Source organism: Sphingomonas glaciei, assembly GCF_023380025.1.
GTDB classification, from domain to species: domain Bacteria; phylum Pseudomonadota; class Alphaproteobacteria; order Sphingomonadales; family Sphingomonadaceae; genus Sphingomicrobium; species Sphingomicrobium glaciei.
Map to the genome: position 1 here is coordinate 2229270 of NZ_CP097253.1, position 109271 is coordinate 2338540.

Below are 109271 nucleotides of genomic sequence, written 5' to 3' on the forward strand. Positions count from 1 at the left end.
ACCAACGTCATCCAGGGCCTCGCGATCAGCCTTGAATCGACTGCCATGCCGACGATCGTGATCTGCGCCGCGATTATCTCCTCCTACCTGCTCGCCGGCCTGATCGGGATCGCCTTCGCCGCAACCGCGATGCTGGCCTTGGCCGGCATGGTGGTCGCGCTCGACGCTTATGGCCCGGTCACCGACAATGCCGGCGGCATCGCCGAAATGGCCGGGATGGAGGATGAGGTGCGGACCCGCACCGACGCCCTCGACGCGGTCGGCAACACCACCAAGGCGGTTACCAAGGGTTATGCCATCGGCTCCGCCGCGCTCGCCGCGCTGGTGCTGTTCGGCGCCTACACCACCGACCTTGAGGAGTTTGCAGGCGACCTCGGCATCGCTGCCGGCTCGGTCGATTTCAGCCTGTCCAACCCCTACGTCGTGGTCGGCTTGCTGCTCGGCGCGCTGCTGCCCTATCTGTTCGGCGCGATGGGCATGACCGCGGTCGGCCGCGCCGCCGGCAACGTCGTGCTCGACGTGCGGGAACAGTTCCGCGACAATCCGGGCATCATGGACGGCACCAGCCGCCCCAATTACGCCCGCACCGTCGACCTCGTCACCAAGGCCGCGATCCGGGAGATGATCATCCCCTCGCTGCTGCCGGTGCTGACCCCGATCGCGGTCTACTTCCTGATCGCCTGGGTCGCCGGCAAGGAACAGGGCTTCGCGGCCCTCGGCGCTCTGCTCCTCGGCGTGATCGTCTCGGGCCTGTTCGTCGCCATCTCGATGACCTCGGGCGGCGGCGCATGGGACAATGCCAAGAAGTATATCGAAGACGGCAATTACGGCGGCAAGGGCTCCGAAGCACACAAAGCGGCGGTCACCGGCGACACCGTCGGCGATCCCTACAAGGACACCGCCGGCCCGGCGGTCAATCCGATGATCAAGATCACCAACATCGTCGCCCTCCTGCTCCTCGCGGCCCTTGCGGGCCACGGCGGCTGAGCCGACGACACGGTGAAAAGACAAAGCCCCGTCGGAGCGATCCGGCGGGGCTTTTGCTTGCGCGGCGCGTCCCGCGCGTCGCTCGCCGACACCGCCCGGCTATTTCGCGCCCGATCGCAGCACCGCCGACACTTCAAACTATAGTGGAGGATCATCAAGCTTTGTCACCGGGGCCGCATGTCCGACGATATTCAGAGCCGCCTGCAATTCATGAACTTCACGCAAGGGCAGCGCGACCTGCTGTCCGGCATGCGGCACCTCCTCGCCAGGCTGATCCCGCCGGCGCTCGACACCTTCTACGAAAAGGTCAAGCAGACCCCCAATACCAGGCGCTTCTTCCGCGACGGTGAGCATATGCGCTGCGCCCACGCCGCGCAGCGCAAGCATTGGGCGCGGATCGCCGAGGGGCGGTTCGACGGCGAGTTTGTCAGCAGCGTGCAGCGGATCGGCGCGGTTCACGCGGCCATCGGGCTCGAGCCGCAATGGTATATTGGCGCCTACAGCCTCGTGCTCGAACAATTGCTGACCGGCATCGGCCGCGAATATGGCTTCTGGCAGCGCGCCAGGAACCTATTTCGCGGGCCCAGACAGGGGGAAGTGTCGGCGGCGCTGGTCAAGGCCGCGCTGCTCGACATGGAATTGTCGGTGTCGATTTATTTCGCGCAAAGCCAGGTCGAGCGGACGGCCGCCATCGCCTCGCTCAGTGCGGCGCTGAACACGGTCGCGAAGGGCGACCTCACTGCCGACCTCGGCGAGATGCCCGCCAGCTTCGCCGCCATCAAACGCGACTATGACGAGGCGATCGCCCGGTTGCGAGAACTGGTATCGGGCGTCGCCGACGGGGCGGTCCACATCCAGACCGGGTCATCGGAAATCGCCCAGGCCGCCGAGGACCTCGCCCGGCGCACCGAAAGCACTGCCGCCACGCTTGAGCAAACCGCCGCCGCGGTCAGCCAGATGGACGAGCGGATCCGCGCTACCTCTTCCGCCGCTGAACGCTCGGTCCGCCAGGCCGACGATACCAGCGCCACCGTCGCCAACGGCCGGCAGGTCGCACGCCAGGCCGTCGCGGCGATGGAAGCGGTCAGCGCCAGCGCGACCGGCATCGACGGGGTGATCGAGGGGCTCGACAAGATCGCCTTCCAGACCCGCGTGCTGGCCATGAACGCCGCGGTCGAGGCCGGGCGCGCGGGCGAGGCAGGGCGCGGCTTCGCGGTGGTCGCCGACCTCGTCAGCGCGCTGGCAATGCGGGCCGAGGAAGAAGCCAAGAAGGCCCGGACCGAACTCACCACCACCCAGACCGGGATCGTGTCGGCGGTCGGTGCGGTGACCCAGGTCGACGGCGAATTGCAGCGGATTTCGGAAACCGTCGAGGCGGTGCACCAGCTGGTCAGCGACATCGCCCGCGACAATCAGGCGCAGGCCACCGCCATCACCGAGATCAACAGCGCGGTGTCGAGCATGGATCGCGCGACCCAGCAGAACGCCGCGATGGTCGAACAGACCTCTGCCGCCGCCCGCAACCTCGCCGGCGAGGTGGCGCGGCTCAACGACAAGACCGGCCAATTCACCACCGGTGCTCCACGGGCGACGTCACGCTCGCCGTCTCGCGCGACGAGGACATGAGATACCTCAAGGTCGCCTGAGCGCGATCCGCCGCGGACCGCTCGCAATGTAGGAATTGGCGTGCTTGGCTCGCTGAACGTGGCCGAGGCCCGGCGGGAGAGGCAGGCGGCGGTTTCGAACCGCCGCCCTATGGAAACTTCGAGAACTTCGTGACCTTGCGGCGGGGCTCAGAGCTTCCCGAACGCCGCCTCGTAACCCGCCTGGTCGCCGCGCGCGAGGAAGGTGGCCTGCTCGACCACCCGGTCGCGGGTCAGGCGGCCCTTGAAGGCGCCAAGCTCGGCGTCGATCAGGGTGACCTCGCCGGGGGTCAGCGCGGCGATCTGCTCGAACCGGGTCAGCCCGCGCGCCTGCAACAGGCCGGCAAGCTTGGGGCCGACGCCCTTCATGCGCTGCAGGTCGTCGGGCACGCCATGGCTTCCGGGCAGGTTGGAATGGACCGGGGCGCCGATCACCTCGCCGATGACGTCGCTCGCCGCGGCCGCCATCTCGTCACCCATGCCGTTGCCCTCGCCTCCGTCCCTCGCAGGCACCGGATCGGCCCGCGGAGTAATGGCCGGGGAGGGGATGGGCTGCTCGTGGCTCACCGCCGCCATGTGCGGCCGCACCGGGGTGTCGGCCTTGCTCAGCGTGACCCGCTGCTTGGGCCGGCGGAAGATGACCAGCCCGACCACCAGCCCGATCGCGACCGCGACCAGGATCATCGGCCAATAAGCGTTCAGCAATTCACTCATTCCAGTCGTTCCATCCTCTGGACTGCCGCCGGCGATGAAGCTCGGCCAAATAAGCGATGACGAGACCGCCGCCGAACCCGATCAGGCCCAGCAGCGCGGCTTCTATGAACAAGGGTATTCCGAACATCAGCGGGACCCCGGGGGCGCAGCGCGGCGCGGGAAATTGTCGATGACCGGGCTGGCCGAATCCCACCGCACTTCGTCGACCCCCGGCAGTTCGCCGACCTTCTCGACCAGCGCGCGGCGCTGGAAGTCGTCGGCCGGACCCTTGAGGATCAGGCGCCGGGTCAGCGGCGCGTCGTCCATCCGCGCTGTCACCTGCGGCAGCTCGTAATAATCGAGGAGGTTGCGCGCCCGCCGCTCGGTATTCGCCTGCAGCTCGTTCGCGGCACCCAGCGGGCCGTGCCACAGCTCGGCCACGCCGACGCTCGCCAGTGCGCCGAGCGCGAGGATCGCCTTGCGGTTCATGCCGTCCGCTCCAGTTCGCGCCAGCCGATGTCGCGGCGGTAAAAGCCGTCGGCGAACTCGATCGCATCGACCCCCTGGTAGGCCCGCGCCCGCGCCTCGGCCAGCGTCTCGCCCAGCGCGGTCACCGCCAGCACCCGCCCGCCCGCGGACAGCAGCGCGCCCGATCCGTGGCGCGCGGTGCCGGCATGGAAAACGGTGACGCCCGGCACCCGCTCGGCCGCCTCGATCCCGTCGACCAGGCCGCCCTTGCGCGGGGTGCCGGGATAGCCGGCGGCGCACAGCACCACCGTCATGCTGTGCTGCTCGCTTAGCTCCGGCCGGACCTGCCCGAGCCGCCCTTCGGCCACGCTCAGCAGCACGGCGGCAAGATCGCCCTTCAGCCGCGGGACGATCGCCTCGCATTCGGGATCGCCGAAGCGGACATTATATTCGATCAGCTTGGGCCCCTCGGCGGTCAGCATCAGCCCGGCATAGAGCAGCCCGGAGAAAGGCGTTCCCGCCCGCACCATCGCCCGCGCGGTCGGGAGGACGATCTCGTCCATTGCCCGGCGCTCGAGCTCGGGGGTCAGCACCGGGGCAGGCGAATAAGCGCCCATGCCGCCGGTGTTGGGCCCGGTATCGCCATGCCCGACCCGTTTGTGGTCCTGGGCCGAGGCGAGGACCACGGCCTCCTCGCCATCGACCAGCGCGAACAGGCTGGCCTCCTCGCCGTCGAGAAACTCCTCGATCACCAGCGGCGCGCCGCACAGCGCGACCACCGCCTCTTCGGCCTCAGCGCGGGTCAGGGCGACCGTCACGCCTTTGCCCGCGGCGAGGCCGTCGGCCTTGATCACCACCGGCAACCCGAAGTCGCCGAGCGCCTCGAGCGCCGACTCCGTATCCGCCAGCCGAACGAAGCGGGCGGTCGGAATTCCTTCCGCCGCGCACAAATCCTTGGTGAAGCCCTTGCTCCCCTCCAGCATCGCCGCTGCCGCCGAAGGCCCGAACACCGGAATGCCGGCGGCGCGGCAGGCATCGGCCACGCCGGCGACCAGCGGCGCTTCGGGCCCGATCACCACCAGCCCGATGTTGCGCTCGCGCGCCACGGCTACCACCTTGTCGGGGTCGGACGGATCGAGCGCAAGGCACTCGGCCCAGCGTGCGATTCCCGGATTGCCCGGCGCGGCAAGGAGGTCGCCGCAGCTCGGCGATTGCCGTAAGCCCCAGGCCAGCGCATCCTCGCGCCCGCCAGAGCCCAGCAGCAGGATATTGATGGAAGAACTCGACATGCCCGCCGGTCTCCTAGCGGAGGGAAGGCAAGGCGACAATTCACCGCCGATGAGCGTCGGTGACCTGGCCTCGGCGGTCAAGCGGACGGTCGAGGACCGCTTCGGCCGGATCCGGGTGCGCGGCGAGATTTCGGGCTGGAAGCGGCACAGCTCGGGCCATTGCTATTTCACGCTCAAGGACGACAGCGCCTGCATCGACGCCGTGATCTGGCGCAGTGCCGCCGGCACACTTGCCTTCCGCCCGGAGGATGGCGCCGAGGTAATCGCGACCGCCAAGATGACCACCTATCCGGCGCGCTCCAAATATCAGCTGGTAGTCGAGCGGATGGAGCTGGCGGGCGAAGGCGCGCTGATGGCTCTGCTCGAACGGCGCAAGAAGGCGCTGGCGGCCGAGGGCCTGTTCGACCCCGCCCGCAAGCGCCCGCTGCCGTTCATGCCGCGAGTGATCGGCGTGGTCACCAGCCCGACCGGCGCGGTGATCCGCGACATCCTCCACCGCCTGGAGGATCGCTGCCCGACCCGGGTCATCCTGTGGCCGGTGCCGGTGCAGGGGGAGGGGGCCGCCGCCAAGATCGCCGCCGCCATCCGTGGGCTCGCCTCCTATGAGGTGCGGCCCGACCTGATCATCGTCGCGCGCGGGGGCGGCTCGATCGAGGATCTGTGGGCCTTCAACGAAGAGGAAGTGGTGCGCGCCGCCGCGGAATCGCCGATCCCCCTCATCAGCGCGGTCGGACACGAGACAGACATCACCCTCATCGACCATGCCGCCGACCTGCGCGCTCCGACCCCTACCGCCGCCGCCGAGCTGGCGGTTCCGGTCCGGGCCGAGTTGCTGGCGCTGCTCGACGAGCTTTCCGCCCGCAAGCGCCGCTGCCTGACCCGGCGCGCCGATCTCGCCCGCGAACGCTTCGCGCTCACCACCTGCCGCTGGCCCGCCGCCGACACCCTGTTCGGACCCAAGCGCCAGCGCCTGGACGAGGTCGGCGAGCGGCTCCCGCGCGGGCTCGGCGCCCGGGCCCACAAGGCCGAGGCGCTGATGAACCTCACCTCCTCCCGCCTTCGGCCCGAGCTCCTGTCGCAGCGGCTGGCGCGAGCCGGCGACCGGCTCGGCGCCGCGGCCAAGATGCTGCCGCTGGTTCACCCCGACCGGCCGCTCGGGCGCGGCTTCGTCCGGGTCACGGCGGCGGCCGACGGGCGCACCCTGACCCATGCCGCCGATGCCAGGGCGGCCGGCCGCCTGCTGCTGCGCTTCGGCGATGGCGAGCTGCCGGTCAGCACCGACGATGGCGCGCCGGTACCTGCTCCGGCGAAGGTTGAGCGTTCTCCCAGGCGCGCCTATGTCCCGCCGCACCCCAATCTGTTCGACTAGGAAGTGAGACGCACATGCTGATGGCTGGCACCGGCCGGGAGGCCCGGATCAACTATATGGCTGGCACCTTCCGCTTGTTGTCGGACGGCGACCATGTTCGCTGCGCGATGACCGGCGTCAGGATTCCCCTGGATGCCCTGCGCTACTGGAGTGTTGCGCGGCAGGAACCCTATGTCGACGCCGCTGCCTGCCTCGCCGCCGAGGAGCGCGTCCGCCGCTAAATATCACTGTGTTGCGTTTGCAACAGGGCTGTAACGATTTTCTTCTCGGCGCCTCCGGCGGATTGCTCTTGCTGCACCAGCGAAGGTAGGCAGCGACGTGATATCGGGGGGGAGGGGCGGATTGCCTGCCTTCTCCGTCCATACGGGGAGAGACAAATGCGCTTTAAGAATAAGCTGCTCACCACGAGCCTGCTCGTGGGAACCAGCATGCTGGCGACCCCTGCCTTCGCGCAGGCCCAGCAGCCCGTCGCCGGAGAGGACGCCAATCAGCCGGCCGTCACCACCCAGGCTGACCCGCAGGTCCAGGAAGACCAAGCCAACGTCTCGACCGAGAGCGAGATCGTCGTCACCGGCACCCTGATCCGCAACCCCAACCTGGTTTCTTCGTCGCCGGTGAACGTGGTCAACGAGAGCGAAATCACGCTCCGTGCCCCGAACAACGCGGAAGAACTGATCCGCCGCATTCCGGGCGTCAGCCCCGGCATCGGCAGCCAGGTCAACAACGGCTCCAACGGCACCAACAGCGTCGACCTTCGCGGCCTCGGCACGCAGCGCAACCTCGTGCTGCTCGATGGCAACCGCATCGTTCCGACGCTCGCCAACGGCGTCGTCGATCTGAACGTCATCCCGGTCGCCCTGATCAGCCGCGTCGACGTGCTGACCGGTGGCGCTTCGACCACCTACGGCGCTGACGCCGTGTCGGGTGTCGTCAACTTCATCACCAACCGCAGCTTCTCGGGCATCGACGCCCGCGCAGCCTACAAGGTGACCGAGCAAGGTGACGGCCAGTCGCACCGCGTCGATCTGACCATGGGCGGCAACTTCGCCGACGACCGCGGCAACGCGGTGCTGAGCTTCGGCTACACCAAGGTCGAGCCGGTCTATCAGACCCGTCCGTTCGCCCTGTTCGGCATCAGCCCGACCACCGGCCGCGCTTCGGGTTCGTCGGCCACCACCACGCCGACCAACATCAACTTCGGCGGCGCCACCAGCTACCAGCAGCTGAACCCGGGCGCGACCGCGTTCGTGCCTTATTACGAAGGCTTCAACTTCAACCCGTACAACATCTTCCAGACCCCGCTAGAGCGGAAGAGCGCGTACGGCGCCGTCACCTACGACGTCGCCGACGGCATTGAAGCCTATGCCCGCGGCATCTTCTCGCAGAACGAGATCAGCTCGATCATCGCTCCGTCGGGCATCTTCGGCAATCCGCTCGTCGTGAACGCCGACAACCCCTACCTGACCCCGGCGCTGCGCGATCAGATCTGCACGTTCAACGGCATCGCCCTGGGCGCGACCTGCACCGGCCGCACCGGCAGCACCGCCACCACCGGGCTTCCGCTCCCGGCCGTGTACCGCCGCCTGGTCGAACTCGGGCCGCGTATCGGTAACTACAAGAACACCGTCTATGATGCCCGCGCCGGCGTCCTGCTCGACGTCACCGCGTCGACCAACCTCGACCTGTCCGTCAGCTACGGCAAGTCGGAGCAGATCAACACCAACTCGGGCTACGTGCTGAACAGCCGCGTGCAGCAGGCGCTGATCGCGACCAACACCACGACCTGCACCACCAACACCTTCAACTGCGTCCCGCTGAACCTGTTCGGCGTGACCGGCAGCATCACCCCCGCGCAGGTCGCCTTCCTGCAGGGTGAAGCCACGATCGCGATCACCACGCAGCTGCAGCAGGCCCGTGCGCTCTACTCGGGCGACATCGGCTTCTCGGCTCCGTGGGCGTCGAACCCGGTCAGCTTCGCGCTGGGTGGCGAATATCGCCGCTACACCTACGATCGTAACCCCGACGCCCGTTCGCAGGATCCGTCGGAACTCGGCGGTGCCGGTGGTGCGACCCTGCCGTTCACCGGCGGCTTCAACGTCAAGGAAGCTTTCGCCGAGCTGATTGCTCCGATCGCTTCGGACCGTCCGTTCTTCGACGAACTGACCCTCGAAGCCGGTATCCGTTACTCGGATTACTCGATCGACGCCGTGGGCGACCCCTCGTTCGACACCACCACCTACAAGTTCGGTGGCACCTGGCAGCCGGTTGAAGGTTTCCGCCTCCGCGGCAACTATCAGCGCGCTGTCCGCGCCCCGAACATCGGTGAACTGTTCGCGCCGGTGGTGACTGGTCTGACCAGCCTGTCGGTCGATCCGTGCGCCGGTGCGGCTCCGACCACCAACGCCACGCTTCGTGACGTCTGCTTGGCTCAGGGTGCCCCGCTCGGTTCGATCGGCAACATCCCGAACCCGGTCGCCGGTCAGCCGAACGCCACCGGTGGTGGTAACCCGTTGCTGTCGCCGGAGAAGGCCAAGACCTTCACCGTCGGTGCGGTCGTGACCCCGCGCAACTTCCTGCCGGGCTTCTCGGCGAGCCTTGATTATTACAACATCAAGATCACCGATGCGATCACCAGCCCGACCCCGGGCGATGCGATCGGCGCCTGCTTCAATGCGCTGTCGGCCACCAACCCGGCCTGCTTGAGCATCCGTCGTAACCCGGTTTCCGGCGGCCTCAGCGGCCCGACCGGCACCGTTCGCGGTCTGCTGCTCACCACGCAGAACACCGGTCGCCTCGAAACCAGCGGCTTTGATCTCACGGTCAACTACGACCGCGACCTCGGTCCGGCCCGTCTTGGCCTGAACTTCGCCGGTAACTACACCAAGGACCTCAAGTTCCAGTCGCAGCCGGCTGGCGTGAACCGTGACTGCGTCGGCTTCTTCAGCCCGAACTGCGGTCCGAGCCTTGGTCAGCTCCAGCCGAAGTACTCCTTCACCCAGCGCACCAGCCTGGGCTTCGGAGCCGCCACGCTGTCGCTGCTGTGGCGCCACATCGGTAAGATGACCTACGAAGGTCTGGCCGACGACTATGTCGCTCGTGGCTTCACCGCCGCGAACCGCTACCTGTTCGTCGGTACCGTCACCAACCAGGGTCCGGCCCGCTCGGCGCTGGCTGGCAACAGCTACGACTTCAACCGGATCGACGCCTACAACTACTTCGACCTGAACGCGCAGTTCGACATCGAGCGTCGCTTCCAGTTCACGATCGGCGTCCAGAACCTGTTCGACAAGCAGCCGCCGATCATCGGTTCGCCGGGCACCGGCACGACCTCGGCGAACAGCGGCAACACCTTCCCGTCGACCTACGATCCGCTGGGTCGTTCGTACTCGGCCTCGGTGCGCGTGAAGTTCTAACCTTCGCCGCATAGGGAAATGGATTGGGGGGTGGCCGCGAGGCTGCCCCCTTTTTCTTTGCCTGCCGCCAGAGGCGGTGAGCGAGGACAGGGGGCCGTGCACCGACCTTGCGACTAGCGCCTAATCCAGCAGCGGGTTTGCCGGCGTCACCGCGATGTCGGCGCTCTTGGCGACCGCCATCGCCCACTCGTGCACCAACGCGATCTCGTCGCGGTGCACCGACGCGGCGCTCGCCTGGTTGGTCTTGCGGCTGCCGGCATCGAACTGCTCGCCCGACTTGGCGTTGCGGCTGAACACTGCGGCGATGACCCCCTCGCGCTCGGCGTCGCTTCCGGCCACGTCGAACAAGCCGTCGATCGCTTCGAGCGCGCGCCGGGGGTCGGCCAGCAGGGTCTCGCTGTTCAGCGTCCGCACCCGATCCCCGAACCGCTGCGCGATCTGATCGTAGAGCCGATGCTGCGCCAGCCACCCGGCGGCGGCCGCCTGCAGGTCGGTGAGCAGGAAATACTCCTCGGCGGTGAACCCCGGGAGGATCAGATTCTCGCGCAGCTGCTTGGCCAGCAGGTCTCGCACCCAGCGCCGCCCCCACAGACCCTTGTTGGCGATCGAGCCGATGAAATGCTCGAGCGGCGCGTAAAGCAGCACTGCCCGCGCGTCGGGCCGCGCGCCCAGCATCGCCGGGGCCAGCCCGTTGACCACATTGGACGGCTTGATCACGCCCACCTCACCCGCCCGCCAGGGCCGCGCCAGCAGTGCCAGCGCTTGCCCCAGCACCTCCGCCAATTGCGCCGGCTCGGCACCGCGCAGGCGCCAGCCGACGAGGTCGTTGAGGATCGTCGGCTCCTTCAGGCTGAACGACGATCCCGGCCGGTTATAGGCGTTGGCGAGCAGGGTCGAGCAGCAATAGGCCGAGTGGAAGATGAAGTTGAGCCGCCCGCCGAACGACTGCAGCCCCGCCGTGTCACTCCTCGCCACCACCCGTGGCTGGCCCGGGCCGCCCAGTTCGTCGTCGATCAGGAACGGCACGCGGGCCCGGGTCGCGCGATCGATGCTGCGGAAGTGCACCGCATCGTGGGTCGGATCGTAGCGATGCGCCAGCCACTCGGGCCCAAGACTGCTCATGGCCGCCTTATCGGGAAGGCGCGGGACGACCGCAAGCGATGGCCCGTCGAGCGCCTTGCAAGCGGCGGCGGGCGCCCCCTATGCTCGGGCGATGGTGCAGCCCGAGGATCCCCGCCGCTATAATCAGCTCGGCATGCAGGCGCTGGCCGAGCAGCGCTTCGCCGATGCCGCGACCGCCTTTGCGCGGGCGGCCGAGCTCGACCCGGCCGAGCCGCTGCTGCAGGTCAATCTCGCCGCGGCGCAGCGCCAGGCCGGGAACGACGCAGGCGAGCAGCAGGCGCTCCAAGCCGCGCTGGCGCTCGATGCGCGGCACTTCACCGCCAACCTTCGCCTGGCCGAATTGTTCGAGCGGCAGGGACTGCTGTCCAAGGCCGCGCCGCACTGGGCGGGGGTGGTGCAGCTCGCAGCGGCGATGAACCCGCGGCCGCCGCTGGCCGAGGATGCGCTGGCCCGCGGCACCCGCTTCCTCGACCACCACAACCGCGAATTCCAGAGCGCGCTGGAGCGCGAGCTCGGCGATGCGCTGGACGGCCCCGACAGCCGCCGCTTCCGCGCCGCGGTCGACGTGATGATGGGCAAGCGGCGCGTCTACCAGAACGAGTGCCACGGCGTGCACTTCCCCTTCCTCCCCGCCGACGAGTTTTTCGAACGCCGCCACTTTCCCTGGTTCGACGAACTGGAAGCGCAGACCCCTGCGATCCGCGAGGAGGCGCTGGCGCTGCTCGCCGGCGGCAATGCGGCGATCCGGCCCTACGTCCGTCAGCCCAAGGGCACCCCGCAGAACAAGTGGACGCCGCTCGACGACAATCTCAACTGGGGCGCCTGCTTCCTGTGGGAATATGGCGTGCGCAACGATCCGGTGTGTGCGCTCTGCCCGCAGACCGCGGCAGCGCTGGAAAAGGTGCCGCGCAGCCATGTGCCGGGCAAGGCGCCCTCGGCCTTTTTCTCGATCCTCCAGCCGGGCGCGCACATCCCGCCGCACACCGGCGTCACCAACAGCCGCGCGATCATCCACCTGCCGCTGGTGGTGCCCGACGGCTGCACGTTCCGGGTCGGGGGGGAAACGCGGGCGTGGCGCGAGGGGGAAGCCTTCGCGTTCGACGACACGATCGAGCATGAAGCCTGGAACCGCAGCGACGAAGTGCGGATCGTGCTAATCTTCGACGTCTGGAATCCGCACCTGACCCCGGCCGAGCAGGATCAGCTGGCCCGGCTGTTCGCGGTGGTCGACAAGGGCCTGGTCGCCCCGCGCGCTTAGTCGGGCAGCGGGACGCCCGCGGCCTCGAGCATTCGCCGCACCGGCTCGAGAGGTGCCGCATAATGCCGCCACCGGCCCGACGAGCGGGCATGCAGCGGTTGGCGGACCTGCCAGTTGCTCGCTGTCCGCACCGTGCCCGCCTGCGCCGGGCGGAGCAGCCGGTCGTCCCACGAAAGCTGCAGGAAGCCGGCCAGCGGACGCAGCGCCGCCTCGGGCTCTCGCACCAGCGCGTCGTAGCTGAAGTCGTGGATCCGCCCCGGCATGATCCGCCGCCAGTGCTGCATCAGCCGGTGGTGCTGGATCGCCTGGTGCGCCGCATCCTCCAGCCGGTGGCCGTAGGATACGCCGTCGCCGAAGCGCAGGAACAGGGTCGAGACCAATGTGTCGAGCGGGTGGCGGCTGGTGTGGACGATCGGCGCCGCTGGAAACAGCGTCTGAATCAGCCCGATGTGCCGGAAATTGTCGCACCTCTTGTCGGTCGTGCGCCGCCCCGCGCCCGGGACCAGCGCAGCCTCGGCGCGATAGGCCGCGCGCAACTGATCGAGGAGGTCGGCGGGAAGTTGCAAAATCGCTTCGGGGTAGGGCTGCAGGCCGGCGGCGATCGCCGGGACGGCCTCGAGCTCCCCGCCCGCGCGGACGTCGGGGTGCCGGGCGAGGATCTGCTCGGTGAGGGTGGAGCCGGAGCGGAACGGTCCGCACAGGAAGATCGGCGCGGCCTGGTCGATCGCGGTCTCGGGCCAGGCCTCGGGGAAGGCGGCGATCAGCCTGCTCACCAACTGCTCGAAGGCGGCGCGATCGTAGCGCCGCCCGCTCAGCTGCTCGGACAGGCGGTTGGCCTGCAGCAGCGTGCTGAACGCTTCGCCGTAGCGTTCCCCCGCATCCTGCGCCGACGCCAGCGCGAACAGCAATTCGGCTTGGTCTTCTGTGCTACCCCCGCGGCGCATGGCGGCCGTAAGGTCAGCGGCGACTTGCCCGGGATCACCCCCCTGCAGGTCGATCATCGCGATCCGCGCGAGCGCCCTGCCATTGCCCGGCGCGGCCTCGAGCAGGCGGCGGTAAGCGCCCTTCGCCTCCTCGGTCCGGCCTTCGTCCTCGAACAATTGCGCCAATCCCGCCAGCGCCGGAGCGAAGCCGGGCTGCAACGTCAGTGCGCGCTCATAGTCGGCGACCGCCTCGTCCGTCCGGAACAGGTGGTCGGCAAGGATCGCCGCGCGGTTCACATGCGCTTCCTCGGGCCCGGCGACGCCTGCTTCGAGCGCCCGTCCGTAAGAACCCAGCGCCTCCTCAAACCGGCGCAACGCGCGCTGGACCCAAGCGAGGTTGAACCACGCATCGGCCAGCGCCGGCGCCGTCTCGGCTGCTGCCGCGAACGCATCCGCCGCGTGTACCAGGTCGCCCCGCTGCAACGCAGCGGCTCCCTGCTGCATCAGCCCCTGTGCACGATTGCCCGTGATCATGGGCGAAGGGTTAGTTTCCCGGCTCGCCCTTGGCCAGCAATTGTGCCGCACCACGCGCTGCGCTAACCTCGGTCATCGCCGCGGGCATGATCGACCGCGCATCAGGGAGACTGCCATGATGGTCCTCGCAACGGCTTTGTTGGTGGGCGCAAGCCAGGTTTCCGCTACTCCGGCGAGCCCGGTCGTGCCAGCCACCGCTGAAAACCCCGGCGCCAGGATCAAGTGCCGCAAGCAGCAGGTCACCGGCTCGCTCGCGCGCTTCACCAAGGAATGTCGCACGGTCGACGAATGGGCCAGGCTCGACGACGCCAACCGCGAGTCCGCGACCAAAATCCAGGATCGCGGACTGGTCGTCGGCTGCGGAAGCAATCCGACCGGCTGCTAGGCCGCTTCTGCCACCTCGCCCGCCGGGGTTAGCACCAGCGCGCCATCGCCCTCGTCCACCCGCACCTTCTGGCCGTCGCTGACCCTTCCGGCGAGGATCGCGTCGGCCAGCGGGTCCTGCAGATATCGCTGCACCGCCCGCTTCAGCGGCCGCGCGCCGTAGACCGGATCGTAGCCGACCCGCCCCAGCCACGCCTTTGCCGCATCGGTGAGGTCGAGCACGATCCCGCGCTCCTCCAGCAGCTTGCCCAGGCGACGGACCTGGATGTCGACGATCGGCGCCATGTGGCTGGCCGACAGCCGGTGGAACAGGATGATGTCGTCCAGCCGGTTGAGGAACTCGGGCCGGAAATGCCCGCGCACCACCTCCATCACCTGCGCCTCGACCTTGTCCGCCGGCTCGTCCTCGCCGAGATTGGCCAGATACTGGCTGCCGAGGTTCGAAGTCAGGATGATCAGCGTATTGGTGAAGTCCACCGTCCGCCCCTGACCATCGGTCAGACGGCCGTCGTCGAGCACCTGCAACAGGATGTTGAAGACGTCGGCATGGGCCTTTTCGACCTCGTCGAACAGCACGACCTGATAAGGCCGGCGCCGCACCGCTTCGGTCAGCGTGCCGCCTTCCTCATAGCCGACATAGCCCGGAGGCGCGCCGACCAGCCGCGCGACGCTGTGTTTCTCCATGAACTCGCTCATGTCGATGCGCACCATCGCGGCGGGATCGTCGAACAGGAATTCGGCCAGCGCCTTGGTCAGTTCGGTTTTGCCGACGCCGGTCGGCCCGAGGAACAGGAAGGAGCCGAGCGGGCGGTTCGGGTCCTGAAGCCCGGCCCGGGCGCGGCGCACGGCGGTCGACACCGCCTTCACCGCCTCGGCCTGGCCGATCACCCGCTTGCCGATAATGCTTTCCATCGCGAGCAATTTCTCGCGCTCGCCCTCCATCATCCGCTCCATCGGGATGCCGGTCCAGCGTGACACCACCGAGGCGATATCCTCGGCGGACACTTCCTCGCGCAGCATGGCATTGGCCTGGCTGTCGTTGGCCTCCGCCAGCTTGCGCTCAAGCTCGGGGATCAGGCCATACTGCAACTCTCCCGCGCGAGCGAGGTCGCCCCCGCGCTGGGCCTGCTCCAACTCAAGGCGAAGCCCGTCCAATTGCTCCTTCAGCTTACCCTCGGCGGCGATTTTCTCCTTGTCGCCCTGCCAGCGGGTGGTCAGCTCCGCCGACTGCTGCTCGAGATTGGCCAGTTCACGCTCGAGGATGGCCAGCCGGTCGCGCGACCCCTTGTCGGTCTCCTTCTTCAGCGCCTCCCGCTCGATCTTGAGCTGGATGATGCGCCGGTCGAGGTTCTCGATCTCTTCTGGCTTGCTTTCGACTTCCATCCGCAGGCGAGAGGCGGCCTCGTCCATCAGGTCGATCGCCTTGTCGGGCAGGAAACGGTCGGAGATGTAGCGGTTGCTAAGCGTCGCCGCCGCGACCAGCGCCGCGTCGGTGATGTTGATCCCGTGGTGGAGGGCGTACTTGTCCTTTAGCCCCCGCAGGATCGAGATGGTGTCCTCGACGGTCGGCTCACCAACAAATACCGGCTGGAACCGCCGCTGCAGCGCCGGGTCCTTCTCCACATGCTTGCGATATTCGTCCAGCGTGGTGGCGCCGATGCAGTGCAACTCGCCCCGTGCCAGCGCCGGCTTCAGCAGGTTGGAGGCGTCCATCGACCCCTCGCTTTTGCCCGCGCCGACCAGCGTGTGCATCTCGTCGATGAACAGGATGATGTCGCCCGCGGCCTGGCGCACCTCATCGAGCACGCCCTTCAGCCGCTCCTCGAACTCGCCGCGATATTTCGCGCCGGCGATCAGCGAGCCCATGTCGAGGCTGAGCAGTTGGCGGTCCTTGAGGCCGTCGGGCACGTCGCCATTGGCGATGCGGATCGCGAGCCCTTCGGCGATCGCGGTCTTGCCCACGCCCGGCTCGCCGATCAGCACCGGGTTGTTCTTGGTCCGGCGGGCGAGCACCTGGATCGTTCGGCGGATCTCTTCGTCGCGGCCGATGACCGGGTCGAGCTTGCCCTCGCGCGCCGCAGCGGTGAGGTCGCGGGCGAATTTCTTCAGCGCATCATAGCGGTCTTCCGCCCCCTGGGTGTCGGCGGTGCGGCCCTTGCGCAGTTGCTCGATCGCGGCATTCAACGCCTGCGGCTGCACGCCGGCGCGGGCCAGGGCGTCGCCCACCCCGGTGCCCTTGGCCAGCGCGAACGCCAGCAGCATCCGCTCCACCGTGACGTAACTGTCGCCGGCCTTTTGCGCGACCTGCTCGGCCTGGTCGAGCAGACGAATGGTGTCTCCGTCCAGCGCCGGGGCGGACGTGGCGCCCGAACCGGTCACCGAAGGGATCTTGGCGACGAGTGCATCAACTTCGCGCCGTGCTGCCAGCGGATCGCCCCCAGCGGCCTGGATCAACCCAGCGGCCATGCCCTGTTCGTCGTCCAGCAGCGCCTTGAGCACATGCGCCGGCGCGATCCGCTGGTGGTTCTCGCGCACCGCGATGGTTTGCGCTGCCTGAACGAACCCACGCGAGCGATCGGTGAACTTCTCGAAATCCATGAGTTCAGCTTCCCCTCTCTTCTCCAGGGAAGATAGTGTTGCCCATGAGCAACACAAGGGTGTCGGGCGGGAGTGCGATCCCATCCAGCAACTTGGACACATTGGCTCGTCAATACGAACGATAGTGATTCAGGAGCTAAACCAGCCTCTCGTAGCTCTGTAATAAGCAGGCATATTATAGAGCGCAGATGCATATTTTTTCGGAACAAATTCTCTGGTTCCGAGTATCCCGAGAGAGATCGGGCGGTACCCGCCAATGCGGTGTGGCACTAGGTTCACACGGCGGATGGTGTCGACGAACGTTCGTCGACACATTGTATACGGCGCCAGATCGCCTTTCCTAACCACCTCCCTGCGCAGCCGAGCAGCATTTCCGGCTGCCAAGGAGGAACAATGCGCCGATCCAACCTATGCTCAACGGCAGCCTGGCAGGTTCTCACTTTGATGAGTGCCGGACTGCTCGCCGCCGCTCCTGCCGCCGCCCAAGATGCCGGTGGGCAGCCAAGTAGCGGGCAGCCCCAGAACCAGGATCAGTCGACCGGCGGCGCGCCGCAGGCCGGGGCCGAGGCGCCGGCCACTCCGATCAGCGACGCCAATGCCGACAGCACCGACGAGGAAATCGTCGTCACCGGCACGATCTTCCGCCGCACCAACACCGAGACCCCTTCGCCGGTCACGGTTCTGTCGTCGAAATCGCTCGCACGCCGCGGCATCACCAACGTGTCGGACGCGGTTCGCGCGGTGTCGGCCGACAGCAGCGGCTCGATCCCCAACGCCTTTGCTGCTGGCTTCGGCGCCGGCGCCTCGGCTCCCTCGCTGCGTGGTCTCGGCGTCAACAGCACGCTGACCCTGTTCGATGGCCAGCGCGTCACCAACTATCCTTTGTCGGACGACGGCCAGCGCCTGTTCGTTGATCTGAACACCATGCCCCGCGTGTCGATCGAGCGGGTCGAAGTGCTCAAGGACGGCGCTTCGTCGACCTACGGAGCGGACGCCATCGGCGGCGTCGTCAACGTGATCCAGCGCAAGACCTTCAACGGCCTCGACGCCACGGTGGAAGGCGGCACGTCGGAGCATGGCGGCGGCGACCAGTATCGCGGCTCGGTGCTTGCCGGGTGGGGCGATTACGAAGGGCGCGGCCTCAACTTTTACGTTGGCGCGGAATATGAGCTCAACAAGAAGATCTACGCCCGCGACCGCGGCTTCCCCTTCAATACTAACGATCTGAGCAGCCTGCCGGGCGGCCTCAACCTGAACGCCGATCTGCTTGATTCGGGCGGCACGCCGACGGTGGCATCGGTGCGCCGGGCGACGCAGCTCACCAACAACGACCTGCTCACGGCCATTCCGCTGTCGGCGGACGCCGGCGGCGGCGTCTTCACCCTGCTCAACCCTGCGCAGTGCACCGAAATCGGCGGGACGATCACGCTCGACCCCGACACCGGAAGCCGCAGCTGCGCGGAAAACCAGGTCGCCAACTATGGCGAGATCCAACCCAAGACCGAGCGCTATGGCATCGTGACGCATGGCGCTGTTCGCCTCGGCGACAATACCGAAGCCTATCTGTCGATGAGCTGGTACCGGAATAACCTCGTCGCCGGCGGCTTCCCGCAGAATTTGCGCACCACCAGCCCGATCCAGACCAGCACCTTCGTGCTTCCAAACTATGTCTGCGCGGCCGGGGTCAATTGCGACACCGCGACCGACCGCCAGCTCAATCCCTACAACCCCTATGCTTCGACCACCGGCAATCCGCTCGATAACGCCGCGCAGCTCTACTACCGCTTCGGCGCCCGCGACGGCTTCAATCTGGACGGTGGCTTCCGCAACGAAGTGCTGCGCGGGGCCTTCGGGGTCGCCGGCGGCTTCGGCAGCGGGTTCGACTATCGCGTCGACGCGGTCGGCACGCAGAGCCGTCTTCGCCTGACCAGCAACGTCGTCAGCCTGGCCGGCTTCACCGCGGCGATCGCGCGCGGCCAGTACAATCTGATCAACCCCGCCGCCAACAGCGCCGCGGTGCGCAACTCGGTCATCCTCGAGAACAGCTACACCGCCACCTCCGCACTTTACGGCGTCCAGGGTGTCGTCACCAAGGACCTGTTCTCGCTTCCGGGCGGCAACCTGCAGGTCGGTGTCGGCGGCGCCTTCCGCCATGAATCGCTCGATAATCCGAACGGCAACCCGACCGGTGACTTCATCGGTTTCAACCAGGCCAATGCCAAGGGCGACCGCGACGTGTCGGCCGCCTTCTTCGAAGTGTCGGCGCCGATTCTGCGACAGCTCGAAGTGCAGGCGTCGGGTCGCTACGACCATTACTCGACCGGGTTCAGTGCCTTCTCGCCAAAGGTCGGCGTGAAGTTCACCCCGATCCGCCAGGTCGCCCTGCGTGGGACCTGGTCGAAGGGCTTCCGTGCTCCATCGTTCGCGGAAACCTCGGGCCAGATCACCGGCTTCACCACCTACACGCCCGGCGGCTATCAGTCGCTGTGCGAGCAGCATGGCGGAACCTATGACGACGGCTCGTGCGTCGGCGGCAGCCCCTACACCCGCAGCGGCCAGGCGCTCGGCTTCCGCAACAATGCGAACCCGGACCTCGACCCTGAAAAGTCGAACAGCCTGACGGCCGGTATCATCGTCCAGCCGATCCGCCAGTTCAGCTTCACGGTCGATTACTATCGCATCAAGAAGCGGAACATCATCACCGGCGGCCCGCTCTCCAGCGACGCGCTCGACGCTTATTACGAAGGCGGCACGTTGCCGGCGGGTTACGACGTCATTCTCAACCCGATCGATCCCCTGTTCCCGAACGGGATCCGCTCGGTCGCGATCATCGTCGGACCCTATGAGAATGCCTCGTCGCTGGAGACCTCGGGCTTCGACTTCGCGGCGCAGGCTGATTTCCGCCTGGGGCCGAACCTCCGCTTCTCCAGCAACATCGAAGCGACGCGGATCAACAAGTTCAATTTCCGCGCCTGCTCCGATGACAGCAGCGATGCTTGCGACCTCCAGCGCTATGTCAGCACGCAAGGGCCGTACATCATCTCGTCGGGCGCCGGCACGCCGCGCTGGCGCGGCAACTGGTCGAACAGCGTTGAGTTCGGTCCCGCCACGCTGACCGGCACCATCAACTATGTCAGCGGCTATCGTCAGACGGCCGAGGACCAGAATGGCGCCGGGACGGGATCGGATTGCAGCACCAACCTGTACAATGCCGACTTCGCCTGCCGGACCAAGAGCTTCACCTGGGTGGACCTGGTCGGCAGCTTCAAGATCACGGACAGCGTGACCCTGTACGGCAACGTGCTGAACCTGTTCGACAAGAAAGCGCCGATCAACCCGGCCAACTATGCCGCGTTCAACTACAACCCGACCTACACTCAGGCCGGTGCGGTGGGCCGCTTCTTCCGGGTCGGGCTGAACTTCAGCTTCCGTCCGAAGCCGGCGCCGATCGTGGAGGAGGTCGTCGCGGCCCCGCCGCCGCCGCCGGTCGCGCCGCCGCCGGCGACGCAGACCTGCGCCGACGGGTCGGTGATCCTGGCGACCGACACCTGCCCGGCCGCTCCGACGCCGCCGCCGCCGCCGGAGGTCGCACCGGTTCGCGGCTGAGGACAATCATCAGCTACTGGGGAAGGGCGGCGCGAAAGCGTCGCCCTTTTTTCATGCGCAATATTGAGAGATTCGATCGTCCGGCCGAACGCGGCAAACGCGATCAGAGCGGCGCCAGCGGATCCTTGACGGGCAGTGTCGACACCGTCTCCCGCGGCTTCAGCGCCGGGGCCGCGCTCACCGTGGCGGTGGTCGATGCGGTCTCTGCCGGGCCCAGTCCGCCGATCGGGGCGGAGGCCAGCACCGGCGCCTTCACCTCGACCTTCGGGCAGGCAAGGTGGCCATGGTCGTCGCGGCCCCAGGTGCGATACTTCCAGCTGTCCACGTGGAAGCGCATCTTGGTGTAGAAGCCCAGCCCGGCATTGAAGCGCGGGCCCTGGCGCTGATGCGCGCTGCACAGCCGTCCGATCATCGTATCGCGGCCGATCGGCTGCAGCGGCACGAAGTCGATCGCGCTCATCGAACGGTGCACGCTCTCGGGCGCTCCGCCGGCGCAGCGGTTGAGGGTGGCGTTGCGGAACACGCTGACCGGCTCGACCGGTCCGACCGAGGGGACCACATAATCGCGGACATAGCGAAGCGTGTTGACGATGTTCGACCATTCGTCCTGCGGCGGGACTTCGAACGGCTCGGCCCCGCAGCGGCGCCAATCGCTGGCGGTGCGCAACAGCTGCCAGGTCGGCGCGACATAGGAAACGCCGCTGCTCGTCAGATAATCGTGGAACAGCCGGACCTGTCCCGACCGCCACGGATTGCTGGCGATCCACCGCCGGTAGCCGGGTTCGTCCTGGCCGGGCTCGACATAATCGGCGGTCGGATTGAACGGCGCCGGAAACAGCATCGGCTGGGCAGCGCCCGCCACGGCGGTCGCCGCCTGCGCAGGCGCTGGGGCCGCGAGGACCGAGGCGAACAAGACTGACAGCAGGTGCCGCATGAGCACAGGATAACGCGGCTCTTCTTGAAAAGACACTGAACGCCACTCACTTCGCCGTGCATGAGCACTCAGCCGATCCACGTCGACCTCCCTCACAAGCTTGGAAAGACCGAGGCCCGGCGGCGGATTGCGGACAATATCCACAAGCTGACCAGCTTCTTCCCGGGCGGCGGCAGCGTCACCCACCAGTGGCAGGGCGACCGGCTCGACCTCGATATCGCTGCGATGGGCCAGGCGGTCACCGCACGCATCGACGTCGAGGAGGCCGTGCTGCGCGTCCATGTCGCCCTGCCCGGCCTGCTCGGCATGATGGCCAAGCCGATCGAAGCGGCGCTGCGCAGCAAGGGTAGCGAACTGCTGCTGGAAGACCGCTCCAAATAGGACCCGCGGGGCGGGCGCATTGCCTCGCCTTCCCAACAGTGACAGTCTCCCGGCTGGAAGGGGAAGGCCCATGCGCCACATCGCCATTGTCGGCTCCGGTCCCGCCGGTTTCTACACCGCCGAAGCCCTGCTCAAGTCGGGCGACGTGACGGTCGACATTATCGACCGCCTCCCGGTCCCTTACGGATTGATCCGGTTCGGCGTCGCCCCCGACCACCAGTCGATCAAGGCCGTCGCCCGCCGCTACGAAAAAGTCGCGCTGACCCCTGGCGTGCGCTTCCTCGGCAACGTCCATCTTGGCGCCGACGTCTCCTCGGAGGAATTGCTCCATTATTACGACGCGGTGGTGCTGGCGACCGGCGCTCCGCTAGACCGCCGGCTCGGTATTCCGGGCGACGACCTGCCCGGCGTGGTCGGCTCGGCCGCGTTCGTCGGCTGGTACAACGGTCATCCGGACTTTGCTGACCTCGCCCTGCCGCTCGACCAGGGCCATGCGGTGATCGTCGGCAACGGCAATGTCGCGCTCGATTGCGCCCGCATCCTCGCCAAGACCCCGGCCGAGTTCGTCGGCTCCGACATTGTCGCGCACGCCTTCGAGGCGCTGGGATCGAGCGCGATCCGCTCGATCACCATCCTCGGTCGCCGCGGACCCCATCAGATCGCCATGACGCCCAAGGAATTGGGCGAGCTCGGCCACCTCGAAGCCGCGGCGCCGCTGGTCGATCCCGACGACTTCCCGCCCGCCGGCACCGACGCCGCGCTCGATCCCGGTCAGCGCAAGAGCGTCGAGCTGCTGCGCGGCTATGCCGCCACTCCGCCCGACGGCAGCAAACCGCGCACCATCATCTTCGACTTCTTCGCCAAGCCGATCGCCATCGAGGGTGAGGGCAAGGCCGAGCGGGTGATCGTCGAGCGCACCGCGCTGGGCCCCGACGGCCAGGCTCGCGGCACCGGTCAGACCTATGCCCTGCCTGCCGGCCTCGTGATCAGCTGCATCGGCTACGCCTCCCCGCCGATCCCCGGCGTCCCCTATGACGAGGCGCTGGGGCGCTATCCCAACCGCGAGGGACTGGTCGGAGACCGCATGTTCGCCGTCGGCTGGGCCCGGCGCGGACCGACCGGCACCATCGGCACCAACCGCCCCGACGGCTTCGCAGTGGCCGAGGCGATCGATGCCGCTTTCCCGCCGGGCGCGACCGCGACGGGCCGAGACGGACCCCTTGGTCTCGACCGCCTCCTCGCCAGCCGCGGCTGCGACCCAGTGCTGTTCGCGGACTGGCAGAAGATCGAGGCCGCCGAGGTCGCCGCCGCCCGCGCCGGCGCCCCGCGCGAAAAGTTGGTGCGCGTGCCCGACCTCCTCAAGGCCAGCGGCCATTGAGCGCTTGCTTCCATGTCACCCGCCGCCTAAAGACCGCCCCGCCTTGGTTCCCGCTTACCCGCGGGTTCCGGTCGGGGAGTAGCTCAGCCTGGTAGAGCACTGTCTTCGGGAGGCAGGGGCCGGAGGTTCGAATCCTCTCTCCCCGACCAACTTCTCTTCACCCTAGCGAGCGCAGCCGGCGCCGCAGGGCCTTGTCGAAGTCTTTCAGCCGAAAATTCTGCGGGTCGTCATGGGCCTGGGGCAGGCCGTGGTCGATGGTCGCATGCTGAGCCGGGATCAGCCACGCGCCGGCCCGGACGCTGAGCGCGATATAGAGCAGCGCCAGGCGATCATATTGGGTGCGGCTGAAACCGGGTTTGGGCGCGATCGCATCGTTCCAGCCTTCGATCGCCGGGTCGCGCCGCCGCGGCATCACCGTTTCGACATGCAGGAACAGGCCCTTGGCCGGAAGCCCGATCACCCGCGTCTCCAGCTTGGTCGCGCGCCACGGCCGGGATAGCGGCTGCCCGACCAGCACCTGCCCGATGCGATTGAGAAACAGGTGCGCCACCGGAAACTTCTCCGGATCCGCATTGGCGGGGAAGTAGTAAGCGAAGCTGTTGACCTTCGCGTCGCCATCGATGTCGGCCGGGAACGGCTCGTCGGCATAGTAAGGCGTGCTGGTATCGTGGATCACGAAATAGCGCGCGAGCGGCGCGGCGGGGTCGCCATCGCGCGCCCGCGACACCGGCTCGTCGAGGCCGCCGATGTCGATATTCTCGGCGGCGAGGAGCCCTGCCACCCGCGACTTGTCCGGCAGGGCCCTCCGACCTTCCAGGAGCGGCGCCAGGCCCTTCGGCAGGCGCTTGTGTGCGGGGCCGAGCGCGCCGCGCTTGCCGACGGGGGTCATCAGGCAGCGCGCCTGCTCCGACGGGCTTCCGGCGAAGCTCAGCGTCGCGATCTCGAACCGGCACAGGCCGACCACTGGCGGCGGCGGGGCCGGTTGGACGACCTGAAACAGCACCCCCGCGAGCAGAAGGCTCAACCCCACCCTGTCAGCGAGCCCGAATGAACGCGCGAACGTCGCGGCTGAGTTTCACCCGGTCCTCGTCGCGGACGTACATCATGTGCCCCGCGTCGTAATAATGGAATTGCACGCGGTCCTGCGGCACGCCGGTGCGGCTCAGCGCATATTCGGCGGCGAAGAAGGGCGTCGCGAAATCATACCAGCCTTGCGCGACAAAGGTGCGCAGCCCGCTATTCTCACGCATCGCCTTGCCGATCCACGGAGTGAGGTTGAGGTAGGCGTTGTCGTCGCGCCCGCCGATCCGCCAGTCCCAGTCGCGCCCGATGTTGCTGATTGACTGATATTCGCGGTCGGTACGGAAGCCGAGCGCGCCGCGCTGCCATTGGTTGACCGCCGCGGTATAGCCAGCGTCGATACCGTAGAAGCTCGGGTCATTGTCGGGCGCTTCGCCGGCGCTGTCGTAATCGCGCCCGGTGTAGCGGCTGTCGAGCCGGCCTACGGTCAGACCGCGATCGCGCAGCAATTCCTTGTAGAAACGGTCGGGCGTCACCCGCAGGTCGGCACGCTCAAGAAAGGCTTCGCTGAGGCCTGTCAGCTGGGCCAGCCGGGCGCGCACGGCGGTACGTTCTTTGGCGCTCGCTTTCTGCCCCTTGAGGAGGAAGCTGGCGTAGGGGCCGATCGCATATTGGCGCGCGGTTTCGGCCAGGACGGCCGGGCTCCCGGCGCTGGTCTTGCCGTGGAACAGCGCGGTGACCGCCATCGACGGCAGGTTGGTAATGTAGCCAAGCTCGTTGCCGGCGGCGTCCGATCCGGCCGCGAAGTCGAGCACGGTCGAGATCAGGATCAGCCCATTAAGCCCGACGTCGTTGAAGGTGGCACCCTCGAGCTGGTTGACGACGGCCGCGGTGCGGCTGGTGCCGTAGCTTTCTCCGCCGAGATATTTGGGACTGCCCCAGCGATTGTTGTCGCCCAGCCAGCGGCGAATCACCTCGGCGACCGCGCGCGCGTCTTGCTGGACGCCGTAATAATCCTTGGGATCACCGCCGGGCAGGATAACCGAGAAGCCGGTTCCGGGCGGGTCGATGAAGACGAGGTCGGTGACGTCGAGCAGGCTGTCCGGGTTGTCGACCAACGGATAGGGCGGAGCGCCGTCGTCGCGGGCGTCGGAGGGAATCGCGACCCGCTTGGGCCCGAACGCGCCCATCTGCAGCCAGACCGAGCCCGAACCCGGCCCGCCGTTGAACAGGAAGGTCACCGGCCGCGAGGGATCGCGCGGTTCCTTGATGTAGGCGGTGGTGACGATCGCTGCGTCTGGCACCCCGTCCTTGTTCTTGAGGACGGTCTCGCCGATCGCCGCGGAATAATTGACCCGCTGGCCGCCGAAGCTGCCGCTGTGGCGGGTCGTGACGAGCTGAGGAACATAGGCCCGCGCTTCCGCCTCGACCTTTTCCTGCGCGGCCGCCGGCACGGGGGCGATAGCCAGCACGGCGGCGGCGAGGAGGAAAAGCTTCATCGGGCCATCATGGCGCGGCGGGAGCGGAGCGCAAGGCTGCTCCCGCCGTACCAGGATGTCAGGGGTCAGAAGCCGACGCGGACGCCGCCCTGGACGCTCACTTCATTACCCATGTCCTTGCCCGCGGTCGTGCTGCCGTTGACGTCGAGCTGGATGTTGCTGGTGAGCTGGGCCGAGGCGCCCGCGGTGAAGCGGGTATAGATGCTCTTGTCTCGCTCACCGAGGTCGAAGCGATTGACGATGGTGGGGCTTGCCGTCTGCGCGAAGCTGATGGTGCGCCCGTCGCCCTTGAAGTCCTTCTCGAGCATCGCCGAAGCAAACGGACGAAGGCTGCTGCCGCCGGCGCTGAAGTCGCCGCGAAGCTCGAGGCCCGCGCCGCCGACAAGCGCCGAATAACGCTGCGCACCGACGTTCAGGCGAAGCGCGGCGTCGCCGGCCTCGGTGTAGCCGTCGACCTTGGCCTTGGCGTAATCGAGCGCGACCACCGGGCCGACCCGAAGCGGTCCGAGCCCGGCCAGGAAGCCGGCCTTGGCACCCGCGACGACATGGCTGCCCTCGGGGCTTGCCGACAGGCTGTCGATCACCGCCGCGCGGCTGATCTCATAGTCGGTGCGGCCATAGCCGGCGTGGCCCTGAACGAAGACCGGGCCGAGGGCATAAGCGGCATAGACACCGCCCTGCCAGCCATTGCCCTTGATGCGGGCGCTCTCGTTTGCGAGCCGCGCCTTGCCGCGGGTGATGCCGCCGGCGACGCCGACCAGGCCATTACCACCGAAGCCGAACTCGACACCGGCAGTGGCACCGACCGAATCGACGTCGAAGGCGTCGTTGAGGTTGCTGGCGCGAACGTCGCGGCTGAAGCTGTCGCCCACCACGAACACGCGGGCGCCTTCCAGCACCTCGCCATCGCGCGGGCTGCCGAGGTCCATCCGGCTGTTGAGGGTGCGGCCGAACTGCAGCGCATTGTCGAGTGCGAGGTCGCTGGTCGCGCCGATGTTGAGCGGCGCCTGGAGCTGACGCTGCACATATTGCCCGACGACTGCGAAGCCGTCGGAGCTGAGATGCAGCGCGTCGACGTAGAACAGATAGCCGTCGCACCCGCTCAGCACATTGGCCTGGGTCGGCGCGCAGACGACGCCGTTGGGCAGGCCGTAGGCCGCGCCATTGGCCTGGATCGATCCGAGCACCGAGCTCAGGTCGAGATAGTGGACCACGACGCCGCGCGAGGCATAGCCGGCAAGCGTCTGCTGCAGCGCATTGTTGTAGGTGGTCGAGAAGGTGTTGCGGACCGCCTGCGCCGCCGGGTTGGTCGCGACCTCGGGCAGCAATGCGGTGTTGCCGGCAAGGAAGCTGATGGTCGGCGCGCCGGCCGCGACCAGCCGGTCGAGCTGAGTCCGGCTCGCGGCGATCGCGTCGTTGACGGTGAAGGCGCCGTAGAGGCCCTGCTGGAAGTAGCGGGCGTCGTTGCCGCCGATCGACACGGTCAGCAGGTCGTTGCGGCCGAAGGTCGGGGCGCCATTGGGAAAGGCACTCGCCTGCGTTCCGACGTTGAGGAAATTATCGACCTCGAACTGCAGGTCGAAAGTGGTCGCCGGGGCGCCGCGCACGGCGCTCGCACCGCCGATGGCGAAATTCTCGACCGGCGCGCCAAGCAGCAGCGACAGGGTATCGATGTAGTTCGTTCCGCCCGAGAAGCGCCCGGTTGGGTAGATGCCACCCTGGAAGGTCGCGGGATTGAGGCCGGTCAGCCGGAACAGGTTGCCCGTGTCGGCATAGCTGTCGCCGAACGCGACGATCCGGGTGATGCGCTGGGCATCGGCAGGCGCCGCGAACCCGAGTGCGAGTGCGGCAGTGGCCCCGAGCAGGGCGCGAGTGCCAAGACGCTGAATCATGTGTGTTTCCTCCCCGGCCGAACAACGGCCCCAGGAGAACAGCTATGCCCGCCGAGGCCGCGCACTGACAAGTGGCGACGGCGCAACAGTGATGCCTCCCGCGCTAGCCCCCGAGGCGCTTGCGCGTGTCGGCATCGAGGAGGTCGTGATACTCCGGATGCCGCTTCAGGTAATTGGCGTAGAAGCTGCAGGCGGGGATGACCTGCAATCCCTCGGCCCGGGCCCAGTCGAGCGACGCCTTGGCGATCGCCGAGCCGATGCCCTGGCCTTCGTGGTGCGGCGGGACGACGGTGTGCGGGAAGGTGACCTTGCCCTGTCCGAGCCGGTAGTCGGCGAAGCCGATCGCGCCGTCGTCGAGGTGGATCTCGAACCTCTGCTCGTCCTCGTTGCGGATCACGTCCATCAGCCCACCACCAGTCCGCGGCACTCGCCAAGCCCGATCGACACGAAGCCCTCGGCCTCGGCCCGCGCGGTGATCACCAATTCGTCGCCGTCTTCGAGGAAACTGCGTGTCTCGCCCGTCGGGAGCGTAAGCGGCTCCCTGCCGCCCTTGCTGATCTCCAGCAGCGAACCAAGCCCGTCGGACGAAGCGGTCGACAGCGTGCCTGTTCCGATCAGGTCGCCAGGCTGGAGATTGCAGCCGTTGCAGCTGTGGTGGGCAATGATCTGCTCCACGGTCCAGTACATCGCGTCGCTCGCCCGGCCTTCGCTCAGGCGACGGGGAGCCATGCCGCCCTCGCGCATCTTCTGGGTAGTGAGAGCCGCGCTGACGGTAAGGCCGAGCCCCGGCCTGGCCGAACCGCCGTTCAGATAAGGCAGGGGTTCTGGATCGCCATCCGGCCGGACGAAGGCATCGACCATGAACGGCGCCATCGCTTCGGGCGTGACCAGGAAGGGCGACACGCTGGTCAGGAAGTTCTTGGCCAGGAACGGCCCGAGCGGCTGATATTCCCACGCCTGGAGGTCGCGCGCCGACCAGTCGTTGAGCAGGCAGTAGCCCGCGATCGCATCCTCGGCCTGGTCGATCGGAATCGCCTCGCCCAGCGCATTGCCAGGCCCGATCCAGACGCCCAGTTCGAGCTCGTAGTCGAGCCGGCGCGACGGGCCGAACACCGGTGCATCGGCCTCGGGCGGCTTGCGCTGTCCGCTCGGTCGCACCACCGGCTGGCCCGACACACGCACACTGGACGCCCGGCCGTGGTAGCCGATGGGCACATATTTGTAGTTGGGCAGCAGCGGATTGTCGGGGCGGAACTGGCGACCGACATTGGTCGCGTGGTGAATGCCGACGTAGAAGTCGGTGTAGTCGCCAATGATGGTCGGCAGGTGCATGGTCGCTTCCGACTGGCCGATCAGCGCGGGATCGACCGCATCGCGAAAGGCCTCGTCCGACAGCAAGTGCGATAGCCGCTGGCGAAGTGCGACCCGCGGGCCGGTCCCCAGCGCCAGGAAAGCGTTGAGGACGGGCTGTGCCAGTTCCTCGACCCAGGCGTCGCCAAGCGCCTCGGCGATTGCCGGCAGGTCGATCAGGAAATCGCCGATCGCGACGCCCGTTACCCGTTCGCGCCCCTCGCTGGAGAAGATGCACAGGGGCAGGTTCTGGATCGGGAAATCCGAATGGCCGTTGGCGCTCTCGACCCAGCTCAGCCGGGCGGGATCGTGGGTGTCGTCGATCCTCATGGCAGGCGCGCCTTGGGGAAGTCGGCCCAGGCGGCATCATAGTCGGGCTGCGAGCGGTCGAGCATCCCGGCAGGCACCTCGAACGGCCAGCAGCTTTCGATCATGAACGCCATGGTGCCGTCGATCTTGTGCGGTTTCAATTCGGCCTCGCTCGCTCGGCGCCAGGTTTCGACATCGGGGCCGTGCCCGCTCATCATGTTGTGCAGCGACAGGCCGCCGGGCTGGAAGCCCTCGGCCTTGGCGTCATAGGCGCCGGTCAGCAGCCCCATGCATTCGCTCATCACGTTGCGGTGGAACCACGGCGGGCGGAAGGTGTCCTCGGCCACCATCCAGCGCGGCGGGAAGATGACGAAGTCGACGTTGGCCCGACCGACCATATGCGACGGCGAGGTCAGCACGGTGAAGATCGACGGATCGGGATGGTCGAAGCTGACCGTCCCGATCGCGTTGAAATGCGACAGGTCGTAGCGGCTCGGCGCCAGATTGCCGTGCCAGGCGACCACGTCGAGCGGGCTGTGATCGAGCGTGGTGGTCCACAGCTTGCCGCCATATTTCTGGACCAGCTCGGTCGGCTCGTCCCGGTCCTCGAACCAGGCGGCCGGGGTCTCGAAGTCGCGCGGGTTGGCGAGGCCGTTGGCGCCGATCGGACCGAGGTCGGGCAGGCGGAACGGCGCGCCGTAATTCTCGGCCAGGTAGCCGCGGGCCGCGCCGTCGGGCAGCGCGATCTTGAACCGTACGCCGCGCGGGATCAGCGCGACCTGGCCGGGCGCGATCTCGATCCGGCCAAGTTCGGTCAGCAGGTCGAGGCGGCCTTCCTGCGGCAGGATCAGCAGTTCGCCATCGGCGGACACGAACACCCGGTCGAGCCGCTCGACATTGGCGGCGTAGAGGTGCACCGCCACGCCTTCGAGGTCGGCCGGCGCGCGGTTGAAGACCGCGGTGGTCAGCCCGTCGATGAAGTCGGTGCCGACAGCGGGCTCGGGCAGTGGATCCCAGCGCAGGCGATTGGGGGCGAGCGGGCCCGAGGCGCGGCATTCGAGACCCGGCGCGCCTTCGTAGGGCGTGAACGGGCGATGGTCCGCGCTCGGTCGCAGGCGATACAGCCACGAGCGGCGGTTCTCGTGCCGCGGCATGGTGAAGGCCGTGCCCGACAATTGTTCGGTGTAGAGGCCGAAAGCCGGGCGCTGGGGAGAATTGCGGCCCTTGGGCAGGGCGCCGGGCACCGCTTCGGTGGCGTGATGCGCGCCGAAGCCGCTCAGGTAGCCGGGGGAGGAGCTGGTCAGCATGGGTCCGGCTTTAGGCCGGTGGAGCGGGGGAGGGAAGCGTTGCGCCCCCCTCCGCCCGACCGCACTTAATTGACGTTGACGTTGATCGAATCCGGCACCTTGATCTCGGTCTTGGAGCCGCCGAACGTGCCGTTGGAATACAGCAAGTAGCCGATCGCCAGCACCGCCAGCAGGACGATCACGGCGATCAGGCCGCTGCTTCCGCCGCCGCCGCCGGTGTTCACGACCGTGGTCCGCTCGACCACCGGGCCATCGTCTATTCCGTCGCGATTGAGATCGGCCATGTCATCACCCCTTGATTGTTGTGGCGAAACGAACGCGGCGGCCGACCAACCGTTCCTGTGGCGCGTCGGTTTAGTGGTTAACAGCGCGTTTGGTGGCCTCCGCGTCACGCAAGGGGTGACAGTCAAAGCGCCCGCGAATGGCTCGGTTGAAATAGACGCCCTTCGAGGAAGTGGTGGCGAATTCTTCCGCTACGTCGGCCGGAACGCCGAGATAGAGGTAGCGTCGTCCGGTGGCGAGGCTGAGTTCCAGCGCGCGGTGCTCGGGCCAGTAGAGTGCGCCGACGATCAGGCTGCTGTCCATCGCAAGGAGTAACGCGGGACGGCGGCTGCGGATTCACCGCTTTGCGACGAGGGGATTCCCACGCGAGTCGAACCGCTATACTTAACCGATTGGTAACCGCGGCGGAGGTAGTTGCATCCTTAATGGGGGTAATGGCGGACGCATGGACGGCAGCTTTGCAGCAGGCATGATCGCGGATCATGAAGAGGAAGACCCGGCGGTCGCGATCGGCACCGACGAGCGTCGAATGCATGTGCGCGCCTACAACTACTGGAGCTCGCTGCTGGCCGGGCGCGACTTCCCCTCGATCGAGGATCTCGACGGGCGCGACGTATCGGACTTTGCCGACCACAGCCTGCTGCTCGACTTCACTGCCAGTTCCGACAATCCGGTCACCAGCTTCATCGGCGCCGCACTGCGCGCCGAATGCGAGATCGGTGACGAGGTCCGGACGATTGCCGACGTTCCGCCGCGCTCGCTGCTCAGCCGACTGACCGATCACTGGCTGCAGATCGTCGCCAATCGCGCGCCGATCGGCTTCGAAGCCGAGTTCACCAACCAGCGCGGGCACGACATTTGCTATCGCGGGATCCTGATGCCGTTTTCCTCGGACGGGGAAACGATCGATTTCATCTATGGCGTGATCAACTGGAAGGACGGCATCGCGGCGCCTGCGCCGGTCCTGTCGCTGGTCGAGGAGGACGACGTGCTCGACCTCGTCGACGGGATCGAGCCGGAGTTCGAGGACGTGGCGCCGCTCGGCGAGGATGCGGGTCTCGCCGACCGGCTGTCCGCCGCGCGCGAGACGGTTGAAGTGCTTAAGGCCGCCGACGGACGCAGCCGAGCAGCGCTCTACCGGGCGCTGTCGCTGGCCTATGACTTCGCGGTCGCCAGCCGGCGGGTGCCGGACGATTATGCCGAACTGCTCGACGATGCCGGGATCAGGTCGCAGGCCCGCGCGCCGATGACCCCGATCGTCAAGCTCGTGTTCGGTGCCGATTACGACAAGGCGCGGCTGACCGAATTTGCCGCCGCGCTTGCCCATGCCGAGCGGTGCGAGATCGATTTCGAGGGCTTCCTGCCGTTCATCGAGAGCTTCCCCGGCAGCCTCAAGGGGTTGGTCGCGGCCGAGCGCGATGCCCGCCGGCCCGACCGGCGCAGCGATACGCGGGTCGACAAGGCGCGGGTCATGCTTCGCTCGGTCAATGCCCAGCCGCTCAGCGCGCTTGCCGGCAACGACGAATTCACCTTGGTGCTGGTCCGCCGCGACGCCAACGGCAAGGTCGAACCGGTTTGCGCCGTTCCCGACCTGAACCTCCTCGAAAAGGCCTTCCGCCACCTCGGCTGAGCTTTCTCGCGGTGCGTCGCGGGGTTGTGACCCGGGGTGCCCGGGTCTAGACGCGCCCCAATTCTCAATGGGAGCGTAAAGAGTGATGGCGGCTGACCCCCGCGCGTCCGCATCGATGGCGGACGCCTTTTCCCAAGCCCTAGTCGATGGTGCCCTGCCCGGCGAAACCGAGGGGTTCACCCCGGCCGAGCAGGCCGAGGCGGCAGCCTTCGTCGGCGAAGTCGCGGCCGAGCGCCGCCCCGGCGAGGTCGCGCTCAAGCTGCAATCGGTCGGGAGCGAAGCGGCGCGTCGCCTGATGCGGCTGGTCATCGTCAACGACGACATGCCCTTCCTGGTCGACAGCGTCGCGGCGGTGATCGCCGGGCACGGCTTGACCGTCCGGCGCCTGTTGCACCCGATCGTCCACGCGACCCGCGAGGGCAAGCGCTTGGTTTCGCTCGGCGAAGGCAATCCCGAATCGATCATCTACGTCGAACTGGACCGGGCCGACGCGCGCGGCCGGCATGAACTGGTGCAGGAAATCGAGGCGGTGCTTGCCTCGGTCCGGGCGGCGGTCGGCGACTGGCAGACGATGCTCGCCACCATGCGCGAGGATGCGGCCGAGGTCGCCCGCTCCGACGCCGAAAGCGGGGCGCTGCTTGCCTGGCTGGCAAGCAACAACTTCACCCTGCTCGGACACAAGCTGGTCGCGGCCGACGGAGGCGTCGGCGAGGGCCTCGGCATCCTGTCCTCCGCCGGGATCGACCTGTGGGGCAGCGAAGACCTGCGCGGGCTGGTCGACGCGCTTCGCAACGATCACCGCCGGGTGCTCCTGCTCAAGGCCGACCGGCTGTCCCCGGTGCACCGCCGGGTGCCGCTCGACGTGGTCGTCGTGCGCCGCGGCGACAACTCGCTGTCGCTTCACGCCGGTCTGTGGACCAGTGCCGCGCTCCGCTCGCCCCCGGCCGAGATCCCGGTCGTCCGAGGCCGGCTTGCCGAACTCGACCGCGAGCTTGGCTTCGCGCCCGCCAGCCACGGCGCCAAGGCGCTTGCGCATGCGCTGTCTACATTGCCGCCCGACCTACTGATCTCGTTCGACGAGCGCGAGGTGAGGGCCGCGGCCCTGACCGCGATGAGCCTGGCCGATCGTCCACGCCCGGCCTTGCTGCTGCTTCCGGGCGCCCTGCATCGCCATCTGTTCGCGTTCGTCTGGCTGCCGCGCGACGAGCTTTCGACGACCCGCCGGATAGCCATCCAGCGGATGATCGAGGAAGCGGTGCTGTCCTCTGTCACCAATTGGGCGGTCGAACTTGGCGACGGTGATTTGGCGCTGATCCGCCTGACGCTCGGCTTTGCCGCCTCGCGACCGCTGCCCGATGTCGCCATTCTCGACGCGCAGCTGGTCGACATGGTCCGCGGCTGGGCCCCCGCGGTCGAGGCCGAGCTGAGCGAGCGGGTGGGCAGCAGCCGCGCGATCCGCTTGGCGCTGACCTACCTGCCGGGCGTTCCCGAGGATTACCGCAGCCGAGCTTCCGCCGGGGAAGCGGCCTCCGACATCCTTCGCCTATGCGCGCTGGAGGGAGCGGACGACCGCGACGTCCGGCTGCATCGCGAGCCTTCGGACCGTCCGGGCCAGCTGCGCCTGAAGCTCTACCGGTCGGGCGGGCTGGTCCCCCTGTCCGAAGCCGTCCCGGTGTTCGAGAACTTCGGGTTCCGGGTGATCGAGGAGCATCCGACCGCGCTTGGCGAAGATAGCCGGCTGGGCCACATCCACGACTTCCGGCTCGAACTGGCCGGGGCCGATCCCGACGACTTGCTGGCGCGCACCGACGTGATCGAGGGCGCGATCGGCGCGGTCCTCCAACGCCATGCCGAGGATGACGAATTCAACCAGCTGGTGCTGTTCGCCGGGCTCGACCCGCAGCCGGTCGTATGGCTGCGCGCCTGGTTCCGCTACCTGCGCCAGACCGGCGTCGCCTATGGCCTGGTAACGGTGGTCGATGCGCTGAAGCGCACCCCGGCCGCGACCCGCGCCCTGGTCAGCTGGTTCACCGCCGCACACGATCCCGCCCGCGAAGGCCGCAAGGCCGCGGTCGAGGCCGAGCGCGCCGCGTTCGAAGCGGCGCTGAACGGGGTCAAGTCGATCGACGACGATCGCATCCTGCGCCTGTTCCGAAGCGTGGTCGAAGCGACGCTGCGGACCAACGCCTTTTCGCCGCGCCCCGACGAAGCGCTGGCCTTCAAGCTCGACCCCACCCGCATTCCGGGCCTCCCAGCGCCGATCCCGTACCGCGAAATCTGGGTCTACAGCCCGCGGGTCGAAGGCATCCACCTGCGCGGCGGACCGGTCGCCCGCGGCGGGCTTCGCTGGTCCGACCGGCGCGACGACTTCCGCACCGAGATCCTCGGCCTGATGAAGGCGCAGCTGGTCAAGAATGCGGTGATCGTGCCAACCGGCGCCAAGGGCGGTTTCTATCCCAAGCACCTGCCCTCGCCCGCGACTGACCGCGAGGCGTGGCTGGCCGAGGGCACCGAAAGCTACCGGATCTTCATCCGCTCCTTGCTGTCGGTCACCGACAACATCGTCGAGGGCAAGGTGGTCCATCCGGACGGGGTGGTCGTCCACGACGGCGACGACCCCTATTTCGTGGTCGCCGCCGACAAGGGCACCGCGACCTTTTCCGACGTCGCGAACGCCATTGCGCTCGACCGCGGCTTCTGGCTCGGCGACGCCTTCGCCAGCGGCGGGTCCAACGGCTACGACCACAAGGCGATGGGCATCACCGCCAAGGGCGCGTGGATCAGCGTCCAGCGCCACTTCCTCGAAATGGGCATCGACATCCAGTCCGAGCCGGTGACGGTCGCCGGCTGCGGCGACATGTCGGGCGACGTGTTCGGCAACGGCATGCTGCTGTCGAAGGCGATCCAATTGGTCGCCGCGTTCGACCACCGCCACATCTTCATCGATCCGACTCCCGACCCGGCGACCAGCTGGGCGGAACGGCGGCGCCTGTTCGACCTGCCGCGGTCGAGCTGGGACGATTACGACCGGAGCAAGCTCAGTCCCGGCGCGATGATCGTGCCGCGCAGCCAGAAGGAGATCGTGCTGACCCCCGAAGCCGCTGCGGCGATCGGGGTCCAACCAGGGGCGTTCGATCCGGCGGGCCTGATCAGCGCGATCCTCAAGGCGCCGGTCGGCCTGATGTGGTTCGGCGGGATCGGCACCTATGTGAAGTCGCGCGCGCAGGCCAACAGCGCGGTCGGCGACCCGGCCAACGATGCGCTGCGGGTCGATGCCACCGATCTTCGCGCCAAGGTGCTGGGCGAGGGCGCCAACCTGGCAATCACCCAGGCCGCGCGGATCGAGTTCAGCGAGCTGGGCGGGCGCTGCAACACCGACTTCATCGACAATTCGGCGGGCGTCGATTGCTCGGACAATGAGGTCAACATCAAGATCCCGCTCAACCAGGAGATGCTGGAAGGTTGGCTCACGCTGGAGGCGCGCAACGCGCTGCTGGAAAGCATGACCGACGAGGTCGGCGAACTGGTGCTCGACGACAATCGCCGCCAGACGCTGGCGCTGTCGGTGGCAGAGCGCAGCGGGGCAGCCGGACTTCCGGTGCAGGTCCGCACGCTTGAACTGCTGGAAGCGGCCGGGCGGCTCGACCGCCGAGTCGAGGGGCTGGAAAGCAGCGACGAATTGCTTCGCCGCGTCGGCGACAATCGCGGGCTGACCCGGCCCGAGCTTTCGGTCCTGCTCAGCCTGGCCAAGCTCAGCCTGCAGGACGCGGCCGAGGAACTGCGCCTGGCCGAAGACCCGTTGATGCACGAGCAATTGCTGGCGGCCTTTCCCAAGCCGCTTCGCGAGGCGCATCGCGAGGCGTTGTTGCGCCACAGGCTCGGTAACGAGATCATCGCCACCAAGGTCGCGAACCGCTTCGTCAACCGGCTGGGGCCGAGCGTTGCGCTCGACCTGACGGAAGAGGAAGGAAGCTCGCTGGCGCAGGTCGTCGCGGCCTTCCTGACTGCCGAGCGCCTGCTCAAGCTCGACCTGCTGTGGCAGCGGATCGAGGACGCACCGGTCAGCGAGGCGGTCCGGCTCGACCTGTTCGCGATGGCCGCGCAGAGCGTACGCAGCCACATGAGCGACATCCTCCGCGCCGCAGGCGGGGAGACGGGCGTGTCCGATCTGGTCGCTCTGCTGGAGCCGGGCCTGACCGAGATCGACGCCGCCGCGCGCTCGATCATCCGCGACGAGGTCAAGGCACAGGCGGTCGCGCTTCACGGCTCGCTCGAGGCGCTTGGCGCGGGCGAGGCGATCGTCAGCGGGCTGGTCAAGCTGTACGAGCTCGACGGCGTGTTCGGCATCGCCGCTCTGTCCCAGCGCAAGGAAATGGACGCGCTCGAACTGACCCACGCTTACGTCCGGATCGGCGAGGCGCTGGGCATTGACTGGGCGCAAAGCCAGGCGCTGCGCCTTCATCCGGTCGACCAGTGGGAACGTCTCCTTGTCGCCGGCCTGCTCAAGGAGTTCGAGCAGCTGCGCATCGACTGGCTGTCACGCACCCGCGGTGACGACCCGGTCCAGGCGGTCGAACGCTGGGCCGAGCGGCAGGGCAAGCGGATCGATCAATTCCGCCGGCTGGTCACCCGCGCGCGGAGCGGAGGGTCGGTGAGCGTTCCGATGCTGGCGCAGATCGCCAGCCAGGCCCGCATCCTGTTGTCGCGCTAGGGTCCGCCATGCGCATCGCGATGCTGACCCCGGCACCCGACTATGGGGCGGACTTCGACTGGGCCTTCGACAATCAGGCCGACGCGCTCAAGGCAGCGGGCGCCGAGGTGAGGGGCGTGCCTTGGACCGCGTTCGACAGTCCAAGCGATTTCGACCTGGTGTTGCCGCTGGTCGCCTGGGGCTACCACCTGCGTCACGCCGAGTGGCTCGCGTTCCTCGATCGCGCGGAGGCCGAAGGCTGGCCGATGATCAACCCGCCGGCCCTGCTGCGCTGGAACAGCGACAAGGCCTATCTCCGCGAGCTGGAGGCCAAGGGAATCGCCGCGGTGCCGACGCTGGAGGTCGATCACCTCAACGAGGCGGCGCTGGCGGCGGCGCACGGGGTGCTGGGCGCGGCGGAAGTGGTGATCAAGCCGCCGGTCTCGGCCGGGGCGTGGGGGACCTATCGGCTGAAACCGGGTGAGCCGCTTCCGCAAGAGGTGCACGGCCAGCGGATGCTGGTGCAGCCATGGCTGGGCGCGGTGGTCGAGGAGGGCGAGTATAGCCTGATCCTGCTCGGCGGGCGCTTGTCGCATTGCGTCGCCAAACGGCCCAAAGCGGGTGACTTCCGGGTCCAGCCCTATCATGGCGGGACGACCGAAGCGGCCGAACTGCCGGAAGGCGCGCTGGCCTTGGCCGAAGCGGCATTGGCGGAAGCGCCAGCCAAGGCCACCTACGCCCGCGTCGACCTCATCCGCGGCACTACCGGCGAGTTGCAGTTGATGGAACTCGAGCTGATCGAACCGGCGCTGTTCCTGGAGTGCGAACCGACCGCCGCCGCCAATTTCGCAGCCGCGATCCTCAGCGAAGGCCTCGCCTAGCTCACCCGCCCAGCGCGCGCCCGAACAGCCATTGCCGCAGCGCGCTGGTGAGGTTGGGCGGGTCTAAGACCTTGAGCCTCGCTTCGTCGATCTCGGCGACCAGCGCGTTCACCGGCATCTCGGCATCGCGAGCCGCGATCTCCAGCGCACGCCAGAACAAGGGTTCCAGGCTGATGCTGGTCTGGTGACCGCGGATCAGGACGCTTCGCTTTACGGGCGGCGAATAGGTGACGGTCTCCACCGTCAATACATGTGCTGCCCGCCGTTGATGGACAAGGTCGACCCCGTTACGAACCCGGCGTTTTCATCGACCAGGAAGGCCACTCCCCGCGCGATCTCGTCGGCCCGTCCCAGCCGGTTGACCGGAATCCGGGCGACGATCTTGCCGAGCACGTCCTCGGGAACGGCGGCGACCATGTCGGTGTCGATGTAGCCCGGGGCGATGGCGTTGACGGTGATCCCGGCCCGCGCGCCTTCCTGAGCAAGCGCCTTGGTGAAGCCGTGGATGCCCGACTTGGCGGCGGCATAATTGACCTGGCCATATTGGCCGGCCTGGCCGTTGATCGAGCCGATGTTGACGATCCGGCCATATCCGCGACCGACCATTCCGTCCCACACCGCCTTGGCCATGTTGAAGCAACCGCCGAGGTTGGTGTCGATGACTTCCTGCCACTTGGCATGGTCCATCCGCTTCATGGTGGTGTCGCGAGTGATACCGGCATTGTTGACCAGCACGTCGACCGGCCCGAGTGCTCCCTCGACCTCGCGCACGCCTGCGAGGCAGGCGTCATGGTCGCTGACGTCCCACCGGAACGCCTTGATCCCGGTTCGTTCGGTGAACGCCTTCGCGCGCTCCTCATTGCCGGCATAATTGGCGGCGACGGTCATTCCCGCCTCCTGAAGCGCGACGCTGATCGCCTCGCCGATGCCGCGCGTGCCGCCGGTCACGATTGCCACTCTAGCCATCAAACTCTCCTCCTCAGGAGAAGTGAGCCTAGGCAGCCGCAATCCACCCGGCAAGCTCGCGGCGGATCAGGGCTTCCAGCATCGCCATGCCTTCGTCGCGGTCGTTGAGGCAGTCGAGCCGGGCGAAGTGGGTTCCGCCCGCACCCTCGAACTCCTCCTTGCCTCGAATGCCCAGCTCTTCGATCGTCTCCAGGCAATCGGCGGAAAAGCCCGGTGCGGCGATGGCGATCCGGGTCACGCCCTGCGGAGGATAGGCCTTGAGGACATCGTCGGTGGCAGGCTCGAGCCACTTGTCGCGGCCGAAGCGCGACTGGAAGCTGGTGTCGACCGGAAGGCTGAGCCGCTCGGCGAGCAGGCGCGCGGTCTTGCGGCAGTGGCAATGATAGGGGTCGCCCTTGCGCAGCGTCCGCTCGGGCATGCCGTGATAGGACAGCAGCAGGCGCTGCGGCGTGAAGTCGAGCGTCGCCAGCTGCGCCTCGATGTCGCGCTGCAGCGCGCCGATATAGTCGGGGTTGTCGTGGTAGGGCGGAAGCGTGCGCAGCGCCGGCTGCCAGCGCATCCCGGCCAGCGTCAGAAACGCATAATCGTTGGCAGTGGCCGTCGTCGCCGCGCAATATTGCGGATAAAGAGGCGCCAGCAGGATGCGGTCACAACCGGCATCCTTGAGTGCGGTCAGCCGGTCCGGGATCGACGGATTGCCGTAGCGCATCGCCCAGTCGACCATCACCGCCTCGCCCAGCCGCGGAGCCAGCTTTTGCGCCTGGCGGCGAGTGATGGCGGCGAGCGGCGACCCTTCCTCGGTCCACACCTGCGAATAGGCATGCGCCGACTTGGCCGGGCGCGTGCGCAGGACGAGGCCGTGGAGGATCGGTTTCCAGATCGCGCGCGGGATCTCGACCACGCGCGGATCGGACAGGAATTCGGCCAAGTAGCGGCGGACGGAGGGCACGTCGGCGCCATCGGGGGTGCCGAGATTGGTCAGCAGGACACCGATCTTGCGCGGCGGGATGACGGGATGGTCGGAAGGAGGAAGCATGAGCCTCAGGACATCGGATCGAAAGGAAGGCTGCGCAAGCGACGTCCGGTTGCAGCCGCCAGGGCGTTGCCGACAGCCGCGGGGGCAGCTGCCGACCCGAGGCCGCTTGCACCGCCGGGCGCGGCGTCACTAGCCAGCACTTCGACCAGTATCTCGGGCGCGGCGGCAAGCGTCGGCACCTGCGGCTCCAGCGGACCGAGCACCCGGCCGTGGCGGAAGGAGGGCGCGCGGGCGAGCGCCTGGCCGATGGCCGCCAGCATGGCGCCCTCAACCTCGGCCTTGACCAGGGCCGGGTTGACCACCCGCCCGCAATCGACCGCCGCCACCAGCCGGCTTACCACCACGTCGCCCCCCGTTCCCAATTGCGCCTGTCCAACCACCGCAATGTGGCTGCCATAGCCGCTGAACGCGCAAAGTCCCATTTGGCTACCGGGGCCGCCGCCGTCCCATCCGCCAAGCGCCGTCGCGCGGACCAGGCAGCGGGCGAGGCGGGGGTTCCCAGCCAGCAGCGTCATTCGCTGGCTGAGCGGATCACGGCCCCCGATCCGTGCCAGTTCGTCGAGGAAATTCTCGGTGAAGAAGGTCAGTGCCGGGTGGAGCTCGCCGCGATGGTAGCCGAGACGGAGCGGCAGGTCGGCCGGCGCGACGTCGAACGCGACATTGGGAATGCCGTAGGGAAGCGGCTCGAGCGCGGCGGCGCGAAGGGCGCCGCTGCCGCCGCCAAGCAGGCGGGAAAAGGCCTGCGCGGTCCCGTCGCCGCCGGCCAGTCGCATCCGCCAGCCGGCGATGCTGCCGTCGGGCAGGGTCCGTGCGAACAGCCGAGCCTTGAGCGGGGAGCGGAGCGCATCGCCGCGCACCTGCTCGGTCCTGCTGGCGATCACCTGCACCGGGCGCCCGGTGCGGCGGGCGAGGGTGGCGGCAACCGGCACCATCTCGGCCTCCAGCGCGGCGCCGCCCTGCCCGCCGACCGGCATCGGATAGAGCAGGGTCTGGCCGAGCGGCACCCCGGCCGCCTCGGCCGCCGCGCGCCGAGCAACTTCGGGCGCCTGGGTCGCGGCCCAGACCTCGAGCAGGCCGCCTTCCAGCCGAGCGGTGGCGCCGGGCGGCTCGAGGTCGGGGTGGAGCTGTGCCGCGGCGGAGTAAGTAGCGGCGAGCGGGCGGATCCCGGCAAAGGCTTCGTCGACGTCGCCGAGCGCGTAGAGCTGCTGATGATCATCGCCAGCCAGAGCGAGGTCGAGCGCGGCGTCGATCGCCGCATCGTCTCCCCCGGCGGGGCCAAGGACCCGGACCTGCGCCGCCGCCAGCGCGCGCTCGGCCGACCACCAGTCATCGGCCAGCGCGGCGACCCAGCCGTCGGCGGTTTCGAAGCGGATGCCGCGGGGCGGAGCGGAGTTGATCGACACGCTTCCTCGCCCGGGGCGGCGGACGGAAGCATGGAGCATGCCGGGCAGGCGTACGTCCCCGGCGAACCGCAGGCGGCCCTCGGCCTTGGGCTGCGCGTCGAGGCGGGCGACGGGCTTGCCGGCAAGCTCGCCGGGGGTTTCGCGCAGCGGGATGTCGCCGCCGGGCAACGACCGGGCCGCGGCGCCGTCGGCCAGCGCGGCAAACGGCACCGCCTTGCCTTCGTGGCGGACGAAGCCGCCGCCGGTGTCGCATTCGGCGGCGCGCACCTTCCAGCGGTCGGCGGCCTCGGTGATCAGCAGCACGCGCGCGGCGGCGGCGGCCTGGCGCATCGGTATTTCCAGCGCGCGGATCGAGGTGGCGCCGGCGGTAATTCGCAGCAGACCGGGATCGGGCGCCGATGGCCAGGCGCGGGCCCCCTCCAGCCAGCCCGATTGCTCGGCAAGCTCATTGTCCCAGCGGCTGCCCGAGCGGGCGGGAGCGACGCCGACAGTTTCCCACGCCGCGCCCAGTTCATCGGCGGCGATCTGGGCGAGGCCGGTCCAGATGCCCTGACCGGTCTCAACCTGAGGGACGGCGACCGTCAAGCGGCCGTCGCGGCCGATCAGTACCCCGGGGCCGAGCGCGAGGCTGTCCTTGCCTAGGGCGAGACTGGCCGGGTCGGCGCGCGGCCACAGGCTCCAGGCGACCGCCAGCCCGGCAGCCGCTCCGGTGCCGACCAGCAGGGTACGGCGGCTGAGCTTCAAGTGGCGTACTGGGCCTTGAGCGCGACCCGGTCGATCTTGCCCGTGCCCAGCCGGGGTAGGCTGTCGGTGGCAAAGATGAAGCGTACCGGCACCTTGAACGAGGCGAGGCGCGGCTCGAGGAAAGCGCGAAGATCCTCCTCGGTGAGATCGCTGCCTTCGACCGGAAGTACGATTGCGATAGGCACTTCGCCGAGCCTTTCGTCGGGGGCGCCGAACACCGCCGCCTCGGCCACCGCCTCGCAGGCATAGACCGCGGCCTCGACCTCGGCCGAACTGATGTTCTCGCCGCCGCGGATGATGATGTCCTTCTTGCGGTCGACGATGAACAGGTAGCCGTCCGGATCGAGGAAGCCGATATCGCCGGTCTTGAAGAAGCCGTCGGCGGTGAAGGCGGCGACGGTCGCTTCGGGATTCTTCCAATAGCCCTTGATGTTGGCGGCCGAGCGGATCGCCACCTCGCCGATCTCGCCGCCCGGCAGATGCGCGTCGCCAGAGCCAAGGATGGCGATGTCGACATAGGGCAGGGCACGACCGGTCGAGGCCGGCTTGGCGAGGTAATTGCCCCAATAATTGCCGCAGCCGACCGCATTGGTCTCGGTCAGGCCATAGCCCAGCGCCGGCTGAGCGGTCTCGAAGCTGTCCTTGAGCCGCTGGACGTGCGCGACCGGGCGCGGGGCGCCGCCGGCGGCGATGTCGGTCAGGGTCGAAAGATCGTAGCGGTCGCGGTCGGGATGGCTCATCATCTCGAGGCTCATGGTCGGAACGCCGACGAAATAGGTGATCTTCTCCTGTTCGATCAGCCGTAGCGCCTCGCCCGCGTCCCACTTGGGCATCAGCACCATGCCGCGGCCGATGACGAAGCTGTTGAGCAGCACCGGCACCTCGCCGGTGACATGGAACAGCGGCACGTTGAGCAAGGTCTTGGGCGGGTTCTTGGGCGGATTGCCCATGCTCTGCATGATGCCGAGCAGGCACATGATGCTGGTGGCGTAGGTGTAGGTGCCCTGGACCACCGCCATGTGGGTCGACAGCGCGCCCTTGGCGCCGCCGGTGGAACCCGAGGTGAAGAGCAGGGTGGCGTCGTCCTCGGGTACGATGGCGGGAAGCTCGGCGTCGCTGGTTTCGCCGCCGGTCAGCGGCTCGAGTGCTTCGGCGATCGGGCGCTCGATCGGCAGAGCGACCAACGGCCACGGCCCGCAGGCGGCGGCGGTGCGCCGGGCGCGGGGCTCGTCGGCAATGATCAGCTTGGGCTCGGTCAGGTCCAGCGCGTGGCTCATCTCCGCACTCTGCCACCAGCCGTTGAGGAGGGTGGAGATGCCGCCGGCCTTGAGGATCGCCATGTGCGCGACGATCCAGCTCGGACAATTGCGCATGGCGATCCCGACGCGGTCGCCCTTGGCGATGCCGTGCCGGGCGACCAGCGCGCGGGCGAGGTCGTCCGAAATCCGGTCAAGGTCGGCGAAGGTCAGTCGCTCGTCGCCGGCGATCACCGCCTCCACCGCGCCGTTCAGTGCGCAGAAGGTCTTGAACAAGGCTGGCAGCGTGGCGGGGAAATTGGACACGATGCGCCGGCCGGCCTCGTCCTCGCCGACCACGATCCGCCCGCCAGGCCCGGTGACGGCCGCGAACACGGCGTCATAGCGTTGGTCGAGCTCGGTCGGCATGGTGTTTGCGTCTCCTTGGCCTTTGCGTGGCTCCTCCTTATGAGACCTCGGGTCCAAGAGGAAAGACCAGTAATGAACTTGATGGTGGCAGCGATCGACTTCACCAAGCTCGGGCTCAGCCCGGTCGCGCTCGACCTTGGGGTGTTCGAACTGCGGTGGTACAGCCTGGCCTATCTGGCCGGCATCTTCCTTGGCTATTGGTACCTGCTGAAGCTGATCAAGCAGGCCGGCGCCCCGATGGCCCGGCGGCACGCCGACGATCTGGTCTTCTATGCCTCGCTCGGCGTGATCCTCGGCGGCCGGCTCGGCTACGTCCTGTTCTATCGCCCTGGCTATTACCTCGAGAGCCCGCTGGAGATCATCAAGCTGTGGGATGGAGGAATGAGCTTCCATGGCGGTGTGATCGGGACCAGCGTCGCGATCATCTACCTCGCCTGGAAAGAGAAGCTGCAGTGGCTTCGGATCCACGACTACGTTGCCTGCGTGGTGCCGATCGGGCTGTTCACCGGGCGGCTGGCGAATTTCGTCAACGCCGAACTGTGGGGCGCCCCGACCAACGTGCCCTGGGCGGTTCGCTTTCCCGAGGTGATCGCGGGCGTGGTCACGCTTGGTCCGCCGCGGCATCCCAGCCAGCTGTACGAAGCGGCGCTGGAAGGGCTGCTGCTGTTCGCGATCCTGGCGGTGATGTTCTGGCGCACCCGCGCGCGCTACCAGCCGGGCATGCTGGTGGGGGCCTTCCTGTTCTTCTACGGCGTGTTCCGGTTCGGCGTGGAATTCATCCGCGAGCCCGACAACCACCTGCGCGGCTTTGCGGAAACGACCGGCCTGCACATGGGGCAGTGGCTGTGCGTCCCGATGATCCTCGGCGGACTGTATCTCATGGCCACCGCCAAGGGCCGGCGCCAGCGGGTGGAAAGCTTCGCCGGGCAGGAGAGCATCGCCTGACGCCCTTCGCCCGCGCGTTGCACGAGCGGCTCCGCAGCGACGGACCGCTCAGCGTCGAGGCCTATATGGAGGCCTGCAACGCTTATTATTACGCGACCCGCGACCCGCTGGGCGCGGGCGGCGACTTCACCACCGCGCCCGAGATCAGCCAGATGTTCGGCGAACTGGTCGGAGCGGCGCTGGCCGATGTCTGGCGCCGCGCGGGTTCGCCCGCCAACGTCCGCTATGTCGAACTAGGCCCGGGGCGCGGCACGCTGGCCAGCGACGCGCTGCGGGTGATGCGCTCGATCGGGCTCACCCCGCCGGTACACCTGGTGGAAGCCAGCCCGACCCTGCGCGAGGCGCAGGCGGCGCTGCTGGGTGCGGTCACGCATCACGAGGCGATCGGGGACCTGCCGGGCGATGCGCCGCTGCTGGTGGTCGCCAACGAGTTCCTCGATGCGCTGCCGATCCGCCAGCATGTTGCGGGCGTCGAGCGGCACGTGGAGTGGATCGGCAGTGGCCTCGCCTTCGACCGCGACGGCGAGGTGCTGGAGACGTCGCCCGCACGAGACGAAGCGGTGGCGGCCCTTGCCGAAGGTTTGGTGGCGATCGGCGGCGCAGCGCTGGTGATCGACTATGGCCATGAGCGCAGCGCAGCGGGCGATACGCTGCAGGCGGTGCGCGAGCATCGCTTCGCCCCGGTGCTCGACAATCCGGGCGAGCATGACCTGACCAGCCATGTCGACTTCCAGCGGGCGGCGGAAGTCGCGCGGGAGGCGGGGGCGTTCGTCGCCGGACCCGCCGAGCAGGGTGCGTGGCTCGAACGGCTCGGCATCCAGGCCCGCGCCCGTGCGCTGGCCAACGCCGCTCCGCACCGCGCCGGCGAGATCGAGGCGGCGCGCGCGCGGCTGTGCCGGCCCGACCAGATGGGCAGCCTGTTCAAGGTGCTTGCCATCCACTCGCCGGAATGGCCAAGCCCGGCGGGACTATGACCACCCGCCCCGCCACCGTCGCCGACCTGCCCGCCATCGACCAGGTCTTCCGCACCAGTTTCTGCGACACCTTCGCGCACCTCTATGACCCGCGCGACCTGGCGGCCTTCCTGGCCGGGTTCACGCCGGAGGGCTGGGCGGCGGAGTTCGCTGATCCGGCCTATGCCTTCCAGGTCGGCGAGGCGGAGGGCGCGGTGGTCGGCTATGCCAAGCTCGGCCCCAACAAGCTGCCCCATGTCGCGCCGGGCGACGTCATCGAGTTGAAGCAACTCTACCTGCTCAAGGAAGCGCATGGGACCGGGATCGCCCGCGCGCTGATCGATTGGGTGCAGGCCGAGGCGCGGCGGCGGGGCGCGTCGCGGATGGCGCTGTCGGTGTGGAGCGAGAATTGGCGGGCGCAGGCTTTTTACAAGCGCTACGGCTTCGTCGATCGCGGGCCGGTCACCTTCATGGTCGGCAACCATCCCGACGAAGACCGCGTGTGGGAGGCGGCGCTGTGAGCGTTCCGGTGTGGCGCGCGCGCAGCCTGTCCGACTTGCCGCACGGCTTCCTCGGACGCGCGGGCGGGGTCAGCGAAGGGGCGATGGCCAGCCTCAACTGCGGGTGGGGCAGCGGCGACGATCGCGCTTTGATCGTCGAAAACCGCCGTCGCGCGGCCGACGCGGTGCTGCCGGGCGCGCCCATCGTCTCGCCCTATCAGGTGCATGGGATCGAGGTGCTGGAGGCGGGCCACTGGTCCGACGATGAGCGGCCGCATGCCGATGCGCTGGTGACCGACCGGCCGGGCATCTTGCTTGGCATCCTCACCGCCGATTGCGCGCCGTTGCTGTTCGCCGACCGCGAGGCAGGCGTCGTCGGCGCCGCGCATGCCGGTTGGCGCGGGGCGCTGGGCGGAGTGGCCGAGGCGACGATCGCGGCGATGGAGCGGCTGGGTGCTGAGCGGAGCCGGATCGCGGCGGCGATCGGGCCGACCATCGCGCGGGCGAGCTACGAAGTCGATCCCGCCTTTCCCGAGCCGTTCCTGGCGGCAGACCCGCAAAGCGAGCGGTTCTTCGCCGATGGACCCGCGGGCAAGCCGCATTTCGACCTGCCCGCCTACCTCCTTCACCGGCTGGGCGAAGCGGGGCTTCGGCAGGTCGAGGCGCTGGGGCTCGATACCTATGGGCGGGAGGCGGACTTCTATTCCTTCCGCCGCGCGACGCACCGCGGCGAGCCGAGCTATGGGCGGCAGATCAGCCTGATCGGGTTGCCGGCCCCGCGCTAACTTCTCGGCAAGGGCTTGGCCTTATGCTCGGGCACATGGCGCAACCTTTGCCGAGCAGGAAACAGGCGGTCGACCTGGCAGGCGGACCTCGCAAGCTGGGCTCGCGGATCCTCCGTGCGCCGCCGCCCAAGCCTGAAAAGCCGCTCAGCAAAGCGGAGCTTCGCGAGCGTGAGGCATGGGTGATGACCACCGGCATGCTGGCGGTCGCGGTGGCGCTGATGGTGATCCTGCTCGCCGTCGCCCGGTGGGGCGGGTGGACCCCGGCCAACTACCAGGTGGAGATCAACGAGCAGGCCTGAGGGCCGGGGCCCCGGGCGTCAGCTGCGCGAATGCAGCGGACGGAACGGGGCGCGCTTCGACGTGTCCGAGATCAGACTGGTCTTGAGCTTGCGGGTCATGGTCGCCGCGCCGTCGTTGCTCATGCAGACCAGGCGGGTCCCGCCGGCCGGGAGGGTTTCGAGGGCGGAGATGCCGACCTTGGCACTGTCGCACTTGGCGATCACTTCGGCTTCGGTCAGTTTCAGGAAAAGGGCACGGCTCATGCGGTCACCGCCTTGATCGAGAGGAGGGGGCGGCGAGCGGCGATGCGCTGGCCGTAGGCTTCGTACAGGCCGAGGTGGGCAGTGCGCGAGGCTTCGCAGCGGGCTTCGCCGGCACGGGCCAGCGACACGCCGCGTCGCAGGTACAGATAGTTGAGGTCCATGGGGTGGCTCCGGGGCTGGTAAGCGGGAGCGCAACAGGTCTCTCAGTCGCCCGGGCTTACGATTGCGGTCCGGGCGATGCGCCAGCCCTAGCACGGGGGCCCTGGGAAAGATACCTCAGCCGCCCGGCATGGTCCCAGGCCGCAGGTAGCCGAACATGTGCGGCACGTAATCGCGCTTGCCGAGCGGGACCCCGGCGCTGCGCAGCAGGGCATAGGCCATGTCGACGTGGAACCCGACCTGCGGCAGCGCCCAGTCGCGGACGTAGGTGAAGCCGGTCATGTCGAACACCATGCCCATCGGCAGGGCGTGGCTGAGCTGGCGATCGGCGGCGGCGTCGAGCTCGTCCGGCCCGACCGCGCGAACGAAAGCCAGCGCGCCGGCCAGGATCGCGCGGACCTCGGCGAGGGTGCCCGGATCGTCCTGCCCGGCCGCGGCGCGGGTGCGCAGCGCGACGGTCTCGGCCGGGGTCTCCTCCCCGCGCAGCCGCCACACCGCCTCCTGCGCCTGGAAGGCGATCACCCGCAGCTGCGAGTGGAGCGGGAACATGTCCACCGCCAGCCGCACCGCAAGCAGGTCGGCGGGATCGTTGTCATGGGCGAGGGCATGCGCCTCCCCCTTGTCGAGCCATTGCGGCAGGGCGGTCAAGTGGTTGACGAGGCTGGGGACGAGGAGCTGGGTAAGCATGGGGCCTCAGGCGCTGGGGGAGGAAGTCGCGGCGCCTAGCAGCTGGCCGGGCAAAGAGGGAGCGGGCAGCGGGCGAAAATGAACAAGGTCACAAAAGTCACTGGTGGCGACGGTCCGACTAGGGCCGCGGCAGGATCGCACTGAGCGAACTGTAACAGCGCGACAATCCTGCCAAAAACGTGCCACATGGGTTAGGTATCCTGCCCAATCCTACACTGCAAGTTGGAACCGTGGTAAGCAGCCGCGACCGCCAGCGAGGAGCCAAGCGATGACGCACCGCGTGTTCACCACCAGCGTCGCGAGCGTGCACGTCCATTATGTCGCCAAGGCCGAGAAGAAGGGCCGCAGCAGGGCCGAGGTCGATGCGATCCTGCGCTGGCTGACCGGCTATTCGCAGGAAGAGCTGGAGGCAGCGCTGGCGGCCGGCACCGACTTCCAGACGTTTTTCGGGGCGGCGCCGGCGATGAATCCGGCGCGCACGGCGGTCACCGGCAAGGTGTGCGGGGTGCAGGTGGAAGCGGTCGCCGACCCGCTGATGCGCGAGATAAGGCGGCTGGACAAGATGATCGACGAACTGGCGCGGGGGCGGGCGATGGAGAAGATATTGCGGAGCGAACCGGCGCTGCCTGCGGCCGACGCCTCCTGCCTCCGGCGGGCCTAGCGACGCACCGGCTCGCAGGCGAAGCCGTCGTTGTCGCCGTCCATCCACGGGCGATAGCCGGGCTGCCCGCGGCGCAGCGGAGCGATGCCGAGCGCGCGGATTTCGCGGCAGCCGGAATACGTGACGCTCTTCTCCCGCGCGCTCAGCGAGCGCAGCTGCTGTTCCTGCCGCGCGGCGTCATAGGGGCGCGCGTTCTGGGCGGCGTGGGCGAGGCTCGCCAGCGAGGGCAACAGGACGAGGGCGGGAATGACCAGGTTGCGCATGGCCGCAACCTGCGCCGGCAATGGTTGACGAAAGGTTGCGGCGGATCGCCTCAGGGGGCGAGGGTGAAGCCGGGGACCGCCCGCGTCTCGCGGTGCTGGTGGTACATGTCGAAGATGATCTTGTGGCTGGTCGGCGCCGCGCCGTTGCAGCGCAGCGAATAGATGTCGGTGATCCCGCCGAACGGGCTGCGCATGCTCGACCCGCGGCCGAGCACTTCGGGCGCCTGCCCGTCGGCGCAGCGCAGCCGCGCCAGATAATCGCGTTCCCCGGCGACCCCCTGCGCGCGGACCGGATTGGCGACGCTGCCGAGCGGGGAAGAGGCGGCCTTGGCCACCGCCGCATCGAGCGCCGCCCCGCGCAGCCCCGGCTCCGCGATGCCGAGCGCGTTGTACAGCGATTGCGGCTGCTGGGCGGCGGGCTGGTGGGCGGAAAGGGCGATAGCCAGAGCGAGAATCATGAACGCGGTCCTCCTGTCATGCGAAGGTTGCGGGAGGGGGCGGCGAAAGGCAAGCGGCGGGCCGAGCGATGGCACCACCTTGGAATTGAACGATTTCGCGCGTCATCGATTCTTGCGTTTAGCTCAACCAAGGAGGGATGCCATGTCGAGCGAACGCGAACTGATCGATACCGGAACGGACAAGCGCTACGTCCGCCGCGACGAAGGCGGGCGCTTCAAGGACAGCGTCGATGTCTCGAAGTCGCTTAGCCAGGACGCCCGGCGCCACGCCGAGACGAAGAAGCCCAGGAACCAGGGCGACAAGGGGGACTGAGGCTTCGGCCTAAGGCTTCGATTTCGCACCGCGAAGCGCTTCGACCACCTGCGGGCGCAACGTCCATTCGAAATGCGCGTCGTCCTCGCGCCGCTCCATCGTGCGGTGCAGGGACGCGGCGTCCAGGTCGTCGCTCAAGTAGCCAGCCGCATCGGCCAGAGCGGTCGTCCAGATGGTGCTGCCGTCACCACGCCGGCGGGGATTGAAATTCAGGTCCTGGGCGACGGCCTGGCCGAGCAGCCCGTACTGGAGATTGGCCGCGCTCCAGTTCGCATAGCCCGCGGCAGCGGCAAGTTCGGTGGCGGTCAGGCAGTGATCGGGTGCATCGAGATGCGCCTTGAGCATCGCCTCCTGCCCGGCCGACATCTTCACCCGGCCAAAGGCCTCGGCATATTCGAGGGCGGACGGGCATCCGTCCTGCCCTTTGCCGCCGGCAATGGTGTCGTCGCGGGCGTCGAGGCTCGCCTTCTTGTCCTTGATCGCGCTCTCAGCGTCGTCTGCAATGGCGCGGTCGCCTACTTCACGCCCATTGAGGTCGGCGCGACACTGCCAGAGGTGACCTCGCGGCCAGGTTCTGAGAACATACTGGCGATAGGCTTCTTCCTGCATGGCCATTCTCCGATCGAGCCAGCGGAGTAGAAGACAAGGCGGACCCCCGGATCAAGCCCGGGTGACGGAGGCTGGAGCGATGGCGCGAACCTGGTCGGTGCAGCAGTTGAACGAGCTTGGCCGGGTGCGGCTGAGCCGGTCGTTCTTCATGCGCGACATGCTGCACAGCGAGATTGCGCAGGTGCATGGGCTGACCAATGCGCCCGACGATCCGGAGCTGGCGATCGCGGCAGGGACGCGGCTGTGCGAGGAATTGCTGGAGCCGCTGCAGGAGCGCTGGGGCCGGCTGGCGATCCGCTCGGCCTATCGCTCACCTGCAGTCAATGCGCTCGGCAGCGAGCAGATGCGGGCGGGCAAGAAGGGCTATAATTGCGCGTCGAACGAGCGGAACGCGGCGCACCATATCTGGGATATGCGCGACAAGGATGGCTGCATGGGCGCGACCGCCTGCGTGGTGGTGCCGGGGTTCTGGGATGCGCATCAGAAGCCGGGCGACTGGCAGATCCTGGCGCGGTGGATCGACAACAATCTGCCTTATTCGAGCCTGTTCTTCTTCCCGACATTATGGGCGGTGAACATCAACTGGCACGAACGCCCGCTGCGGCGGGTAGATAGCTATGCGGAGCCTAAGGGGCGGTTATACAGGAACGACAAGGGCTCCAACGCATAAGCGCAGGAGCCCTAAATCGACACCGTGCCAAGCTTGTTATCGCCGCGGCACGGCCGCCTCTTACGAGGTCTTGAGGCTCAACGGCAAGCCGCGAGCGATCGATCGGGAAGTGGCGAGCGATGTCCTACTTGTCAAGTGTCAAGCCGAGAGCGTGCCCTACGGCAACCTTGATTGTAGCAAAGTGTTCTTCGGAGACACGTAGATCGTTCAGATACTTACGCCTGCCATGTTGATCTCGTCCGGTTCGGAACAGATCGAGGCGTTCTAGGCTGACTGTGGCAATCATGTCGGCTTTCACCCACCACGTCGTCTCTGCGAAGGGCTCCGGCAATGGAGCAGTTAGTTCAATCTTACAGTGGTAGAGATTTCGCTCATCTGAAGGAGTGCCGCTAAGCGGAACGACGGTGTGTAAGTTGTTCCGACGTGGCAGACGACCTGTAATCACCACCGCTGGCCGACGCTTCACCATTTCGGGGGGACGAAAGCCGCCCATGGAGTAGTCGCAAAGAAGAATGGTCCGCGGCGCGGCCGGAAAGGTCAGTGGCATGCACGTTTGTTATGCATACTTGCGACCAGACACCAGCGCAGAGATAGCCCAAGGAAGTACTCCGCACGAAGCGGCCAAGTTCGCAATTTAACCTTATTCGTTTCTGAAGATCTCAGCGGATGACCGTCCACTGCAAACCAGCAAACTCTGCGGGCTGGATAACTCATGACTGCGTCCTTCGCAGGCATCTTATCGCCACGCCACGCGAGCGAAGATATTGCCAATGTTCTCGTTTTGTACTTGACAGCTTTCTAAGCGACGCTACAATCGGAGCTTAGCGACGCATCGTCGCTGAGGACCACGGCCAAGGCAGCCAAGTCGTTAGACGATCCGCGAAGCGGTGGCTGCCTTGGCCGTGGTCCTCAGCCTCGTTTGCATTTTCTTTGACGATGATTTCATCCGAGTAGGATGGCGGGTGCGGTTCGCAGCCTTGCGCATCTTACTCATCGCCTTGCTCCTCCTTCGAGACTTTTACCTGACAGAGGTAATTCTCACTGTCATTGAGCCGAAATTGCGCTGAAAACGGCGGAAATTTACTCCGCCGCCACCCCAGCATTCGCGAACAGCCCGCCCTCGCCGTCAACCTGAACCGCTGACTCGGCTTCCGCCGCGCCGTCGTTGGCGACCTTGGCCTTTTGCCGACGGTCGAAGCTGTCCCACACCTGGTTCCAGTCGCCCTTGGTCGCGGCCTTGGAATATTCGGTCGCGCGCTGCTCGAAGAAGTTGGCGTGCTCGACGCCGTTCAAGAGCGGGGCGAGCCAGGGGAGGGGGTGCTCGTCGACCATGTAGATCGGCTGGAACCCCAACTGGCCGAGGCGCCAGTCGGCGATGTAGCGGATGTACTTCTTGATCTGCTTGGGGGTCATGCCCTCGACCGGGCCCTGCTCGAAAGCGAGGTCGATGAAGGCGTCCTCCAGGCGGACGGTCTTCTGGCACTGGTCGATGATGCTCTCGCGCACGTCGGCGGTGAGGCAGTCGCGCTCCTTCACGAAGGCGTGGAACAGCTTGATGATCCCCTCACAGTGGAGGCTTTCGTCGCGCACCGACCAGCTGACGATCTGGCCCATGCCCTTCATCTTGTTGAACCGCGGGAAGTTCATCAGCATCGCGAAGCTGGCGAACAGCTGCAGCCCCTCGGTGAAGGCGCCGAACATCGCCAGCGTCTTGGCGATGTCGGCATCTGTGTCGACGCCGAAGCTGTTCAGATAGTCGTGCTTGTCCTTCATCTCCTTGTACTGGAGGAAGGCGCTATACTCGCTCTCGGGCATGCCGATGGTGTCGAGCAGGTGGCTGTAGGCCGCGATGTGCACCGTCTCCATGTTGGAGAAGGCGGTCAGCATCATCTTGATCTCGGTCGGCTTGAACACCGAGCCGTATTTGTCGTGGTAGCAGTCCTGCACCTCGACGTCGGCTTGCGTAAAGAAGCGGAAGATCTGCGTGAGCAGATTGCGCTCGTGCGGAGTCAGCTTCTGCGCCCAGTCGCGGCAATCCTCGCCCAGCGGCACTTCCTCCGGCATCCAGTGGATCTGCTGCTGGCGCTTCCAGAATTCGAACGCCCACGGATATTCGAAGGGCTTGTAGGCCTTGTTGGCTTGGAGAAGGGGCATCGAGGAACTCCCTTGAGGATCAGGTGAAGAGGGCGGCGCGGCGGCCGGAAAGGGTAATGGTGGCGGCGACGCGAGCGCTGCGGGTGGGCCGGGCGGCAGGCCGCGGCGCAGCGGGCTGCGCGGAACGGGCGATGACGACTCGGTTCACCAGAAGAATCTCCTGCCCCGGTGCGGGTATGCGCAAGATATAGCGTATGGCGGGCACGGATGCATCAATCTCTTGCGAGTTGCGCACCATTTTATCCACAACAAAAGGGCCGTACTGGCAGCTCCCTTCGGCGCGCGCGGCGGGCGGCGGTTTAGCCCAGGAACGCCAGCGGCAGCAGCGCGAAGCCGAGCAGAATGATCAGCAGCTGCCACTTGCGCTCGCCCAGCATGTTGGCAGGCAACTCGGGGTCGCGGCGGAGCAAGAAGCTGCCTCCGAGCATGAAGGGCATGATGAAGACGACGCTGTCGAACCCGGTGCGCCAGATATGCGCTCGGTCGGCGAGGAACAGCAGCAGCAGGACCACCGCGACGACCTCGGCGAAGACCCCGAACCATTGCCAGCGATCGAACGGACGGGCGATCGGGTGGATCGTGGTCGTGGTGGCCAGGGGGTCGAAGTTGGACTGGCGGTAGCCCATCGGGCGAGTCTCCGGGGGTGGTGTCAGCGAGGGTGAACGGTCGGGCCGGGCGGCCAAGCGGCTTGCTGCGAGCGGCCTTTCAGCGGCGACGGACGACCGGATGCGGCAGACCGGAACGGTAGTGCATCGAAACCGGGAATAGGGCGTTCAGCGACCATCGACCTTCTCACAGGAGCTAAAACCATGGCCGACACCAGCAACATCCGCGAGCATATGGAAGTGATCGGCGCCGACGGCGTCCATGTCGGCACCGTCGACAAGGTCGAGGGCGACCGCATCAAGTTGACCAAGAAGGACAGCGGTGCCGAGATCGAGGGCGCCGAGGGTGCCCACGCCGGCCACCACCACTTCATCTCGACCGGCCTCGTCGCCGAAGTCGAAGGCGATCAGGTGCGGCTGTCGGCAACCGCCGCCAACGCCGCGACCTTTATCGAAGAATAAGCGCGGGGCGTTCCCGTCCGGGTGACGGGACGCACGATCGACGACACGGGGGCGGATGGGCGAAGGCTCATGCCGCCCCCGTCTGGTTGGCGAATTCGGGGTAGGGCTTGGTGGTGGCGTAGGCGACCGCGAAGCCGCCGAGGACCAGCCCGAAGGCGAGCAGCATCATGCCGGCGATCAGCTGGGCGGTGGATTTGCGCGATTCGCCGACCCGGCCGCGCAGGGCGGCGATCAGGGTGAACAGGCCGAGCAACGCGCTGAGGCCGCCGAGTATCAGGAAGAAGATGTTCATGCCCGGCTCAACGCCTGGGCGTGCGCTTGGCCCCGACCCATGCGCCGAGCGCGATGGTGGCGACGGCGAGGATCAGCAGGATGAGCGGGTCGGTCAGCACCTAGGGGAGCCGGCGGTTGCGGCCGCACAGGATGAAATAAACGGTCGCGGCCAGCGCGACGAGGATGATGATCTTGATCATGGGGCTTCATCTTCGTTCGCTGAGTGGGGCAAGCTGCCCTCACCCTTCCCCCTCCCTCTCCCGCTCGCGGGAGAGGGTTCAGGCGATCACTGGCAGGCTAAAGTGCCGAGACTGCCAATGATGCGGGGCATCATTGGCACGCAAGGCACTCGTCATAGTCGGTGGTGGCGAGCTCATACTTGGGCGCTTCGGCGGTGTTGTCCGCCTCGACCCCGCCGGCGAAGCCCGCGCGCTGCACCGACTTGGAGCGCAGGTAATAGAGCGACTTGATGCCGAGCTCCCAGGCGCGGAAGTGGAGCATCATCAGGTCCCACTTGTCGACGTCGGCCGGGATGAACAGGTTCAGCGAGGTGGCCTGGTCGATGTAGGGCGTGCGATCGGCGGCAAGCTCGATCAGCCAGCGCTGGTCGATCTCGAAGCTAGTCTTGTAGGTCGCCTTCTCGTCGTCCGACAGGAAGTCGAGATGCTGGACGCTGCCGCCCTGCTCGAGGATCGAATTCCAGACATTGTCGGAATTCTTCGACTTCTCGGCGAGCAGCTTCTCCAGATACGGATTGCGGATCGAGAAGGAGCCCGACAGCGTCTTGTGGGTATAGACGTTGGCCGGGATCGGCTCGATACAGGCCGAGGTGCCGCCGCAGATGATCGAGATAGACGCGGTCGGCGCGATCGCCATCTTGCAACTGAACCGCTCCATCACGCCCATGTCGGCGGCGTCGGGGCACGGCCCGCGCTCAGTCGCCAGGTGAAGCGAGGCTTCGTCGACCTGGCTCTTGACGTGCTTGAAGATCTTCAGGTTCCAGCTCTTGGCCATCGCCCCTTCGAACGGCAGGCCGCGGGCCTGGAGGAAGGAATGGAAGCCCATCACGCCGAGCCCGACCGAGCGTTCGCGCATGGCGCTATACTTGGCCCGCGCCATCTCTTCCGGAGCGCGGTCGATATAGTCGGTCAGGACGTTGTCGAGGAAGCGCATGACGTCCTCGATGAACTGCTTGTCGCCGTTCCACTGGTCCCAGGTTTCGAGGTTGAGCGAGGACAGGCAGCAGACCGCGGTACGGTCGGCGCCAAGATGGTCCTTGCCGGTCGGAAGGGTGATTTCCGAGCACAGGTTCGAGGTCGACACCTTGAGCCCGAGGTCACGGTGATGCTTGGGCATCGACCGGTTCACTTGGTCGATGAAGATGATGTAGGGCTCGCCCGTCGCAAGGCGGGTCTCGACCAGCTTCTGGAACAGCGAGCGAGCATCGACCTTGCCGCGCTCGGACTGGTCCTTGGGGCTGCGCAGGGTGAACTCGCTGCCTTCACGAACGCATTCCATGAATTCGTCGGTGATCAGCACGCCGTGGTGGAGGTTCAAGGCCTTGCGGTTGAAGTCGCCAGACGGCTTGCGGATCTCGAGGAACTCCTCGATCTCGGGGTGCGAGACGTCGAGGTAGCAGGCTGCCGACCCACGACGCAGCGAGCCCTGACTGATCGCGAGGGTCAGCGAGTCCATCACCCGCACAAAGGGAATGATGCCGCTGGTCTTGCCGTTGAGGCCGACCGGCTCACCGATGCCGCGGACGTTGCCCCAATAGGTGCCGATGCCGCCGCCCTTGGAGGCGAGCCAAACATTCTCGTTCCAGGTGTCGACGATGCCGTTGAGGCTGTCGGACACGCTGTTCAAGTAGCAACTGATCGGCAGGCCGCGGCCGGTGCCGCCGTTGGACAGCACGGGCGTCGCCGGCATGAACCACAGTCGCGAGATATAGTCGTAGACGCGCTGGGCGTGGGCCTCGTCGTCGGCATAAGCCGAGGCGACGCGGGCGAACAGGTCCTGATAGCCTTCGCCGGGGAGGAGATAGCGGTCGTTCAGCGTTTCCTTGCCGAAGTCGGTGAGGAGCGCGTCACGCGACGTGTCGGTGGTCACCGAAAAACGGCGCGCGTCGACCGTCTTGCTGTCCTTCTTCGCCATTGCCGGCGCAGTGGTGGTGTCGGTGTTGCCGACCTCGCTGCCGCTTGAGAAGTCCATGCCGATATTCCTCCTGGCGATCCCTATGACCGCGCTTGTTCCCGTTCCGTTCACGGGAGACGGATACGCCCGTCGGCCGTGATTCGCTAGAGCCTGGAGGGGCGCGGGAAGTATCTGTCCCCGCTTTCCACAGAGACAACTTCCCCCTCACCGGGAAGATAGTTATCCCCAGCGTCAACCACAAGTTTGTGCGTTGAAACCCCAAGTCCGCTACAACATCTTGTGCTTTGAGCCGGGCCCGGGCGCAAGAAGGAAAATGCGGAGCGGGTATAATTTGCGGTGGATAACGTGGCTGGAAAGACGCAGGTGACGGCGTCGGCGAGCGTCAAGCGTAGGCGATCCAGCGACCGAGGCCGATCGCCGCCAGCCACAGCAGCAAAGAGGCGGCACCGGCGGCGGCGAGACGGCGGCCAGACAGGCGCGGGGCGTGCCAATTCACCCGTCGTAACAGCCCGGCATTGAGCAGTGCCGCAGCGATCACCGCCAGCTTGGCCTGGAAGAAGGGCGACGCCGCATAGGCCCGGGCATCTGCCGCGAACAGCAGGGATCCAGTCAGCGCGGCGAGGACGAAGCCAAACTTGCACACCGGCAGCAGCAGGCGTGAGAGCGCGGCGAGGCTGGCATCTCCGCGCCGCCAGCCGCCCAGGTGAAGGTCGAGCGGGACGATTGCCCCGAACAACAGGGCGATGCCGACCACGTGCAGCGTGTTGACGGCGGCATAGCCCCAGCTCGACAGGCGCAGCCATTCGACCGCGGGCGCCGCCTCGAGCGCGGCCAGCCAGCCCTCCAGCATGGGAGGGCTCAGCTCGGCCGGTCCGGATACAGGTTGTAGCTCTTGCCGCCGATCACCAGGCGTTCGGCCTTCATCAGCCGTTGGTTCGGCCGGGCCGAGCGATGGCCGTGAACCATCAGCCGCGTACCGGGCTTGAGGATGGCGTCGGTCAGGCCGGCCTGCTCCATCCGCCACGGCTGGCCGATCTCTACCGTCCATACGCCCCGCGCGGTGGCGAGCATCATGGTGCCATGGGGATTGCCGTTGCGGACCTGGCGGGCGACCCCGGCCAGGCGGAATTCCTCATTGGTCGCCCAGGCCCACCCGTGATGGGCGATGGCGGGGGCGAACGGCGCCAGCCCGAGCAGGGTGGCGGTGAGGGCGAAACGGTGCAACAGGGACATGACGCTTCTCCGGCTGATCTGCGGAGAAGTTAACGCTGCCAAGGCCGTGACGATAGGGGGCTTGGGCCTGCCTGGACGCCCCGCCTTCGTGGTACGGTTTTGGGTCCATGCTGTCCCGCATGGCTTGAAAAAGGCGGAATGCCGCCGTATCTGACCCTCGCGGACCGGGCCCCTCTGGCGCCCCCTGCTTGCCCCCGTGGCAATGCAGGAGCGTGATGTCGGACCGCATCGGACACTTCCGATGTGACTGGCCCGGCGCACTTCCTCTCAGCGTCTCCATGGCCTGCCGCGCGGCGGATGCTCCGATCGACCGTCACCGTCGACACGAGGAGGATCGCGCCATGGCCGAGCATTTGGGGATCCGAGCGAGCCCGCGCGGGCGCATCGCTGGCCCGGCATTGTCATCAGGCTGCAACATTTCGGTAACAAAGGCGCCGTCAGCGGCGTCGGGCGGGCGCCACTTTGTCCAAGGGTGCAACCGCAATGATCCATCGTTTGCTTGGCGCGGCGCTCGCCGTCGGCCTGTCCAGCCCCGCACTGGCGGAGGAGAACCGGCTGGAAGCCTGGTTCGACGCCACGGTAGCGATGGATCTGGGCGGGGACAGCTTTGCCGAATTCCAGACCCAGCAGCGGGCGCGCGGCAACAGCAACCCGACCGGCGACAACCAGACCTATCGCCTGTGGCTGGGGCACAAGTTCGGGGGCATCAAAGCCAGCGCGGGCATCCATCGCAGCAAGGAAGGTCTGCAAAAGGAAACCCGGCTGATGCAGCAGGCGAGCTACAATTTCGGCTCGACCGGCATCAAGGGCCGCACCCGGCTGGAGCAGCGCTTTATCGACTACGCGGCGCAGACCGGATGGCGGGTCCGCCAGCGGGTCGGTTATGCGATCCCGCTGTCGAGCGAGAAGGGCGGCTGGAAGCTGGCAGCCAATGCCGAGGGCTTCTGGACGCTGCGCGCGAGCAGCCGGACCGGCGACACCGGCCTGACCGGACTGCGCAGCTTTGCCGGGTTCGAGCGGAGCCTGGGCAAGCTCGACCTGTCGCTCGGCTACACCCGCCAGCAGAGCATCCGCAAGAACCGCCCCGACCTGGTCGGGCATGCGCCGACGCTGTCGATCAACCTCAACCTCTGAGCCGCCCCGATGGCGCGGCTCACGCGCTTTAGGAGCCGCCCATCATGGAATTCCTGTTCACCGTCTGGCTCGGGACCCCCGTGTGGTTCTGGCTGGCATTCGTCGGTATCGTCGCCGGCCTGACCGCCTTCGATCTCGGCTTCCTCCACAAGGAGGACAAGGAGATGGGAATTGCGGAGAGCCTAAAGCTCTCCGCCTTCTACATCTCGATCGCGCTGGCGTTCGGCATCTGGGTCTACTTCCAGAAGACCGCGGCGCTGGGCGATGCGGCCGGGACCGAGCTAACGGTTGCTTACTACACCGCCTTCTTCATCGAAAAGGCGCTGTCGATCGACAACGTGTTCGTGATCAGCCTGATCTTCACCTATTTCGCGGTGCCGCCGAAGTACCAGTATCGCGCCCTTCTGTGGGGCATCATCGGCGTGATCGTGCTGCGCGGGATCATGATCGGGGTCGGCGCGGCGGTGGTCCAGCAATATGCCTGGGTGCTGTATTTCTTCGCGGCCTTCCTGGTGTTCACGGGCATCAAGATGCTGTTCGCCGGCGACAAGCCGATGGACATCGAGCATAATCCGGTGATCCGCTGGATCAGCCGCCACATGCGGGTGACCAAGGAACTGCACGACGAGAAGTTCTTCGTCGAGATCGCTGATCAGAAGACCGGCAAGATCGTCCGCGCGGCGACCCCTTTGTTCTTGGCACTGGTCGTCATCAACCTTGCCGACCTGGTGTTCGCCGTCGACAGCGTGCCGGCGGTGTTCGCGATCACCACCGACACCTTCATCGTCTACACCAGCAACATCATGGCGATCCTCGGCCTGCGCGCGCTCTACTTCGCGCTGGCGGCGATGGTGCACCGCTTCCACTATCTGAAGTATGCGCTGGCACTGGTGCTGGTGTTCATCGGCGCCAAGATCTTCATTGCCGACTTCCTGCTGGGCGGGGACAAGTTCCCGCCGCTGCTGAGCCTCGGGGTGACCGCGGGGCTGATCGCGGGCGGCGTGGTCTATTCGCTCTACAAGACCAAGGGCGCGGAAGAGCCGCAGTGGCCCGCCGGGGAGGGCCCGGACGCGGCCCGCCGCCACCTCGACGAACTGACCGATGGCAAGGCGCTGTAGGCAGAGAACCAGGGCCGCTGCGCGAGCAGCGGCCCTGGTTCGAGCTTGCTGAACGGGTGGTTACGCCTTGGGTGCGCCGCCAGCCGCGGGGGCCGCGGTGCACTGGTCGGCGACCTTGCGGGCGACGACGTCCTGGACCAGCTTGTAGTCGCCCGACCCGGGGAAGCTGCTGCTGGCGTTGACGGTGCCGGTGAAGCCTTCGGCGTCATATTTGCCGTCGACCATGGTCATGATCTGGCCCTGCCCCTTGCGGTTGCAGTCGAGCGTCAGATTCATCCGGCCGCTGCGGATATAAGGGTTCTGGACCTGGCAGCTGTCGCCCTTGGCGGCGAGCAGTTCGGGCGCGGGAAGGCCATCGGCGCCGACGCAGCCTTGCGTTTTGATGACGTCGCCGACCTTGGCAAAGGTCGGCAGTGGCGACTTGTCGGTCGATACCAGCGACTTGACGGTGGCGGTCACCTCATAGGTGCCGGGCACCAGGGTTGCGGGCGGCGCGGCCTTGGCCGCTTCCTTGGGTGCTTCCTGGCTGCAGGCCGCAAGCAGGACGGTGCCGGCCAGCACGATATGTCGCATGAAACTTGAACTCCCCCGAAATGAGACGCCAGTCTAGCCGCACGGGGGCCGGACGCAACCGAGGGAGGAACAAGCCGGGCGAACAGGAGTCTGGCAATGACCGGTAAAAACGGTATCCCGCCGTGACCTTCTCTCTCTGCGAGTTAGCGTGAACGACGATATCCGGCAGACCAAGGCCGATCCCAGCACGGCGACCGACGTGGAAGGCGACGGCCAGAGCCGCGGAAGGCCCGCAGCCGGGGACCTCGACCGACCCGGCAGCGACGAGACCTTCGGCAGTAGCCCCGGCATGAATCACTGGCGCGAAAGCGTCATCAGCCATCCCGGCCTGAACGAACGCGGCAACGTGTTCTTCGCCGCGATCGAGATGACCCGGATGCCGATGATCCTGACCGACCCCAATCTCGACGACAATCCGATCGTCTTCGCCAACAAGGCGTTCCTCGACCTCACCGGCTATGAGGAAAGCGAGATCCTCGGGCGCAACTGCCGCTTCCTGCAGGGCGCCAACACCGACCGTGAAGCGGTCGCGGCATTGCGCGATACGGTCAGCAGCGGTGGTTCGATCGCGCTCGAAATCCTGAACTACAAGCGCGACGGCACCCCGTTCTGGAACGCGGTGTTCATCGGCCCGGTGTTCGACCAGCAGGGCAAGCTCGCCTACCAGTTCGCCAGCCAGCTCGACGTCACCCGCCGCCGTAATTCCGAGCAGAGCTTCCGCCAGGCGCAGAAGATGGAATCGATCGGCCAACTGACCGCGGGCCTGGCGCACGATTTCAACAACCTGCTGCAGGTGGTGAACGGCAATCTCGAATTGCTGTCGTCGAACGTCGATGGCGACCGGGCCAAGCGCTACATCGACAATGCCCGCTCGGCCGCCGATCGGGGCGCCAAGCTGACCCGCCAGCTCCTGGCTTTCGCGCGCAAGACCCGGCTGACGCCCAAGCCGACCGATCTCAGCCACCTGGTGTCGAGCTTCGTCGATGTGATCGAAAGCTCGCTCGGCAGCCAGGTGCACCTGCAGCTCAACCTGCGCCGGCGCTTGCCGCGCGTCATGGTCGATGCCGAGCAACTGGAAATGGCGCTGCTCAACGTACTGATGAACGCGCGCGACGCCATGCCCAGTGGCGGATTGGTCACGCTGTCGACCAGCGCGGTCCATCTCAACGGTGATTCCGCCGCGCGCCACCTGCCCGAGGGCGATTATGTCGCGCTTGAAGTGCGCGACGAGGGCACCGGGATGACTCCTGAGGTGATCGAGCGCGCGACCGAGCCGTTCTTCACCACCAAGACGCAGGGCAAGGGCACCGGCCTCGGCCTCGCCATGGCGTCGGGATTCGTCCAGCAATCGCGTGGGCGGCTCGAGATCGAGAGCATGCCGGGTGAAGGTGCCACGTTGCGCTTCCTGTTCCCGGTCACTCGCGACATCGAGGAAGAGGATGCCGAACGCGTACCCGACCGCCACGTGGCGGTGCCGGAAAGCCGGACGAGCAAGTCCGAGCATGTGCTGGTGGTCGAGGACAGCGCCGAGGTGCTGGAACTGGCGGTCGAAATCCTCGGCAGCGCGGGATATCGCGTGACCACCGCCGAAAGCGGCGAGATCGCGCTTCGCCTGTTTGAGAAGGTCGAGCCGGGCACCTTCGACCTGCTGTTCACCGACCTCGTCATGCCGGGCGGGATCAACGGGCTGCTGCTGGCCGACAAGGTCCGCGAGCATGATCCCGACATCGGCATCCTGCTGACCACCGGCTACAATGAGGAATTGGTGATCGCAGGCCCCGAGCGGCCGCACAAGGACGTGCTGGGCAAGCCCTATCGCCGGTCCGAACTGCTCGACCGGGTGCGCCAGGCGCTCAACAACCGCGCGCACCAGGCCGATGCCCGGCGGATGACCTCCGACTACGGCGCGATCGAAGCCTAGGGCCGGCGCGGCCTTCGGGTCGGCGCATGGAAGTCGGGCGGTTTGCCGGCGATCCAGGCGAGGAACCGGGCGAGATCGGGGTTGCGGGCCAGTGCCTGCGGGTTGTCGCCGGCTTTCTCCAGATCCTTGTTGGTGAAGGTGGCGTGCAGCGCTCGGTGGCAGATCGGGTGGACCGGCCGCGTCTCCCGCCCGCCGCGCGACTTGGGAACAGGATGGTGCTGTTCGACCCGGCGCCCGAGCCGACGGGCGCATAGCCAGCAGGTCGGTTCGTCCATCGCCGGGTCAACGCCGGTTCGTGCGGCCGGATCCCCGGGCGGGTTGCGTCAGGCGCTTGCCTCCCACGCCTTGCGGACCATCGTTTCGAGCCGGGCTTGGTCCACGTCGGCGAGCTTGCCGATGTACAGGCAGCCCTTGCCCGGCTTGTGCTTGCCGAGGGTCGCGAGGTCTGCGTCATAGCCGTCATAATGGTGAAGGTAGAAGACCAGGCTGGCTTTGCGCGGGGAAAAGGCGATGCGCGGTGTGTCGCCCTCGCGCCCGCTCTCGTAGCGATAGTGGCGGCTGCCAAAGCCGACGATAGAGGGCCCCCATAGGCAGGCCGGTTCGCTCGACACCCGCTCGAACAGCGTACGCAGGGCATGGCCGTCGGCGCGCCGTGTCGGGTGTTCGACCGTATCAAGGAAGGCGCTGACGTCGGCGCCGGTGGGTTTGGTTTTGGTCTCGGACATGCTGCATCACCTCCGATCGCAAGCTTCTCACCGGAGGCGCTGCGAGACAATCGGACGTGGTTCCGGCCGATTGCGAGGACGGCCCCCGGCCCCCATATGTTCACGCATGGAAATCCAGATCCGCACGACCCTTGCCGAACCCGAGACCGGGGCCGAATTTGTGCCCCACCGCCCGGCGCGGCCGGAGAAGGCGGAAGGGGGGCGCTCGTTCAAGCTTACGAGCGATTACGAGCCGGCCGGCGACCAGCCGACCGCGATCCGCGAGCTGGTCGAGGGCATTCGCGAGGGGCAGGAGAACAGCCAGGTGCTGCTCGGCGTCACCGGGTCGGGCAAGACCTATACCATGGCGCAGATCATCCAGCACACCCAGCGTCCCGCGCTGGTGCTGGCGCCCAACAAGATCCTGGCGGCGCAACTCTATGGCGAGTTCAAGAGCTTCTTCCCCGAGAATGCGGTCGAATATTTCGTCAGCTACTACGATTACTACCAGCCCGAGGCCTATGTCCCGCGCTCCGACACCTACATCGAGAAGGAAAGCTCGGTGAACGAGGCGATCGACCGGATGCGGCACAGCGCCACTCGGTCGCTGCTCGAGCGCGACGACGTGATCATCGTCGCCTCGGTCAGCTGCCTCTACGGTATCGGTTCGGTTGAGACCTATTCGGCGATGACCTTCTCCCTCAAGAAGGGCGAACTGGTCGATCAGCGCGAGACGATCCGCAAGCTCGTCGCGCTGCAATACAAGCGCAACGACGCGGCATTCGCGCGCGGGAATTTCCGGGTCCGCGGCGACAGCCTGGAGATCTTCCCCTCGCACTATGAGGACAGCGCGTGGCGCATCTCGTTCTTCGGGGACGAGATCGAGGACATTGTCGAATTCGATCCGCTGACCGGCAAGAAAGCGGGCAGCCTGCCGTCGATCAAGATCTACGCCAACAGCCACTATGTAACGCCCGGACCAACGATGAAGCAGGCGGCGGGCGCGATCCGGCACGAGCTGGAGGAGCGGCTGAAGGAGCTCAATGCCGAGGGGCGCTATCTCGAGGCGCAACGGCTTGAGCAGCGGACCAACTTCGACCTCGAGATGATTGCCGCCACCGGGAGTTGCGCGGGGATCGAGAACTACAGCCGCTTCCTGACAGGGCGCCTGCCTGGCGAACCGCCGCCGACCCTGTTTGAATATCTGCCCGACAATGCTTTGCTGTTCGTCGATGAAAGCCACCAGACGGTGCCGCAGATCGGCGCCATGGCAAGGGGCGACCACCGTCGGAAGATCACGCTGGCGGAATATGGCTTCCGCCTGCCGAGCTGCATCGACAACCGCCCGCTGCGCTTCAACGAATGGGACGCGATGCGCCCGCAATCGGTGTTCGTCAGCGCGACGCCGGGGCCGTGGGAGATGACCGAAACCGGCGGCGTATTCAGCGAGCAGGTGATCCGCCCGACCGGGCTGATCGACCCGCCGGTCGAGATCAAGCCGGTCGAGGACCAGGTCGACGATCTCGTCAACGAAGCGCGCAAGACAGCCAAGAACGGCTATCGCACCCTGGTCACCACGCTGACCAAGCGGATGGCCGAGGACCTCACCGAGTATCTCCACGAGGCGGGGCTTCGGGTGCGCTACATGCACTCGGACGTCGAGACTTTGGAGCGCATCGAGCTGATCCGCGACCTTCGGCTCGGCGTGTACGACGTGCTGGTCGGGATTAACCTGCTGCGCGAGGGGCTCGACATTCCCGAGTGCGGGCTGGTCGCGATCCTCGACGCGGACAAGGAAGGTTTCCTGCGCTCCGAAACCTCGCTGATCCAGACCATCGGCCGCGCCGCGCGCAACGTCGACGGGCGGGTGATTCTCTATGCCGACCGCACCACCGGAAGCATGGAGCGCGCGCTCAATGAGACCAACCGGCGGCGCGAGCGGCAGGAGGCCTACAACCTCGAGCATGGCATCACCCCGGCGACCATCAAGCGCGACATCAGCGACATCATCGCCCACGTCTCGACCCGCGACGGGGTGGTGGTCGACACCGGCGATCCCGACATGCCGCACCTCGTCGGGCACAATCTGCGCGCCTACATCAGCGACCTTGAGTCCCGGATGCGCAAGGCCGCGGCCGATCTCGAGTTCGAGGAAGCGGGCCGGCTGCGCGACGAGATCCGCAAGCTGGAGGAAGACGAGCTCGGCATCCCCGACCACCAGCGCGCAGCGCCGCGGGTCGGCCATTCGACCGAGGGCAAGCCCGGCACCCGCAAGACGCGCTTCGGCAAGCAGCAACAGGTGCGGATGAACAAGCGCGCCCGGCGCTGATTGCGCTGGCGAGCCCTTCGCCCCGAGCTAGCCGGCGATCCGGGTGAGCTTGGCGAGCGGAAGCGCGACCCCGCCGAGACCGGCCCACAATTCGCCCTCGCGGCTGACGACTTCGCCTACCTTGCCGATGCTGGTGAGGGTGGCCGGGATGGCCGAGCCGTCGGCAGCTTTCGCGGTCAGGCGGAGGACGTAGGCGCCCTCCCTGGCCTTGCCGCCGGCCGTCAGTGCGCCGTCCCAGCTGAAGGTCGCGCTGGCGTCCTGCGGGACTGTCGGACGGGCCACCACCGCGCCGCTGCTGTCGAGGATTTCGGCCTCGATCGAAGCCGGCTTGGCGCCGAAGGTCCAGCGCCACTGCGCGGGATTATCGGTGCTGAAGCCTGCCACCGAACTGTCGAACTCGACGGTCTTGCCGATCAGCTGGCCGGCGCTGGTGAGGTCGTCGGACGACAGCTTGTCGAGCATGTTGCGCAGCACGCCGGTCTGCTGGATCGATTGTTCGACCTGCGAATATTGCACCAGTTGCTGGGTGGTCGAAGGCGGCTGGAGTGTCGCTCATGCCTGCATCAGGTCCTGGATGAGGACGTCGCGCACGGCGCGGGCCCCGAGCGCCTGGTTGGCGCGGATCAGCAGTTCCTCCTTGATCCGGAAGGTCGCGGCGGAGCCCGCCATGTCCTCGGGCCGAAGCTCGCGCAGGAAGGACTGGTAGCGGTCGACCAGCAGCGGCAGCCGCGGCTCGATCTCTTCCGGCGTCTTCTCGCCCGGGACCAGCATGACGTGGAGCTTGAGCATCCGGCTGCTGCCGTCCGACCCGCGCAGGGAGACCTGCATGGCGGGGACATCGACGAACTCCTCGGGGGTCTCGGCCGCCTCCGCGGCGATCTTGTCTTCCTCGGCCGGGCTGGAGAGAAAATACCACGCTCCGCCACCCCCGCCGCCCAGCACCAGCAGTGCGGCGAGGGCGATGATCACCAGCTTCTTGCGGTTCTTCTTGGGAAGGGCAGGCGCCTCGGCGCCCTCGGCGGGCTCTTCGGCTTCCTCGACTGCGGCGTCCTTGCTCACTGGCTCAACTGCTCCCCGGTGCTTTGCCCTGTCTGGCGACCGCGGTCACGGCCTCCCGCCTATCATAGACGGACAGGGGAGCGGCCGGTCGCGACCCGGACGAGACAAAACCGATGGTGGACATCCCCGCTTACGTATTGCTGAGCCACGAGACCGCACTGCGCCGGAAGATGGACGTGGTGGCGAACAACCTCGCCAACCTGTCGACCAGCGGCTTCAAGCGCGAACAGCCGGTATTCCAGGAAGCCCTGCGGCGCAGCGACAGCGACGAGCCGGCCGCGCGGGCGGTGTCGTTCGTGCTCGATTTTGGCCGGGTCCACGACCAGGCCGAGGGCGCCTTCAACGCCACCGGCAATCCGCTCGACGTGGCGGTGGAAGGGGCGGGGTTCCTGTCGGTCGCGCTGCCCGACGGGACCACGGGATACACCCGCGCCGGCGGGTTGCAGATCCTCGCCGACGGAAAGCTGGGCAGTGCCGGCGGACTGCCGCTGTTATCCGACAACGGCCAGCCGATCGCGATTCCGGCCGAAGCGCAGGGAGGGCTCAGGATCGCCGGCGACGGGACGGTCGAGGGACCCGACGGACCGCTTGGCCGGATCGGAGTCACCCGTTTCGCCGACGAAGGCACGCTGGCGCAGCGCGGCGACGGGGTGATGGTCGGCGAGGGCGGGACGCCGCTGGCGGCGGCCGACACTCGGCTGCGCAGCGGCGGGCTGGAAGCCAGCAACGTCCAGCCGATCGCCGAAACCACCGCGATGATCGAGATCCTGCGCGCCTACCAGACCAGCCAGCGGATGGGCGAAGCCCTCGGCGACCTGCGCAGATCAGCCATCGGGCGCCTCGGCGCCTTCCGCAACTGACGGAGAACCAGACCCATGCGATCCTTGTCCATTGCCGCGACCGGCATGTTGGCCCAGCAGACCAACGTCGACGTCATCTCCAACAACATCGCCAACATGAACACCACCGCCTTCAAGCGGCAGCGCGCCGAGTTCCAGGACCTGCTCTACCAACAGGTCGAGCGGCCTGGCGCGGGGGCGGGCGGCGACGCCAAGGCCCCGTCGGGCATCCAGATCGGCGCCGGAGTGCGCACCGCGGGGGTGTACCGCATCTCCCAGCAGGGTGCCTTCACCACCACCGACAACAAATATGACCTGGCGATCGAGGGCGCGGGCTATTTCCAGGTGACCCTGCCGTCGGGCGAGACCGCCTACACCCGCGCCGGCTCGTTCCAGGTCAGCGCGGAGGGCGAGCTGGTGACCTCCGACGGCTATCGGCTGGAGCCCGGGATCAGCATTCCGGCCGAAGCGGTCGACGTCACGATCGGCCGCACCGGCATGGTCCAGGTCAAGCTCGACGGGCAGGCCGAAATGCAGGACGTCGGCCAGCTCCAGCTCGCGAGCTTCGTCAACGAAGCGGGTCTGGAGGCGCGCGGCGGCAACCTGTTCCTCGCAACGTCGGCCAGCGGGCAGCCCAACGTCGCCTCGCCCGGCGATCCCGGTTTCGGCTCGCTTCGCCAGGGCTATCTCGAAGCAAGCAACGTCAATCCGGTGAGCGAGATCACTGCGCTGATCACCGCCCAGCGGGCCTATGAGATGAACAGCAGGGTGGTGAAGACGGTCGACGAGATGCTCGCGACCTCGAGCCAGCTGCGATGAGCGCGCTGCTGCTGTTCCTCGCGGCGCAGGCGGTCGATCCGCTCGCCCCGCTCGGTCCGGCCGTGCCACGGGTCAAGGCCGAGCGGGTGGTCCGGCGCGGCGAGACCGTCACGTTGCGGGTGCGCCAGGGCGCGCTCACCATCAGTACCCCGGCCCGCGCGCTCGGCGATGCCGCGGCGGGCGAGCGGGTGCGATTGGTCGTCACCGCCACCCGGCGGACGCTCGACGCGGTGGCCGAAGCGCCCGGCATCGCTCGCCTTACCGAGCGCTGATCCCTCCTTCCTACCCGAAAGGCCGAACGCATGCGCTCCACCCTGTACTGCGCCGCCCTCCTTTTCGCCCTCGGCGGCTGCTCGGTCGTCAACGATGTCGGCAATGTCGGAAGGGCTCCGCGGCTGTCCGCACCGGGCGACATTCCCGCTCCCCCGACCGAACGCTCGATCGCCACCGCCTCCTTGCTGCCGCAAGCGCCGCTGCAAAGCGCCTCGCTATTTCGCGAAGGGTCGGCGGGATTGCTCAGCGATCAGCGCGCTCGCGGCAAGGGCGACCTGCTGACCATCCGGATCAAGGTCGGCGACAATGCGTCCTTCAACAATCACAGCGAGCGGCGCCGGGGCGGAACCGAAAGCGCCGGCATCGCGGGCCTGCTAGGAATCGACAAGCTGATCGACCGCATCCTGCCCGGCAAGACTCCGGCGGCAAGTGTCGACGGGAGCAGCGACAGCCGAACCTCGGGCGACGGCAAGATCGAGCGCGGCGAGACGATCAACCTGACGCTCGCCGCAGTGGTCACCGACGTCCTCCCCAACGGCAATCTCCTTGTCCGCGGGCGGCAGGAGATGCGGGTCAACAACGAGCTTCGCGAGCTGGTCGTCACCGGCATCGTGCGCCCGGCCGACATCGCCCGCGACAACAGCGTGCCGCACGACCGGATCGCCGAGGCGCGGGTGCTCTATGGCGGGCGCGGGCAGCTCACCAGCGCCCAGTCGGCGCGCTGGGGCCAGCAGCTTTACGATGCGCTTTTTCCGTTCTGATTCAGCAGGCTGCCCCGCGCTAACCCGCAGGTAACCATCAAAATAACGCTGTCCCGACCGAAGCCGGCGCGGCCCTCCCATGATGAGGGGGCAGGCAGGAAACCTCCTGCATGACAACCCGGGCCGCAGAAGCGGCCGTCACTTCCAGAAGGAAACGTACCATGTCCTTTACCGTCAACACCAATGTCGGCGCGATGGCCGCGCTGCAGAGTCTGTCGAGCACCAACAAGTCGCTCGCGCAGACCCAGAGCCGCATCAACTCGGGCTACAATGTCGCTTCCACCAAGGACGACAGCGCAGCCTTCGCCATTGCCCAGACCCTCCGCTCCGACATGGGCGGGATGAAGGCCGTGTCGAGCAGCCTCAACCGTGCCAAGTCGGTCACCGACGTCGCGGTCGCGGGTGCCGAGCAGATCTCGGACATCCTGATCGAAATGAAGAAGAAGGCCTTCGAAGCCTCCGACACTATCGATCAGCCGAGCCGCGATGCGATCAACGCCGACTTTGTCGCCCTGCGCGACCGCATCACCACCGTGATCAATTCGTCGGACTTCAACGGCACCAACATCCTGAAGGGCGGCGGCGGAACCGTTGCCTCGCTTCAGTCGGTCGGTGACAGCGACAGTGCGACCGCCGGCTGGCAGCCCGATACGCTGGGTGTCGCCAACCAGGGTCTCGACCTTGGTGGTTCGGTGATCACCGTGGCCGCGGCCGGTGACGTGTCGAGCCAGGCCAATGCCCAGGCGATGGTGCAGACCATCGCCGACAGCCAGAGCAACCTCAAGACGTCGCTGTCGTCGCTCGGTTCGGCCTCGCGCCGCATCGACTCGCAGCTGGCCTTCACGAGCAAGCTCAGCGATGTGGTCGAGGCTTCGGTCGGCAACCTGGTCGACGCCGACCTCGCCAAGGAAAGCGCCAAGCTGCAGGCCCTCCAGGTCAAGCAGCAGCTCGGCGTGCAGGCGCTGTCGATCGCCAACCAGGCGCCGCAGGCGATCATGTCGCTGTTCCGTTAATCCGGAAACAGGAGGACGGCCGGCCTCCCCCGGAGGCCGGCAGGCGAGGGCCGGGGTGATTATCGTGTCGCCCCGGCCCTTTGCACTCCCCCTTCCCGAGCCCGACGGCGGCGAGGACAATCTTCATGCGTATTCGCGACATCATTCACCGGGACGGGGCGCGGCTGCGGCTCAGCCTGGCGGCGGGCGACAGCGGCGACGGGCCGCTGCTGCGCCTCACCGAACCCGAAGCGCTGTTCCCGGCGAGCGTCATGCTCGACCTCTACGGTATCGAATTGCTGGCCGGATTCCTGATGAGTGCGCGGCTGTCGGCCGTCGGCGAATTGGCGGACGAAAGCTGCACCGGCGATACCCCGCTGCGGATGCGCCTGTGCGCCCAGGGGGGTGCTAACTGGGTCGAGATCGAGCAGTCGGGAACGCGGCTGCTGCTGCACCGCAAGCTGTGGGATCGGCTCTACGCCGAACTGCAGCTGGCGCTGGCGCATGGCCGCCACCTGCGCGACGTGGCGCCGGCGATCGAGCTCGCCCTCCGTGAGGCGCGGCGACTGCTGCATTAAGGCCACGGGCCGCGCGGAAAGTGCGACCGGCACCCGGTCTTTGCGCCGGATTGCGAAGCCATGACGCCAGTGGTGCGTTTGCCCTTCCAGCCATGCCGATTCCCGACGAAAAGTCCCGGGCCTGGACCCGCCCGGAGGATTACTGGCCGCCCCGCCGACTCCGGCGCAGCGGGAGGACGACGATCGGTCGCTTCCGGCCGCCGGTCGAACCCGAACGGGAGTCGCGCCCCTTGCTCGACATCATTCCCTATGCCGCGCTTATGGTTGCGCTGGCAGTGATGGCGGTAGCGATCATCGTGCTGGCCTGGCCGGGCCGGACCACCCAGCCGGTTCCTGCCAGGACCGAACCGGTCGAGGTCGAGATCGGGACCGCGCCCAAGGGCTGGATAGACCGCGACGAACCAACTCCTCGCCGCTGACGCCGCCCTCGGCTAGGCTCGTCGGCGATGACCTTTCAGCTTTCCGACCGCCCCGGCGGGCATGCCGTCGCCGTCCGCCACCGCCCCGCGACGGGCACCGCGCCGACGATCCTGTTCCTGCCCGGCTATGCCTCCGACATGATGGGGTCGAAGGCGATAGCGCTCGACGCCGTTGCGCGGCGAGAGGGGCTTGGGATGCTCCGCTTCGACTATCGCGGAACGGGTGAATCGCAGGGCCGGTTTGCCGACTTCACGCTGGGGGACTGGCTTGAGGATGCGTCTGCGGTCGCGGCGCAGGCAGAGGGGCCGTTGCTGCTCGTCGGATCGTCGATGGGCGGCTGGCTGATGCTGCACCTTGCCGAGCGGCTGGGCGACAGGGTCGCGGCGCTAGTCGGGATCGCCGCCGCGCCCGACTTCACCGACTGGGGGTATAGCGGACAGGACAAGGCGACGCTTGCCGCCGAAGGCGAACTACGCCGCGACAATCCCTATGGCGGCGAGGCGGAACTGACGACACTGGCGCTGTGGCAGTCGGGCGAGCGGATGCGGCTGCTCGACCGGCCGATCGGCTTCGGCGGGCCGGTCCGTTTGCTGCACGGCGATTGCGATGCCGAGGTGCCGGTCGAGGTCGCCCTTCGCCTCAAGGACGCGCTCGCCTCGACCGACGTGCAGCTGACGATCGTCAAGGGCGGCACCCATCGCCTGTCCGCCCCGCGCGAACTGGCCCTGCTCGAACGCACCGTGCTGGACTTGGCAGCGAGCATCCGAAGGCCCATTTCCCCCGCATGAAGTTCCTCCACACCATGATCCGGGTCAGCGACCCCGACGCCACCATCCGCTTCTTCAACCTCCTCGGCCTCGAGGAGCGGCGACGGATGGAGAATGAAGCCGGGCGCTTCACCCTCATCTTCCTGGGCGTGCCCGGCGACGAGGGCGGCGAGGTCGAACTGACCCATAATTGGGACCCTGAAGACTATTCCGGCGGGCGCAATTTCGGTCACCTCGCCTACCAGGTCGATGACGTCTACGCGACCTGCCAGCGGCTGATGGACGCTGGCGTGACCATCAACCGCCCGCCGCGCGACGGCCGCATGGCCTTCGTCCGCACCCCCGACAACATCTCCATCGAACTGCTCAACAAGGGCGGCGCGCAGGCTCCGGCCGAGCCCTGGTCCTCGATGCCGAATACCGGCGAATGGTGATGCGCGCGGTCGCGGTCCCCGCGCTCAGCGACAATTACATCTGGCTGCTCCATGACGAGGACAGCGGCCACACCGCGGTGGTCGATCCGGGCGATGGCGAGGCGGCGCTGAAAGGCGCGGCGGCGCAGGGCTGGACGATCGACCAGGTTCTGATCACCCATTGGCACCCCGACCATACCGCCGGCATTCCGGCAGTGGTCGCGGCGACCGGAGCGAAAGTATGGGGCCCCGAGGCCGAGCGCGCCAAGTTGGCCGGGCTCGACCATGGGCTGGTGGACGGCGACCGGGTGCAGGTCGGCAGTGCCGAGGCCGAGGTGTGGCACGTGCCCGGCCATACGCTTGGCCACATCGCCTTCATCCTGCCCGGCCATGCCCTGGTCGGCGACACGCTGTTCGCGGGTGGCTGCGGCCGTTTGTTCGAAGGCACGCCCGAGCAGATGCACGGGTCGCTGCAGCGGTTGAGAACGCTGCCGGACGAGACGATCGTCTATCCGGCGCACGAATATACCCTGTCCAACTACCGCTTCCTGGCCGCCGAAGCGCCAGATGATCCCGCGATCGAGCGCCGGCTGGCCGAGGTCACCGCAATGCGCGACGCGGGCCAGCCGACCGTCCCGACCAGCCTCGCCGAAGAGAAACGCAGCAACCTGTTCCTGCGCGCTCCCGACGCTGCCGAATTCGCCAGGCTTCGGGCGGCCAAGGACAGCTTCCGTTAAGCGGGGAGAGAGCAGCCTGTTCGGGCGTTCTTCACGGACCCGCTTCTTCAAGGATACGCCCGCATGCGCCGCCTGACCCTTGCTTCGCTCACCGTCCTCGCCTCCGCCGGCGTGCTCGCTTCCTGTGCCACCACCGGCATGCCCACCCCGCGCTCGCCGCAGGCGCAGGCGGAACTGTCGCGCTGGCTTACCGGACGGGTCGCGGGCCGCGCCCAGTCCTGCCTGCCGACCTATCGCAGCCAGGACATGGTGGTGATCGACGAGAACACCATCCTGTTCCGCGACGGCGGCAACCGGGTCTGGCGGACCGACCTGCGCGGGTCGTGCAATGGCCTCGGCCGCCCCGGCACCGCGCTGCTGACCAAGCAATATGGCGGCACCGGCCTGTGCAGCGGGGAGATCGCGCAGGTGGTCGACACCAGCCAGGGCTTCACCGTCGGCACCTGCGCGCTGGGCGACTTCGTGCCCTACACCGGCCCGGGCGTGCGCCGCTGAGGCCGCGCCGGCCTACTTGCCGTAGAGGGCGTCCAGCCGCGCGCCATAAGCCTGCTTCAGCACATGGCGGCGGATCTTGAGGCTGGGCGTCATCTGCTCGTTGTCGACGCTGAACGCCTCGTCGGCCAGCGTGAAGCGCCGGACCTTTTCGATCACGCTCAGCTCGGCATTGACCCGGTCGACCGCCTTCTGAAGCTTGGCGCGGACCGCCGCCTCGTCGCCCTTCACGTCGGGCTCGGGCACCAATAGCGCGACGAGGTGCGGGCGGCGGTCGCCATAGACCATCGCCTGCGCGATCTCCGGCTGAAGCGTCAGCATCCCCTCGACCCGCTGGGGCGAAACATTGTCGCCCTTGTCGTTGACGATCAGGTCCTTCTTGCGGTCGGTGATGACGATCCGCCCGGCATCGTCGAAATGGCCGACGTCCCCGGTGTGGAGCCAGCCATCCTGCAGGACGCGCGCCGTCTCCTCCGCATTGTTCCAATAGCCGTGCATCACCAGCTCGCCGCGCACCAGCAGTTCGCCATCCTCGGCGAAGCGGACCTCGGTGTTGAGCAGCGGCGGGCCGACGGTGTCCATGCGGATGCCGTTCTTGGGACGGTTGCAGCTGATCACCGGCCCGGCCTCGGTCTGGCCATAGCCCTGCAGCATGGTGATCCCGAGCGAATGGAAGAACAGCCCGACATCGGGGTTGAGCGGCGCGCCGCCCGAGACCATCGCCTTGATCCGGCCGCCGAACTTCTGGCTGACCTTGCGTTTGAGCAGCAGCCTGACCGCCAGGTCGGCAGGCCAGTCCTTGATCGGAATGGAACCCTTGTCGTAGCGCTCCTTGCCGATCTCCAGCCCGCGGGCGAGCAGCCGGGCGGCCAGGCCACCCTGCTTCTCGATCGTCTTGAGCATCCGCTGGCGCAGCATCTCGAACAATCGCGGCACCACCACCATCAGCGTCGGGCGCACTTCCTCGATATTGGCGGCGAGCTTCTCGAGGCTTTCGGCGAAGTAGATCTGGGCGCCGAGCGCGATCGGGAACATCTGCCCGCCGCTATGCTCATAGGCGTGGCTGGCGGGGAGGAAGGAGAGGAAGATTTCGTCGTCCCAGCCGAAGTCGTTGGCGATGACGTCGATGCAGGCGGCGGTGTTGTGAAGGATCGCGCCATGGTGCTGGCGAACCCCGCGCGGGGCGCCGCCGGTACCGCTGGTGTAGATGATGCAGGCAAGGTCGTCGCGGCCGATCGCGGCGACGCGGTTGCGGACGGCGGCGAGGCTTGTCTCGCCCGCGACCAGGTCGGACCAGACGTGGAACTTCGCCCCGTTGACCGGCTGGCCGGTGCGGATGTCCTCCATCCCGATGACGTCATGGCAGTCGGACGAGAACAGCACCGCCGGGATCAGCGCCGTGGCCAATTTCTGGCTCGACACAATCACCGCCCGCGCGCCGGAGTTGGTGAGGATGTGGGTGTGATCGCGGGTGGTGTTGGTGGTGTAGGTTGGGACCGTGATGCACCCCGCGGCCATGATCGCAAGGTCGGCGATCAGCCATTCAGGGCGGTTCTCGCTGACCAGCATGACCCGGTCGCCGGGTTTGAGGCCGAGACGGATCAGGCTTTCGGACAGCGCCGCGACCTGGCGCGCGGCCTCGGTGTAGCTGGTCGGTTGCCACGTGCCGTCGCGCTTGGCCCACAGGAACGACGTGTCGCCGCGCTGGCCGACGCGGTCGAGGAACATCGCCACTAGGTTGGGGAAATGTTCCAGGCTCTTGCCCTTGCGCACGTGCCTTCTGCCTCCTCCGACGTCTCTCCGCCTGCGCCTCTAGAACAGTGCGGCGCGGGGCGCAAAAGGGGCGAAGGGCCGGGCGCGTCAGAAGCCGGCGGCGAGGGTCAGCGCGGGCCCGCTGCGCGGATCGGCCTTGCCGGTCAGGCGGAAGCGATAGTCGACATGCGCGCGCAGCCCGGGGCGAAGCTGGTAGCTGAGCCGCGGGCCCGCATCGAACCGGCTCAACCCCGGTTGAATCCCGCCCCACATCCCGGCGCCGATCGCGAACCGGCGCATGAAGGGGTAGGTGGCGGTCAGCGCCCCGTCGGCGAACAGGTCGCGGCGGCTGGCCCCGACCACCCCGGCCTGGCCATAGCCGTCGAGTAGCAGGCCATAGGGCAATGGCTGCTCGTACAGCCCGCCCTCGGCCAGCAGCGCGAACGCATCGCGGCCGCCGCCGAGCGCCGATCCCAGCCGCTGGCGGCGTTCGGCCAGCACCCGCACCGGAAGAGCCTTGAGCGGCTGCCAGCTGACCCCGACCGCCCCTTCGCCGCCGACCATCTGCTGGCTCCGCGCGCTTCGGCCCTGCGGCATCAGCGCGGTCGAAGCCCGCAGGTGCACGCCGACCGTCGAAAGCGGCCGCCAACTGACCCGCATCCCGGCCTGGCTTCCGCCCAGCGACCCCGCCGGAGCGAGCCCGGGATTAAGCGGGTCGCCCGTACCGTCGAGCTGGCCCGTACCGTCTAGCTGGTAGGTGGTTTCGCGCGGAGGGCGGAGCAGGGCCCAGCCATCAACCGACCAGCGATCGGGCCGCGCCGCCTCGAGCGGGGTGCGTGCCCGGCGCGAACCTTTTTCCCATCGCGGTGTGACCTGCGTCCCGCCGCCGAGCGAGAACGGGCCCGATGCACCAATCGTCGGCCATTGGTCGAGCGGCGCCACCGCGCCCCCATAGCCCTCGCTGCCGCCGCCATCGAAGCTTGCCGCCATTGCCGGTACCGCCTCGCCGCGTGGAGCGGGCCCCGCCGCGTAGGCCGGCGGCGCGGGCATGGGATAGGGCGCCGGATAATAGACGATGCGGCTGACACGCGGCGCGGTCTGGGAGGCCGCCATCATCGAATAGGGCATCGCCGCCGGCATATAGGGATAGGGCATCGGCCCGTAGGCCTGCGCGTAGGGATTGCCATAGGCGGCGGGCACCGGCGGGTAGGGGCCCTGCGCATAGGGATAGGGGCCCTGCGAGTAAGAACCCGCCGCGGGAGCATCCATGTCGGCCGGCACACCCGGCGGCAGGGTGGCGGCGGCGAGGGCGTCCGGTTTCGGCGCCGCCTCGCCGGCCGGGACGGCGACGGCTTCGAGTGCCAGCGCGCTGCTGGCGGTGCGCAGGCCGACATAGGCGATGATCGCCAGCCCCAAGAAGCGGATCGGGGCGCTCATGGGCGCACCGGCTCGGGCGGGAGGAGGAGGTCGTCGGGGAAATGGTGGGTGGTCTTGTCCCACTGTTTGGGCCCGCCGCCGGCGTGCAGGAAGAGCGCCCGCGCCGAGGCAAGGATGGCGATAAGATTGGCGATCGCGATCCGCGGCACCGCCGCCAGTCCCTCCCCGATGCCGTAAACGTGCGTGGTGAAGCCGACGCGCATGAACACTCTCCACAAAAGCAGGCCGAAATTGATCTGAAGCAGGGCGGTGAGCAGCGCCGAAGGCTGTGGCGGAAGCGGCGCGCCGAGCTGGGCGGCGAGCCACAATTGCGCCCACAGCAAGCCCGAGGCGTAGCCGGCGAGCAGCAGCAGGGCGGCGAACGGCCCGCGCCGGTCACGCAGCCGGAACCAGCGCTCACCTAGCCCGCCGCGCCAGCCCAGCCGGTCCCATCCGGCGAACGCGATCCCGCCCAGCCAGCGCGCCTTCTGCCGCACCGCCGAGCCGAGATCGTTCGGGAAATAGCCGCGGCTGGCGACCACGCCCGGATCGCCGCGGCTGGCGGGCAGGCGAACGAAGATGGTGCGCTCGCCTAGCGCCCCGATCCTCAGCCCCATCTCATAATCCTCGGTCATCGATCCGCCGGCGAACGGCAGGCCGTCATGCGCCTCGGCCAGCCGCGCGATGGCCCGGCGCGAAATGGCGCAGCCGACCCCGGCGAGTGGGATCGCCGCGCCCACCGCCTCGCGCACCACCATTTCCTTGCCATGGGATTCGGCGAACTCGTCGCAATAATGGCCGGCGATCCACTGGCTCGACCGGTCGGGCAGCGGAACCACCGGCAGCTGCACCACGCCCGCTCGGTCGGCGAGGCGGTCGAACAGCCTGAGTTCGAGCGGGTGGACCAGATCCTCGGCATCGTGGAGCACCACCGCCCGTGCCTTCCGCCCGGACGCGGCCTCCTCCCGCAGCAGGAAGGCGTAGAGATGATTGAGGCAATGCGCCTTGGTGGTCGGGCCGTCGGCGGGCACTTCGACCGCCATCACCCGCGGATCGGCCACTCCCTCGATCGCCAGGCGGGTGGCGGGATCGTTGCGGTAATAGCCGACCAGCAGGCTGTAGTCGGGATGGTCGAAGCTGCGCAACGTGGCACGCAGCATGTTGCCGATCACCGCGGATTCGTCCCACGCCGGGATCATCACCGCCATCCACCCGCTCGGCGCGCCGTCCACCAGGGTCAGCGCGTCGCCGCGGGGGTGGCGGCGATAGACGGTGATCGCCCGCCACAAGCGCCGGCCGAAATAGATGAAATCGACAAGAAGGTCGTCGAGCGAGAACAGCAGGAAGCCGAGCGCCGCGAATAGCGCCAGCTCGGCCGCCAGTTCGGCCATGGCGAGCTGCAGGCTCATTGCCCGTACCCCGTCCGGAGCCGCGTGACGTGTCGCTGTTGAATGTTATCCACCCGGTCCACGCACCCGCAGGCGCTGGTTGGTCCGAGCGCCGACCTTGTCTCATGACCTGCCCCGTGACGCAAGCCGCTTGCGAAACGACTCTTGCCGGGCCATCGCTGCGACGACGAAAAGCTTTGGGGGACAACGACGTGAACCTGCCCACGCTGGTGCCGGAATGGCTGTTCTGGGCCTTGATCGTGTTGCTGGCGCTGGCCGCCGTGCAGGACGCGATGATGCTCAAGATCAGCAATTACATCTGCGGCGCGGTGCTGCTGCTGGGGATCGCGGGGGCGGTTATCGCCGGTCCGCAGACCGGGCTGTGGGAAAATGGCGTCGCATTCATGCTCGCGCTGGCGATCGGCACTTTCCTATTCGGTCGCGGGATTTTGGGCGGCGGGGACGTCAAGCTGTTCGCGGCGACGGTGCTGTGGTTCGACCTCGGCGCTTCGCTTCGGGTGCTGACCTGGACCGCGATCGCCGGGGGCGTGCTGGCGGTCTTGATCATCCTTGCACGCACCTTGCCGTGGCCCGACGCGATCCGCTCGCGCATGCGGGTGCTACAGCCCAAGGCCGGCATCCCCTACGGGATCGCGATCGCTGCCGGTGCGATCATCACCAGCCTGCAGCTGATGGGATCACGCGGGGCGTGACCCGCGCGGCGGTCCTCCGCGGACTGCTCGCGCTGGTTCCCGCGGCGGAGGGGCAGGCCCAGCGCCTGCTCCATGCCGGGGCCTATTGGGCAGCGATCGAGCGGTCGGGCGCGGTGTGCGAAGCGGTGTCTCGGAGCGAGATCGTCGCCTCTCCCGGCCGGCCGCAGGCGCGCGCCGTCTTTGCCTTTTCCCGCGACGGCAAGCGGCGGGGAGAACTGCACCTGATCTTCGCCCGCCCGGTCCGCCCGGGCGCCGCCGCGGTGCTGAGCGTCGGAGCCGAAAGCTTCCTGCTGGTCACTCGCGGGACGAGCGCGTGGAGCCGCGGCCCGGCGCAGGAAGCCGCGATCATCGCCGCGATCCGCCGCAGCGCCGAGATGCGGGTCCGCGCGCAGGGACAGGGCGGCCGAATCAGCGATCGCTACCTGCTCGGCGGCGCCCCCACCGCGATCGACGCCGCAGCGATCGCCTGCGCGTAGGCGCGCCCGGGGTGGCGTCGGTCGGCCGGGCGCCAACAAAGACTCTTACTGGAAAAACCCGCAAAACTCGCTACATGACCACTCTCCCATGAGCGCCGACACCAACCTTATGCCGATCCCCGGAGCGGTGGATCCTGTCACCGTCCCTCGTCCCGCGACGGTCAGCGACGACCCGCGCGTCGAGCTGATCGGGCTCAGCCGCGACGCCATTCGCGCTGCGATGGAAGGCGCCGGCATGGACGCGCGCATGGCCAAGCTGCGCTCCAAGCAATTGTGGCATTGGATCTATAATCGCGGGGTCACTGACTTCGGCCACATGACTGACATCGCCAAGGCCCAGCAGCCGTGGCTGGCCGAGCGGTTCCGGATCGACCGCCCGGCGGTGGTCGAGGCGCAGGTGTCGTCGGACGGCACCCGCAAGTGGCTGCTACGCACCCACGACAATCACGAATTCGAGATGGTGTTCATTCCCGACGCGGACCGCGGGACCTTGTGCGTGTCGAGCCAGGTCGGCTGCACCCTCAACTGCCGCTTCTGCCACACCGGCACCATGCGTCTGGTCCGCAATCTCGATATCCACGAGATCGTCGGGCAAGTGATGCTCGCCCGCGATTCGCTGGGCGAATGGCCGAGCCAGCCCGAGGGCCGGATGCTCACCAACATCGTGATGATGGGCATGGGTGAGCCGCTCTACAATTTCGACAATGTCCGCGACGCGCTTAAGATCGTGATGGACGGCGACGGGCTGGGGCTGTCGAAGCGCCGGATCACCCTGTCCACCTCGGGCGTGGTTCCGATGATGGAGCGTTGCGGCGCGGAGATCGGAGTCAATCTCGCGGTTTCACTCCACGCGGTGACCAAGGAAATCCGCGACGAGATCGTGCCGCTGAACCGCAAGTACGGCATCGAGGAACTGCTGCAGGCCTGCGCCGACTATCCCGGCGCCAACAATGCCCGCCGCATCACCTTCGAATATGTGATGCTCAAGGACAAGAACGACAGCGACGACCATGCCCGCGAACTGGTCCGGCTGATCCGCCACTATCGCCTGCCCGCCAAGGTCAATTTGATCCCGTTCAACCCGTGGCCGGGCGCGGTCTACGAATGCTCGACCCCCGAGCGCATCCGGTCGTTCTCGAACATCGTGTTCGAAGGCGGGATCAGCGCCCCGGTGCGCACGCCGCGCGGACGCGACATCGATGCCGCCTGCGGCCAATTGAAGACGGCAGCAGAAAAGAAGCGCCGCTCCGAGCGGGACGCCGAGCCGGCGTGACGATCAGGTCCGGGCGGACCTCAGGTCCATCCGGCCGGTCGCCTGGATCCGGATCTTCAGCTTTTCGTGGGCATGCGCGCCGCAATAGAGCACGCCATCCATCACTGCGCCGGCCGCATGGTCACATCCGGGAACCGAGCAGGGCGGCAGGATTTTGCGTGTCAATCACACCTCAGGGAATGGCGTTCAGAAGGCAGGAGGCTCTCCATCTAGGGGAGAAGTCGCGCGAGTTCCCCGGCTTGGTGCACAGACTGTGCGCCTGCCCATGGTTATGCTATGGATCCGGGCACGAGGCGTTGGACGGATGATCCGAATTCAAGCGCAGCCACAGGCCGGCGGCGAAAGTCGCTTGGCAGGCATTCAGATGGCGATTCTGACGCTGCGCTGCATGGAACATTATCGCGACATCGCGGGCGGTCATGAGAGCGCGCTGGTGCTGCTCGCGGTGGTCGCCATTTCGGCCGAGAAGTTTACCCGCGGCGAGCTTTCCGAGGACCTCCGAAGCCTCGAAACGCCCTTCCCGTCCGAGCAACTGGGAAGCTGCAACGTCAGTTCGATCGCCGTCGCTACCGGCTTCAACCGCGAAACCACCCGCCGCTACGTCAATCGCCTGATCGAGCGCGACGTGCTCCAGCGCCGCCCCGACGGGACGATCCAGTTCATGCCGGGCTATCTGCAGAGCGGCCAGATCGCCGACCTGCTCCAGCTCCAGCTCGATACGCTTGGCCGGTCGGTCAGCGAGTTCCTGCGCATGGGCGCGATGGTGATCGTCGACGACTGACGGGCGGGGCGGGTCCGCCGCCGCCCCTCGCTCGTTCTCCCCGCCATGGCCAGTCACGCACTTCCGACCATCGAAGGGTTCCGCCGCAGCCTTGCCGGGCAGGTCGGCGCCTTCTTCAACGATGCGGCCAAGGGCCAGCGGCCGATCACTCCATCGGAGGATGCCCTGTGCCCGCCGGGCGGGGTCGCCTGGAAGGTGCATGCCGACCTCGCCGGGATGATGGTCGGCGGGGTGGCGGCGCTCTTGTGGCAGATGCTCCACCCGCAGGCGCTGGCCGGGGTGTGGGACCATTCGGACTTCCGCCGCAACATGCACGGCCGCCTGCGCAACACCGCGCGGTTCATCGCGATCACCACCTATGGCGCGCGGGGCGAGGCGGAAGCGGCGATCGAGCGGGTGCGGGGGATCCATGGCTTCGTGCATGGCGAGCTTGCCGACGGCACCCCCTACGACGCCAACGATCCGCGGCTGCTGGCGTTCGTCCACCTCGCCGGCTCGGCCATGTTCCTCGCCGGCTATCGCCGCTTCGCCGACCCGTCGATGCCGCTGGCCGAGCGCGACGCCTACTGGCGCGAGGTTGCGATTATCGGCGAGAAGCTCGGCGCCGACCCGGTGCCGCGGAGCGAGGCCGAGGCCGAGGCGCTGGCCCGCGACTTCCTGCCCGAGCTTCGCCCCGACGAACGTAGCCGCGCAGTGCGCGACATCATCCTCAACGCCGCCCCCGACCGGCTTCGGCTGTTCCCGGTCCAGCGCCTGCTGATGCGCTCCGCCACCGACCTCCTCCCGCGCGAGGTGCGGCGCCTGCACGGCCTGCGCGGATCGGGGCTGGCGATCCCGGCGGTCGGGGCCGCGACCTTCGGTCTCGCTTCGACGTTGCGTTGGGCGCTTGCTCCGCGCAAATTGGAGGCATGAACCTGCTCCAACGCCTGCTGGGCGACCGCATCCGCAACGGCACCCTGACGGTGATCATGCCGGGCGGCGAGCGCTCCACGGTCGGCTCGGGCGAGCCGGTGGTGGTCGCCCGGATCCACGACAAGGCGGCGCTGGTCACCCTGCTCCGCAATCCGCGTCTGGCGTTCGGCGAGCTGTACATGGACGGCCGGCTGACGATCGAGCAGGGGCAGCTGATGGACCTACTGACGGTGGTGGTCGGCGCCAACCGGTTCGAGGACGGCGGCCACAAGGGCCGGCTCAAGAAGCAGGTGGGCTTCCTCAAGGGCTTGCTGCCGCGCCGCAACGACGCCGCCGCCGCGCGCCGCAATGTCGCCCATCACTACGACCTAGACGAGCGGCTCTACCGCCTCTTCCTCGACTCCGACCTGCAGTACAGCTGCGCCTACTTCCACGATCCGGCCAACAGCCTGGAGCAGGCCCAGGCCGACAAGAAGGCGCATATCGCCGCCAAACTCGACCTCCGGTCGGGCCAGCGGGTGCTCGACATCGGCTCGGGATGGGGCGGAATGGGGCTTTACCTCAACCGCGTGGCGGGGGTGGAAGTGCTCGGCGTCACACTCAGCGAGGAACAGCTCCGCGTGTCGCGCCAGCGCGCCGAGGAGGCCGGGGTCGCCGACAAGGTCCGGTTCGAGCTGATCGACTATCGCGCCGTCACCGGCCGGTTCGACCGGATCATCTCGGTCGGGATGTTCGAGCATGTCGGCTTGGCTCACTATCGCGAATTCTTCGCTACCTGCCGCAACCTGCTGACCGAAGACGGCGTGATGCTGCTCCACACCATCGGCAAGTACGGCAAGTCAGGCAAACCAGACCCATTCACCGATAAGTGGATCTTCCCCGGCTACCACGTGCCCAGCCTCAGCCAGATGATGGCGGCGAGCGAGGAGGTGCGGCTGATCGCGACCGACGTCGAAACGCTGCGGCTGCACTACGGCTATACGCTGCGCCACTGGCTGGCCAATTGCTATGCGCACCGGGCCGAGATCGTCGCGCTGTATGACGAGCGCTTCTTCCGGATGTGGGAATTCTATCTGGCCGCCGCGGCGATCGGGTTCGAACAGGGCGCGATGAACAATTTCCAGGTGCAATATGTCCGCGAGCGGCGCGCGCTGCCGATCACCCGCGATTACATGCACGAGGCCGAGCAGCGCTTCCGCCGCCCGGCCCCTTAGGCATTAGCGGCGGCGGCCGCGCAGTTCGGCGACCAGGTTGGGCGCCGGATAGATCTTCTCCAGCGCTTCCTGGACCGCGGCGGTCGACACCACGACGGTGCGGTTGAGCGTTCCGTCGTAGCCGTAATTGCCGCCCAGGCTGTGGATGTTGCCGTCGAACGCGGCACCGATCACCGTGCCCGCGCGGTCGATCACCGGCGATCCCGAATTGCCACCGATGATGTCGTTGGTGGTGACGAAATCATAGGTGACGTTCTTGTTGATGCGGGCCTGGTTGGCGGCGAATGCCGGGGGCAGGTCGAACGGTTCGGCACCGGTCGCGCGGTCGAAGGTGCCGCCCATCACCGTGCGGGTCGGGACCGGCGTGCCCCGCTCGTTCCAGCCTTGGACCTTGCCGTAGCTGATCCGCAGCGTGAAGGTGGCGTCGGGGTAGTTGCTGTCGCCGTAGACGGCGAAGCGGGCGTCGGCCAGCCGCGCACGGGCGGCCGTCAGCGGTGCGTCGACCTCGGCGTCATAGCGCTTCTGCAGCGCACGGGCGTTGGGGTCGAGGCTGCGGGCATAGACGATCATCGGATCGGTCGACGCCGCGATCGCCGCCGCGCCACCGTCCAGCAGCGCCTTGCGCGCCGCCGGATCGGCCAGCTTGGTCCCCGTCACCAGCCGCGCCGCCAGCGCTTCGGGCGACTCGCGGCCCAGCAGCAGCTTGGATTGCGGATGGTCGGCGCCGAGATATTCGCGCGCCTTGGACAGCGAGAATTCCATCTGCAGCTGGTCGAGCCACGGGGTCACCGGCCGCTCGTCGGTGAGGTTCTTCTCGAGCAGCGGTAGCGCCGAATCGGTGTAGCCCGGAAGGCGCTCGCCATTGGGCTTGCCGCGCTCGGCGGCGACCCGGACCAGCGCCAGCGCATAGTTGAACAGGTCGCCGCTGGGTAGCGCGTACAGCCGCTCGACGTAGATGGCGCGATTGGCCTCGACCGATCTGGCGATATCTCCCCAAGGAATACCAATCCCCGGCTTGCCCGCGCTGACCTGCTTGAGGCTTGCCTCAGCCGCGGCGAGCTTGCCGGTGAAGGCCGGATCGTTCAGCGCCTTCTGGCGGCCGATAAAGACCTTGAGGCTGTTCTCCAGCCCGCTCAGCGTTTCGGCGGCTTCGCGCTTGCGCTCGGGCGACTGCGCCATCGCCGCGATCATCCGGCCGCGCAGTTCGGACGTGGTAGTGACGATGATCGGCAGCGCCAGTTCGCGCTGGAAGGCGAGTTGGTCGCCGGTAAACAGGCGACTGGTCGAGCCCGGATTGCCGACCACGAAAGTCGCTTCGCCATCCTGCGGCGCGCGAGGGTTCCACTTGAGGAAGGCCGGCGTCGCGACCGGCTTGCCGTTTTCGTAGGCACGCAGGAAGCTCGCATCCATCGAGTAGCGCGGGAAGTTGAAATTGTCGGGATCGCCGCCGAATTGCGCGGCCTGCGCCTCGGGCGCCCAGGCCAACCGCACGTCGCTATACTTGCGGTAGGTATAGAGCTTGTATTGGCCGCCGCCGTACAGGCTGACGACCTGGCAGCGGGTGGTCGCCTTGTCGGTGCAGCTGTCGCTTTCCAGCTTGGCAGTCGCGGCATTGCGGGCGCGCACCGCGTCGGCGCCGGTGGCCGATCCGATCGCCGCCTTGACCGTCGGGGTCACGTCGCGGATCGATGTCACCACTTCGGCCTGCTGGCCGGCGCACTTCTTCTCCTCGGTCATGCTGCGGGCGGTGAAGCCCTTGACCAGGATGTTGTTGTCGGCGGTCGAATTCTCCTCGACGCAGGTCGCGACGCAATGGTGGTTGGTGAGGATGAGGCCGGTGTCGGACACGAAGCTGGCCGAACAGCCGCCGGTCAGCCGCACCGCCGCCGCACGGGTCTTGTCGAGCCAGGCCTGGTCGGGCGCCCAGCCATAGGCCGCCTTCATCCGCGCCGCCGGGAAGGCATCGAACGTCCACATTCCTTCGTCGGCCCGGGCCGTCCCCGGAAGCATGAAGGCGAGGGAAGCGCTGGCAAAGAGTGCGGACTTGAGACGCATGTATGGATGTCCTTGATCGGAATGGGTCGTGCACCGGATTAACGCGCCCGCCGAAAAGGAAAAGGGGCCCGGCGATTGCCCGCCAAGCCCCTTTCGCCTCGCAATCGCCCAGGCGATCAGCCGCGCTGCATCGCTCCGCGCTGCTGGCGGGCCTGCTGCCGCTCTTCGCGAGTCACCCGGCCATCTCGGTTGAGGTCGACCCGGTCGAACCGCTGAAGCGCCGCGGTCTCAGCCTCGGCCAGCGAGATACGCTGGTCGCGGTTGGTGTCGGCCATGCGCAGCATCGCGCCGCCCATCCGCCCGCGCATCGCCATCCGCTGTCCGCCCATGCCACCGCGGCGACCCTCGGCCCCGCGCTGGCCGCGCAGCGCTTCGGCGCGGGTCCATTCGTCGCGGCTGATCATGTTGTCGCGATTGGTATCGAGGCGCGCGAACATCTCGGCCCGGCGCGCGGGATCGGCGGCTCGCGTCATCCGCTGACGCATCTGACCGCGCACCGCCTGGCGCTCGGCCTGAGTGATGAAGCCGTCACGATTGGTGTCGACCCGTGCAAACATAGTGCGAGCCCGCTGCACCACTTCAGCGCGGGTCTGGATTCCGTCACGGGCACTCGGCTGCGCGGCCAGCGGTGCCGCCTGCGCACCAGCAGCGGTCGCGGCCAACAGCAAGCCAGCACCCAACAAGATCTTGGTCATAATGCCTCCATTCGCCCTGTTCTGATGAAGCCGCTGATAACCGCGGATTACTGAACCGGGGGTGACAGGCGCGCGCCAAGCTGCAAGGGGCTGGACCATCGCCATGATCCCGCCCGCCGCACCGCCGAACCCACCCGGAATGCCGCGCCCCTGGTGGGAAACGCGCGCCTTCGTGATGGTGATGGTGCTGCTCTCGGCGGTGCCCCTTCTGTATCCGCCGGTCCCGCCGCTGGTCGACCTGCTCGGCCACATGGGCCGTTACCGCGTGATGCTCGACGGCGACGTGCCGAGCCTGGCCGCCGTCTACAGCTTCAAATGGGCGCTGATGGGCAATCTCGGGGTCGATCTCGCGGTCTATCCCTTGGCCAAATTGATTGGGCTCGAGGCGGCGGTGAAGCTGGTGATCATCTCGATCCCGATGATGACGACCGCGGGCATGCTGTGGGTCGCGCGCGAGGTGCATCACCGCCTGCCGCCGACCGTGATGTTCGCGCTTCCGTTCGTCTACGGCCACCATTTCCTGTTCGGCTTCGTCAATTATGCGCTAAGCGTCGCGCTGGCGATGCTCGCCTTCGCCCTGTGGCTGAGGCTCGGCCGCAAGCGCCTGTATCGCCTCCGCGCCGCGCTGTTCGTGCCGATCAGCATTCTCGTCTGGCTGTGCCACGCCTTCGGCTGGGGCTTCCTCGGCCTGCTCGCCTTCTCGGCCGAGGTGGTCCGCGCCCACGACGACGGCCGAAGCTGGTGGCGCTCGATCCTGCGCGCGGCCGGACAGAGCCTCAGCCTTGCACTGCCGCTGATGCTGATGATCCTGTGGCGCGAAGGTGGCGGCGGGGTCACCGCCGACTGGTTCAACTGGAAGAACAAGATGTTCTCGGTGAACACCGTTCTTCGCGACCGCTGGAGGGTGTGGGACCGGATCGGCTTCTTCACGTGCCTGGTCGTGTTCCTGTTCGCGGTCGTTCACCCGCGCCTGACCCTGTCGCGCATGCTGACCTTCACCGCGCTGGTGCTGGGCGCCGCCTTTGCGCTGCTGCCGCGGATCATCTTCGGTTCGGCCTATGCCGACATGCGGCTGATGCCCTTCGTCTTCGCGATCGCGCTGCTGGCGATCCGCTTCCGCCGCGACACGCCGCCGGTGATGGGCTGGGCGCTGGCGCTGCTGGCGCTCAGCTTCTTCCTCGCCCGCACCGCCAGCGTGACCTGGAGCCTGAAGCTCGCCAGCGACGAATATACGCGCCAGCTGACCGCGCTCGACCAGGTGCCGAACGGGGCCAGGGTGGTCAGCATGGTCGGACTCGGCTGCACCCGTGACAGCGGCTGGCCGATGTGGCGCAACGCCCATCTCGGCGGGATGGTGGTGGTGCGCCGCTACGGCTTCTCCAACGACCATTGGGATGTGCCGGGGGCCAAGCTGCTGACGGTCACCAACAAGGTCGCCGGCTACTGGCAGCACGATCCCTCCAACCTGATCGTTCAGGACGGCTGCCCGGCGCGGTTCGGCCGGCCGGTCAGCTGGATGCTGCGCCGCTTCCCGCGCGGGGCGTTCGACTATCTGTGGCTGATCGATCCGCCGCCCTACGATCCGGCGCTAGTGTCGGATTTGCAAAAGGTGTGGGGGCTGCCCGACGGCTCGGCCCTCTACCGGATCGGCCCGGGACCGGCTAACCCGGCGCCATGACCGCGCTTTCGATCGTCGTTCCCTGCTTCAACGAAGAGGAATGCGTGCGCCTGCTGCACGGGCGGCTGAGCGGCGCGGCACGGACCACGTTCGGCGATAATTACGAGATCATCCTGGTCAACGACGGGTCCAAGGACCGGACCTGGTCGATCATGCAGGAAATGAGCGCGGCCGACCCGCACCTCACCTGCGTCAACCTGTCGCGCAATCACGGCCACCAGCTGGCGCTCACCGCCGGGCTCGACCTGGCGCGCGGCCATCGCATCCTGATCGTCGACGCCGACCTGCAGGACCCGCCCGAACTGCTCGGGCCCATGCTGGAAGTGATGGAGCGCGAAGGCGCCGACGTCGTCTATGGCGTGCGCCGCAGCCGCGCCGGGGAAACTCGCTTCAAGCGCGCCACCGCCCACGCCTTCTACCGCCTGCTTTCCTCGGCGACCGAGATCGACATTCCGCTCGATGCTGGCGACTTCCGGCTGATGAGTCGGCGCGCGCTGGACGTGCTCCTGGCAATGCCCGAACAGGCCCGCTTCGTGCGCGGAATGGTGGCGTGGATCGGGTTCAAGCAATTGCCCTTCCCCTACGACCGGGCCGAGCGCGCGGCGGGGGAGAGCAAATATCCGCTGGGCAAGATGATTCGCTTTGCGCTCGACGCGCTGACCGGGTTCAGCTCGGCACCCCTGAAGCTCGCCAGCCACGCCGGCCTGCTGCTCAGCCTCAGCTCGCTGCTGATCATCGTCTATATCGGCTACGCCTTCCTCACCGGCCGCAACATCCAGGGCTGGACCAGCCTGATGCTGGTGGTGGTGGTGCTGGGCGCGGTGCAGATGTTCGTGCTCGCGATGATGGGCGAATATATCGGCCGGCTCTACAGCCAGGCCAAGAACCGCCCGCTGTACATTGTCCAGGACATTGCCGGCGCCGCCCGCACTCCGCGCAAGATGCTGGGTCAGGTCCCGGTGGAAGCGACCGCCCACAGCGACAGCCCCGGCGGCAGCGGGACCTTGCCGATCAACCGCGCCTCCTGAGCGAACACCACTTCCAGCGCGGCATTGAGCGGCGCCGGCGGAAGCGTGTCATCGCCATCGTCCTTGCCGGTCAGCTTGCCCGCGGCTCGCGCCGCGATCGCCACCGGAAGCAGGAAGCTGTTGAGGTAGCCCATCTTCTCCAGCTTGAGCGGGGAGCCGTCGACCAGCGCTTTCAGCGACGCCTTCGAATAGCGCCGCTGGTGGTGATTGACGACGTCGTGCGCCGACCACATCCACTGGTGGGCGGGGACGGTCATCACGAACTTGCCGCCCGGCTTCAGGCAGCGCGCGATCCCGGCCAGCGCGGCGCGGTCGTCCGCGATATGCTCGATCACGTCGAACGATCCGATCATGTCGTACGAATTGTCCGCCACGCCCTCAAGCGCCGGAAGCGGGGACGAGCCGATCGGCCGGCCGAGCCGCATCTCGGCCATCGCCCGCGCCGCTGGATCGACCTCGATCGCATCGACCGAACCGAACAGGTCAAGCATCGCGAAATTGTGCCCGGTGCCGCAGCCGACCTCGAGGATCTTGCTGTTGGGACGCGGCCGCACCACGCGGGCGATCAGCTGGGCCAGTACCCTGCGCCGGGCGCGGTACCACCAGTGGCGCTGGTCGAGTTCGGCCATGCGGTCATAGACTTGCCGCTCCATCAGCCGAACACCCACCAGCGATTGAGCGCGAAGGTCAGGAACGGCGTGATCAGAACAGCCGGGACCAGCGGCCACCAGGTCGGACCGTGCAGCCAGTCGACCGCGACCCAGGTGAAGCCCGCGTTCATCAACATGCCCGCGGTCTGCACCGCCAGGAATTGCGCCTTGGTCTTCTTGTCCTCGGTCCGCTCATGCCCCTTAAAGCTCCACCGGCTGTGAAGGAAAAAGCCGGCGGTCACCGCCACCGCATAGGCGATCACCACCGCCAGTACCGGCCACATCACATAGGTGGCGAGCGGCCAATAGACCGCGGCGTAGAGCAGGGTCGAGCCGAGACCGACCAGACCGAAGCGGATCAACTGGCCGATCAGCTCGCGGCGGTGGGAGGATTGGGGCAGGCTTGCCTGGATCATGGCCTTGCCTCCTAGGGTCAAGTGCCTAGAGCGGCAACCGATTGCCTGAGTGCGGGCAAGGGAGTGGAGAGCTGAGTGCCCGAACGGTTGCTGGGATGGATGGAACGGCACTGGCGGCTGGTGATCTTGGTCGTGTGGCTGCTCGCCTGCGCCTTATTCACCTGGCAGAAGTGGGGCGGGATCGTCGGCTTCGCGCTGGGTGACACCGACGACAATCTTCGCATGGCGCAGGTCCGCGCGCTGCTGAACGGGCAAGGCTGGTTCGACCTTCGCCAGTATCGTTTCGACCCTGCATTCGGCGGCGCTAACATCCACTGGAGCCGGATCGTCGACCTGCCGATCGCCGGGCTGATCCTGCTCGGCAAACTGTTCACCACCGGCGCCGAAGCCGAGCGGATGGCGGTCGCGGTTGCCCCCATGCTGCCTTATGCCGTGCTGCTGACCGGGATCGCGCTGACCGCCCGGCGGCTGATCAGCCCGGCGGCGTTCGTCGCGGCCTTCATCGCGCTCTACTTCGGCGGGGCGACCAACGGCATGTTCATGCCGACCCGGATCGACCATCACGGCTGGCAATTGGCGATGCTCAGCCTGGTCATCGCCGGGCTGGCCGATCCCGATCGCCGCCGCGGCGGACTGACCGTCGGGATCGCCAGCGCGGTCAGCCTGGCGATCGGGCTCGAGATGTTGATCTACCTCGCGCTGGCCGCCGCCGCACAAGTGCTGATGTGGGTTTCGGACGAAGCCGAGCGCGATCGCATGCTGGCCTATGCCGTGAGCATCGCCGGAGGCACCGCGATCGGCTTCCTGCTATTCGCAAGCTATGCCAACCGCGCGGCGGTCTGCGATGCGCTGTCGCCTGTCTGGCTGTCCGACACCTTGCTCGGCGGCGCCTTGCTGACGCTCATCGTCTGGAAAAGCCCGGATCGCTGGACCACTCGCCTCGCGCTTGCTGCTGGGGCCGGTGTTGCCGTCGCCGCCTTTCATGCGCTGGCCTGGCCGCACTGCCTGTCGCGGCTCGAAGGGGTGTCGCCCGAAGTCGACCGCCTGTGGCTGAGCAACGTGCGCGAAGCCAAGCCGATCACCCAGCATAGCTGGCGCACGGTGGTGACCGTCATCTCGCTGCCGGTGGCCGGCCTGTTCGGCTGGGCCTGGCTCGCCTGGCTCCACCGCCGCGAGCCCGAGCTGCTGCGCCGCATCCTCGGCCCCGCAGCGATCGCCGCCGCCGCGCTCGCGCTCTTGTTCTGGCAGACCCGCGCCGGCCCCGCGAGCCAGCTGCTCGGCGTGGTCGGCTGCGCTGCCCTGACCGCCACCCTCCTGCCGCGGCTGTGGAATGCGAAGAACAGCCTGGTGGTGGTGCTCGGCTCCACCGCGCTGGTCCTGGCGGCCAGCGGCGGCGCCGCGCCTCTGTTCCTCAAGGCCTTTCCAGAAAAGCCGGAAAAGATCACCGAATCGCAGCGGCTCAACAATCGCGCCAACCGCCTGTGCCCGACGCTGTGGGCGATGCGCCCGGTGGCCCGCCAGCCCAAGGGGATGGTGTTCACCTTCATCGACCTCGGCCCGCGGCTGATCGCGGTGACCAAGCATGATGCGCTGGGCGGTCCTTATCACCGCAACGGCATGGCGATCGCCGACAGCATGAACGCGATGCGCGGCTCGCCCGAGCAGGCCCGCGCCCTGATCCTCAAGCACCGCTCGGACTATCTGCTGGTCTGCCCGCACATGAACCAGGCGACCATCTTCCGCGCCCAGGCGCCGCGCGGCTTCTATTCGCAGCTCGAGCGCGGGGCGCAATTCCCGTGGCTGCAGCCGATCGACCTCGGCAAGGACAGCCCGCTCAAGATGTGGCGGGTGATGCGCTAGGTCAGCCCGCTAGGCCGGGCAGGCTGCGCTCCAGCCCGTCGAGCACGAACTGCACCGCCAGCGCGGCGAGGATGACGCCCAAGATTCGGGTGATCATCGCTTCGATCTTGGCCCCGATCATCCGCATCAGCGGGCCGGCCAGCAGCAGGGCGAGCAGGGTCAATACGATCACTGCTGTCATAGCGCCAAGCACCACCACTTGTTCGGTGACACCCTCGGCACGCGCCGACAGCAGCATGATCGAGGCGATCGAGCCCGGGCCGGCGATCATCGGGATCGCCATCGGGAAGACCGAAATGTCGTCTGCCTCGGGCGTGCCCTCAATCTCCCGCGCGCGCTCCTCACGGCGTTCGGTGCGCTTCTCGAACACCATGTCGAGCGCGATCATGAACAACATGATCCCGCCCGCCAGCCGGAACGCCGAGAGGCTGATTCCGAGGGTGCTGAGCAACGGCTCGCCGAGCAGGGCGAAGAACAGGAGGATGCACCAGGCGACCGCTGCCGAGCGGATCGCCATCGCCCGCCGGTGCGCGTCGGCGGTGCCCTTGGTCAGTCCGGCGAAGATCGGGGCGCAGCCGGGCGGATCGATGATGACGGCCAGCGTGATGAAGGCCGAGGTGAAGAGCTCGATCATGCCGGCGGCGGGGCCGCGACCTTCTGGTCGAGCACGGTGTCGAACCGGCGACCGGTCCACAGCTGAACCCGAGTGCGCCGGGCGCCGTCGGCGGTCACCGTCCAATTATACAGCAGCGTGCCATCGGCCGAGCGCGCATAACCGCTATCGCCCGGAGGCGCGGTGCGGTTCAGGCGATTGGCGTAGGACCGCTCGATCTGCCGCAGGCGAAGCGCGCGATTGCCGCAGCTCGCCTTGCGCACCGTGGGGCGGGCCGGGCGGGGCAGCGGCGCCTTCAGTGTGTCGCCGCCATCGACGGTCCAGCGCCAGACGCCGCTCGCCTGACGCATCCATAGGGTGGTGAAATAGCCGTCGGTCTTGTTGGCTGCGATATGCCACGGGCCGGTGTTCACCGCGGTGCGCGTGTCGCAAGACACCCAGCTTTGCGCGGGCCACCATTCGACCGAGCGAGGCGGATCCTTGCGGCCCTTGAGAAACTCCTGCGCCCACACCGCCTGCGGATTGAACATCACCGCGGTCGGATCGGCCCATTTGCGAAAGGCGGTCCACTGACCCTGCTTCTGCGCATCGGCGGCGAAAGCGCGCTCGGCGTCGACCGCCGTGACGGGAGCGGCAGCGGCGAGCAGTAGGGACGCGAGGATCATAGTCCCTCCGGAGGCGCGAGGCCGGCCCGGCGGTGCGCCGCGACGACGGTATTGCGAAGCAGCATGGCGATGGTCATCGGCCCTACGCCACCGGGCACTGGGGTGATCGCACCCGCCTGTGCCTCGGCTTCGGCAAAGGCGACGTCGCCGACCAGCCGGGTCTTGCCGGGCTCGGTTCCCGCAACGCGATTGATCCCGACGTCGATCACGGTCGCCCCGGGCTTGATCCATTCGCCGCGAACCATTTCGGGCCGGCCGACCGCGGCGACCACGATATCGGCCGCGCGGACCAGGGAGGGCAGGTCGCGGGTGCGGCTGTGGGCGATAGTGACGGTGCAGCTTTCGCCCAGCAACAGCATCGCCATCGGCTTGCCAACGATGTTCGAACGGCCGATCACCACCGCATGCTTGCCCGACAGGTCGCCCAGTTCGGCCCTGAGCAGGTGCAGACAACCGAGCGGCGTGCACGGCACCAGCGCGGCGGGATTGCCGACCGCCAGCCGTCCGGCGTTAACGACATGGAAGCCGTCGACGTCCTTGTCGGGATCGATCGCGTCGATCACCCGGCCGGCGTCCATGTGGCCGGGAAGCGGCAGCTGGACGAGGATGCCGTCGACAGCCGGATCCGCGTTTAGCCGCGCGATCAGTGCCAGCAGGTCGGCCTCGCTGGTCTCGGCAGGAAGCGCGTGGTGGATGCTCTCCATCGCCGCCTCGCCGCAGGCGGCCCGCTTGGAGCGGATATAGACTTCGCTCGCCGGATCCTCGCCGACCAGCACGGTGGCCAGTCCGACCGGGCGGCCGGTGCTGGCGCGGAAGAAGGCGGCAACCCGCCCGACCTGTGCCCGAAGCTCGGCCGCTGCGGCCTTTCCGTCGATCCGCTTGCCCGTCATCGCCTCACATCCCCGGCGCGGGGAGGGAGGCGAGGGCGTTGGAGATGACCGGGTTGATCAGGATGCCGATCAGCAGCAGCACCACCACCGGCGACAGGTCAAGCCCGCCGAAATCGGGCAGGATCTTGCGGAACGGGCGGTAGAGCGGCTCGAGGAAGCGGTCGAGTCCGACCAGGAATCTCCGCATGCCCTCGCTCGAGGTGTTGATGACGTTGAAGGCGACCAGCCAACTCAGGATCACCTGAATGATGATCAGCCACCACAGGACGTTGAGCAGGATGGCGGCGATCTCGAGAAGCGTGCGCAGGATGACCATGCGCCCCCTCTAGCGGTCCCGTATTGCAGCGGCAACACGGTCTATCAGGGTGCCATCCGCTCCGGATCGGCACGGGCCAGCAGCAGGGCGAAGTCGCCGGCTGGATCGCTCCATTCGTTGAACGGCGTCCACCCGCCCGCCAACAGCAGCAGGCGCGCGCTTTCGGCGGTGTATTTATGGCTGTTCTCGGTGTGGATGCTGTCCCCGCCGGCAAAGTGGAAGGTCCGCCCCTCGACCGTGAAGGAGACCTCCCGGCGGGCGACGAGATGCATCTCGATCCGCGCCATTGAGGCGTTCCAGCGCGCCTCGTGGGCAAAGGCATCGACCGGAATGTCGCCGCCCAGCTCGCGGTTGATGCGGTGGAGGAGGTTGAGGTTGAAGCTGGCCGTGACACCTGCGGCATCGTCATAGGCCGCGATCAGCCGCCCCGGCGCCTTGACCCGGTCCATCCCGATCAGCAGCAGCGCGCCGGTGCCCAGCGTCCGGCGGAACGAGCGCAGCAGGTCGACCGCGCTGGCCGGGACCAGGTTGCCGATAGTGGAGCCGGGAAAGAAGCCCAGCCGGGGATGGTCGCCGACCTCGGCCGGCAGGTCGAAGGCGCGGGTGAAGTCGGCCTCAACCGGGAAGATTGGAAGCGAAGGGAAATCCTCCTGCAGGGCCTCGGCATTGGCGCGCAAATGCGCCCCGCTGATGTCGACCGGCGCGTAGAGGGCAGGGGCGATCCCGCGCAGCAGCAGCGGGGTCTTGGCAAGCGCGCCCGCGCCATAATCGACCACCGCCCGGCCGGTGCCCACCACCGCAGCGATCTCGGGCATGGCGGAACGCAGGATGCCGATCTCGGTCCGGGTCGGATAATATTCGGGCAGGTCGGTGATCTGCTCGAAAAGGACCGATCCTTCCTCGTCGTAGAACCAGCGGGCGGGGATCGCCGGCGGCTCCTGCGCCAGGCCCTCCAGCACGGCCCGGGCGAAGGCGGGATCGGGACGGGTGTCAACAGTCGCGAGCAAGGCGCACTCCGGTGAATTGCCAGCGGGCATGGGGCGGGAAGAAGTTGCGGACCGACGACCGCGAGGAACCGCGCGGGGTGGCGCAGCTGGCGCCCTTCAGCACCATCTGCCCGCTCATGAACTTGCCGTTATATTCACCGACGCTGCCCTCGGGCTGGCGAAAACCGGGGTGGGGCAGGAACGCCGATCCGGTCCAGCACCAGACGTCACCGAACCATTCGCCGCCGGCACGCGGCATGGCGGCACCGGCCTGGTCGAGCTGGTTGCCGCCGCGCGGATCATGCGCGGCCGCCATGTCCTCCCACTCCGCCTCGGTCGGAAGCCGGGCGCCGGCCCAGCGGGCATAGGCATCGGCCTCGTAGTGGCTGACGTGGGTGACAGGGGCCTGCGGGTCGAGCGGCCGCCGCCCGGCAAGGGTGAAGCTGGTCCCATCCTCGCCCCAGTAAAGCGGCGCGGTGATGCCTTCGCGCTTGACCCAAGCCCAGCCGTCACTCAGCCAGTGGCCGGGCTTCCGGTAGCCGCCGTCGGCGACGAACTGCTGCCACTCACCATTGGAGACGAAGCGGTCGGCGATGGCGTGGGGCTGGAGTAAAACCTGATGGCGCGGCCGTTCGCAGTCGAAGGCGAAGCCGTTGTCGCTCGTACCCATCTCGACGATGCCGCTGCGGCCCTCGATCCACCTGATGTCGTCGACCGCGGCACTGCCGGGCGATGGCTCGGCCGCGGCATAAGCCGGCTCTAGCGGATTGACGGCAAAGGTCGCCAGGATGTCGGTCAGGAACAGTTCCTGATGCTGCTGCTCATGCGCGATGCCGAGTGCGACCAGCTCGCGCGCCTCCTCGTCGAACGAGGGCATGGCTGCGGCCAGCGCCTCGTCGACATGAGCGCGATAGGCCCGCGCCTCATCCAGCGTCGGGCGCGACAGCATGCCGCGCCGATCGCGGGCCAGCCGTTCGCCCTCGCCCTCGTAATAGCTGTTGAACAGGAACGGCCAGCGCTCGTCATAGACCCGGTAGCCGGGCACCAGCTCGCGCAGCAGGAAGGTCTCGAAGAACCAGCTGGTGTGCGCCAGGTGCCACTTGGCCGGTGAGGCGTCGGGCATCGGCTGGACCGTGGCGTCGGCATCGCTCAGCGGCTCGGCCAGCGCCAGGGTCAGGGCACGGGTCGCGCGGAGGCGCTCGGCCAGCGGCTCCGGGGCGAGGGTCGACGCGACGTTCACGCCGATTGTTCTACTCCCGGATAGGGCTTGTCGGCCAGCAGGGTGGCGAGGTGGTGGCTGTTGGAGGCCAGCATCTCCACCGTCTCGATGACCTTGTCTGGCACCTCCGGGAGATCCTTGAAGTCGACATGGCCCATGGCTTCGCCGACCCAATAAGCGGGGCCGCCCGGCGGAACGGTCCAGCCAGTGTCGCTAAGTCCCTGAAAAAGCTCGGCCGAGACATGGTGCGCGCCGTCCTCGTTGCCGACGATGGCGACCGCAAGCACCTTGCCTGTGCTCGGCATCCGGCCCTGGTCGTCGGTCTCCGAAAGGAACGCGTCCATCCGCTCCAGCACTCTTTTGGCCGTGCTTGGCAGCTGGCCCATCCAGATCGGAGTGCCGAATACCAGGATGTCGGCCTCGAGGATCTGCTTGCGCAGCGCGGGCCAGGCATCGCCTTCGCCCTCGTCCGAGGTGACCCCCGGCTTGATGTCATGATCGGCGAGGCGGATGGTGCCCAGCCACTCGGTCCCGCGCTTGGCCAAGGCGTCTTTGACCAGGTCGATCATCTTGTCGGTGGAGGAGGGTTCGCCGGACGAGGCCTTGAGCGTAGCGTTGATTGCGATTGCCTTGACCATCCATCCACCCGATCGTTGATTTCGTCCAAGGCAAACCTGTGAAGGCGCAATTTGTGCCTGCTGCCCTTAAGTCCGGGTCGCGCCAGGCTGCCAGAGCACATCGCCGCCCGACGACGCGGCGACATGCCGGGCAAGCACGAAGAGATGATCGGAGAGGCGGTTGAGGTAGGCCAGCGCGAGCGGATTGACCTGCTCCTCCTCGGCGAGGGCAACGATCCAGCGTTCGGCCCGGCGGGCGGTGGCGCGGGCGAGGTGAAGCGCCGACACCGCGCGGCTGCCGGCGGGCAGGATGAAGCTGGTCAGCGGGGACAACGCCTCGTTCATCAAGTCGATCTCGGTCTCGAGCCGCTCGACCTGGGGGGCGACGATCCGCAGCGCCCCTTCCATCTCGCCGGGCGTGGCGATGTCGGCGCCAAGATCGAAGAGTTCGTTCTGGATGCGGCCGAGCGCGGCCTTGGCGTCACCCTCCACCTCGGCGACCGCAAGGCCGATCGCGCTATTGGCCTCGTCCACTTCGCCGATCGCATGCATCCGTGCCGAGGCCTTGCTGACCCGGCTGCCGTCGACCAGCCCCGACTGCCCGGCGTCGCCGGTGCGGGTGTAGATCTTGTTGAGTTTAACCAAGGATCAGCTGCCCGCGCTGGCGAGCATCATGATCGCGGCGGCGATGAACACCGCAATGCCCTGGTACAGCACGCGCTTGCGCATCCACTGCTGCTGCGCCTGCTGGTTGCCGACCTTGCCCGACGCCATGGCGAGCACGCCGCGAACCAGGACATAAGCGGTGGCCGCCATGGCGAGCACCAGCGCGATGATGAGGAGAGTGTTCATGATGCTCCCTATCTAGGGCAGGGCGAAGCGATAACCAGTAGGCAGATTGTCCATGGCTAGTTGCGCGGCGAGCGCGCGGCCATCGACCCCCGCCTCACGCATCGCGGCCAGTGTCGGCGCCTGGTCGCGCTTGGCCAGCCGCCGCCCGTCCTCGTGGGTGACGAGGGAGTGGTGGAGATAGGTCGGCTCCGGCAGGCCGAGCAGCAGCTGCAACAGCCGCTGGACCGGGGTCGAGGGGCGAAGGTCAGCCCCGCGCACGACCAGCGTGACGCCGCTGTCGGCATCGTCGACCACGCAGGCCAGGTGATAGGAGGAAGGCGCATCCTTGCGGGCGAGGATGGCGTCGCCGATCATCTCTGCCGTTCCCTCGTGCCGGCTGCCGTCCAGCTCGCGCCAGCCGGGCACGCCCCCAGCCTTGGCGATCGCCCCGGCCGAATCCAGGCGCCAGCTATGCGGCACCGTCTCGCGCCGCTCCGAATCGTCGGGCAGCCCACGGCAGGTCCCGGCATAGGCGCTTCCCGCATCGCCATGCGGCGCGGTCAGCGAGGCGGCGATATCGGCGCGGGTGCAAAAGCAAGGATAGACCAGCCCCTCCGCCTTCAGCCGGTCGAGCGCGGTGGCGTAAAGCTGGGTGCGCCCCGACTGCACGATCGGCGCGCCGTCGAATTGCAGGCCGAGCCAGTCGAGGTCTTCCAATATGCCGTCGACGAACTCGGGCCGGGCTCGGCCGGGGTCGAGATCCTCGATCCGCAGCAGCCACTTGCTCCCGTGGCGACGACCCAATCCCGCGCTATAGGCATGGCCGAGGTGCAGGCGGCCGGTCGGCGAGGGCGCGAACCTGGTGATCACTTCGCTCGATTGGCCTCTTGACGGTGAATCGGCAAGTTGCGATTCATCAGGGCGTCACATCGGACTGGCAACCGGTGCGTCACAAGGGAAGCGACCGAAAACGGTCTCTCCTCCTTGCGTGCGACGAGGCCCGGAGAGGTGCGTTCGGCAGGATCGAACGGAGACCCGCGCGCTCGTGTATCATCCCGAACTCATCCGCCATCCGGACTCCTGTCCGGCACTCGTGCTCAACGCCGACTACACGCCTTTGTCCTATTATCCGCTGAGCCTCTGGCCGTGGCAGAATGCGGTCAAGGCGATGTTCCTCGAGCGGGTCGACGTGATCGCCCATTACGACCGCGAAGTGCACAGCCCAAGCCACACACTGAAGTTGCCGAGCGTGATCGCGCTGCGCCAGTTCGTGCGGCCGAGCGAGCATCCGGCGTTCACCCGATTCAACCTGTTCCTGCGCGACCGCTTCCGCTGCGTCTATTGTGGGTCGGGGCGCGAGCTGACCTTCGACCACGTCATCCCCCGCGCGCAGGGCGGTCGGACGACGTGGGAGAATGTCGCCACCGCCTGCGCGCCGTGCAACCTGCGCAAGGGCGGGCGCACCCCGCGCCAGGCCGGAATGCATATCGCCCACTGGCCCGAGCGACCGACCAGCTGGGAATTGCAGGACCACGGCCGCGCCTTCCCGCCCGGCTACCTCCACGAAAGCTGGCGCGACTATCTCTATTGGGACGTCGAGCTGGATGCCTGACCGCGGACGGTAACCAATCCTAACGTCTCGTTAACCATTTGCGCCCAGATTGTCGGAATGACCCCGACTTCGCTTCGTCCCGCTTCCCGCCCGCGCCTGCTGGTGGTGTCTCCCAACCGCTCGCACCTTGCCTTGCTGGCGCGCCGCTTGGGCGCCGAGGGCTATTCGATTGTTACCGCCGCCGACGGCGGCGCGGCGCTGGGTGAGCTTCACCGCTCGCCGATCGACCTCGTCCTCGCCGAGCTGGTGATGGAGCCGATGAGCGGACCCGAACTGACCCGCGCCATCCGCGAGCATAGCGGCTTTGCCGAAGTGCCGGTGATGCTGATCGCCAGCCGCGCCGAGGCCGATCCGGCGGTGCGCGCCTTTGCCGCAGGGGCCGAGGACGTGATCCTCAAGCCCTTCCACTTCGAAGTGCTGGTCGCCCGCATCGAGCGCCGCCGCGCCGCAGCCGCGCAGGTCGCGGCGATGCGCGCCGACATGGAAGCGATGGACGCCCGCGCGGCGATGAAGGCGATCGAACTCGGCGAGCTCAAAGACCGGATGTACGCGCTCGAGGCCGAACGCCGGCGGGTTTCCGCCTAGAGTCCAGCCAGCGCCTCGCGCACCAGCGGGGCGAGGTCGTCGCGCTGCATCGCCAGCTCGAGCGTCGCCAGCACATAGCCAGCGCGGTCGCCGCAATCGTGGCGCACCGCATCGACCTTGACCGCATGGAACGGTTGGGTCCCGATCAGCTTGGCCATCGCGTCGGTCAGCTGGATTTCGCCGCCGGCTCCCGGCTCCTGTGCGTCGAGCAGGTCCATTACCTCGGGCTGGAGGATGTAGCGGCCGATCACGCCCAGCCGCGACGGAGCGACCTCGGGCTTGGGCTTCTCGACCAGGCCGCGCACCTCGGTCAGGTTGCCCTCGGTCGTGCCCGGGGTGACGATCCCATAGCTGCCGGTCTTCTCCGCCGCGACCTCCTCGGCGCAGACGATGTTGCCCCCGACCTTGTTGTAGGCGTCGACCATCTGCCGCAGCGCGCCGGGCGTCCCCGCCATCAGGTCGTCAGGCAACAGCACCGCGAACGGCTCGTCGCCGACCACGTGGCGGGCGCACCATACCGCATGGCCGAGGCCCAATGGCTGCTGCTGGCGAACGCTGATCAGCTCGCCATAATCGGCGCGGCTCAGTTCCAGTACTTCCAGGCTCTTGCCCTTGGCCTTCATCGTCGCCTCGAGCTCGAACGAGACGTCGAAATAATCGACCAGGCTCGACTTGCCGCGGCCGGTGACGAAGATCAGCTGCTCGATCCCCGCCTCGCGCGCTTCGTCCACCGCATATTGGATCAGCGGACGGTCGATCACCGTCAGCATTTCCTTGGGCATGGTCTTGGTCGCAGGGAGCAGGCGGGTGCCGAGCCCGGCAACCGGGAAAACGGCCTTGCGGACGGGCTTGAAGGTCTGGCTCATCGGGGCTCCTGAACTCGTGCCTGGTTGTCATTGGGCGTGGTGTTGCTGTCGCCCTCGGGCTCCGGAGCGGCCTCGGCTCCGCTCGGCGGCGGCAGGTCGAAGCGGTCGGGCCGGCGCGGTTCGGAGCGGCGCAGGATCTCGTCCACCCGAACCGGGCGGGCGATCGGGGGCGGGGTCAGCAATTGCTCGGGGGTGGGGGTGATAACCGCCATCTTGGGCTTGACCGGAAGTGAGGAACCGGGCGGCGGGCGAAGCTCCCCGGCGCGGCCGCAGGCGGCGAGCGCGAGCACCAGCGCGACCGGCAGCAGTGCATTGGACCTAAGCCCAAGCTTGCGGGATCGGCCGTTCGCGGCCAAGCGCCTGTCCATGCGTGCTCTCTTCCTCGCCGCGGCACTGGCCGCGTTGCTGACTTCGGGCTGCGATAGGCAAGCCGGGTCCCAAAGTGAAGCCGGGGCGGAGGTGGCGGCCCAGCCCGGAGGTCCCGGCCTCGACCGCAGCCAGGCCGGCAAGGCCATGCCCGAGCTGACCCTCAAGGATGGCGACGGCGAGGACACCAGCCTGTCGGCCATCGCCGCGGGTAAGCCGTTGCTGGTCAATCTGTGGGCAACCTGGTGCGCACCCTGCGTCAAGGAATTGCCGACCCTCGACGCGCTCGCCGAACGCGGCGGCGTCCCGCAGGTGGTCGCGATCAGCCAGGACACCGCCGCCCCCGACAAGATCCGTGCCTTCCTGACGGGCAAGCAGGTCGGGCTCGAGGCCTATCAGGACAGCAAAATGGGCCTGTCGAGCGCGCTCGGCAGCCAGATCCTTCCGACAACGGTCCTCTACGGCTCCGACGGCAAGGAAATCTGGCGCTTCACCGGCGACCTCGACTGGACCGGCGCCAAGGCGGCTGAGTTGCTTCGGGAAGCGCGCTGATCGACCAATTGCGATTTGTCTTGAAGCCTTAAGATGCTCGGCTTTATCGTCCCCGCCTTGTAGTTGAAGTAACTACCAAGAACGGGGAAATTCTGGATGATCAAGAGTATCGCTGAACTGAACCAAGCGCGTGACGAGTGTAAGAGCATGGTCACAAAGCGGTCGCTTGCCTCGGCTGCTGCGGCAGCAGTCCCGGTCCCTGCCGCGGATGTTGGTGTTGATCTCTTGATCCTCAACGAACTCATTCCGGCGATCAATCGTCGTTTCGGTCTCGCCGCCGATCAAATTGAAGGGCTCGATCCCCAAGTGAAGCAACGGATCACGGTGATCGCTACAAGCCTCGGAAGCTCGTTCATTGGCAAGGCTGTGACAAAAGAAGCAGTTACTCTTGTCCTGAAGAAGGTCGGCGTTCGCGTCGCGACCAAGTCGGTGGCAAAATACATCCCAATTCTAGGAACTGCTGTTGCTTCATCGGTAAGCTTCGGCGCAATGAAGTGGATGGGAAATTCGCACGTCGACGACTGCTATGAGGCGGTCCGGCAGTTGCTCGCCGCTGACACGTCCGACGCCGTCGGATCGATCGCTGACGCGAATAGTGAAGAAGTTCCCAAGGTAGCTTGAATCGGGCGCAAGCGCGCTAGGGAAGCTTGCTCCGCACCGTGGTCCGCTCCGGGCCGCTGATGTGCCAGATGTCGCCGAAGTCGGCGTGGACCAGCGGTGCGGGGCGGGTACCTCCCAGGCCGGCGACGATGTCGGGAACGGTGTTGCTGTGGCCGACCACCAGCACCGTGCCGGTCGAGGCCAGTACCTGCGCCACCAGCGCCGGCGTGTCCTTGGGATCGTAGGTCAGCACCGCCGGCTTGAATCGCGCGATCGTCGGCGCGGCGGTGGCGCGGGCGCGGTCGGTGTCGCTGACCAGCACCACCGTCGGCGGGTCCTTGGCCAGCCAGTCCGCCACCTTGTCGGCATTGCGCAGCCCTTCGGCCGTCAGCTGCGCATTGGGCACGCCCTCGAGCGTGTTGAGGTGGCGCATGACGTAGATGTTGGGCACCGGCCGCGGTGCCACGGTGGCGCAGCCGGCAAGCGCCAGCAGCAGCAGGGCAAGCAGCGCACGCGTCATGGCGTCAGTCCCTCAGCAGTTCGTTGATCCCGGTCTTGGAACGGGTCTTCTCGTCCACCGTCTTGACGATCACCGCGCAGGCCAACCCAGGCCCGCCATCCTTGCCCGGCAGAACGCCCGGTACCACCACCGAATAGGCCGGCACCCGCCCGTAGCTGATCGCGCCGGTCGCGCGGTCGACGATCTTGGTCGAGGCGCCCAGGAAGACCCCCATGCTGATCACGCTGCCGCGCTCGACCACCACGCCCTCGGCAACCTCGCTGCGGGCACCGATGAAGCAATCGTCCTCGATGATCACCGGTCCAGCCTGAAGCGGCTCGAGCACGCCGCCGATCCCGGTCCCGCCTGAGATGTGGACGTTGCGGCCGATCTGCGCGCAGCTGCCGATGGTGGCCCAGGTGTCGACCATCGTTCCCTCGCCGACATAGGCGCCAAGGTTGACGAAGCTTGGCATTAGCACCGCGCCCGGCGCGATATAGGCGCCGCGGCGAACGATCGCGCCGGGCACCGCGCGGAACCCGCGAGTGGCGAATTCCTGCGCGTCCCAACCGGCGAACTTGCTCGGCACCTTGTCCCACCAGTTCGCCCCGCCGGGGCCGCCCGCGATAGCCTCCATCGGGTACAGCCGAAAGCTGAGCAACACCGCCTTCTTCAGCCACTGGTTGACCGTCCAGCCGTCGGGGCCGGGCTCCGCCACCCGCTCCTTGCCGCTGTCGAGCAGCATCAGCGCCCGGGCCACCGCTTCGCTGACCTCGCCCGACGTATCGGGGCCGACCGTGTCGCGGGCGTCCCAGGCGCGGTCGATGATGGCGGCAAGGTCGTTCATTGGTCCTCCAGCAGCTCGTCCAGCCAGTCGGCGACGTCCGTGATGCGGAGGTCGATGTGGCCGGGGTCGGAGTCGTGATTGCCACGCTCGGAGCCATTGTCCACCCATACGGTGGTCATTCCGAGCGCCTTGGCCGGGCGCAGGTTCTGGGCCATGTCCTCGACCATGCAGGCGGCGGCGGGGTCGATCGCGAACCGCGCGCACAGCAGTTCATAGCCGTGCGATTGCGGCTTGGGCCTATGATCGCAGGCGTGGATGTCGTGAAGATGCTCGAACTGGTCGCCGATCCCGATCCGCTCGAGCACCCGCCGGGCATAAGGCGCATCGCCGTTGGTGAAGACGAACTTGCGCCCGGGCAGCCGGCCCAGCCCCGCCGCCAGCCGCGCATTGGGCCCAACCCGGTCGAGCGCAATGTCGTGGACGTCTTCGAGGAAGTGGTGGGGATCGACGTCATGCTCCTTCATTAGCCCCGCCAGCGTGGTTCCATGCGCATGAAAATGCTGCTTCTGGATCCGCTTGGCCTCCGCCGCCTCTACACCGAGCAGGCGGGCGATGTAGGCGCTCATCCGCTCGTCGATCAGCGCAAACAGGCCGGTCGAGGCGGGGTACAGGCAATTGTCGAGGTCGAAGATCCAGCTTTCGACCCGGTCGAACGGGGGATGGAGCCGGGATGATGTCGCGCCTGCCGCCATGCCACCGGCCGCTAGACCTTATGGCCTCGTCAGCAAAGCGAAAGGATTGTTCGACTAGCCATGCCGTTGAAAAACCAAGCGAATATAACGGTTTGTGAAAGGCTGCGAATGGCGAAGGCGCTTTTTGGATCGGCTGCGACCCTGGCCATGCTGAGCCTGTCCGCCTGTGGCGGCGGCGGCGGCGGGGGCGTCGAATCTACGCCCGCCCCCCCGGTAAGCACCGCGCCCGTCACCCCGGTTCCGGCACCGGCCCCGACCACCCCCGCCCCGGCACCGACGGTCGCCACCGTCAACTACAACACGGCCGAATATCAGCGCTCCAACGCCGCCGTCACCTCGGGGGCGCTCGCCGCCTACAGCGCCGGCGCGACCGGCAAGAACATCAAGGTCGCGGTGATCGACAGCGGCATCAATCCCGATGCGCTTGAATTCAGCGGGCGGATCGACGCCGCCAGCCGGGACGTCGCGGGCAGCCGCGGGCTTGGCGACGATTCGGGTCACGGCTCGGCCGCGGCGGGCGTGATCGCCGCCAACCGCAACGGCACCGGCACCCACGGGGTGGCGTTCGACTCGACCCTGCTGGTCTACCGCGCCGACACCCCCGGCAGCTGCACCGACACCGAGGGCGACGGCTGCTCCTTCTCCGACACCAACATCGCGCGGGGCATGGACGCCGCGGTGGCGGCCGGGGCCAAGGTGGTCAATCTCAGCCTCGGCGGGTCGGCGCCCGGGACCAGCCTCCTGAACTCGATGCGCAACGCGGTGAACGCGGGCGTGGTGATCGTGATCTCGGCCGGCAACGATGGCGAGAAACCCGAAGGGGTCGACGCCGACGCCTTCGCCGCAGTCCCCGCCAGCCGCTTCCCGACCCAGGTGATCGTCGCCGGCGCGCTTGGCAGCATGACGAGCAGCGGGACCGTCGGGCTCGACCAATTGTCCAGCTTCAGCAACCGTGCGGGGGTCGCCTCCAACAACTACCTCGCCGCACTTGGGTCGGGGGTGCGGACCGTCAACAAGGACGGGGTCGAAAGCCGGTGGAGCGGCACCAGCTTCGCCGCCCCGACCATCAGCGGCGCCGCGGCGCTGCTCGCCTCGGCTTTTCCCAACCTGTCCGGAGCGCAGATCGTCGAGATCCTGTTCAAGAGCGCCGACGACCTCGGCGCGGCCGGCACCGACGCGATCTTCGGGCGCGGACGGCTCAACGTCACCCGCGCGATGCAGCCGATCGGCGCGGTGTCGCTAGCCGGCAGCAGCGAGACCATCTCTGCCACCGGGTCAGACGCCCCGGCCGCGGCGGGCGATGCGCCAGCCGGTACCGCGAGCATCGGGGCGGTGGTGCTCGACGGCTATTCGCGCGCCTTCGCGGTCGACCTTGCCCGCACCATCCGCACCGCGCCCCGGACCGAGCCGCTCCACCGCGCGCTCGGCGGATCGTACCGCGCCGGCGGTGCGGGGGCGGGGCCGCTCAGCGTGATGATGACCGTCGCCGAACGCAGCGACGGCAAGGGCTATCTCCTCAGCCACGCCGGGATCGGCCCCGAGGACCTGCGCAAGGCGCGGCTGGTGGCCGGCTCGGCGGTGGCGCGGCTCGACAGGAAGACCGCGATCGCTTTCGGGTTCGCCGAGGGCGCCAAGGCGATGGAGCGGCGCCTGTCTGGCGTCGCCAGCGGGGCGTTCCTGATCGCCCGCGATGTTGCCGGCAATCCCGGCTTCGACGCCGATCGCGGAAGCTCGATCGTGCTTCGCCGCGACCTCGGCAAGGCCGCGCTGACGATCAGCGGCGAGACCGGCGAGGTGACCGGCGAGCAGCGCACCCTAGCGTTCGGCTCGCCCTATCGCTGGACCGCGTTCAGCCTCGACCGCAATGTCGGCAGGCAATGGCTGTCGCTCGGCCTCGGCCGGCTGGAGGAAGAACGCAGCCTGCTCGGCGGGCGGATGGACGGCCTGCTCGGCGGCGGCGGCGCGGCCACCACCTTCCTCGATCTCGAAGCCCGCCGCGACCTCGGTGCCGGGTGGAGCGCGGGGCTAACGGCCCGGCGCGGCTGGACCCGCTTCGCCGGCGGCAGCTTCACCACCGGCGCCTATGCGCTCGACCTGGCGGCGAGCGACTTGATGGCTGACGGCGACCGCTTCGGCCTGCGCCTGGCGCAGCCGCTGCGGATCGCCGGCGGGGGCTTTGCGATGAGCCTGCCGACCTCGTTCGACTATACCGGCATGGCGCCCGGCTACAGCATCGTCCGCTCGAGCATGGTTCCGCGCGGGCGCGAGCTCGACGCCGAGCTGAGCTACGGCCGGCGCTGGCTCGGCAACGGCTGGATCAGCGGCAACCTGTTCACCCGCCTCCAGCCGGGGCATGTCCAGACCGCCGCGCTCGACACCGGCGCGGCGGTGAGATTTTCGCTGGGTTTCTGAGCGGCCTTAACGCCCCCGCAACACCGCTTCGCTAGTTGTTGCGGCATGGACGAGGGGGACAACAGCGCCGCCGCCAAGCGCGAGCGGATCAAGGCGATCAGCCGGACGGTGCACAGCATCCCGGTCGAGGAGGGTGGACAATATCGCCCGCCCAAACCCGCTTCGGCGCCCGAACCGCCCGCCCGGTCGTGGGCAGCGATCGCCGCCGGCGGCGTGGGAGTCCTCTCGCTCGGCTTCCTTGCCGGTCTGCTTGCCAGCCGCCGCCGGGCGTAGTTATTTCGCGGCCCGGACCGCGTTCCAGTTGAACAGGAAATTGCGGTGCTCGGCCCAGGTCTGGCCGACCGCTCCGTCGCCGACCAGGCATACAGCGCTATGGTACGGCCCCTTGCCGTCGCTGGTCCGGAAGCTGGCGCACAGCCGCCCGCGATCGTTCTTCCACCGTCCGGCCTGGATCTCGCTGTTGTAGAAACTGCCGGTGACCGTCCCGTCGGCCTTGAGCGCCAGCTCCATCGGCTGGGTGTAGGGTTTGCCCGGCTCGCTCGACAGGTCGACCGTCCACTTGCCGTCGAGGGCGGCGGGGGCCTGAGCGGCAGCGGCGGCGAGGAGGAGGCTGAGCATGGCTCATCCTGTCAGCGCGGGCGGGTCGGCGCAATCGGGCACCGCCTCGCTGGCGCCGCTCCCTCCACTCGGCTAGGGGGCCGCTCATGGAAAACGAAGCTGACCTGAGCGGGGTGCCCTCGCGGCGCCCGATGAAGAAGAGCCCGACCTCGATCGGCAACCACCAACTTTCGCCCGAGACGATGATGATGGGGTTCGGCTTCGATCCGGGCCTGTCCGAAGGTAGCTTGAAGCCGCCGATCTTCCTCACCTCGACCTTCGTGTTCGACACCGCCGCGCACGGCAAGCGCTTCTTCGAAGGCATCACCGGCAAGCGTCCGGGCGGCGCCGAGGGGCTGGTCTATTCGCGCTTCAACGGTCCCAACCAGGAGATCCTCGAAGCCCGCCTGCGCCTGTGGGAAGCGGCCGAGGAGGCACTGACTTTCTCCAGCGGCATGTCGGCGATCGCCACCCTGCTGCTGACCTTCTGCCGCCCCGGCGACGTGATCGTCCACTCGGGGCCGCTCTACGCCGCGACCGAGACGCTGATCGCCAAGATCCTCGGCCAGTTCGGGATCACCTGGCTCGACTTCCCGTCGGGCGCAACCGGCCCCGAGATCGCCGCGGTGGTCGAAGCGGCCAAGGCCAAGGGCCGGGTCGCGATGATCTATCTCGAAAGCCCGGCCAACCCGACCAACGCGCTGGTCGACGTCGAAGCCGTCCGCGCGGTCCGCGACTCGGCGTTCCCGGACGCTTCCACCCGTCCGCCGGTCGCGATCGACAACACCTTCCTCGGGCCGTTGTGGGCCAAGCCGCTCGCCTCGGGCGCGGACATCAGCGTCTACAGCCTGACGAAGTATGCGGGTGGCCACAGCGATCTCGTCGCCGGCGGCCTCGTGGGCGCCAAGAAGTTCCTCGATCCGATCCGCATGATGCGCAACACCATCGGCACCATCCTCGACCCCAACACCGCCTGGATGCTTCTGCGAAGCCTCGAGACGCTGGAACTGCGGATGAGCCGCGCGGGCGAGAATGCGGCCAAGGTGTGCGAGTACCTGCGCACCCACGACAAGGTCGAAAGCGTCGGTTACCTCGGCTTCCTCGAACCCGGCACCCGCCAGGCCGACATCTACAATCGCCACTGCACCGGCGCCGGCTCGACCTTCTCGCTCTACTTGAAGGGCGGCGAGA

116 protein-coding genes and 1 tRNA gene (2 of these 117 cut by a window edge) are annotated in these 109271 nt (G+C 67.6%); 54 read left to right on the top strand and 63 right to left on the bottom strand.

Features of this window, described 5'->3' with window-relative positions; all coding sequences use genetic code 11:
• Both M1K48_RS10895 and M1K48_RS10900 read left to right on the top strand, forming a co-directional pair.
• Positions 1-987, top strand: the end of a protein-coding gene (locus tag M1K48_RS10895; protein WP_249455161.1) for a sodium-translocating pyrophosphatase. 1173 nt of this gene lie to the left of the window's left edge; 987 of the gene's 2160 nt are visible here — the last part of the coding sequence; its start codon lies off the left edge, out of view; the stop codon is at positions 985-987.
• Positions 988-1164: 177 nt separating this feature from the next.
• Positions 1165-2613 carry a globin-coupled sensor protein gene (locus M1K48_RS10900; RefSeq protein WP_249455162.1) on the top strand — a complete coding sequence of 483 codons (1449 nt, stop codon included), beginning with the start codon at positions 1165-1167 and terminating at the stop codon, positions 2611-2613.
• A 167-nt stretch (positions 2614-2780) separates the two neighbouring features.
• Here the strand turns inward: M1K48_RS10900 and M1K48_RS10905 are convergent, their stop codons facing one another.
• The 3 genes from M1K48_RS10905 to purD form a co-directional block, all read right to left on the bottom strand.
• Positions 2781-3344: a hypothetical protein gene (locus M1K48_RS10905; RefSeq protein ID WP_249455164.1), complete on the bottom strand. Its 564-nt coding sequence runs from the start codon at positions 3342-3344 to the stop codon at positions 2781-2783.
• Positions 3345-3470: 126 nt separating this feature from the next.
• Positions 3471-3812, bottom strand: a complete 342-nt coding sequence (locus tag M1K48_RS10910; RefSeq protein ID WP_249455166.1) for a hypothetical protein — start codon at positions 3810-3812, stop codon at positions 3471-3473.
• Entirely contained in the window at positions 3809-5065 is a 1257-nt protein-coding gene (purD, locus tag M1K48_RS10915) for a phosphoribosylamine--glycine ligase (protein ID WP_249505239.1), read from the bottom strand. The genes M1K48_RS10910 and purD overlap by 4 nt, the downstream gene beginning before the upstream one ends.
• On the opposite strand from purD, the gene xseA reads away from it, so the two are divergent.
• The 3 genes from xseA to M1K48_RS10930 all read left to right on the top strand — a co-directional run bounded on the left by xseA (position 5064) and on the right by M1K48_RS10930 (position 9862).
• Positions 5064-6449: an exodeoxyribonuclease VII large subunit gene (gene xseA, locus M1K48_RS10920; protein WP_249455167.1), complete on the top strand. Its 1386-nt coding sequence runs from the start codon at positions 5064-5066 to the stop codon at positions 6447-6449. The genes purD and xseA overlap by 2 nt on opposite strands.
• A gap of 14 nt (positions 6450-6463) precedes the next feature.
• Positions 6464-6670 carry a DUF2093 domain-containing protein gene (locus tag M1K48_RS10925; RefSeq protein ID WP_249455168.1) on the top strand — a complete coding sequence of 69 codons (207 nt, stop codon included), beginning with the start codon at positions 6464-6466 and terminating at the stop codon, positions 6668-6670.
• A 156-nt stretch (positions 6671-6826) separates the two neighbouring features.
• A complete protein-coding gene (locus M1K48_RS10930; RefSeq protein ID WP_249455169.1) occupies positions 6827-9862 on the top strand; it encodes a TonB-dependent receptor domain-containing protein in 3036 nt (1011 codons plus the stop codon).
• Between the two features lie 120 nt (positions 9863-9982).
• Here M1K48_RS10930 and M1K48_RS10935 read toward each other — a convergent pair whose 3' ends face one another.
• Positions 9983-10984, bottom strand: a complete 1002-nt coding sequence (locus M1K48_RS10935; RefSeq protein ID WP_249455170.1) for a hypothetical protein — start codon at positions 10982-10984, stop codon at positions 9983-9985.
• Between M1K48_RS10935 and M1K48_RS10940 the strand changes: the two genes are divergently transcribed.
• Entirely contained in the window at positions 10983-12242 is a 1260-nt protein-coding gene (locus tag M1K48_RS10940; RefSeq protein WP_249455171.1) for an aspartyl/asparaginyl beta-hydroxylase domain-containing protein, read from the top strand. The genes M1K48_RS10935 and M1K48_RS10940 overlap by 2 nt on opposite strands.
• Here M1K48_RS10940 and M1K48_RS10945 read toward each other — a convergent pair.
• Positions 12239-13699, bottom strand: coding sequence for a tetratricopeptide repeat-containing sulfotransferase family protein (locus tag M1K48_RS10945; protein WP_249455172.1), 1461 nt, complete (start codon positions 13697-13699; stop codon positions 12239-12241). The two genes, M1K48_RS10940 and M1K48_RS10945, sit on opposite strands and share 4 nt — an antisense overlap.
• Here M1K48_RS10945 and M1K48_RS10950 point away from each other — a divergent pair.
• Positions 13692-14084 (top strand): hypothetical protein, encoded by a 393-nt coding sequence (locus tag M1K48_RS10950; protein ID WP_249455173.1) that lies wholly within the window; start codon positions 13692-13694, stop codon positions 14082-14084. The genes M1K48_RS10945 and M1K48_RS10950 overlap by 8 nt on opposite strands.
• Here M1K48_RS10950 and clpB read toward each other — a convergent pair.
• Positions 14081-16681: an ATP-dependent chaperone ClpB gene (clpB, locus tag M1K48_RS10955; RefSeq protein ID WP_249455174.1), complete on the bottom strand. Its 2601-nt coding sequence runs from the start codon at positions 16679-16681 to the stop codon at positions 14081-14083. The two genes, M1K48_RS10950 and clpB, sit on opposite strands and share 4 nt — an antisense overlap.
• Before the next feature lie 444 nt (positions 16682-17125).
• On the opposite strand from clpB, the gene M1K48_RS10960 reads away from it, so the two are divergent.
• The gene (locus M1K48_RS10960; protein ID WP_249455175.1) at positions 17126-20287 is read left to right on the top strand and encodes a TonB-dependent receptor plug domain-containing protein; all 3162 of its coding nucleotides are present in this window, start codon (positions 17126-17128) and stop codon (positions 20285-20287) included.
• 103 nt (positions 20288-20390) lie between these two features.
• Here M1K48_RS10960 and M1K48_RS10965 read toward each other — a convergent pair whose 3' ends face one another.
• Positions 20391-21221: a D-Ala-D-Ala carboxypeptidase family metallohydrolase gene (locus tag M1K48_RS10965; protein ID WP_249455177.1), complete on the bottom strand. Its 831-nt coding sequence runs from the start codon at positions 21219-21221 to the stop codon at positions 20391-20393.
• A 60-nt stretch (positions 21222-21281) separates the two neighbouring features.
• On the opposite strand from M1K48_RS10965, the gene M1K48_RS10970 reads away from it, so the two are divergent.
• The 3 genes from M1K48_RS10970 (at position 21282) to M1K48_RS10980 (ending at position 23129) form a co-directional block, all read left to right on the top strand.
• Complete coding sequence (locus tag M1K48_RS10970; RefSeq protein ID WP_249455179.1) at positions 21282-21602, top strand: polyhydroxyalkanoic acid system family protein; 321 nt, start codon at positions 21282-21284, stop codon at positions 21600-21602.
• A gap of 70 nt (positions 21603-21672) precedes the next feature.
• Positions 21673-22980, top strand: a complete 1308-nt coding sequence (locus M1K48_RS10975) for an FAD-dependent oxidoreductase (RefSeq protein WP_249455181.1) — start codon at positions 21673-21675, stop codon at positions 22978-22980.
• A gap of 72 nt (positions 22981-23052) precedes the next feature.
• Positions 23053-23129: transfer RNA gene (locus M1K48_RS10980), tRNA-Pro, on the top strand.
• An 8-nt stretch (positions 23130-23137) separates the two neighbouring features.
• On the opposite strand, the gene M1K48_RS10985 is transcribed toward M1K48_RS10980, so the two are convergent.
• The 8 genes from M1K48_RS10985 to M1K48_RS11020 all read right to left on the bottom strand — a co-directional run bounded on the left by M1K48_RS10985 (position 23138) and on the right by M1K48_RS11020 (position 30942).
• Positions 23138-24004, bottom strand: a complete 867-nt coding sequence (locus M1K48_RS10985; RefSeq protein WP_249455182.1) for a hypothetical protein — start codon at positions 24002-24004, stop codon at positions 23138-23140.
• Between the two features lie 10 nt (positions 24005-24014).
• Positions 24015-25499, bottom strand: a complete 1485-nt coding sequence (locus M1K48_RS10990; protein WP_249455183.1) for a S10 family peptidase — start codon at positions 25497-25499, stop codon at positions 24015-24017.
• A 65-nt stretch (positions 25500-25564) separates the two neighbouring features.
• Positions 25565-27391, bottom strand: coding sequence for an autotransporter outer membrane beta-barrel domain-containing protein (locus tag M1K48_RS10995; protein ID WP_249455184.1), 1827 nt, complete (start codon positions 27389-27391; stop codon positions 25565-25567).
• A 103-nt stretch (positions 27392-27494) separates the two neighbouring features.
• Entirely contained in the window at positions 27495-27794 is a 300-nt protein-coding gene (locus tag M1K48_RS11000; RefSeq protein WP_249455185.1) for a GNAT family N-acetyltransferase, read from the bottom strand.
• A complete protein-coding gene (gene fahA, locus M1K48_RS11005) occupies positions 27794-29071 on the bottom strand; it encodes a fumarylacetoacetase (protein ID WP_249455186.1) in 1278 nt (425 codons plus the stop codon). Before fahA ends, M1K48_RS11000 begins: the two co-directional genes overlap by 1 nt.
• A complete protein-coding gene (gene hmgA, locus M1K48_RS11010; protein ID WP_249455188.1) occupies positions 29068-30357 on the bottom strand; it encodes a homogentisate 1,2-dioxygenase in 1290 nt (429 codons plus the stop codon). Before hmgA ends, fahA begins: the two co-directional genes overlap by 4 nt.
• A 65-nt stretch (positions 30358-30422) precedes the next feature.
• Complete coding sequence (locus M1K48_RS11015) at positions 30423-30641, bottom strand: hypothetical protein (protein ID WP_168067788.1); 219 nt, start codon at positions 30639-30641, stop codon at positions 30423-30425.
• Between the two features lie 70 nt (positions 30642-30711).
• Positions 30712-30942: a KTSC domain-containing protein gene (locus tag M1K48_RS11020; protein ID WP_249455190.1), complete on the bottom strand. Its 231-nt coding sequence runs from the start codon at positions 30940-30942 to the stop codon at positions 30712-30714.
• Between the two features lie 166 nt (positions 30943-31108).
• Between M1K48_RS11020 and M1K48_RS11025 the strand changes: the two genes are divergently transcribed.
• From M1K48_RS11025 to M1K48_RS11035, 3 genes are all read left to right on the top strand, one after another.
• Positions 31109-32269 carry a PAS domain-containing protein gene (locus tag M1K48_RS11025; RefSeq protein WP_249455191.1) on the top strand — a complete coding sequence of 387 codons (1161 nt, stop codon included), beginning with the start codon at positions 31109-31111 and terminating at the stop codon, positions 32267-32269.
• 85 nt (positions 32270-32354) lie between these two features.
• On the top strand, positions 32355-36980 hold the full coding sequence (locus M1K48_RS11030) for an NAD-glutamate dehydrogenase (protein ID WP_249455193.1): 4626 nt from the start codon (positions 32355-32357) through the stop codon (positions 36978-36980).
• Positions 36981-36988: 8 nt separating this feature from the next.
• Positions 36989-37840 (top strand): ATP-grasp domain-containing protein, encoded by an 852-nt coding sequence (locus M1K48_RS11035; protein ID WP_249455195.1) that lies wholly within the window; start codon positions 36989-36991, stop codon positions 37838-37840.
• 1 nt (position 37841) lies between these two features.
• Here M1K48_RS11035 and M1K48_RS11040 read toward each other — a convergent pair whose 3' ends face one another.
• Genes M1K48_RS11040 through M1K48_RS11060 form a run of 5 tightly spaced genes read right to left on the bottom strand, consistent with a single transcriptional unit; the run spans position 37842 to position 43653 of the window.
• Positions 37842-38081: a ribbon-helix-helix domain-containing protein gene (locus M1K48_RS11040; RefSeq protein WP_406697363.1), complete on the bottom strand. Its 240-nt coding sequence runs from the start codon at positions 38079-38081 to the stop codon at positions 37842-37844.
• A 2-nt stretch (positions 38082-38083) separates the two neighbouring features.
• Positions 38084-38806 (bottom strand): acetoacetyl-CoA reductase, encoded by a 723-nt coding sequence (gene phbB, locus M1K48_RS11045; protein WP_249455199.1) that lies wholly within the window; start codon positions 38804-38806, stop codon positions 38084-38086.
• Positions 38807-38834: 28 nt separating this feature from the next.
• A complete protein-coding gene (gene hemH / locus M1K48_RS11050) occupies positions 38835-39842 on the bottom strand; it encodes a ferrochelatase (protein WP_249455201.1) in 1008 nt (335 codons plus the stop codon).
• A 5-nt stretch (positions 39843-39847) separates the two neighbouring features.
• A complete protein-coding gene (locus M1K48_RS11055) occupies positions 39848-41989 on the bottom strand; it encodes a molybdopterin cofactor-binding domain-containing protein (protein ID WP_249455203.1) in 2142 nt (713 codons plus the stop codon).
• The gene (locus M1K48_RS11060; RefSeq protein ID WP_249455205.1) at positions 41986-43653 is read right to left on the bottom strand and encodes a class I adenylate-forming enzyme family protein; all 1668 of its coding nucleotides are present in this window, start codon (positions 43651-43653) and stop codon (positions 41986-41988) included. Before M1K48_RS11060 ends, M1K48_RS11055 begins: the two co-directional genes overlap by 4 nt.
• Positions 43654-43725: 72 nt before the next feature.
• Here M1K48_RS11060 and lgt point away from each other — a divergent pair, with 72 nt between their 5' ends.
• Genes lgt through M1K48_RS11085 form a run of 5 tightly spaced genes read left to right on the top strand, consistent with a single transcriptional unit; the run spans position 43726 to position 47135 of the window.
• Positions 43726-44598 carry a prolipoprotein diacylglyceryl transferase gene (lgt, locus tag M1K48_RS11065; RefSeq protein WP_249455206.1) on the top strand — a complete coding sequence of 291 codons (873 nt, stop codon included), beginning with the start codon at positions 43726-43728 and terminating at the stop codon, positions 44596-44598.
• Positions 44599-44615: 17 nt separating this feature from the next.
• On the top strand, positions 44616-45572 hold the full coding sequence (locus M1K48_RS11070) for a class I SAM-dependent methyltransferase (RefSeq protein ID WP_249455208.1): 957 nt from the start codon (positions 44616-44618) through the stop codon (positions 45570-45572).
• Positions 45569-46072, top strand: coding sequence for a GNAT family N-acetyltransferase (locus M1K48_RS11075; RefSeq protein WP_249455210.1), 504 nt, complete (start codon positions 45569-45571; stop codon positions 46070-46072). Before M1K48_RS11070 ends, M1K48_RS11075 begins: the two co-directional genes overlap by 4 nt.
• Positions 46069-46836 carry a peptidoglycan editing factor PgeF gene (gene pgeF, locus M1K48_RS11080; protein ID WP_249455211.1) on the top strand — a complete coding sequence of 256 codons (768 nt, stop codon included), beginning with the start codon at positions 46069-46071 and terminating at the stop codon, positions 46834-46836. Before M1K48_RS11075 ends, pgeF begins: the two co-directional genes overlap by 4 nt.
• A 35-nt stretch (positions 46837-46871) precedes the next feature.
• On the top strand, positions 46872-47135 hold the full coding sequence (locus tag M1K48_RS11085) for a hypothetical protein (RefSeq protein ID WP_249455213.1): 264 nt from the start codon (positions 46872-46874) through the stop codon (positions 47133-47135).
• 18 nt (positions 47136-47153) lie between these two features.
• Here the strand turns inward: M1K48_RS11085 and M1K48_RS11090 are convergent, their stop codons facing one another.
• The 3 genes from M1K48_RS11090 to M1K48_RS11100 all read right to left on the bottom strand — a co-directional run bounded on the left by M1K48_RS11090 (position 47154) and on the right by M1K48_RS11100 (position 48224).
• Positions 47154-47378, bottom strand: a complete 225-nt coding sequence (locus M1K48_RS11090; protein WP_249455215.1) for a hypothetical protein — start codon at positions 47376-47378, stop codon at positions 47154-47156.
• The gene (locus M1K48_RS11095) at positions 47375-47539 is read right to left on the bottom strand and encodes a hypothetical protein (protein WP_168067802.1); all 165 of its coding nucleotides are present in this window, start codon (positions 47537-47539) and stop codon (positions 47375-47377) included. Before M1K48_RS11095 ends, M1K48_RS11090 begins: the two co-directional genes overlap by 4 nt.
• A 115-nt stretch (positions 47540-47654) precedes the next feature.
• Positions 47655-48224: a DUF1993 domain-containing protein gene (locus M1K48_RS11100; protein ID WP_249455217.1), complete on the bottom strand. Its 570-nt coding sequence runs from the start codon at positions 48222-48224 to the stop codon at positions 47655-47657.
• A gap of 268 nt (positions 48225-48492) precedes the next feature.
• Here M1K48_RS11100 and M1K48_RS11105 point away from each other — a divergent pair, with 268 nt between their 5' ends.
• Positions 48493-48885 (top strand): DUF2200 domain-containing protein, encoded by a 393-nt coding sequence (locus M1K48_RS11105; protein WP_249455219.1) that lies wholly within the window; start codon positions 48493-48495, stop codon positions 48883-48885.
• Here M1K48_RS11105 and M1K48_RS11110 read toward each other — a convergent pair.
• Both M1K48_RS11110 and M1K48_RS11115 read right to left on the bottom strand, forming a co-directional pair.
• On the bottom strand, positions 48882-49148 hold the full coding sequence (locus M1K48_RS11110) for an excalibur calcium-binding domain-containing protein (protein ID WP_249455221.1): 267 nt from the start codon (positions 49146-49148) through the stop codon (positions 48882-48884). The genes M1K48_RS11105 and M1K48_RS11110 overlap by 4 nt on opposite strands.
• Positions 49149-49198: 50 nt before the next feature.
• Positions 49199-49606 (bottom strand): hypothetical protein, encoded by a 408-nt coding sequence (locus M1K48_RS11115; protein WP_249455223.1) that lies wholly within the window; start codon positions 49604-49606, stop codon positions 49199-49201.
• Positions 49607-49748: 142 nt separating this feature from the next.
• Here M1K48_RS11115 and M1K48_RS11120 point away from each other — a divergent pair, with 142 nt between their 5' ends.
• The gene (locus M1K48_RS11120; protein ID WP_249455224.1) at positions 49749-49919 is read left to right on the top strand and encodes a hypothetical protein; all 171 of its coding nucleotides are present in this window, start codon (positions 49749-49751) and stop codon (positions 49917-49919) included.
• 9 nt (positions 49920-49928) lie between these two features.
• Here the strand turns inward: M1K48_RS11120 and M1K48_RS11125 are convergent, their stop codons facing one another.
• Positions 49929-50528 carry a hypothetical protein gene (locus M1K48_RS11125; RefSeq protein WP_249455225.1) on the bottom strand — a complete coding sequence of 200 codons (600 nt, stop codon included), beginning with the start codon at positions 50526-50528 and terminating at the stop codon, positions 49929-49931.
• Positions 50529-50607: 79 nt separating this feature from the next.
• On the opposite strand from M1K48_RS11125, the gene M1K48_RS11130 reads away from it, so the two are divergent.
• On the top strand, positions 50608-51198 hold the full coding sequence (locus tag M1K48_RS11130) for a hypothetical protein (RefSeq protein ID WP_249455226.1): 591 nt from the start codon (positions 50608-50610) through the stop codon (positions 51196-51198).
• A gap of 124 nt (positions 51199-51322) precedes the next feature.
• Here M1K48_RS11130 and M1K48_RS11135 read toward each other — a convergent pair whose 3' ends face one another.
• The 4 genes from M1K48_RS11135 to M1K48_RS11145 form a co-directional block, all read right to left on the bottom strand.
• Entirely contained in the window at positions 51323-51745 is a 423-nt protein-coding gene (locus tag M1K48_RS11135; protein ID WP_249455227.1) for a type II toxin-antitoxin system PemK/MazF family toxin, read from the bottom strand.
• A gap of 533 nt (positions 51746-52278) precedes the next feature.
• Entirely contained in the window at positions 52279-53352 is a 1074-nt protein-coding gene (locus tag M1K48_RS11140; protein WP_249455229.1) for a ribonucleotide-diphosphate reductase subunit beta, read from the bottom strand.
• Between the two features lie 19 nt (positions 53353-53371).
• The gene (locus M1K48_RS14320) at positions 53372-53500 is read right to left on the bottom strand and encodes a hypothetical protein (protein ID WP_257794146.1); all 129 of its coding nucleotides are present in this window, start codon (positions 53498-53500) and stop codon (positions 53372-53374) included.
• Between the two features lie 151 nt (positions 53501-53651).
• Positions 53652-53978, bottom strand: a complete 327-nt coding sequence (locus tag M1K48_RS11145; protein ID WP_249455230.1) for a hypothetical protein — start codon at positions 53976-53978, stop codon at positions 53652-53654.
• 183 nt (positions 53979-54161) lie between these two features.
• Between M1K48_RS11145 and M1K48_RS11150 the strand changes: the two genes are divergently transcribed.
• Complete coding sequence (locus tag M1K48_RS11150) at positions 54162-54419, top strand: DUF2171 domain-containing protein (RefSeq protein WP_249455231.1); 258 nt, start codon at positions 54162-54164, stop codon at positions 54417-54419.
• Between the two features lie 67 nt (positions 54420-54486).
• On the opposite strand, the gene M1K48_RS11155 is transcribed toward M1K48_RS11150, so the two are convergent.
• The 4 genes from M1K48_RS11155 to M1K48_RS11170 form a co-directional block, all read right to left on the bottom strand.
• A complete protein-coding gene (locus M1K48_RS11155; protein ID WP_249455233.1) occupies positions 54487-54711 on the bottom strand; it encodes a hypothetical protein in 225 nt (74 codons plus the stop codon).
• Between the two features lie 311 nt (positions 54712-55022).
• Complete coding sequence (locus tag M1K48_RS11160; protein ID WP_249505240.1) at positions 55023-56846, bottom strand: ribonucleoside-diphosphate reductase subunit alpha; 1824 nt, start codon at positions 56844-56846, stop codon at positions 55023-55025.
• 382 nt (positions 56847-57228) lie between these two features.
• Positions 57229-57696, bottom strand: coding sequence for a hypothetical protein (locus M1K48_RS11165; protein WP_249455234.1), 468 nt, complete (start codon positions 57694-57696; stop codon positions 57229-57231).
• 8 nt (positions 57697-57704) lie between these two features.
• The gene (locus tag M1K48_RS11170) at positions 57705-58079 is read right to left on the bottom strand and encodes a DUF6152 family protein (protein WP_249455235.1); all 375 of its coding nucleotides are present in this window, start codon (positions 58077-58079) and stop codon (positions 57705-57707) included.
• Positions 58080-58562: 483 nt separating this feature from the next.
• Between M1K48_RS11170 and M1K48_RS11175 the strand changes: the two genes are divergently transcribed.
• Positions 58563-59213, top strand: coding sequence for a DUF2490 domain-containing protein (locus M1K48_RS11175; protein ID WP_249455236.1), 651 nt, complete (start codon positions 58563-58565; stop codon positions 59211-59213).
• Between the two features lie 44 nt (positions 59214-59257).
• Entirely contained in the window at positions 59258-60331 is a 1074-nt protein-coding gene (locus M1K48_RS11180; protein ID WP_249455237.1) for a TerC family protein, read from the top strand.
• Positions 60332-60391: 60 nt separating this feature from the next.
• Here the strand turns inward: M1K48_RS11180 and M1K48_RS11185 are convergent, their stop codons facing one another.
• Positions 60392-60904 (bottom strand): DUF3617 domain-containing protein, encoded by a 513-nt coding sequence (locus M1K48_RS11185; protein WP_249455238.1) that lies wholly within the window; start codon positions 60902-60904, stop codon positions 60392-60394.
• Between the two features lie 148 nt (positions 60905-61052).
• On the opposite strand from M1K48_RS11185, the gene M1K48_RS11190 reads away from it, so the two are divergent.
• Entirely contained in the window at positions 61053-62825 is a 1773-nt protein-coding gene (locus M1K48_RS11190) for a histidine kinase famiy protein (protein ID WP_249455239.1), read from the top strand.
• Here the strand turns inward: M1K48_RS11190 and M1K48_RS11195 are convergent.
• Entirely contained in the window at positions 62822-63100 is a 279-nt protein-coding gene (locus M1K48_RS11195; RefSeq protein WP_249455240.1) for an HNH endonuclease, read from the bottom strand. The genes M1K48_RS11190 and M1K48_RS11195 overlap by 4 nt on opposite strands.
• A 48-nt stretch (positions 63101-63148) precedes the next feature.
• Positions 63149-63550, bottom strand: a complete 402-nt coding sequence (locus M1K48_RS11200) for a DUF1801 domain-containing protein (RefSeq protein WP_249455241.1) — start codon at positions 63548-63550, stop codon at positions 63149-63151.
• A 106-nt stretch (positions 63551-63656) separates the two neighbouring features.
• Here M1K48_RS11200 and uvrB point away from each other — a divergent pair, with 106 nt between their 5' ends.
• Entirely contained in the window at positions 63657-65858 is a 2202-nt protein-coding gene (gene uvrB / locus M1K48_RS11205) for an excinuclease ABC subunit UvrB (RefSeq protein ID WP_249455242.1), read from the top strand.
• A 27-nt stretch (positions 65859-65885) separates the two neighbouring features.
• Here the strand turns inward: uvrB and M1K48_RS11210 are convergent, their stop codons facing one another.
• Together M1K48_RS11210 and M1K48_RS11215 are read right to left on the bottom strand one after the other, a co-directional pair.
• Entirely contained in the window at positions 65886-66374 is a 489-nt protein-coding gene (locus M1K48_RS11210) for a flagellar hook assembly protein FlgD (RefSeq protein WP_249455244.1), read from the bottom strand.
• Between the two features lie 36 nt (positions 66375-66410).
• Positions 66411-66917, bottom strand: coding sequence for a flagellar basal body-associated FliL family protein (locus M1K48_RS11215; RefSeq protein ID WP_249455246.1), 507 nt, complete (start codon positions 66915-66917; stop codon positions 66411-66413).
• Positions 66918-67033: 116 nt separating this feature from the next.
• Here M1K48_RS11215 and M1K48_RS11220 point away from each other — a divergent pair, with 116 nt between their 5' ends.
• The 11 genes from M1K48_RS11220 to M1K48_RS11270 all read left to right on the top strand — a co-directional run bounded on the left by M1K48_RS11220 (position 67034) and on the right by M1K48_RS11270 (position 74011).
• On the top strand, positions 67034-67777 hold the full coding sequence (locus tag M1K48_RS11220; RefSeq protein ID WP_249505241.1) for a flagellar hook-basal body complex protein: 744 nt from the start codon (positions 67034-67036) through the stop codon (positions 67775-67777).
• A gap of 15 nt (positions 67778-67792) precedes the next feature.
• The gene (gene flgG, locus M1K48_RS11225) at positions 67793-68575 is read left to right on the top strand and encodes a flagellar basal-body rod protein FlgG (RefSeq protein ID WP_249455248.1); all 783 of its coding nucleotides are present in this window, start codon (positions 67793-67795) and stop codon (positions 68573-68575) included.
• Positions 68572-68847 carry a flagella basal body P-ring formation protein FlgA gene (locus M1K48_RS11230; protein ID WP_249455249.1) on the top strand — a complete coding sequence of 92 codons (276 nt, stop codon included), beginning with the start codon at positions 68572-68574 and terminating at the stop codon, positions 68845-68847. Before flgG ends, M1K48_RS11230 begins: the two co-directional genes overlap by 4 nt.
• A gap of 30 nt (positions 68848-68877) precedes the next feature.
• The gene (flgH, locus tag M1K48_RS11235) at positions 68878-69609 is read left to right on the top strand and encodes a flagellar basal body L-ring protein FlgH (RefSeq protein WP_249455251.1); all 732 of its coding nucleotides are present in this window, start codon (positions 68878-68880) and stop codon (positions 69607-69609) included.
• Between the two features lie 161 nt (positions 69610-69770).
• Positions 69771-70622: a flagellin gene (locus tag M1K48_RS11240; RefSeq protein ID WP_249455253.1), complete on the top strand. Its 852-nt coding sequence runs from the start codon at positions 69771-69773 to the stop codon at positions 70620-70622.
• Between the two features lie 125 nt (positions 70623-70747).
• Entirely contained in the window at positions 70748-71179 is a 432-nt protein-coding gene (locus M1K48_RS11245) for a hypothetical protein (protein ID WP_249455255.1), read from the top strand.
• A 230-nt stretch (positions 71180-71409) separates the two neighbouring features.
• On the top strand, positions 71410-71598 hold the full coding sequence (locus tag M1K48_RS11250; protein WP_249503302.1) for a hypothetical protein: 189 nt from the start codon (positions 71410-71412) through the stop codon (positions 71596-71598).
• A gap of 27 nt (positions 71599-71625) precedes the next feature.
• Positions 71626-72387, top strand: coding sequence for an alpha/beta hydrolase family protein (locus M1K48_RS11255; protein WP_249503303.1), 762 nt, complete (start codon positions 71626-71628; stop codon positions 72385-72387).
• A complete protein-coding gene (locus M1K48_RS11260) occupies positions 72384-72800 on the top strand; it encodes a VOC family protein (protein WP_249503304.1) in 417 nt (138 codons plus the stop codon). The genes M1K48_RS11255 and M1K48_RS11260 overlap by 4 nt, the downstream gene beginning before the upstream one ends.
• The gene (gene gloB / locus M1K48_RS11265; protein WP_249505242.1) at positions 72797-73516 is read left to right on the top strand and encodes a hydroxyacylglutathione hydrolase; all 720 of its coding nucleotides are present in this window, start codon (positions 72797-72799) and stop codon (positions 73514-73516) included. The genes M1K48_RS11260 and gloB overlap by 4 nt, the downstream gene beginning before the upstream one ends.
• 63 nt (positions 73517-73579) lie before the next feature.
• The gene (locus M1K48_RS11270) at positions 73580-74011 is read left to right on the top strand and encodes a hypothetical protein (RefSeq protein WP_249503305.1); all 432 of its coding nucleotides are present in this window, start codon (positions 73580-73582) and stop codon (positions 74009-74011) included.
• 12 nt (positions 74012-74023) lie between these two features.
• Here the strand turns inward: M1K48_RS11270 and M1K48_RS11275 are convergent, their stop codons facing one another.
• From M1K48_RS11275 to M1K48_RS11285, 3 genes are all read right to left on the bottom strand, one after another.
• A complete protein-coding gene (locus M1K48_RS11275) occupies positions 74024-75736 on the bottom strand; it encodes an AMP-dependent synthetase/ligase (RefSeq protein ID WP_249505243.1) in 1713 nt (570 codons plus the stop codon).
• A gap of 132 nt (positions 75737-75868) precedes the next feature.
• On the bottom strand, positions 75869-77197 hold the full coding sequence (locus M1K48_RS11280) for a hypothetical protein (protein ID WP_249503306.1): 1329 nt from the start codon (positions 77195-77197) through the stop codon (positions 75869-75871).
• Positions 77194-78585 (bottom strand): glycosyl transferase family protein, encoded by a 1392-nt coding sequence (locus M1K48_RS11285; RefSeq protein ID WP_249503307.1) that lies wholly within the window; start codon positions 78583-78585, stop codon positions 77194-77196. The genes M1K48_RS11280 and M1K48_RS11285 overlap by 4 nt, the downstream gene beginning before the upstream one ends.
• Before the next feature lie 191 nt (positions 78586-78776).
• Between M1K48_RS11285 and M1K48_RS11290 the strand changes: the two genes are divergently transcribed.
• The 3 genes from M1K48_RS11290 (at position 78777) to rlmN (ending at position 81026) form a co-directional block, all read left to right on the top strand.
• Complete coding sequence (locus M1K48_RS11290; RefSeq protein ID WP_249503308.1) at positions 78777-79277, top strand: A24 family peptidase; 501 nt, start codon at positions 78777-78779, stop codon at positions 79275-79277.
• Positions 79274-79753, top strand: a complete 480-nt coding sequence (locus M1K48_RS11295) for a hypothetical protein (protein ID WP_249503309.1) — start codon at positions 79274-79276, stop codon at positions 79751-79753. Before M1K48_RS11290 ends, M1K48_RS11295 begins: the two co-directional genes overlap by 4 nt.
• 88 nt (positions 79754-79841) lie before the next feature.
• Positions 79842-81026 carry a 23S rRNA (adenine(2503)-C(2))-methyltransferase RlmN gene (gene rlmN, locus M1K48_RS11300; protein WP_249503310.1) on the top strand — a complete coding sequence of 395 codons (1185 nt, stop codon included), beginning with the start codon at positions 79842-79844 and terminating at the stop codon, positions 81024-81026.
• 3 nt (positions 81027-81029) lie between these two features.
• On the opposite strand, the gene M1K48_RS11305 is transcribed toward rlmN, so the two are convergent.
• A complete protein-coding gene (locus M1K48_RS11305) occupies positions 81030-81191 on the bottom strand; it encodes a hypothetical protein (protein ID WP_249503311.1) in 162 nt (53 codons plus the stop codon).
• Between the two features lie 199 nt (positions 81192-81390).
• On the opposite strand from M1K48_RS11305, the gene M1K48_RS11310 reads away from it, so the two are divergent.
• The 3 genes from M1K48_RS11310 to M1K48_RS11320 are packed head-to-tail and all read left to right on the top strand — an operon-like array spanning position 81391 to position 83933.
• The gene (locus tag M1K48_RS11310; protein WP_249503312.1) at positions 81391-81807 is read left to right on the top strand and encodes a hypothetical protein; all 417 of its coding nucleotides are present in this window, start codon (positions 81391-81393) and stop codon (positions 81805-81807) included.
• A gap of 45 nt (positions 81808-81852) precedes the next feature.
• A complete protein-coding gene (locus M1K48_RS11315; protein WP_249503313.1) occupies positions 81853-82719 on the top strand; it encodes an oxygenase MpaB family protein in 867 nt (288 codons plus the stop codon).
• Positions 82716-83933, top strand: coding sequence for an SAM-dependent methyltransferase (locus tag M1K48_RS11320; RefSeq protein ID WP_249503314.1), 1218 nt, complete (start codon positions 82716-82718; stop codon positions 83931-83933). Before M1K48_RS11315 ends, M1K48_RS11320 begins: the two co-directional genes overlap by 4 nt.
• 3 nt (positions 83934-83936) lie before the next feature.
• On the opposite strand, the gene M1K48_RS11325 is transcribed toward M1K48_RS11320, so the two are convergent.
• A complete protein-coding gene (locus tag M1K48_RS11325; RefSeq protein WP_249503315.1) occupies positions 83937-85988 on the bottom strand; it encodes a S46 family peptidase in 2052 nt (683 codons plus the stop codon).
• Between the two features lie 116 nt (positions 85989-86104).
• Entirely contained in the window at positions 86105-86683 is a 579-nt protein-coding gene (locus tag M1K48_RS11330; protein ID WP_249503316.1) for an EF-hand domain-containing protein, read from the bottom strand.
• A gap of 103 nt (positions 86684-86786) precedes the next feature.
• Between M1K48_RS11330 and M1K48_RS11335 the strand changes: the two genes are divergently transcribed.
• Positions 86787-88361, top strand: coding sequence for a hypothetical protein (locus M1K48_RS11335; RefSeq protein WP_249503317.1), 1575 nt, complete (start codon positions 86787-86789; stop codon positions 88359-88361).
• Entirely contained in the window at positions 88358-89389 is a 1032-nt protein-coding gene (locus M1K48_RS11340; RefSeq protein WP_249503318.1) for a glycosyltransferase family 2 protein, read from the top strand. Before M1K48_RS11335 ends, M1K48_RS11340 begins: the two co-directional genes overlap by 4 nt.
• Here M1K48_RS11340 and M1K48_RS11345 read toward each other — a convergent pair.
• Complete coding sequence (locus tag M1K48_RS11345) at positions 89311-90042, bottom strand: class I SAM-dependent methyltransferase (protein WP_249503319.1); 732 nt, start codon at positions 90040-90042, stop codon at positions 89311-89313. The genes M1K48_RS11340 and M1K48_RS11345 overlap by 79 nt on opposite strands.
• Complete coding sequence (locus M1K48_RS11350; protein WP_249503320.1) at positions 90042-90455, bottom strand: GtrA family protein; 414 nt, start codon at positions 90453-90455, stop codon at positions 90042-90044. The genes M1K48_RS11345 and M1K48_RS11350 overlap by 1 nt, the downstream gene beginning before the upstream one ends.
• Positions 90456-90530: 75 nt before the next feature.
• Here M1K48_RS11350 and M1K48_RS11355 point away from each other — a divergent pair, with 75 nt between their 5' ends.
• Complete coding sequence (locus M1K48_RS11355; RefSeq protein WP_249503321.1) at positions 90531-92315, top strand: AcrB/AcrD/AcrF family protein; 1785 nt, start codon at positions 90531-90533, stop codon at positions 92313-92315.
• A gap of 1 nt (position 92316) precedes the next feature.
• Here the strand turns inward: M1K48_RS11355 and M1K48_RS11360 are convergent, their stop codons facing one another.
• From M1K48_RS11360 to gluQRS, 10 genes are all read right to left on the bottom strand, one after another.
• Entirely contained in the window at positions 92317-92949 is a 633-nt protein-coding gene (locus M1K48_RS11360) for a MarC family protein (RefSeq protein ID WP_249503322.1), read from the bottom strand.
• Positions 92946-93593 carry a hypothetical protein gene (locus M1K48_RS11365; protein WP_249503323.1) on the bottom strand — a complete coding sequence of 216 codons (648 nt, stop codon included), beginning with the start codon at positions 93591-93593 and terminating at the stop codon, positions 92946-92948. The genes M1K48_RS11360 and M1K48_RS11365 overlap by 4 nt, the downstream gene beginning before the upstream one ends.
• Positions 93590-94483 (bottom strand): bifunctional methylenetetrahydrofolate dehydrogenase/methenyltetrahydrofolate cyclohydrolase FolD, encoded by an 894-nt coding sequence (gene folD, locus M1K48_RS11370; protein WP_249503324.1) that lies wholly within the window; start codon positions 94481-94483, stop codon positions 93590-93592. The genes M1K48_RS11365 and folD overlap by 4 nt, the downstream gene beginning before the upstream one ends.
• A gap of 4 nt (positions 94484-94487) precedes the next feature.
• Positions 94488-94799 (bottom strand): YggT family protein, encoded by a 312-nt coding sequence (locus M1K48_RS11375; protein ID WP_209022788.1) that lies wholly within the window; start codon positions 94797-94799, stop codon positions 94488-94490.
• A 44-nt stretch (positions 94800-94843) separates the two neighbouring features.
• On the bottom strand, positions 94844-95836 hold the full coding sequence (gene egtD, locus M1K48_RS11380; RefSeq protein WP_406696710.1) for an L-histidine N(alpha)-methyltransferase: 993 nt from the start codon (positions 95834-95836) through the stop codon (positions 94844-94846).
• Positions 95790-97025, bottom strand: coding sequence for an ergothioneine biosynthesis protein EgtB (egtB, locus tag M1K48_RS11385; RefSeq protein ID WP_249503326.1), 1236 nt, complete (start codon positions 97023-97025; stop codon positions 95790-95792). Before egtB ends, egtD begins: the two co-directional genes overlap by 47 nt.
• The gene (locus M1K48_RS11390; protein WP_249503327.1) at positions 97022-97642 is read right to left on the bottom strand and encodes a flavodoxin family protein; all 621 of its coding nucleotides are present in this window, start codon (positions 97640-97642) and stop codon (positions 97022-97024) included. Before M1K48_RS11390 ends, egtB begins: the two co-directional genes overlap by 4 nt.
• Positions 97643-97708: 66 nt before the next feature.
• Positions 97709-98266: a cob(I)yrinic acid a,c-diamide adenosyltransferase gene (locus M1K48_RS11395; RefSeq protein WP_249503328.1), complete on the bottom strand. Its 558-nt coding sequence runs from the start codon at positions 98264-98266 to the stop codon at positions 97709-97711.
• Positions 98267-98269: 3 nt separating this feature from the next.
• Positions 98270-98473, bottom strand: a complete 204-nt coding sequence (locus M1K48_RS11400; RefSeq protein WP_168067849.1) for an HIG1 domain-containing protein — start codon at positions 98471-98473, stop codon at positions 98270-98272.
• Positions 98474-98485: 12 nt separating this feature from the next.
• Positions 98486-99322 carry a tRNA glutamyl-Q(34) synthetase GluQRS gene (gluQRS, locus tag M1K48_RS11405; protein ID WP_249503329.1) on the bottom strand — a complete coding sequence of 279 codons (837 nt, stop codon included), beginning with the start codon at positions 99320-99322 and terminating at the stop codon, positions 98486-98488.
• A 175-nt stretch (positions 99323-99497) separates the two neighbouring features.
• Here gluQRS and M1K48_RS11410 point away from each other — a divergent pair, with 175 nt between their 5' ends.
• Together M1K48_RS11410 and M1K48_RS11415 are read left to right on the top strand one after the other, a co-directional pair.
• Positions 99498-100064: an HNH endonuclease gene (locus M1K48_RS11410; RefSeq protein ID WP_249503330.1), complete on the top strand. Its 567-nt coding sequence runs from the start codon at positions 99498-99500 to the stop codon at positions 100062-100064.
• A 57-nt stretch (positions 100065-100121) separates the two neighbouring features.
• Positions 100122-100649, top strand: a complete 528-nt coding sequence (locus M1K48_RS11415; RefSeq protein WP_249503331.1) for a response regulator — start codon at positions 100122-100124, stop codon at positions 100647-100649.
• Here the strand turns inward: M1K48_RS11415 and galU are convergent.
• The gene (gene galU / locus M1K48_RS11420) at positions 100646-101515 is read right to left on the bottom strand and encodes a UTP--glucose-1-phosphate uridylyltransferase GalU (protein ID WP_249503332.1); all 870 of its coding nucleotides are present in this window, start codon (positions 101513-101515) and stop codon (positions 100646-100648) included. The two genes, M1K48_RS11415 and galU, sit on opposite strands and share 4 nt — an antisense overlap.
• A complete protein-coding gene (locus tag M1K48_RS11425; protein WP_319941173.1) occupies positions 101512-101883 on the bottom strand; it encodes a hypothetical protein in 372 nt (123 codons plus the stop codon). Before M1K48_RS11425 ends, galU begins: the two co-directional genes overlap by 4 nt.
• Here M1K48_RS11425 and M1K48_RS11430 point away from each other — a divergent pair.
• Positions 101882-102433 (top strand): TlpA family protein disulfide reductase, encoded by a 552-nt coding sequence (locus M1K48_RS11430; RefSeq protein ID WP_249503333.1) that lies wholly within the window; start codon positions 101882-101884, stop codon positions 102431-102433. The two genes, M1K48_RS11425 and M1K48_RS11430, sit on opposite strands and share 2 nt — an antisense overlap.
• Before the next feature lie 96 nt (positions 102434-102529).
• Positions 102530-103054 carry a hypothetical protein gene (locus M1K48_RS11435; protein WP_249503334.1) on the top strand — a complete coding sequence of 175 codons (525 nt, stop codon included), beginning with the start codon at positions 102530-102532 and terminating at the stop codon, positions 103052-103054.
• 16 nt (positions 103055-103070) lie between these two features.
• On the opposite strand, the gene M1K48_RS11440 is transcribed toward M1K48_RS11435, so the two are convergent.
• From M1K48_RS11440 to M1K48_RS11450, 3 genes are read right to left on the bottom strand one after another with little or no spacing between them, the layout of a single operon-like run.
• Positions 103071-103553 (bottom strand): SixA phosphatase family protein, encoded by a 483-nt coding sequence (locus M1K48_RS11440; protein WP_249503335.1) that lies wholly within the window; start codon positions 103551-103553, stop codon positions 103071-103073.
• Between the two features lie 4 nt (positions 103554-103557).
• On the bottom strand, positions 103558-104379 hold the full coding sequence (dapD, locus tag M1K48_RS11445) for a 2,3,4,5-tetrahydropyridine-2,6-dicarboxylate N-succinyltransferase (RefSeq protein ID WP_249503336.1): 822 nt from the start codon (positions 104377-104379) through the stop codon (positions 103558-103560).
• Positions 104376-105071, bottom strand: a complete 696-nt coding sequence (locus tag M1K48_RS11450; RefSeq protein WP_249503337.1) for a pyrimidine 5'-nucleotidase — start codon at positions 105069-105071, stop codon at positions 104376-104378. The genes dapD and M1K48_RS11450 overlap by 4 nt, the downstream gene beginning before the upstream one ends.
• A gap of 108 nt (positions 105072-105179) precedes the next feature.
• Between M1K48_RS11450 and M1K48_RS11455 the strand changes: the two genes are divergently transcribed.
• Positions 105180-107483: a S8 family peptidase gene (locus M1K48_RS11455; RefSeq protein ID WP_249503338.1), complete on the top strand. Its 2304-nt coding sequence runs from the start codon at positions 105180-105182 to the stop codon at positions 107481-107483.
• Between the two features lie 45 nt (positions 107484-107528).
• A complete protein-coding gene (locus M1K48_RS11460) occupies positions 107529-107756 on the top strand; it encodes a hypothetical protein (protein WP_249503339.1) in 228 nt (75 codons plus the stop codon).
• Here M1K48_RS11460 and M1K48_RS11465 read toward each other — a convergent pair whose 3' ends face one another.
• Complete coding sequence (locus M1K48_RS11465) at positions 107757-108101, bottom strand: hypothetical protein (protein WP_249503340.1); 345 nt, start codon at positions 108099-108101, stop codon at positions 107757-107759.
• Positions 108102-108187: 86 nt separating this feature from the next.
• On the opposite strand from M1K48_RS11465, the gene M1K48_RS11470 reads away from it, so the two are divergent.
• Positions 108188-109271 carry the 5' portion of a cystathionine gamma-synthase family protein gene (locus M1K48_RS11470; RefSeq protein ID WP_249503341.1) on the top strand. The gene runs 227 nt beyond the window's last position, so 1084 of the gene's 1311 nt are visible here — the first part of the coding sequence; the start codon lies at positions 108188-108190; its stop codon lies beyond the right edge, outside the window.

Bases quoted from the DNA above. Each gene is read 5' to 3' on its own strand.
- M1K48_RS10900 (WP_249455162.1), top strand. From the start codon at position 1,165: ATGTCCGACGATATTCAGAGCCGCCTGCAATTCATGAACTTCACGCAA.
- M1K48_RS10905 (WP_249455164.1), bottom strand. From the start codon at position 3,344: ATGAGTGAATTGCTGAACGCTTATTGGCCGATGATCCTGGTCGCGGTC.
- M1K48_RS10910 (WP_249455166.1), bottom strand. From the start codon at position 3,812: ATGAACCGCAAGGCGATCCTCGCGCTCGGCGCACTGGCGAGCGTCGGC.
- xseA (WP_249455167.1), top strand. From the start codon at position 5,064: ATGGAAGAACTCGACATGCCCGCCGGTCTCCTAGCGGAGGGAAGGCAA.
- M1K48_RS10925 (WP_249455168.1), top strand. From the start codon at position 6,464: ATGCTGATGGCTGGCACCGGCCGGGAGGCCCGGATCAACTATATGGCT.
- M1K48_RS10930 (WP_249455169.1), top strand. From the start codon at position 6,827: ATGCGCTTTAAGAATAAGCTGCTCACCACGAGCCTGCTCGTGGGAACC.
- M1K48_RS10940 (WP_249455171.1), top strand. From the start codon at position 10,983: ATGGCCGCCTTATCGGGAAGGCGCGGGACGACCGCAAGCGATGGCCCG.
- M1K48_RS10935 (WP_249455170.1), bottom strand. From the start codon at position 10,984: ATGAGCAGTCTTGGGCCCGAGTGGCTGGCGCATCGCTACGATCCGACC.
- M1K48_RS10945 (WP_249455172.1), bottom strand. From the start codon at position 13,699: ATGATCACGGGCAATCGTGCACAGGGGCTGATGCAGCAGGGAGCCGCT.
- clpB (WP_249455174.1), bottom strand. From the start codon at position 16,681: ATGGATTTCGAGAAGTTCACCGATCGCTCGCGTGGGTTCGTTCAGGCA.
- M1K48_RS10960 (WP_249455175.1), top strand. From the start codon at position 17,126: ATGAGTGCCGGACTGCTCGCCGCCGCTCCTGCCGCCGCCCAAGATGCC.
- M1K48_RS10965 (WP_249455177.1), bottom strand. From the start codon at position 21,221: ATGCGGCACCTGCTGTCAGTCTTGTTCGCCTCGGTCCTCGCGGCCCCA.
- M1K48_RS10970 (WP_249455179.1), top strand. From the start codon at position 21,282: ATGAGCACTCAGCCGATCCACGTCGACCTCCCTCACAAGCTTGGAAAG.
- M1K48_RS10975 (WP_249455181.1), top strand. From the start codon at position 21,673: ATGCGCCACATCGCCATTGTCGGCTCCGGTCCCGCCGGTTTCTACACC.
- M1K48_RS10990 (WP_249455183.1), bottom strand. From the start codon at position 25,499: ATGAAGCTTTTCCTCCTCGCCGCCGCCGTGCTGGCTATCGCCCCCGTG.
- M1K48_RS10995 (WP_249455184.1), bottom strand. From the start codon at position 27,391: ATGATTCAGCGTCTTGGCACTCGCGCCCTGCTCGGGGCCACTGCCGCA.
- M1K48_RS11000 (WP_249455185.1), bottom strand. From the start codon at position 27,794: ATGGACGTGATCCGCAACGAGGACGAGCAGAGGTTCGAGATCCACCTC.
- fahA (WP_249455186.1), bottom strand. From the start codon at position 29,071: ATGAGGATCGACGACACCCACGATCCCGCCCGGCTGAGCTGGGTCGAG.
- hmgA (WP_249455188.1), bottom strand. From the start codon at position 30,357: ATGCTGACCAGCTCCTCCCCCGGCTACCTGAGCGGCTTCGGCGCGCAT.
- M1K48_RS11015 (WP_168067788.1), bottom strand. From the start codon at position 30,641: ATGGCCGATCTCAATCGCGACGGAATAGACGATGGCCCGGTGGTCGAG.
- M1K48_RS11020 (WP_249455190.1), bottom strand. From the start codon at position 30,942: ATGGACAGCAGCCTGATCGTCGGCGCACTCTACTGGCCCGAGCACCGC.
- M1K48_RS11025 (WP_249455191.1), top strand. From the start codon at position 31,109: ATGATCGCGGATCATGAAGAGGAAGACCCGGCGGTCGCGATCGGCACC.
- M1K48_RS11030 (WP_249455193.1), top strand. From the start codon at position 32,355: ATGGCGGCTGACCCCCGCGCGTCCGCATCGATGGCGGACGCCTTTTCC.
- M1K48_RS11035 (WP_249455195.1), top strand. From the start codon at position 36,989: ATGCGCATCGCGATGCTGACCCCGGCACCCGACTATGGGGCGGACTTC.
- phbB (WP_249455199.1), bottom strand. From the start codon at position 38,806: ATGGCTAGAGTGGCAATCGTGACCGGCGGCACGCGCGGCATCGGCGAG.
- hemH (WP_249455201.1), bottom strand. From the start codon at position 39,842: ATGCTTCCTCCTTCCGACCATCCCGTCATCCCGCCGCGCAAGATCGGT.
- M1K48_RS11060 (WP_249455205.1), bottom strand. From the start codon at position 43,653: ATGCCGACCGAGCTCGACCAACGCTATGACGCCGTGTTCGCGGCCGTC.
- lgt (WP_249455206.1), top strand. From the start codon at position 43,726: ATGAACTTGATGGTGGCAGCGATCGACTTCACCAAGCTCGGGCTCAGC.
- M1K48_RS11075 (WP_249455210.1), top strand. From the start codon at position 45,569: ATGACCACCCGCCCCGCCACCGTCGCCGACCTGCCCGCCATCGACCAG.
- M1K48_RS11085 (WP_249455213.1), top strand. From the start codon at position 46,872: ATGGCGCAACCTTTGCCGAGCAGGAAACAGGCGGTCGACCTGGCAGGC.
- M1K48_RS11090 (WP_249455215.1), bottom strand. From the start codon at position 47,378: ATGAGCCGTGCCCTTTTCCTGAAACTGACCGAAGCCGAAGTGATCGCC.
- M1K48_RS11095 (WP_168067802.1), bottom strand. From the start codon at position 47,539: ATGGACCTCAACTATCTGTACCTGCGACGCGGCGTGTCGCTGGCCCGT.
- M1K48_RS11100 (WP_249455217.1), bottom strand. From the start codon at position 48,224: ATGCTTACCCAGCTCCTCGTCCCCAGCCTCGTCAACCACTTGACCGCC.
- M1K48_RS11105 (WP_249455219.1), top strand. From the start codon at position 48,493: ATGACGCACCGCGTGTTCACCACCAGCGTCGCGAGCGTGCACGTCCAT.
- M1K48_RS11110 (WP_249455221.1), bottom strand. From the start codon at position 49,148: ATGCGCAACCTGGTCATTCCCGCCCTCGTCCTGTTGCCCTCGCTGGCG.
- M1K48_RS11115 (WP_249455223.1), bottom strand. From the start codon at position 49,606: ATGATTCTCGCTCTGGCTATCGCCCTTTCCGCCCACCAGCCCGCCGCC.
- M1K48_RS11120 (WP_249455224.1), top strand. From the start codon at position 49,749: ATGTCGAGCGAACGCGAACTGATCGATACCGGAACGGACAAGCGCTAC.
- M1K48_RS11125 (WP_249455225.1), bottom strand. From the start codon at position 50,528: ATGCAGGAAGAAGCCTATCGCCAGTATGTTCTCAGAACCTGGCCGCGA.
- M1K48_RS11130 (WP_249455226.1), top strand. From the start codon at position 50,608: ATGGCGCGAACCTGGTCGGTGCAGCAGTTGAACGAGCTTGGCCGGGTG.
- M1K48_RS11135 (WP_249455227.1), bottom strand. From the start codon at position 51,745: ATGCCACTGACCTTTCCGGCCGCGCCGCGGACCATTCTTCTTTGCGAC.
- M1K48_RS11140 (WP_249455229.1), bottom strand. From the start codon at position 53,352: ATGCCCCTTCTCCAAGCCAACAAGGCCTACAAGCCCTTCGAATATCCG.
- M1K48_RS11145 (WP_249455230.1), bottom strand. From the start codon at position 53,978: ATGGGCTACCGCCAGTCCAACTTCGACCCCCTGGCCACCACGACCACG.
- M1K48_RS11150 (WP_249455231.1), top strand. From the start codon at position 54,162: ATGGCCGACACCAGCAACATCCGCGAGCATATGGAAGTGATCGGCGCC.
- M1K48_RS11155 (WP_249455233.1), bottom strand. From the start codon at position 54,711: ATGAACATCTTCTTCCTGATACTCGGCGGCCTCAGCGCGTTGCTCGGC.
- M1K48_RS11160 (WP_249505240.1), bottom strand. From the start codon at position 56,846: ATGGCGAAGAAGGACAGCAAGACGGTCGACGCGCGCCGTTTTTCGGTG.
- M1K48_RS11165 (WP_249455234.1), bottom strand. From the start codon at position 57,696: ATGCTGGAGGGCTGGCTGGCCGCGCTCGAGGCGGCGCCCGCGGTCGAA.
- M1K48_RS11170 (WP_249455235.1), bottom strand. From the start codon at position 58,079: ATGTCCCTGTTGCACCGTTTCGCCCTCACCGCCACCCTGCTCGGGCTG.
- M1K48_RS11175 (WP_249455236.1), top strand. From the start codon at position 58,563: ATGATCCATCGTTTGCTTGGCGCGGCGCTCGCCGTCGGCCTGTCCAGC.
- M1K48_RS11180 (WP_249455237.1), top strand. From the start codon at position 59,258: ATGGAATTCCTGTTCACCGTCTGGCTCGGGACCCCCGTGTGGTTCTGG.
- M1K48_RS11185 (WP_249455238.1), bottom strand. From the start codon at position 60,904: ATGCGACATATCGTGCTGGCCGGCACCGTCCTGCTTGCGGCCTGCAGC.
- M1K48_RS11195 (WP_249455240.1), bottom strand. From the start codon at position 63,100: ATGGACGAACCGACCTGCTGGCTATGCGCCCGTCGGCTCGGGCGCCGG.
- M1K48_RS11200 (WP_249455241.1), bottom strand. From the start codon at position 63,550: ATGTCCGAGACCAAAACCAAACCCACCGGCGCCGACGTCAGCGCCTTC.
- uvrB (WP_249455242.1), top strand. From the start codon at position 63,657: ATGGAAATCCAGATCCGCACGACCCTTGCCGAACCCGAGACCGGGGCC.
- flgG (WP_249455248.1), top strand. From the start codon at position 67,793: ATGCGATCCTTGTCCATTGCCGCGACCGGCATGTTGGCCCAGCAGACC.
- M1K48_RS11230 (WP_249455249.1), top strand. From the start codon at position 68,572: ATGAGCGCGCTGCTGCTGTTCCTCGCGGCGCAGGCGGTCGATCCGCTC.
- flgH (WP_249455251.1), top strand. From the start codon at position 68,878: ATGCGCTCCACCCTGTACTGCGCCGCCCTCCTTTTCGCCCTCGGCGGC.
- M1K48_RS11240 (WP_249455253.1), top strand. From the start codon at position 69,771: ATGTCCTTTACCGTCAACACCAATGTCGGCGCGATGGCCGCGCTGCAG.
- M1K48_RS11245 (WP_249455255.1), top strand. From the start codon at position 70,748: ATGCGTATTCGCGACATCATTCACCGGGACGGGGCGCGGCTGCGGCTC.
- M1K48_RS11255 (WP_249503303.1), top strand. From the start codon at position 71,626: ATGACCTTTCAGCTTTCCGACCGCCCCGGCGGGCATGCCGTCGCCGTC.
- M1K48_RS11260 (WP_249503304.1), top strand. From the start codon at position 72,384: ATGAAGTTCCTCCACACCATGATCCGGGTCAGCGACCCCGACGCCACC.
- M1K48_RS11270 (WP_249503305.1), top strand. From the start codon at position 73,580: ATGCGCCGCCTGACCCTTGCTTCGCTCACCGTCCTCGCCTCCGCCGGC.
- M1K48_RS11275 (WP_249505243.1), bottom strand. From the start codon at position 75,736: ATGTTCCTCGACCGCGTCGGCCAGCGCGGCGACACGTCGTTCCTGTGG.
- M1K48_RS11280 (WP_249503306.1), bottom strand. From the start codon at position 77,197: ATGAGCGCCCCGATCCGCTTCTTGGGGCTGGCGATCATCGCCTATGTC.
- M1K48_RS11285 (WP_249503307.1), bottom strand. From the start codon at position 78,585: ATGAGCCTGCAGCTCGCCATGGCCGAACTGGCGGCCGAGCTGGCGCTA.
- rlmN (WP_249503310.1), top strand. From the start codon at position 79,842: ATGAGCGCCGACACCAACCTTATGCCGATCCCCGGAGCGGTGGATCCT.
- M1K48_RS11310 (WP_249503312.1), top strand. From the start codon at position 81,391: ATGGCGATTCTGACGCTGCGCTGCATGGAACATTATCGCGACATCGCG.
- M1K48_RS11315 (WP_249503313.1), top strand. From the start codon at position 81,853: ATGGCCAGTCACGCACTTCCGACCATCGAAGGGTTCCGCCGCAGCCTT.
- M1K48_RS11320 (WP_249503314.1), top strand. From the start codon at position 82,716: ATGAACCTGCTCCAACGCCTGCTGGGCGACCGCATCCGCAACGGCACC.
- M1K48_RS11325 (WP_249503315.1), bottom strand. From the start codon at position 85,988: ATGCGTCTCAAGTCCGCACTCTTTGCCAGCGCTTCCCTCGCCTTCATG.
- M1K48_RS11330 (WP_249503316.1), bottom strand. From the start codon at position 86,683: ATGACCAAGATCTTGTTGGGTGCTGGCTTGCTGTTGGCCGCGACCGCT.
- M1K48_RS11335 (WP_249503317.1), top strand. From the start codon at position 86,787: ATGATCCCGCCCGCCGCACCGCCGAACCCACCCGGAATGCCGCGCCCC.
- M1K48_RS11340 (WP_249503318.1), top strand. From the start codon at position 88,358: ATGACCGCGCTTTCGATCGTCGTTCCCTGCTTCAACGAAGAGGAATGC.
- M1K48_RS11345 (WP_249503319.1), bottom strand. From the start codon at position 90,042: ATGGAGCGGCAAGTCTATGACCGCATGGCCGAACTCGACCAGCGCCAC.
- M1K48_RS11350 (WP_249503320.1), bottom strand. From the start codon at position 90,455: ATGATCCAGGCAAGCCTGCCCCAATCCTCCCACCGCCGCGAGCTGATC.
- M1K48_RS11360 (WP_249503322.1), bottom strand. From the start codon at position 92,949: ATGATCGAGCTCTTCACCTCGGCCTTCATCACGCTGGCCGTCATCATC.
- M1K48_RS11365 (WP_249503323.1), bottom strand. From the start codon at position 93,593: ATGATCCTCGCGTCCCTACTGCTCGCCGCTGCCGCTCCCGTCACGGCG.
- folD (WP_249503324.1), bottom strand. From the start codon at position 94,483: ATGACGGGCAAGCGGATCGACGGAAAGGCCGCAGCGGCCGAGCTTCGG.
- M1K48_RS11375 (WP_209022788.1), bottom strand. From the start codon at position 94,799: ATGGTCATCCTGCGCACGCTTCTCGAGATCGCCGCCATCCTGCTCAAC.
- egtD (WP_406696710.1), bottom strand. From the start codon at position 95,836: ATGCCCGCTGGCAATTCACCGGAGTGCGCCTTGCTCGCGACTGTTGAC.
- M1K48_RS11390 (WP_249503327.1), bottom strand. From the start codon at position 97,642: ATGGTCAAGGCAATCGCAATCAACGCTACGCTCAAGGCCTCGTCCGGC.
- M1K48_RS11400 (WP_168067849.1), bottom strand. From the start codon at position 98,473: ATGAACACTCTCCTCATCATCGCGCTGGTGCTCGCCATGGCGGCCACC.
- M1K48_RS11415 (WP_249503331.1), top strand. From the start codon at position 100,122: ATGACCCCGACTTCGCTTCGTCCCGCTTCCCGCCCGCGCCTGCTGGTG.
- galU (WP_249503332.1), bottom strand. From the start codon at position 101,515: ATGAGCCAGACCTTCAAGCCCGTCCGCAAGGCCGTTTTCCCGGTTGCC.
- M1K48_RS11430 (WP_249503333.1), top strand. From the start codon at position 101,882: ATGCGTGCTCTCTTCCTCGCCGCGGCACTGGCCGCGTTGCTGACTTCG.
- M1K48_RS11425 (WP_319941173.1), bottom strand. From the start codon at position 101,883: ATGGACAGGCGCTTGGCCGCGAACGGCCGATCCCGCAAGCTTGGGCTT.
- M1K48_RS11435 (WP_249503334.1), top strand. From the start codon at position 102,530: ATGATCAAGAGTATCGCTGAACTGAACCAAGCGCGTGACGAGTGTAAG.
- M1K48_RS11440 (WP_249503335.1), bottom strand. From the start codon at position 103,553: ATGACGCGTGCGCTGCTTGCCCTGCTGCTGCTGGCGCTTGCCGGCTGC.
- dapD (WP_249503336.1), bottom strand. From the start codon at position 104,379: ATGAACGACCTTGCCGCCATCATCGACCGCGCCTGGGACGCCCGCGAC.
- M1K48_RS11450 (WP_249503337.1), bottom strand. From the start codon at position 105,071: ATGGCGGCAGGCGCGACATCATCCCGGCTCCATCCCCCGTTCGACCGG.
- M1K48_RS11455 (WP_249503338.1), top strand. From the start codon at position 105,180: ATGGCGAAGGCGCTTTTTGGATCGGCTGCGACCCTGGCCATGCTGAGC.
- M1K48_RS11460 (WP_249503339.1), top strand. From the start codon at position 107,529: ATGGACGAGGGGGACAACAGCGCCGCCGCCAAGCGCGAGCGGATCAAG.
- M1K48_RS11465 (WP_249503340.1), bottom strand. From the start codon at position 108,101: ATGCTCAGCCTCCTCCTCGCCGCCGCTGCCGCTCAGGCCCCCGCCGCC.